This is a genomic window from Natronorubrum bangense (assembly GCF_004799645.1).
GTDB classification, from domain to species: domain Archaea; phylum Halobacteriota; class Halobacteria; order Halobacteriales; family Natrialbaceae; genus Natronorubrum; species Natronorubrum bangense.
On the sequence record NZ_CP031305.1, the window covers coordinates 337,115 to 445,932 of the forward strand.

126 protein-coding genes, 1 tRNA gene, 1 other RNA gene and 1 pseudogene (2 of these 129 running past the window's edge) are annotated in these 108,818 nt (G+C 61.1%); 63 read left to right on the forward strand and 66 right to left on the reverse strand.

Annotation, left to right across the window (positions count from 1 at the left end; all coding sequences use genetic code 11):
• The 4 genes from DV706_RS01675 to ffs all read left to right on the forward strand — a co-directional run.
• Positions 1 to 447: the 3' portion of a potassium channel family protein gene (locus DV706_RS01675; RefSeq protein ID WP_006068007.1), read on the forward strand. Its footprint begins 1,191 nt before the window's first position; the window shows 447 of its 1,638 coding nt (coding positions 1,192–1,638); its start codon lies off the left edge, out of view; the stop codon is at positions 445 to 447.
• Between the two features lie 84 nt (positions 448 to 531).
• Entirely contained in the window at positions 532 to 1,239 is a 708-nt protein-coding gene (locus DV706_RS01680) for a DUF2270 domain-containing protein (protein ID WP_006068008.1), read from the forward strand.
• Between the two features lie 168 nt (positions 1,240 to 1,407).
• Positions 1,408 to 2,166: a hypothetical protein gene (locus tag DV706_RS01685; protein WP_006068009.1), complete on the forward strand. Its 759-nt coding sequence runs from the start codon at positions 1,408 to 1,410 to the stop codon at positions 2,164 to 2,166.
• 159 nt (positions 2,167 to 2,325) lie between these two features.
• Positions 2,326 to 2,637: signal recognition particle sRNA (gene ffs / locus DV706_RS01690), an RNA gene on the forward strand.
• Positions 2,638 to 3,358: 721 nt separating this feature from the next.
• Here the strand turns inward: ffs and DV706_RS01695 are convergent.
• The 3 genes from DV706_RS01695 to DV706_RS01705 all read right to left on the reverse strand — a co-directional run bounded on the left by DV706_RS01695 (position 3,359) and on the right by DV706_RS01705 (position 4,894).
• Complete coding sequence (locus tag DV706_RS01695; RefSeq protein WP_006068011.1) at positions 3,359 to 4,276, reverse strand: mechanosensitive ion channel family protein; 918 nt, start codon at positions 4,274 to 4,276, stop codon at positions 3,359 to 3,361.
• Positions 4,273 to 4,521 (reverse strand): YhbY family RNA-binding protein, encoded by a 249-nt coding sequence (locus tag DV706_RS01700; protein ID WP_006068012.1) that lies wholly within the window; start codon positions 4,519 to 4,521, stop codon positions 4,273 to 4,275. Before DV706_RS01700 ends, DV706_RS01695 begins: the two co-directional genes overlap by 4 nt.
• 85 nt (positions 4,522 to 4,606) lie before the next feature.
• Positions 4,607 to 4,894, reverse strand: a complete 288-nt coding sequence (locus DV706_RS01705) for a ribonuclease P protein component 4 (protein ID WP_006068013.1) — start codon at positions 4,892 to 4,894, stop codon at positions 4,607 to 4,609.
• A 231-nt stretch (positions 4,895 to 5,125) separates the two neighbouring features.
• Here DV706_RS01705 and DV706_RS01710 point away from each other — a divergent pair, with 231 nt between their 5' ends.
• From DV706_RS01710 to DV706_RS01725, 4 genes are all read left to right on the forward strand, one after another.
• Positions 5,126 to 6,976 carry an ABC transporter substrate-binding protein gene (locus DV706_RS01710; RefSeq protein WP_006068014.1) on the forward strand — a complete coding sequence of 617 codons (1,851 nt, stop codon included), beginning with the start codon at positions 5,126 to 5,128 and terminating at the stop codon, positions 6,974 to 6,976.
• Positions 6,976 to 7,821 (forward strand): phosphatase PAP2 family protein, encoded by an 846-nt coding sequence (locus tag DV706_RS01715; protein ID WP_006068015.1) that lies wholly within the window; start codon positions 6,976 to 6,978, stop codon positions 7,819 to 7,821. Before DV706_RS01710 ends, DV706_RS01715 begins: the two co-directional genes overlap by 1 nt.
• 97 nt (positions 7,822 to 7,918) lie before the next feature.
• A complete protein-coding gene (locus DV706_RS01720) occupies positions 7,919 to 9,715 on the forward strand; it encodes an ABC transporter substrate-binding protein (protein ID WP_006068016.1) in 1,797 nt (598 codons plus the stop codon).
• A complete protein-coding gene (locus tag DV706_RS01725; protein ID WP_006068017.1) occupies positions 9,715 to 10,551 on the forward strand; it encodes a phosphatase PAP2 family protein in 837 nt (278 codons plus the stop codon). The genes DV706_RS01720 and DV706_RS01725 overlap by 1 nt, the downstream gene beginning before the upstream one ends.
• A gap of 116 nt (positions 10,552 to 10,667) precedes the next feature.
• Here DV706_RS01725 and DV706_RS01730 read toward each other — a convergent pair whose 3' ends face one another.
• Entirely contained in the window at positions 10,668 to 11,078 is a 411-nt protein-coding gene (locus DV706_RS01730; RefSeq protein WP_006068018.1) for a hypothetical protein, read from the reverse strand.
• A gap of 77 nt (positions 11,079 to 11,155) precedes the next feature.
• Entirely contained in the window at positions 11,156 to 11,908 is a 753-nt protein-coding gene (locus DV706_RS01735) for a DUF2797 domain-containing protein (protein ID WP_049890025.1), read from the reverse strand.
• 111 nt (positions 11,909 to 12,019) lie between these two features.
• Here DV706_RS01735 and DV706_RS01740 point away from each other — a divergent pair, with 111 nt between their 5' ends.
• The 3 genes from DV706_RS01740 to DV706_RS01750 all read left to right on the forward strand — a co-directional run bounded on the left by DV706_RS01740 (position 12,020) and on the right by DV706_RS01750 (position 14,597).
• Positions 12,020 to 12,367, forward strand: a complete 348-nt coding sequence (locus tag DV706_RS01740) for a BsuPI-related putative proteinase inhibitor (RefSeq protein ID WP_006068020.1) — start codon at positions 12,020 to 12,022, stop codon at positions 12,365 to 12,367.
• Between the two features lie 169 nt (positions 12,368 to 12,536).
• On the forward strand, positions 12,537 to 13,442 hold the full coding sequence (locus DV706_RS01745; protein ID WP_006068021.1) for a CbiX/SirB N-terminal domain-containing protein: 906 nt from the start codon (positions 12,537 to 12,539) through the stop codon (positions 13,440 to 13,442).
• 9 nt (positions 13,443 to 13,451) lie between these two features.
• Entirely contained in the window at positions 13,452 to 14,597 is a 1,146-nt protein-coding gene (locus DV706_RS01750; RefSeq protein ID WP_049890007.1) for a DR2241 family protein, read from the forward strand.
• Positions 14,598 to 14,626: 29 nt separating this feature from the next.
• Here DV706_RS01750 and DV706_RS01755 read toward each other — a convergent pair whose 3' ends face one another.
• The 5 genes from DV706_RS01755 to DV706_RS22270 all read right to left on the reverse strand — a co-directional run bounded on the left by DV706_RS01755 (position 14,627) and on the right by DV706_RS22270 (position 17,784).
• Entirely contained in the window at positions 14,627 to 15,202 is a 576-nt protein-coding gene (locus DV706_RS01755; RefSeq protein ID WP_006068023.1) for a DUF7524 family protein, read from the reverse strand.
• A 15-nt stretch (positions 15,203 to 15,217) separates the two neighbouring features.
• The gene (locus tag DV706_RS01760; protein WP_049890008.1) at positions 15,218 to 15,418 is read right to left on the reverse strand and encodes a methytransferase partner Trm112; all 201 of its coding nucleotides are present in this window, start codon (positions 15,416 to 15,418) and stop codon (positions 15,218 to 15,220) included.
• Between the two features lie 83 nt (positions 15,419 to 15,501).
• Positions 15,502 to 16,011 (reverse strand): DoxX family protein, encoded by a 510-nt coding sequence (locus DV706_RS01765; RefSeq protein WP_006068025.1) that lies wholly within the window; start codon positions 16,009 to 16,011, stop codon positions 15,502 to 15,504.
• Positions 16,012 to 16,207: 196 nt separating this feature from the next.
• The gene (locus DV706_RS01770; RefSeq protein ID WP_006068026.1) at positions 16,208 to 17,572 is read right to left on the reverse strand and encodes an adenylosuccinate synthase; all 1,365 of its coding nucleotides are present in this window, start codon (positions 17,570 to 17,572) and stop codon (positions 16,208 to 16,210) included.
• Positions 17,573 to 17,658: 86 nt separating this feature from the next.
• Positions 17,659 to 17,784 carry a hypothetical protein gene (locus DV706_RS22270; protein ID WP_275040563.1) on the reverse strand — a complete coding sequence of 42 codons (126 nt, stop codon included), beginning with the start codon at positions 17,782 to 17,784 and terminating at the stop codon, positions 17,659 to 17,661.
• 177 nt (positions 17,785 to 17,961) lie between these two features.
• On the opposite strand from DV706_RS22270, the gene DV706_RS01775 reads away from it, so the two are divergent.
• Positions 17,962 to 18,267, forward strand: coding sequence for a hypothetical protein (locus tag DV706_RS01775; RefSeq protein ID WP_006068027.1), 306 nt, complete (start codon positions 17,962 to 17,964; stop codon positions 18,265 to 18,267).
• Positions 18,268 to 18,599: 332 nt separating this feature from the next.
• Here DV706_RS01775 and DV706_RS01780 read toward each other — a convergent pair whose 3' ends face one another.
• From DV706_RS01780 to DV706_RS01800, 5 genes are all read right to left on the reverse strand, one after another.
• Complete coding sequence (locus DV706_RS01780) at positions 18,600 to 21,182, reverse strand: DUF7527 domain-containing protein (RefSeq protein ID WP_006068028.1); 2,583 nt, start codon at positions 21,180 to 21,182, stop codon at positions 18,600 to 18,602.
• A gap of 37 nt (positions 21,183 to 21,219) precedes the next feature.
• A complete protein-coding gene (locus DV706_RS01785) occupies positions 21,220 to 21,498 on the reverse strand; it encodes a UPF0058 family protein (protein ID WP_006068029.1) in 279 nt (92 codons plus the stop codon).
• A gap of 69 nt (positions 21,499 to 21,567) precedes the next feature.
• Positions 21,568 to 22,218 carry a DUF998 domain-containing protein gene (locus DV706_RS01790; protein ID WP_006068030.1) on the reverse strand — a complete coding sequence of 217 codons (651 nt, stop codon included), beginning with the start codon at positions 22,216 to 22,218 and terminating at the stop codon, positions 21,568 to 21,570.
• Positions 22,219 to 22,363: 145 nt separating this feature from the next.
• A complete protein-coding gene (locus DV706_RS01795) occupies positions 22,364 to 23,524 on the reverse strand; it encodes an ABC transporter ATP-binding protein (protein WP_006068031.1) in 1,161 nt (386 codons plus the stop codon).
• Positions 23,525 to 23,626: 102 nt separating this feature from the next.
• Positions 23,627 to 24,097: a DUF5793 family protein gene (locus DV706_RS01800; protein WP_006068032.1), complete on the reverse strand. Its 471-nt coding sequence runs from the start codon at positions 24,095 to 24,097 to the stop codon at positions 23,627 to 23,629.
• Between the two features lie 207 nt (positions 24,098 to 24,304).
• On the opposite strand from DV706_RS01800, the gene DV706_RS01805 reads away from it, so the two are divergent.
• Both DV706_RS01805 and DV706_RS01810 read left to right on the forward strand, forming a co-directional pair.
• Positions 24,305 to 25,015, forward strand: coding sequence for a class I SAM-dependent methyltransferase (locus DV706_RS01805; protein WP_006068033.1), 711 nt, complete (start codon positions 24,305 to 24,307; stop codon positions 25,013 to 25,015).
• Between the two features lie 102 nt (positions 25,016 to 25,117).
• Positions 25,118 to 25,188: transfer RNA gene (locus DV706_RS01810), tRNA-Gly, on the forward strand.
• 243 nt (positions 25,189 to 25,431) lie between these two features.
• Here the strand turns inward: DV706_RS01810 and DV706_RS01815 are convergent.
• Positions 25,432 to 25,842, reverse strand: a complete 411-nt coding sequence (locus DV706_RS01815) for a universal stress protein (RefSeq protein WP_006068034.1) — start codon at positions 25,840 to 25,842, stop codon at positions 25,432 to 25,434.
• Between the two features lie 266 nt (positions 25,843 to 26,108).
• Here DV706_RS01815 and DV706_RS01820 point away from each other — a divergent pair, with 266 nt between their 5' ends.
• A complete protein-coding gene (locus tag DV706_RS01820) occupies positions 26,109 to 26,519 on the forward strand; it encodes a universal stress protein (protein WP_006068035.1) in 411 nt (136 codons plus the stop codon).
• A 263-nt stretch (positions 26,520 to 26,782) separates the two neighbouring features.
• Complete coding sequence (locus tag DV706_RS01825; protein ID WP_006068036.1) at positions 26,783 to 27,757, forward strand: radical SAM protein; 975 nt, start codon at positions 26,783 to 26,785, stop codon at positions 27,755 to 27,757.
• A gap of 114 nt (positions 27,758 to 27,871) precedes the next feature.
• On the opposite strand, the gene DV706_RS01830 is transcribed toward DV706_RS01825, so the two are convergent.
• The 3 genes from DV706_RS01830 to DV706_RS01840 are packed head-to-tail and all read right to left on the reverse strand — an operon-like array spanning position 27,872 to position 29,664.
• Positions 27,872 to 28,591 (reverse strand): DICT sensory domain-containing protein, encoded by a 720-nt coding sequence (locus DV706_RS01830; RefSeq protein WP_006068037.1) that lies wholly within the window; start codon positions 28,589 to 28,591, stop codon positions 27,872 to 27,874.
• A gap of 49 nt (positions 28,592 to 28,640) precedes the next feature.
• Positions 28,641 to 29,081 carry a DUF7344 domain-containing protein gene (locus tag DV706_RS01835; protein WP_240756799.1) on the reverse strand — a complete coding sequence of 147 codons (441 nt, stop codon included), beginning with the start codon at positions 29,079 to 29,081 and terminating at the stop codon, positions 28,641 to 28,643.
• Between the two features lie 34 nt (positions 29,082 to 29,115).
• Positions 29,116 to 29,664, reverse strand: coding sequence for a hypothetical protein (locus DV706_RS01840; protein ID WP_136350767.1), 549 nt, complete (start codon positions 29,662 to 29,664; stop codon positions 29,116 to 29,118).
• Positions 29,665 to 29,920: 256 nt separating this feature from the next.
• Between DV706_RS01840 and DV706_RS01845 the strand changes: the two genes are divergently transcribed.
• The 4 genes from DV706_RS01845 to fen all read left to right on the forward strand — a co-directional run bounded on the left by DV706_RS01845 (position 29,921) and on the right by fen (position 33,685).
• Positions 29,921 to 30,448: a GNAT family N-acetyltransferase gene (locus DV706_RS01845; RefSeq protein ID WP_006068040.1), complete on the forward strand. Its 528-nt coding sequence runs from the start codon at positions 29,921 to 29,923 to the stop codon at positions 30,446 to 30,448.
• A 249-nt stretch (positions 30,449 to 30,697) separates the two neighbouring features.
• Positions 30,698 to 31,117: an IS200/IS605 family transposase gene (tnpA, locus tag DV706_RS01850; protein WP_006068041.1), complete on the forward strand. Its 420-nt coding sequence runs from the start codon at positions 30,698 to 30,700 to the stop codon at positions 31,115 to 31,117.
• The gene (locus DV706_RS01855) at positions 31,117 to 32,265 is read left to right on the forward strand and encodes an RNA-guided endonuclease InsQ/TnpB family protein (RefSeq protein WP_240756801.1); all 1,149 of its coding nucleotides are present in this window, start codon (positions 31,117 to 31,119) and stop codon (positions 32,263 to 32,265) included. Before tnpA ends, DV706_RS01855 begins: the two co-directional genes overlap by 1 nt.
• Before the next feature lie 442 nt (positions 32,266 to 32,707).
• The gene (fen, locus tag DV706_RS01865; protein ID WP_006068043.1) at positions 32,708 to 33,685 is read left to right on the forward strand and encodes a flap endonuclease-1; all 978 of its coding nucleotides are present in this window, start codon (positions 32,708 to 32,710) and stop codon (positions 33,683 to 33,685) included.
• A 104-nt stretch (positions 33,686 to 33,789) separates the two neighbouring features.
• On the opposite strand, the gene mvaD is transcribed toward fen, so the two are convergent.
• The 5 genes from mvaD to DV706_RS01890 all read right to left on the reverse strand — a co-directional run bounded on the left by mvaD (position 33,790) and on the right by DV706_RS01890 (position 37,595).
• Positions 33,790 to 34,767: a phosphomevalonate decarboxylase MvaD gene (gene mvaD / locus DV706_RS01870; protein ID WP_006068044.1), complete on the reverse strand. Its 978-nt coding sequence runs from the start codon at positions 34,765 to 34,767 to the stop codon at positions 33,790 to 33,792.
• 171 nt (positions 34,768 to 34,938) lie between these two features.
• Positions 34,939 to 36,285: an FAD-dependent oxidoreductase gene (locus tag DV706_RS01875; protein ID WP_006068045.1), complete on the reverse strand. Its 1,347-nt coding sequence runs from the start codon at positions 36,283 to 36,285 to the stop codon at positions 34,939 to 34,941.
• Positions 36,286 to 36,509: 224 nt separating this feature from the next.
• On the reverse strand, positions 36,510 to 36,761 hold the full coding sequence (locus DV706_RS01880) for a HalOD1 output domain-containing protein (protein WP_006068046.1): 252 nt from the start codon (positions 36,759 to 36,761) through the stop codon (positions 36,510 to 36,512).
• A 5-nt stretch (positions 36,762 to 36,766) separates the two neighbouring features.
• Positions 36,767 to 37,348: a DsrE/DsrF/DrsH-like family protein gene (locus DV706_RS01885; protein ID WP_006068047.1), complete on the reverse strand. Its 582-nt coding sequence runs from the start codon at positions 37,346 to 37,348 to the stop codon at positions 36,767 to 36,769.
• A gap of 1 nt (position 37,349) precedes the next feature.
• Positions 37,350 to 37,595 (reverse strand): sulfurtransferase TusA family protein, encoded by a 246-nt coding sequence (locus DV706_RS01890; RefSeq protein WP_006068048.1) that lies wholly within the window; start codon positions 37,593 to 37,595, stop codon positions 37,350 to 37,352.
• A gap of 258 nt (positions 37,596 to 37,853) precedes the next feature.
• Here DV706_RS01890 and DV706_RS01895 point away from each other — a divergent pair, with 258 nt between their 5' ends.
• From DV706_RS01895 to DV706_RS01905, 3 genes are all read left to right on the forward strand, one after another.
• The gene (locus DV706_RS01895; RefSeq protein ID WP_006068049.1) at positions 37,854 to 39,047 is read left to right on the forward strand and encodes an MBL fold metallo-hydrolase; all 1,194 of its coding nucleotides are present in this window, start codon (positions 37,854 to 37,856) and stop codon (positions 39,045 to 39,047) included.
• 20 nt (positions 39,048 to 39,067) lie between these two features.
• Entirely contained in the window at positions 39,068 to 39,559 is a 492-nt protein-coding gene (locus tag DV706_RS01900) for a YeeE/YedE family protein (protein ID WP_006068050.1), read from the forward strand.
• 81 nt (positions 39,560 to 39,640) lie between these two features.
• Positions 39,641 to 40,075, forward strand: a complete 435-nt coding sequence (locus tag DV706_RS01905) for a YeeE/YedE family protein (protein WP_083902080.1) — start codon at positions 39,641 to 39,643, stop codon at positions 40,073 to 40,075.
• A gap of 213 nt (positions 40,076 to 40,288) precedes the next feature.
• Here DV706_RS01905 and DV706_RS01910 read toward each other — a convergent pair whose 3' ends face one another.
• The 3 genes from DV706_RS01910 to DV706_RS01920 all read right to left on the reverse strand — a co-directional run bounded on the left by DV706_RS01910 (position 40,289) and on the right by DV706_RS01920 (position 42,981).
• Positions 40,289 to 41,086, reverse strand: coding sequence for a ZIP family metal transporter (locus DV706_RS01910; protein ID WP_006068052.1), 798 nt, complete (start codon positions 41,084 to 41,086; stop codon positions 40,289 to 40,291).
• 211 nt (positions 41,087 to 41,297) lie between these two features.
• A complete protein-coding gene (gene trxA, locus DV706_RS01915) occupies positions 41,298 to 41,735 on the reverse strand; it encodes a thioredoxin (RefSeq protein ID WP_006068053.1) in 438 nt (145 codons plus the stop codon).
• 400 nt (positions 41,736 to 42,135) lie between these two features.
• Positions 42,136 to 42,981, reverse strand: a complete 846-nt coding sequence (locus tag DV706_RS01920) for a universal stress protein (RefSeq protein WP_006068054.1) — start codon at positions 42,979 to 42,981, stop codon at positions 42,136 to 42,138.
• Positions 42,982 to 43,342: 361 nt separating this feature from the next.
• Here DV706_RS01920 and DV706_RS21625 point away from each other — a divergent pair, with 361 nt between their 5' ends.
• The 10 genes and pseudogenes from DV706_RS21625 (at position 43,343) to DV706_RS01960 (ending at position 50,465) form a co-directional block, all read left to right on the forward strand.
• Positions 43,343 to 43,489 (forward strand): DUF7512 family protein, encoded by a 147-nt coding sequence (locus DV706_RS21625; protein ID WP_006068055.1) that lies wholly within the window; start codon positions 43,343 to 43,345, stop codon positions 43,487 to 43,489.
• Between the two features lie 3 nt (positions 43,490 to 43,492).
• Positions 43,493 to 44,518 carry a sulfite exporter TauE/SafE family protein gene (locus DV706_RS01925; RefSeq protein ID WP_006068056.1) on the forward strand — a complete coding sequence of 342 codons (1,026 nt, stop codon included), beginning with the start codon at positions 43,493 to 43,495 and terminating at the stop codon, positions 44,516 to 44,518.
• Positions 44,519 to 44,591: 73 nt separating this feature from the next.
• Complete coding sequence (locus DV706_RS01930) at positions 44,592 to 46,445, forward strand: cation:proton antiporter domain-containing protein (RefSeq protein ID WP_136350769.1); 1,854 nt, start codon at positions 44,592 to 44,594, stop codon at positions 46,443 to 46,445.
• A gap of 481 nt (positions 46,446 to 46,926) precedes the next feature.
• Positions 46,927 to 47,076 (forward strand): DUF7512 family protein, encoded by a 150-nt coding sequence (locus DV706_RS21630; protein WP_006066843.1) that lies wholly within the window; start codon positions 46,927 to 46,929, stop codon positions 47,074 to 47,076.
• Between the two features lie 33 nt (positions 47,077 to 47,109).
• On the forward strand, positions 47,110 to 47,295 hold the full coding sequence (locus DV706_RS01935; RefSeq protein ID WP_006066842.1) for a hypothetical protein: 186 nt from the start codon (positions 47,110 to 47,112) through the stop codon (positions 47,293 to 47,295).
• Positions 47,296 to 47,387: 92 nt separating this feature from the next.
• Positions 47,388 to 47,792, forward strand: coding sequence for a helix-turn-helix domain-containing protein (locus tag DV706_RS01940; RefSeq protein ID WP_006066841.1), 405 nt, complete (start codon positions 47,388 to 47,390; stop codon positions 47,790 to 47,792).
• Between the two features lie 336 nt (positions 47,793 to 48,128).
• Positions 48,129 to 48,548, forward strand: coding sequence for a helix-turn-helix domain-containing protein (locus tag DV706_RS01945; protein WP_006066840.1), 420 nt, complete (start codon positions 48,129 to 48,131; stop codon positions 48,546 to 48,548).
• Positions 48,549 to 48,719, forward strand: a pseudogene (locus DV706_RS22460) (CBS domain-containing protein); the annotation flags it as partial.
• A 352-nt stretch (positions 48,720 to 49,071) separates the two neighbouring features.
• Positions 49,072 to 49,434, forward strand: a complete 363-nt coding sequence (trxA, locus tag DV706_RS01955) for a thioredoxin (RefSeq protein ID WP_006066838.1) — start codon at positions 49,072 to 49,074, stop codon at positions 49,432 to 49,434.
• Entirely contained in the window at positions 49,431 to 50,465 is a 1,035-nt protein-coding gene (locus tag DV706_RS01960; RefSeq protein ID WP_136350771.1) for an NAD(P)/FAD-dependent oxidoreductase, read from the forward strand. The genes trxA (DV706_RS01955) and DV706_RS01960 overlap by 4 nt, the downstream gene beginning before the upstream one ends.
• 256 nt (positions 50,466 to 50,721) lie before the next feature.
• On the opposite strand, the gene DV706_RS01965 is transcribed toward DV706_RS01960, so the two are convergent.
• On the reverse strand, positions 50,722 to 51,162 hold the full coding sequence (locus DV706_RS01965; protein WP_006066836.1) for a pyridoxamine 5'-phosphate oxidase family protein: 441 nt from the start codon (positions 51,160 to 51,162) through the stop codon (positions 50,722 to 50,724).
• Positions 51,163 to 51,337: 175 nt separating this feature from the next.
• Between DV706_RS01965 and DV706_RS01970 the strand changes: the two genes are divergently transcribed.
• The 4 genes from DV706_RS01970 (at position 51,338) to DV706_RS01985 (ending at position 54,239) form a co-directional block, all read left to right on the forward strand.
• Positions 51,338 to 52,150: an SDR family NAD(P)-dependent oxidoreductase gene (locus DV706_RS01970; RefSeq protein WP_006066835.1), complete on the forward strand. Its 813-nt coding sequence runs from the start codon at positions 51,338 to 51,340 to the stop codon at positions 52,148 to 52,150.
• A gap of 71 nt (positions 52,151 to 52,221) precedes the next feature.
• Positions 52,222 to 52,659: a universal stress protein gene (locus DV706_RS01975; protein ID WP_006066834.1), complete on the forward strand. Its 438-nt coding sequence runs from the start codon at positions 52,222 to 52,224 to the stop codon at positions 52,657 to 52,659.
• A gap of 212 nt (positions 52,660 to 52,871) precedes the next feature.
• Entirely contained in the window at positions 52,872 to 53,120 is a 249-nt protein-coding gene (locus tag DV706_RS01980; RefSeq protein ID WP_049889858.1) for a YgaP family membrane protein, read from the forward strand.
• 237 nt (positions 53,121 to 53,357) lie between these two features.
• Positions 53,358 to 54,239, forward strand: coding sequence for a universal stress protein (locus tag DV706_RS01985; protein ID WP_006066832.1), 882 nt, complete (start codon positions 53,358 to 53,360; stop codon positions 54,237 to 54,239).
• Positions 54,240 to 54,259: 20 nt separating this feature from the next.
• Here DV706_RS01985 and DV706_RS01990 read toward each other — a convergent pair whose 3' ends face one another.
• On the reverse strand, positions 54,260 to 55,003 hold the full coding sequence (locus tag DV706_RS01990) for a class I SAM-dependent methyltransferase (protein WP_006066831.1): 744 nt from the start codon (positions 55,001 to 55,003) through the stop codon (positions 54,260 to 54,262).
• Entirely contained in the window at positions 55,000 to 55,389 is a 390-nt protein-coding gene (locus DV706_RS01995; RefSeq protein WP_006066830.1) for a DUF2267 domain-containing protein, read from the reverse strand. Before DV706_RS01995 ends, DV706_RS01990 begins: the two co-directional genes overlap by 4 nt.
• 150 nt (positions 55,390 to 55,539) lie before the next feature.
• Between DV706_RS01995 and DV706_RS02000 the strand changes: the two genes are divergently transcribed.
• Positions 55,540 to 56,001, forward strand: a complete 462-nt coding sequence (locus tag DV706_RS02000) for a universal stress protein (protein ID WP_006066829.1) — start codon at positions 55,540 to 55,542, stop codon at positions 55,999 to 56,001.
• Positions 56,002 to 56,014: 13 nt separating this feature from the next.
• Here DV706_RS02000 and DV706_RS02005 read toward each other — a convergent pair whose 3' ends face one another.
• The 5 genes from DV706_RS02005 to DV706_RS02025 all read right to left on the reverse strand — a co-directional run bounded on the left by DV706_RS02005 (position 56,015) and on the right by DV706_RS02025 (position 59,394).
• Positions 56,015 to 56,440 carry a universal stress protein gene (locus DV706_RS02005; protein WP_006066828.1) on the reverse strand — a complete coding sequence of 142 codons (426 nt, stop codon included), beginning with the start codon at positions 56,438 to 56,440 and terminating at the stop codon, positions 56,015 to 56,017.
• A 74-nt stretch (positions 56,441 to 56,514) separates the two neighbouring features.
• Positions 56,515 to 56,979: a universal stress protein gene (locus DV706_RS02010; protein WP_006066827.1), complete on the reverse strand. Its 465-nt coding sequence runs from the start codon at positions 56,977 to 56,979 to the stop codon at positions 56,515 to 56,517.
• A gap of 112 nt (positions 56,980 to 57,091) precedes the next feature.
• Entirely contained in the window at positions 57,092 to 57,517 is a 426-nt protein-coding gene (locus DV706_RS02015) for a universal stress protein (protein WP_006066826.1), read from the reverse strand.
• Positions 57,518 to 57,802: 285 nt separating this feature from the next.
• On the reverse strand, positions 57,803 to 58,585 hold the full coding sequence (locus DV706_RS02020; protein ID WP_006066825.1) for a 3-oxoacyl-ACP reductase family protein: 783 nt from the start codon (positions 58,583 to 58,585) through the stop codon (positions 57,803 to 57,805).
• Between the two features lie 80 nt (positions 58,586 to 58,665).
• Positions 58,666 to 59,394, reverse strand: coding sequence for an SDR family NAD(P)-dependent oxidoreductase (locus DV706_RS02025; RefSeq protein WP_006066824.1), 729 nt, complete (start codon positions 59,392 to 59,394; stop codon positions 58,666 to 58,668).
• A gap of 103 nt (positions 59,395 to 59,497) precedes the next feature.
• On the opposite strand from DV706_RS02025, the gene DV706_RS02030 reads away from it, so the two are divergent.
• The 3 genes from DV706_RS02030 (at position 59,498) to DV706_RS02040 (ending at position 64,043) form a co-directional block, all read left to right on the forward strand.
• Positions 59,498 to 60,661 carry a thiolase domain-containing protein gene (locus DV706_RS02030; RefSeq protein WP_136350772.1) on the forward strand — a complete coding sequence of 388 codons (1,164 nt, stop codon included), beginning with the start codon at positions 59,498 to 59,500 and terminating at the stop codon, positions 60,659 to 60,661.
• A gap of 2 nt (positions 60,662 to 60,663) precedes the next feature.
• The gene (locus tag DV706_RS02035; RefSeq protein WP_006066822.1) at positions 60,664 to 61,035 is read left to right on the forward strand and encodes a Zn-ribbon domain-containing OB-fold protein; all 372 of its coding nucleotides are present in this window, start codon (positions 60,664 to 60,666) and stop codon (positions 61,033 to 61,035) included.
• Positions 61,036 to 61,232: 197 nt separating this feature from the next.
• A complete protein-coding gene (locus tag DV706_RS02040) occupies positions 61,233 to 64,043 on the forward strand; it encodes a cation-translocating P-type ATPase (protein ID WP_006066821.1) in 2,811 nt (936 codons plus the stop codon).
• Between the two features lie 155 nt (positions 64,044 to 64,198).
• On the opposite strand, the gene DV706_RS02045 is transcribed toward DV706_RS02040, so the two are convergent.
• Positions 64,199 to 64,411 carry a hypothetical protein gene (locus tag DV706_RS02045; RefSeq protein ID WP_006066820.1) on the reverse strand — a complete coding sequence of 71 codons (213 nt, stop codon included), beginning with the start codon at positions 64,409 to 64,411 and terminating at the stop codon, positions 64,199 to 64,201.
• 117 nt (positions 64,412 to 64,528) lie between these two features.
• Positions 64,529 to 65,764, reverse strand: coding sequence for a ferredoxin Fer (gene fer / locus DV706_RS22275; protein ID WP_006066819.1), 1,236 nt, complete (start codon positions 65,762 to 65,764; stop codon positions 64,529 to 64,531).
• 298 nt (positions 65,765 to 66,062) lie between these two features.
• On the opposite strand from fer, the gene DV706_RS02055 reads away from it, so the two are divergent.
• Complete coding sequence (locus DV706_RS02055) at positions 66,063 to 66,512, forward strand: pyridoxamine 5'-phosphate oxidase family protein (protein WP_136350773.1); 450 nt, start codon at positions 66,063 to 66,065, stop codon at positions 66,510 to 66,512.
• A gap of 2 nt (positions 66,513 to 66,514) precedes the next feature.
• Here the strand turns inward: DV706_RS02055 and DV706_RS02060 are convergent, their stop codons facing one another.
• Positions 66,515 to 68,341, reverse strand: coding sequence for an SLC13 family permease (locus DV706_RS02060; protein WP_006066817.1), 1,827 nt, complete (start codon positions 68,339 to 68,341; stop codon positions 66,515 to 66,517).
• A gap of 234 nt (positions 68,342 to 68,575) precedes the next feature.
• Here DV706_RS02060 and DV706_RS02065 point away from each other — a divergent pair, with 234 nt between their 5' ends.
• The gene (locus DV706_RS02065) at positions 68,576 to 68,818 is read left to right on the forward strand and encodes a hypothetical protein (RefSeq protein WP_006066816.1); all 243 of its coding nucleotides are present in this window, start codon (positions 68,576 to 68,578) and stop codon (positions 68,816 to 68,818) included.
• A gap of 60 nt (positions 68,819 to 68,878) precedes the next feature.
• Here the strand turns inward: DV706_RS02065 and DV706_RS02070 are convergent, their stop codons facing one another.
• Entirely contained in the window at positions 68,879 to 69,349 is a 471-nt protein-coding gene (locus DV706_RS02070; RefSeq protein WP_006066815.1) for a universal stress protein, read from the reverse strand.
• A 170-nt stretch (positions 69,350 to 69,519) separates the two neighbouring features.
• Here DV706_RS02070 and DV706_RS02075 point away from each other — a divergent pair, with 170 nt between their 5' ends.
• Both DV706_RS02075 and DV706_RS02080 read left to right on the forward strand, forming a co-directional pair.
• The gene (locus tag DV706_RS02075) at positions 69,520 to 70,278 is read left to right on the forward strand and encodes a proteasome assembly chaperone family protein (protein ID WP_136350774.1); all 759 of its coding nucleotides are present in this window, start codon (positions 69,520 to 69,522) and stop codon (positions 70,276 to 70,278) included.
• A gap of 242 nt (positions 70,279 to 70,520) precedes the next feature.
• Positions 70,521 to 70,997, forward strand: a complete 477-nt coding sequence (locus tag DV706_RS02080; RefSeq protein ID WP_006066813.1) for a cupredoxin domain-containing protein — start codon at positions 70,521 to 70,523, stop codon at positions 70,995 to 70,997.
• A gap of 129 nt (positions 70,998 to 71,126) precedes the next feature.
• Here the strand turns inward: DV706_RS02080 and DV706_RS02085 are convergent, their stop codons facing one another.
• Positions 71,127 to 72,041, reverse strand: a complete 915-nt coding sequence (locus DV706_RS02085) for a universal stress protein (protein ID WP_006066812.1) — start codon at positions 72,039 to 72,041, stop codon at positions 71,127 to 71,129.
• 583 nt (positions 72,042 to 72,624) lie between these two features.
• On the opposite strand from DV706_RS02085, the gene DV706_RS02090 reads away from it, so the two are divergent.
• Complete coding sequence (locus DV706_RS02090; RefSeq protein ID WP_049889856.1) at positions 72,625 to 73,116, forward strand: universal stress protein; 492 nt, start codon at positions 72,625 to 72,627, stop codon at positions 73,114 to 73,116.
• Between the two features lie 32 nt (positions 73,117 to 73,148).
• Here DV706_RS02090 and DV706_RS02095 read toward each other — a convergent pair whose 3' ends face one another.
• Positions 73,149 to 73,970, reverse strand: coding sequence for a universal stress protein (locus tag DV706_RS02095; RefSeq protein ID WP_006066810.1), 822 nt, complete (start codon positions 73,968 to 73,970; stop codon positions 73,149 to 73,151).
• 290 nt (positions 73,971 to 74,260) lie between these two features.
• Between DV706_RS02095 and DV706_RS02100 the strand changes: the two genes are divergently transcribed.
• From DV706_RS02100 to DV706_RS02110, 3 genes are all read left to right on the forward strand, one after another.
• Complete coding sequence (locus DV706_RS02100) at positions 74,261 to 74,467, forward strand: HVO_2922 family protein (protein ID WP_006066809.1); 207 nt, start codon at positions 74,261 to 74,263, stop codon at positions 74,465 to 74,467.
• 114 nt (positions 74,468 to 74,581) lie between these two features.
• Positions 74,582 to 75,391, forward strand: coding sequence for a HesA/MoeB/ThiF family protein (locus DV706_RS02105; protein ID WP_006066808.1), 810 nt, complete (start codon positions 74,582 to 74,584; stop codon positions 75,389 to 75,391).
• Positions 75,392 to 75,485: 94 nt separating this feature from the next.
• Positions 75,486 to 76,160 (forward strand): Ntn hydrolase family protein, encoded by a 675-nt coding sequence (locus DV706_RS02110; RefSeq protein WP_161569783.1) that lies wholly within the window; start codon positions 75,486 to 75,488, stop codon positions 76,158 to 76,160.
• A 190-nt stretch (positions 76,161 to 76,350) separates the two neighbouring features.
• Here the strand turns inward: DV706_RS02110 and DV706_RS02115 are convergent, their stop codons facing one another.
• Positions 76,351 to 76,803, reverse strand: coding sequence for a universal stress protein (locus DV706_RS02115; RefSeq protein ID WP_006066806.1), 453 nt, complete (start codon positions 76,801 to 76,803; stop codon positions 76,351 to 76,353).
• Between the two features lie 16 nt (positions 76,804 to 76,819).
• Between DV706_RS02115 and DV706_RS22280 the strand changes: the two genes are divergently transcribed.
• From DV706_RS22280 to DV706_RS02125, 3 genes are all read left to right on the forward strand, one after another.
• Positions 76,820 to 76,954, forward strand: a complete 135-nt coding sequence (locus DV706_RS22280) for a hypothetical protein (protein ID WP_275040547.1) — start codon at positions 76,820 to 76,822, stop codon at positions 76,952 to 76,954.
• Between the two features lie 279 nt (positions 76,955 to 77,233).
• Entirely contained in the window at positions 77,234 to 78,487 is a 1,254-nt protein-coding gene (locus tag DV706_RS02120) for an MgtC/SapB family protein (protein WP_006066805.1), read from the forward strand.
• A gap of 107 nt (positions 78,488 to 78,594) precedes the next feature.
• Positions 78,595 to 78,909, forward strand: coding sequence for a hypothetical protein (locus DV706_RS02125; RefSeq protein WP_006066804.1), 315 nt, complete (start codon positions 78,595 to 78,597; stop codon positions 78,907 to 78,909).
• Positions 78,910 to 78,951: 42 nt separating this feature from the next.
• Here the strand turns inward: DV706_RS02125 and DV706_RS02130 are convergent, their stop codons facing one another.
• From DV706_RS02130 to DV706_RS02140, 3 genes are all read right to left on the reverse strand, one after another.
• On the reverse strand, positions 78,952 to 79,428 hold the full coding sequence (locus tag DV706_RS02130; RefSeq protein ID WP_006066803.1) for a DUF2267 domain-containing protein: 477 nt from the start codon (positions 79,426 to 79,428) through the stop codon (positions 78,952 to 78,954).
• Between the two features lie 120 nt (positions 79,429 to 79,548).
• Positions 79,549 to 79,698 (reverse strand): hypothetical protein, encoded by a 150-nt coding sequence (locus DV706_RS02135; protein WP_169331119.1) that lies wholly within the window; start codon positions 79,696 to 79,698, stop codon positions 79,549 to 79,551.
• A gap of 114 nt (positions 79,699 to 79,812) precedes the next feature.
• The gene (locus tag DV706_RS02140; RefSeq protein ID WP_006066801.1) at positions 79,813 to 81,849 is read right to left on the reverse strand and encodes a primary-amine oxidase; all 2,037 of its coding nucleotides are present in this window, start codon (positions 81,847 to 81,849) and stop codon (positions 79,813 to 79,815) included.
• Between the two features lie 293 nt (positions 81,850 to 82,142).
• Here DV706_RS02140 and DV706_RS02145 point away from each other — a divergent pair, with 293 nt between their 5' ends.
• A complete protein-coding gene (locus tag DV706_RS02145; RefSeq protein WP_006066800.1) occupies positions 82,143 to 82,781 on the forward strand; it encodes a phosphoribosyltransferase in 639 nt (212 codons plus the stop codon).
• 127 nt (positions 82,782 to 82,908) lie between these two features.
• Positions 82,909 to 84,126: a CBS domain-containing protein gene (locus DV706_RS02150; RefSeq protein WP_006066799.1), complete on the forward strand. Its 1,218-nt coding sequence runs from the start codon at positions 82,909 to 82,911 to the stop codon at positions 84,124 to 84,126.
• A 45-nt stretch (positions 84,127 to 84,171) separates the two neighbouring features.
• Here the strand turns inward: DV706_RS02150 and DV706_RS02155 are convergent, their stop codons facing one another.
• From DV706_RS02155 to DV706_RS02185, 7 genes are all read right to left on the reverse strand, one after another.
• Positions 84,172 to 84,621, reverse strand: a complete 450-nt coding sequence (locus tag DV706_RS02155) for a universal stress protein (protein ID WP_006066798.1) — start codon at positions 84,619 to 84,621, stop codon at positions 84,172 to 84,174.
• A gap of 202 nt (positions 84,622 to 84,823) precedes the next feature.
• On the reverse strand, positions 84,824 to 85,018 hold the full coding sequence (locus DV706_RS02160) for a DUF2196 domain-containing protein (protein ID WP_006066797.1): 195 nt from the start codon (positions 85,016 to 85,018) through the stop codon (positions 84,824 to 84,826).
• Positions 85,019 to 85,340: 322 nt separating this feature from the next.
• Positions 85,341 to 86,246 (reverse strand): glycosyltransferase, encoded by a 906-nt coding sequence (locus tag DV706_RS02165; protein ID WP_136350776.1) that lies wholly within the window; start codon positions 86,244 to 86,246, stop codon positions 85,341 to 85,343.
• Between the two features lie 770 nt (positions 86,247 to 87,016).
• Positions 87,017 to 87,436 carry a universal stress protein gene (locus tag DV706_RS02170; protein ID WP_006066793.1) on the reverse strand — a complete coding sequence of 140 codons (420 nt, stop codon included), beginning with the start codon at positions 87,434 to 87,436 and terminating at the stop codon, positions 87,017 to 87,019.
• Positions 87,437 to 87,514: 78 nt separating this feature from the next.
• On the reverse strand, positions 87,515 to 87,919 hold the full coding sequence (locus tag DV706_RS02175) for a universal stress protein (protein WP_006066792.1): 405 nt from the start codon (positions 87,917 to 87,919) through the stop codon (positions 87,515 to 87,517).
• Positions 87,920 to 88,047: 128 nt separating this feature from the next.
• Positions 88,048 to 89,526, reverse strand: a complete 1,479-nt coding sequence (locus DV706_RS02180; protein WP_006066791.1) for an AMP phosphorylase — start codon at positions 89,524 to 89,526, stop codon at positions 88,048 to 88,050.
• Between the two features lie 25 nt (positions 89,527 to 89,551).
• Positions 89,552 to 89,755, reverse strand: a complete 204-nt coding sequence (locus tag DV706_RS02185; protein ID WP_006066790.1) for a hypothetical protein — start codon at positions 89,753 to 89,755, stop codon at positions 89,552 to 89,554.
• Between the two features lie 131 nt (positions 89,756 to 89,886).
• On the opposite strand from DV706_RS02185, the gene DV706_RS02190 reads away from it, so the two are divergent.
• Together DV706_RS02190 and DV706_RS02195 are read left to right on the forward strand one after the other, a co-directional pair.
• The gene (locus DV706_RS02190) at positions 89,887 to 90,342 is read left to right on the forward strand and encodes an Hsp20/alpha crystallin family protein (RefSeq protein ID WP_006066789.1); all 456 of its coding nucleotides are present in this window, start codon (positions 89,887 to 89,889) and stop codon (positions 90,340 to 90,342) included.
• A gap of 140 nt (positions 90,343 to 90,482) precedes the next feature.
• On the forward strand, positions 90,483 to 91,118 hold the full coding sequence (locus DV706_RS02195) for a dienelactone hydrolase family protein (RefSeq protein WP_006066788.1): 636 nt from the start codon (positions 90,483 to 90,485) through the stop codon (positions 91,116 to 91,118).
• Positions 91,119 to 91,135: 17 nt separating this feature from the next.
• Here the strand turns inward: DV706_RS02195 and DV706_RS02200 are convergent, their stop codons facing one another.
• Positions 91,136 to 91,759 carry a SagB/ThcOx family dehydrogenase gene (locus tag DV706_RS02200; protein ID WP_006066787.1) on the reverse strand — a complete coding sequence of 208 codons (624 nt, stop codon included), beginning with the start codon at positions 91,757 to 91,759 and terminating at the stop codon, positions 91,136 to 91,138.
• Between the two features lie 135 nt (positions 91,760 to 91,894).
• Between DV706_RS02200 and DV706_RS02205 the strand changes: the two genes are divergently transcribed.
• Positions 91,895 to 92,335 carry a universal stress protein gene (locus tag DV706_RS02205; RefSeq protein ID WP_049889855.1) on the forward strand — a complete coding sequence of 147 codons (441 nt, stop codon included), beginning with the start codon at positions 91,895 to 91,897 and terminating at the stop codon, positions 92,333 to 92,335.
• A gap of 33 nt (positions 92,336 to 92,368) precedes the next feature.
• Here the strand turns inward: DV706_RS02205 and DV706_RS02210 are convergent, their stop codons facing one another.
• The gene (locus tag DV706_RS02210) at positions 92,369 to 92,812 is read right to left on the reverse strand and encodes a universal stress protein (RefSeq protein WP_136350777.1); all 444 of its coding nucleotides are present in this window, start codon (positions 92,810 to 92,812) and stop codon (positions 92,369 to 92,371) included.
• Between the two features lie 90 nt (positions 92,813 to 92,902).
• Here DV706_RS02210 and DV706_RS02215 point away from each other — a divergent pair, with 90 nt between their 5' ends.
• A complete protein-coding gene (locus DV706_RS02215; RefSeq protein WP_006066784.1) occupies positions 92,903 to 93,385 on the forward strand; it encodes a universal stress protein in 483 nt (160 codons plus the stop codon).
• 135 nt (positions 93,386 to 93,520) lie between these two features.
• Positions 93,521 to 94,396 carry a universal stress protein gene (locus DV706_RS02220; protein WP_006066783.1) on the forward strand — a complete coding sequence of 292 codons (876 nt, stop codon included), beginning with the start codon at positions 93,521 to 93,523 and terminating at the stop codon, positions 94,394 to 94,396.
• An 18-nt stretch (positions 94,397 to 94,414) separates the two neighbouring features.
• Here the strand turns inward: DV706_RS02220 and DV706_RS02225 are convergent, their stop codons facing one another.
• The gene (locus DV706_RS02225) at positions 94,415 to 95,785 is read right to left on the reverse strand and encodes a nicotinate phosphoribosyltransferase (RefSeq protein WP_006066782.1); all 1,371 of its coding nucleotides are present in this window, start codon (positions 95,783 to 95,785) and stop codon (positions 94,415 to 94,417) included.
• A gap of 260 nt (positions 95,786 to 96,045) precedes the next feature.
• Positions 96,046 to 96,315 carry a DUF7344 domain-containing protein gene (locus DV706_RS02230; protein ID WP_240756803.1) on the reverse strand — a complete coding sequence of 90 codons (270 nt, stop codon included), beginning with the start codon at positions 96,313 to 96,315 and terminating at the stop codon, positions 96,046 to 96,048.
• Positions 96,316 to 96,746: 431 nt separating this feature from the next.
• Between DV706_RS02230 and DV706_RS02235 the strand changes: the two genes are divergently transcribed.
• Positions 96,747 to 97,181 (forward strand): pyridoxamine 5'-phosphate oxidase family protein, encoded by a 435-nt coding sequence (locus DV706_RS02235; protein WP_136350919.1) that lies wholly within the window; start codon positions 96,747 to 96,749, stop codon positions 97,179 to 97,181.
• Between the two features lie 80 nt (positions 97,182 to 97,261).
• Here the strand turns inward: DV706_RS02235 and DV706_RS02240 are convergent, their stop codons facing one another.
• From DV706_RS02240 to DV706_RS02265, 6 genes are all read right to left on the reverse strand, one after another.
• Entirely contained in the window at positions 97,262 to 97,678 is a 417-nt protein-coding gene (locus DV706_RS02240) for a universal stress protein (RefSeq protein ID WP_006066779.1), read from the reverse strand.
• Positions 97,679 to 97,835: 157 nt separating this feature from the next.
• Positions 97,836 to 98,279: a pyridoxamine 5'-phosphate oxidase family protein gene (locus DV706_RS02245; protein ID WP_006066778.1), complete on the reverse strand. Its 444-nt coding sequence runs from the start codon at positions 98,277 to 98,279 to the stop codon at positions 97,836 to 97,838.
• Between the two features lie 60 nt (positions 98,280 to 98,339).
• Entirely contained in the window at positions 98,340 to 99,908 is a 1,569-nt protein-coding gene (locus tag DV706_RS02250) for an ABC1 kinase family protein (RefSeq protein WP_006066777.1), read from the reverse strand.
• 143 nt (positions 99,909 to 100,051) lie between these two features.
• Positions 100,052 to 100,477 carry a universal stress protein gene (locus tag DV706_RS02255; protein WP_006066776.1) on the reverse strand — a complete coding sequence of 142 codons (426 nt, stop codon included), beginning with the start codon at positions 100,475 to 100,477 and terminating at the stop codon, positions 100,052 to 100,054.
• Positions 100,478 to 100,552: 75 nt separating this feature from the next.
• Entirely contained in the window at positions 100,553 to 101,431 is an 879-nt protein-coding gene (locus DV706_RS02260; protein ID WP_006066775.1) for a universal stress protein, read from the reverse strand.
• A 92-nt stretch (positions 101,432 to 101,523) separates the two neighbouring features.
• Positions 101,524 to 102,399, reverse strand: coding sequence for a universal stress protein (locus DV706_RS02265; RefSeq protein ID WP_006066774.1), 876 nt, complete (start codon positions 102,397 to 102,399; stop codon positions 101,524 to 101,526).
• Positions 102,400 to 103,010: 611 nt separating this feature from the next.
• On the opposite strand from DV706_RS02265, the gene nth reads away from it, so the two are divergent.
• Both nth and DV706_RS02275 read left to right on the forward strand, forming a co-directional pair.
• Positions 103,011 to 103,694 (forward strand): endonuclease III, encoded by a 684-nt coding sequence (gene nth / locus DV706_RS02270; RefSeq protein ID WP_006066772.1) that lies wholly within the window; start codon positions 103,011 to 103,013, stop codon positions 103,692 to 103,694.
• Positions 103,695 to 103,797: 103 nt separating this feature from the next.
• Entirely contained in the window at positions 103,798 to 104,046 is a 249-nt protein-coding gene (locus DV706_RS02275; protein ID WP_006066771.1) for a hypothetical protein, read from the forward strand.
• An 18-nt stretch (positions 104,047 to 104,064) separates the two neighbouring features.
• On the opposite strand, the gene DV706_RS02280 is transcribed toward DV706_RS02275, so the two are convergent.
• Both DV706_RS02280 and DV706_RS02285 read right to left on the reverse strand, forming a co-directional pair.
• Positions 104,065 to 104,880: an NAD(+)/NADH kinase gene (locus DV706_RS02280; protein ID WP_006066770.1), complete on the reverse strand. Its 816-nt coding sequence runs from the start codon at positions 104,878 to 104,880 to the stop codon at positions 104,065 to 104,067.
• Between the two features lie 52 nt (positions 104,881 to 104,932).
• On the reverse strand, positions 104,933 to 106,243 hold the full coding sequence (locus DV706_RS02285) for a M28 family peptidase (protein WP_006066769.1): 1,311 nt from the start codon (positions 106,241 to 106,243) through the stop codon (positions 104,933 to 104,935).
• 341 nt (positions 106,244 to 106,584) lie between these two features.
• On the opposite strand from DV706_RS02285, the gene DV706_RS02290 reads away from it, so the two are divergent.
• Positions 106,585 to 107,370 carry a hypothetical protein gene (locus tag DV706_RS02290; RefSeq protein ID WP_049889847.1) on the forward strand — a complete coding sequence of 262 codons (786 nt, stop codon included), beginning with the start codon at positions 106,585 to 106,587 and terminating at the stop codon, positions 107,368 to 107,370.
• A 27-nt stretch (positions 107,371 to 107,397) separates the two neighbouring features.
• Here the strand turns inward: DV706_RS02290 and DV706_RS02295 are convergent, their stop codons facing one another.
• Together DV706_RS02295 and DV706_RS02300 are read right to left on the reverse strand one after the other, a co-directional pair.
• On the reverse strand, positions 107,398 to 108,150 hold the full coding sequence (locus DV706_RS02295; protein ID WP_006066766.1) for an NAD(P)H-binding protein: 753 nt from the start codon (positions 108,148 to 108,150) through the stop codon (positions 107,398 to 107,400).
• 87 nt (positions 108,151 to 108,237) lie between these two features.
• A protein-coding gene (locus DV706_RS02300) for a CBS pair associated ParBc domain-containing protein (RefSeq protein WP_006066765.1) crosses the window boundary here: on the reverse strand, positions 108,238 to 108,818 show its 3' portion. It continues 220 nt past the right edge of the window; the window shows 581 of its 801 coding nt (coding positions 221–801); its start codon lies off the right edge, out of view; the stop codon is at positions 108,238 to 108,240.

Below are 108,818 nucleotides of genomic sequence, written 5' to 3' on the forward strand. Positions count from 1 at the left end.
AGAACGCTGATCATCGCCCTCGAGACGGACGATGAGGCGATCCTCACGGCGCTTACCGCCCGCGAACTCAACCCTGACCTCGAGATCATCGTCGGGGCCAACGCTGCGGCGAGCGTGAGCGCGATGCGAACCGCAGGGGCGGATTACGTGCTCGCGCTGCCGAACGTCACGGGACGCATGGTCACTCTCCGGGTCTTCGAGCGCGAAGTCATGACGCTCAGGGATCGGCTGCACCTGCGCCAGCTAGACGCGCCCATGGTCGTCGACGAGGAACTCTCGACGGCGACAATCCGTCAGGAGACGGGCTGTACCGTCGTCGCGCTCGAGCGAGACGGCGACCTCCACACCGACGTGGACGGGATGCAATTGGGCGCCGGCGACTCGCTCGTCGTCGCCGGAACTGACCGCCAGATTGGCCAGTTTCGAGACGCCTACGGCACCGACTGACGACCCGAACGGGTTCGAACGACGGACAGTCACGCGGAGACGGCGGTGCGAAGGGAAATCCGATCTCGGACCGTACGGCCGGACATGGCGGGCGACTCGGGGTTCGACCCAGAAGATCCAGAGCAGGCGGAGATCGGCCGCGAGATGGTCGACCAGAGCACCGGCCTCGGTTCCGTCGCGGCGCACCTCTACAGGGGCGAGGTGGAGCGGACCGTCGCGTGGCGCGACCGACTCGACACCACCACCAACTGGGCGGTGACGGTGATGTCAGCCATCGTCGCGTACGCGTTCTCGGGTGAAGTCTCCCATGCGGTGATTCTCGCCGGGCTCATGATGGGCACCGTCTTCCTGTTCATCGAGGCGCGTCGGTTCCGGGAGTACGATATCTGGCGCTCGCGCGTCCGCATGCTCCAGGAGAACCTCTTCGCGAACGCGCTCGACCCCTCCGCGGGCATCGAACACGACGCGTGGCGTGCGGAACTGAGCCGAGACTACCGCGATCCGACGCCGAACATCAGCTACCGTGGCGCGTTCAGCCATCGGCTTCGGCGGGTCTACCTCCCGTTGATGACCGCGATCCTGTTGGGCTGGCTCGCCCACCTCTGGGCGTTCCAGCCCGACACGACGTTCCCGCAGAGCGCGTCGCTCCCGGGGATCGATGGCGTCTACGTCGTCGCCGCCGTCGCCGTCTACTACGTCACGTTGCTCGTCCTCGCCGTGCCGCTCTCCTCGAAGGAGCGCGGCGAATCCGGCGAGGCCGACCACGGCGATCTCGAGAGCGATCAGCACTGAGCGAACCGATCGGGTTCGCTCACAATACCGCCTTCTTTCCTTGCGATTACCGTGTCTACTCCGGACGGAGAGCCGGCACACGTTTGATTCCGCCAGCTTCGACTACGGTTTAGTCTCTCGAAGTGAAAATACCCACTTCTATATGAAATACGTTGTAAACGAGTTCGTATGTCACTCCGCGTCTTCGACGCACTCACCGGCGGAATCGAACGAACGCTGGCCAAGAACGGGCTCATGCTCGTGGCCGCGTTCTACGTACTCATGGCGATTCAGACGCTCTTCACACCGGGCGGGGTCCAGACGGGGATGGATCCCGAACCGGTGATCGACGCGCCGGCGATCGGCGCTCTCGTCGCGATTCTGACCTCGGTAGCATCGCTTTACCTGCTGATCGTCTCCCTGCGAACGTTCGTTACCGACGAGACCGAGACCATCCCGGACGCCGCCCTGCGTGACCGACCAGTGTGGGCGTTCCTGAACGTGTTCGTCGGACTGATCGTCTTCACCGTGCTCGTCACGATCGGATTCGTCTTCCTCATCGTTCCCGGCCTTTTCCTGCTCGTTGCCCTGTGGTTTTTCGACGTCTACGTCGCGGTGGAAGACGACGACTTCGTCACCGCACTGAAGCGAAGCTGGTCGCTCACGTCCGGGAACCGACTCGGACTGTTCGGTCTCGGCGTTGCCGTCGTCCTGATCTCGGTGGCGATCTCGATCCCGTTTACGATCGCTATGGTGGTCGTCGGCGGCGTTCTCGGAGTGCTGATCTCACAGATCGGGACCGCGATCGGTGGCATCTTCATCTATGCGACGACCGCGGTCGCGTTCACCCAACTCCGGGACGCGACGACGGATGTCAGCGAGCGAGCGCAATCCGACGACTGGGGCTCGTCGACGGACGACCAGTGGGGGCACTCGAGCGATCCCTGAGTACAGCAGTCACCAGTGTCGAGACGGTTGAGTTCGAACTCGAGGCGCTCGATTGCAGTTGTCTTCCTCTCCCGAATGCCCTCGTTCACACGGGAACGACCCCCACGCCCGCTCCCGATTGCGGAGGCGAAAGGCCCTTAAGTTGTAACCCCCAACGTAGAGTTGGATAGGTCGGGCAGTTTGGCCCTGCTCAGAACCCGCGCTATGGTCATCAGCGGGGACCGAACACCGTGGGCGTCCGGTCAGACCGGCCGGAGCCCCGGGAGCCAACATGGAAGCCTCGTCCGTCGGGGACAGCGGTCTACGATGGCCGTCCGCAGGGACGTCCCATCGTGGTTAATCGGCGACAGCCCATCAGGCGCGGAAGCGAGCAGTGGACCGCCGAACACCTGTCGCTCGACGGGTCGCGGGGTGGAGAAGGCAACCGGGATTCCTCCGACTGGAACGCCGGGCCACCGCGGCTTCCACATTCATACCGGTTTTTCACTGGCGAGCGACAGTGCTCGTCGTTCGAGTACGGAACACGAGGGATGCGACGACGACTTCAGTGGGTACCGATCTCTCAATTCCAGTCTCGAGTTCGAGAGCGGTGGCTATCGTGCGTTGTGAGACGGTATCGGTGGCGATCGCGGGGTCGTTCCATCACGTGTGTTGTAACGAGTATCATTGGCGTGACCTCCCACCGCATTGCAGGAGCAAACTTCAGTGTGGGTGTGGATTGCGTTGACCTCGCGATCAACACGTGTGGTGGGAGCGTCCAGCCCTGTTACTCGTCGATTGCAGACGTACTGTTCGTTTGTTGTGTCCGTCGTTTTGCAAAGCTCATTCCGCCAGCAAAGCTGAGAATGCCGACGAGAGCGCTGATTCCGAGCAACATTCCATGACTGACGTGGTGTAGTAGTACTGGTTCCATCGTTGAACCGCTACCAGTTGTGTCTCATCGTCATGTTATAATAGTTTCCAATCCCACTTTCTTTAGCGAAAGTATAGTTGTTCTCTGACTCTATACATCGTCGTGAACAGATCACTAGCCACAGCAAAGCCACACACCGAGTAGACCCGTCTCCAGTGATTCATCTGTTCCACCGTCATCACCTCTGCGTCGATTCGGCTTCAGTGAATCAGACGCTGCTCGACGGATTCAGGACTCGAGGAACGGCGCTGCACTGAAAATGGGTAGACGAACGCAGCGTTAGTCGGTCGTCTGTCCGAGTCGCTGTCTGTCTGCAAGCTCGAGGCCGCCCTCGAGTGTCCGGACGGGATAGGGGATATCGATCCCTTCTTCGTCGAATCGTTCCTTGACTGCAGTGACGTACTCACCGCGCGTCCGAACGAAGTCAGCACGAGACGGGTTCGCGATCCAGAACCGTGACTGGAGCCCGACGTCGGAGTCACCGAGTTCGGTCAATCGGACGGAGGGTGCGGGGTCGTCCATGATGCCGGGATGGCGCTCGGCCTCGTCGACGATAATGTCAGTCGCCTGCTCGATATCGTCGCCGTAGCCGATTCCGAAGACGAACTTCAGCCGAAGTTTGTCGGCGTCGACGGGGTTTTTCAGGACGTTGTTCGTGAGTGCCGAGTTCGGCACCGTCAACAGCTCGTTGTCGAACGTTCGCACACGCGTCACACGAAGACTAATGTCCTCGACGACACCCGAGTGGTCGTCCCACTCGATCCAGTCGCCAATCCGGAACGGTTTGTCAGTGTAGATGAACACGCCTGCGACGAAGTTCGAGATAACGTTTTGCATCGCCAGCCCGATCGCGAGTGCACCAGCTGCGGCGATGCCGGCCATCGACACAAGGAAATTGCCGTAGTTGGCAAAGCCGAAGGCGATCGCAATCGCGACGAACGCGATGCCGAACTTCGTCAGCATCAACAGCGGGTTCTGAGCGTGCTTGTCAAGATCTCGCTTGTCGAACGCTCGCCTGACCAGGGGCAACACGATCAGTCGGCCGATGATCCAGATCGCAACGAACGCGATGACGAACTTGATCGCGCTTTCTGCGCTCGCAGCGAGCGCTGCATCGAGTCCTGCTTCCTCGAGGAAGGTTCCGATCGCGCCGAGATCCGTCGCTTGGAGCGGGAGCGAACCACTCCCGACGCTCATCGGTGGAAAACCGCCGTATGGCCGCGAGTATCGATTAGCTCAGCATTGACTTGGTCGGCGAGGTCGGCCGCCTTCTCCTCGGTGGAACTACCCGCGCGGGCCGCGCGAAGGAATTTGACCTTCACGAGGTGCTCGTTCGAGAGCTGATCGTTGAGTTCGTCGACGACTGCCTCGAGGCCGCTCTTGCCGACCCAGACAGTGACGTCGAGATCATGTGCTTCTTGCTTGAGTTCTTGTGTATCCATGGCCCTCAATAGCGAAGCGAGCCGTTTCAATCTTCCCGATTCGGAATCTCACTCCGAAAGCAGGACACAAGCGACGAGACTCCGGCTACGCGGTGTTGCTCTCGTAGGGATACCGCGCGTGTGCTCCGCAGTCACAGGTGACGACGACGTGTCCATCCCGCAGTCTCACACGAGCGTTCTGTCCCGGTCGTAGGTATGTATCACATCGATCGCACGTAAAGCGTCGAAACTCACGTGGCAGCGTGAGTCGGTTTCGTTCCGCAACGCGACGAGCCAGACGGACGTAATACCGCGCTCGATCGTGGTTTCCCTCTGTCGCCGCCGCTCGAGCCAACTCGTGAAGGCGTTCGATTCGTTCGGCGGCGATATCCATACCACACATTTCGTCGGTTCGCCTATTGATGTTTTGTTCTTGTAGCCGCCTTCGTAACCGTCCGAGACGGGGACTGATGGCTGCAACCGTTGGCTTTCATGAGTAAAGATCACACAAATGTGTGACGGAGTCACAAAAAACAATAACAATGAACGTTCCGGTAGTTCTCTATACTCATTGCTAATGCGCAATATTGTTATATACCAACAGCAAAGCTGTATACCAGCTTGAATGAACTGTGATACAACCGACCCTGTTGACGGTGTCGACCGGCGTTCGGTCCTTGCTGCTGGTGTAGCGGGGCTGTCGCTCTCGTTGAGCGGTTGTGTCGATACCGTCGAGCGTGTCGTCAGCGATGATAAGGACGACCGACTCTCGTTGTCTCTCGTCACGGTCCCCGACGATGGCAACAGAGAGACCGTCCGCATCGCACGCCATCTCGAGCAGAACCTCGAGGCGGTCGGTGTCGACACCTCCATCGCCTGGCGGTCGCCCTCCGAGTTTCTGGAAATGGTCCTCATCGACCACGACTTCGACCTCTACGTCGGTCGTCACCCCGCCGATTACGACCCCGACTTCCTCTACGAGGCCCTCCATTCCACGTACGCCGACGAATCCGGCTGGCAGAACCCCTTCCAGTACACCCAGCCGACGTTTATCGATCCTGGCCTCGAGGCGCAGCGTCGGGCCGACGGTGATGTACGGCATGAGGTGATCCAGCCAGTGCTGCGAAGTATCGCCGAGGAGAAGCCGTTCGATCCGATCTGCCGTCCCGACGAGCATCGCGTCGCCAGCACCCGTTTTGAGGGATGGGGTGACAACCACCCCGCGACCCGTCGTGGCTATCTCGGTCTCGAACCGGAGGAAGACGTCGACCGACTGCACGCGCTCGTGACTGACGCACGGCCGACCCAAAACGTCAACCCACTTTCGGCGACGATCCGCGAACGGGGCACAGTCGTCGACCTGCTGTATGACTCTCTCGGAACGCTTGTCGTCACCGAAACCGACGGCGAGGTGGACTACGAGGTCGAGCCGTGGCTCGCCGACTGGGACTGGGTGCCGACCGACGAAATTGATGAGCATGAATCGGATGTAGAGTCGGACGAGACCGAAACGGACACCGAAGAGACGTTGACTGCGCTGGTGACGCTCCGAGAGGACTGTACGTTCCACGACGGAGAACCCGTGACCGCTGAAGACGTTGCCTTCACCTACCAGTTCCTCGAAGACACTGCGCTCGGACACGCCATCAGTCCGTCACCAGCCCCACGGTATCGCGGTCAGGTGAGTGCGATCAACGAAATCGAAATCAAAGATGAGTACGAGCTTCGAATGACCGTCGATTCCGGCCGCGAGGTCGGCAACCGTGCGCTGACAGTCCCGATCCTCCCTCGACACATCTGGCGGGAGGAACTCCAGAGTCGGATTAGTGATCTCGATGACTTCTCGGCACCACAGGGTCGATGGGGACCCGTCACGACCGACTCGGTCCCGCCAATCGGGAGCGGCCCCTTCCAGTTCGAGAGCCAATCTGAACGGAACTACCTGCATCTCGAGCGCTTTGACGACCACTTCACCCGTCGGGAAGACGTTTCGCTCCCTGAACCGACGGTCGAGGAACTCCGATTCAGCGTCGACCCTGGCAGCACCTCCTCGATTTCACGGGTCGAAAGCGGCGACGCGGATCTGACGTCGTCGATGCTCGAGTCACACTCGGTCGGTGGCATTTCGGATGACTCCGGCGCCGTCCAGCTCGAGTCGCCCTCGTGGACGTTCTATCACCTCGGGTTCAACACGAATGCGTCGCCGTGTAGCGATCCACGCTTCCGGCGGGCAGTGTGCCGGCTGCTCGATAAAGCGTGGATCACCGAGCAGATTTTCTACGATCGCGCGACGCCGCTCTCGAGTCCGGTCGCCGATGACTGGGTTCCCGACAGCCTCGAATGGGACGACGAAGACCCCGTTACACCGTTTATCGGTACCGATGGGATGGTAAACGTCGAGGCGGCGCGTGAAGTGTTCGAGTCGGCTGGGAACTTTCGGTACGACGATGATGGACGACTCCATATTCGAAACTAATGCTTGTTGAGGTACTGACCAGGGTTGTCCTCGTCGTCGGGTTCTTGCTCCCGATTTCGGTTGGGCTGTTCATCGGCCGAAAGCGACTTGCGACAACGCGAACAGAGTGGCGGTCCCGGATTCGAGTCGCTGCGCCGGCGATTCTTGCTCTCTCAGTCGTGTTGCTGGTCAGCCGGCTGATCCGGTGGGGCGGTGTCGATTCGGACATCGGGTTCCATATGACCGAGACGATCCGTCAGCTCGAAGGCGAGTTCGTCCTGATCTTCCTGGGAGTGTCGTCGCCGGAGCTGACGTCGTATCTGACGTTTATTTACATCTACGGCTACACGTTCCTGCTGGTCTTCCCAGTCGTGGCGTATTTCGCCCTGTCGGACACCACGATGTTTCGGCGGCTGCTTACTGCGTATGCGTTCAACTACGCGATCGGACTCGTGTTGTACATACTCGTGATTGCATATGGTCCGCGCAACGTCTTCGTCGAACAGCTGCTCACGGGGTCAGGATCGTCACCGATGATCTACGAACACAGCGTCGAATACAAGTATCTGACCCGGGAAGTTAATCGCAACACCAACGTCTTCCCGTCGCTACACACCTCGCTGTCGGCGACGGTCGGCATTTTCGCCTATCTCACTCGCTCGAGCTATCCGAAATGGTTCCCCGTCGCCGGTGTGATCTCCATCAGCGTTATCATCTCGACGATGTATCTGGGGCTGCACTGGGGGATCGACGTCCTTGCAGGGTTGGCGCTTGCAACGCTCTGTGTCGCGCTTTCGTACCGACTCGTCGGCCGGTGGTCGCTCTCGGGACTGTACGAGCGAGTTGCCGAGTCCAAGTGGTTCTGAGCAGACGCCGGACGAATCCCTGCTGCTTGGCTCGATACTGCGTTCCGAGACACAATGTTGTTATATCGCTGCTAGCGAACCGTAACAAACGAACGAAATGGATGAACGACGGAGCGGTCCGGACCGAGAAACCGACGGTGACAGCGCTGGTGGTATCAGCCGCCGGGCTGCACTGGCCAGCGCTGTCGGGGTGACCGTATCCACCAGTGGCTGTCTCCGCCAAGCTCGCAGCATCATCAACCGAGACGACATCGAGCCACTGTCGCTGACGATCACCACCCTTCCCGCGGACGGTGACCGGGAAAGCATCCGGCTCGCCCGGGAAATCGCTGCGACTCTCGAGGCCGTCGGCATCGACGTCTCGATCGAGATGCGAGCCAACGAGGAGTTCCTGCGCGCCGTCCTCATCAATCACGACTTCGATCTCTGCGTTGGCCGCCATCCTGGTGGCACCGATCCGGACTTTCTCTACGAGACGCTCCACTCGCTGTACGCCGACGAGGCCGGCTGGCAGAACCCGTTTGGTTTTACGAATCTCCTGGTCGACGACCTGCTCGAGGCCCAACGTGACGCCGACGGCGACGAGCGCCGCGAGGCCGTCACATCGATGCTCGAGGCACTGGCGATCGAACAGCCGTTCGTCCCGATCTGTACCCCACTCGAGCAGCGGCTCGTCAGAGACGATCGGTTCGACGGCTGGAGTGCGGGCCATCTCGCGACACGGACGGGCTATCTCGGCCTCGAGCCACAGACGGACGACAGCGCCGAGCAACTTCGGGCCGTCCATATGGACGCCCGGCCGTCACAGAACCTCAACCCGCTGAACGCGGAGTACCGGGACCGAGGGACGTTCACTGATCTGCTGTACGACTCGCTTGCCGCCGACCGTATCGATGCTGCTGGTAATCGGTCGCTCGAGCCGTGGCTCGCCGACGACTGGGAGTGGACTGACGAGTCGACGCTCGTCGTCTCCCTCCGGCCCGACTGCCAGTTTCACGACGAAAAGCCGCTCACTGCCGACGACGTCGCCTTCACCTATCGGCTTCTCGAGGACACCGCGCTCGGAGACAGCACCTCGCCCACACCGCCACCGCGCTATCGCGGCCGTGTCACGGCGATCGACGAGATCGACATCCGGGATGAGACCACGCTCGAAATAACAGTTGTGACGGGTCAAGAGGTCGGTGAACAGGCGCTGACGGTGCCGATACTCCCCGAACACCGCTGGGCGGAGCGAGCGGCGGCTGCGACCGTTCCCGGCGTTCGTGTCGCACAGGGCACGACCGACGCTGTCGTCACGAACAACCTGCCGCCGGTCGGCAGCGGGCCGTTTCAGTACCACGATCACGCCGAGCGCGAGCACGTCACCTTCGAGCGCTTCGATGACCACTTCACGCTGCGCGAGGGTGTCGACCTCCCCGAGCCAACCGTCGACACGATCCGAATCGGGATCGATCCACGAAGCACGTCGGCGATGCAACTGATCGAAGCCAACGACGCCGACGTCACAAGTTCGCCCCTCGAGAGCTACGTCATCGACGACGTCGAGGAAACCGACGCGGTTCGTCTGCTCGAGTCGCCGACGTGGACGTTCTACCTGCTTGGGTTCAACGCGCGGTCGGCCCCCTTCGGCAATCCTCGATTCCGGCAGGTCATCGCGCAGTTGATCGACAAGGCGTGGCTGGTCGAGGAGGTATTTCACGGGTACGCGACGCCGGTTGCGACGCCGGTGACCGACGAGTGGACTCCTGACGACCTCGCGTGGGACGGCGACGATCCAGTGAGCCCCTTTCTCGGCTCCGGGGGCGACGTCGACGTCGAAGCGGCACGAACGGCGTTCGAGGAGGCCGGATTTCGGTACGACGCCGACGGCAACTTGCGGGTGAGACAGTGATGTTGGGTCAGGTGCTGGTGCAACTCGTCGTGGTCGTCACGCTGCTTGTCCTCGTCTCGACTGCGTTGTTCGTCGGTCTGGGCCGGCTCCGGGAGACACGCGGCGCGTGGCGGAGCCGGGTGCGTGCGATTACGCCGATCACGATCGTTCTCGCATCCGCCTTGCTGTTGAACAGCGTCGCCAGACAGGCCGTCCCGGAGTTCTCGTGGCTGATCGACTGGAATCTCACCGCACCGATCTACGATCTCGAGGGGGAGTTCATCATTTGGCTGCAAGCACAGGCGACGCCGGCGTTGACGGCGTACTTTTCATTTATCTATATTTACGGCTATATTTTCTTGCTGGTGTTTCCCGTCATCGCCTACTTCGCGCTCTCGGAGACGCGGCCGCTCCGGGAACTGCTGGCAGCGTACACGCTCAACTACACGCTCGGACTGGTGGTGTACATCGTCGTTATCGCCTACGGGCCGCGGAACATGATGCCTGACCTCGTCGATGCACTGCTGTACGATACGTACCCGCAGTACCAGCACCTCACCCGTCAGGTCAACCGCAACACGAACGTCTTCCCGTCGCTACATACCTCGCTTGCTGTGACCGTCTCTATCCTGGCCTACCGCACGCGAGAGTACTATCCGGGGTGGAACCTCGTCGCGGCCGTCCTCGGGGTCTCCGTCGCGATCTCGACGATGTATCTCGGGATTCACTGGGTGATCGACGTCATCGCTGGCATCGTCCTCGCGTACGTGAGCGTCGAACTCGCCCACGTCCTCGTCGGCCGTTGGTCGGTTTCGGAGTGGATGGATGGCCGCGTCCCATCGCTGCGCCGGCGCTGATCGTCACCTGCTTTCTCACTCGCGGCTTGACGTCCGCTGTTCGTGTCGAGAACATGCCGGACCGCGAGCTGTCGCTCTCGGGAACTGAGCCAGAAAGAATCGACGGCTGGGTGGCGTTAGTTGTCCTCGAGAGCGTCAGCGATTCGTTTGAGTGCGCGCGTCTGGTCGCGCATCTCGTCTCGGAGCTGTCGGACTTCACGGACGAGTTCTTCGTTGCCGGCTTCCTCACCGCGGCCGCCCGGTGCGCCGCCGGGGCCACCGGGGCCGCCAGGGCCGCCGCCCATCATGCCACCCATCATCTGTGCGAACGGGTTGCCGCCGCCCATGCCGCCGGGGCCACCGCCGCCGCCGAACGGGCTTTCCGGTGGTTCACCCTCGCCTTCGCCTTCTTCGGCGCGTTTTTCTCGAATCTCTTCGACTCGTTCGCGGAACGACTTCTCTTCGCCGCCCTCGTCTCCCGCGTCGTTGGATTCGTTTTCGTCAGCCATGCCTGCTGCTTCTGTGTCACCGCGGAAAAGGATTACCATGTGTTGGATACACTGGGTCACACCCACCGCGGTCACCGGGACGCGGCCAGTCCATGTGTCGCTCGAGGATGTCCACGTTAGCCGAACGAGCCGAGCGACGACTGAAGATTTCGACGCGGCTCTCCGCTTGCCACCGTATACCCCACGAGGTCGCGCATATCGACGGCGTACGTCGTCCCGCCGTTCTCGAGAACGAGCAGCCGACCTTTCACGCCGATGACGGTGCCTGCAGCGATCGTCTCGGGAACCGGCTGCCGCTCACATTCGAAATTGTAATCGAGCGTCAACCTCTCGAGTACGTCGAACTCAGCAAGCGTTGCATCCCAGGCAGCCTCATCGACCGTCGCCGCGAGCGAGGCGACTTTCGTCGGCGTGCGGACCCGATCAACGAGCCGGTTGGCGATTTCGGCTTCGATCTCGCGGGCGATCCGGCCGTTCGAGACGGTGTGGATGTGGGCTGCGCGGTCGGCGCCTTGCTCTCGGAGTCGGGTCTCGAGTCGACGAGATTTGGTGACGCCGACTTTGAATGTGTTGGGGGCGAAGGCAGCGATGTAGACTGCGTGCTCCTGATAGCAGTCCATCTCGTCTTTCAGGCAGGTGCCCGTACAGCGGGCACAGACCCACGTACTCGTATGGAACTCACAGTAGGGTGCCGATGGCCGCTTGCAGGCGAGATGGTCGCCGTCGTGGATGGTGCCCACACAGTGTCGTGACTCGAGTGCGTAGGCGAGACTGGTTCCGGCCTCGAGAGGTTGGCGCTCGACGGCTCCGCCATCGCTAACCAACAGCGCTGATCCTCGCCCGCTCGGCTCATAGCCCACCAGTTGCACGCGTTCGACTTGGGCGTAACTCGGGATATACTGTTCGCTGTCTCGTCGGCAGCCGACGGTTCGACGCACCCAGACGAACCGCCTATCCGCGTCGGCACCGAAGCCGACCACATGACACTCGAAGGACGACTCGAAGCGGACGTCACAACGGCTGCGGATGGAACGACGCTGGTAACGTTCGTGTTCACCGTCACAAACAGGGGGCCAACGCCGGTCGAACTGGAGTTTCCGGACGCGTGCAAGGCGGAGTTCGTCGTGCGCGATGATGGGCGCGAAGTCTGGCGATTCACTGAGGGCAAGGCGTTTGCGCAACTGCTCACCTCGGAGACGATCCCGCCGGACGAGACGGCGACCTACGAAGCCGAGTGGGTAGCGCCCCAGCCGGGCGGCTACGTCGCCGTCGCCGAGTTACGAGCGCGGGAGGTGACCTGTACCGCACAGACCAGTTTCGGTGTGTAATACTGCCGGTTGTGACGATGGCCGACGGGACCACACGATCAGACATCCCACCGGAGCTGACGGCTAACCGGCAACCAGTGACTGGTGGGCGGCGACAGGTCCGTCATCGGACGCGGCGATGAGCGCCGACAGCGAAGTCCCTAAACCAGCCCCATCCCAACGGCGAGCCATGCAAGCGCTGGTTATCGCGGCCCACGGGTCACACCTGAACCCGAACGCCTCGGACCCCACGTACGCCCACGCGGATACCGTCCGTGAGACGGGAGCGTTCGACGAGGTCCGCGAGGCGTTCTGGAAGGAGGAACCGCACTTTCGCGATGTGATCCGGACGCTCGAGGCAGACGAGGTGTTTATCGTCCCGCTGTTTATCAGCGAGGGCTACTTCACCGAGCAGGTGATCCCCCGTGAACTGCGCCTCGAGGAGTGGGATCCCGAGCAGTGGGACTCCGATGGGACGACTGCCTCACAGGTAACACTCGAGGCCGAAGACGTCGACAAAACGATTCATTACTGCGGCCCCGTTGGCACCCACGATGCAATGACTGACGTCATCGTCCAGCGTGCCGAAAGCGTGACGGACGATCCGAACGTGGGTGACGGGGTCGGCCTCGCGGTCGTCGGCCACGGCACCGAACGCAACGAAAACTCGGCGAAAGCAGTCGAGTATCACGCCGACCGGATCCGTGATCAGGGTCGGTTCGACGCGGTCGAGGCCCTCTTTATGGACGAAGAGCCGGAAGTCGATGACGTCACGGACTACTTCGAGACGGCCGATATCGTCGTCGTCCCGCTGTTTATCGCCGATGGCTACCACACCCAGGAAGACATCCCCGAGGATATGGGGCTCACCGAAGACTATCGACTCGGCTGGTCGGTCCCAGCCGAGGTCGACGGCCACCGTCTCTGGTACGCCGGTGCTGTCGGCACCGAGAGACTGATGGCCGACGTCATCCTCGAGCGCGCGGCCGACGCTGGGGCCGATATCGGCGGCGCCCTCGAGTCGGTTCGGGCCGGGGTGGCTCCCGACGACAGCAATGGGCCAGATCTCGAGCCAAACACGAGAGCGGGTGACTGACGCGTGACGATGCCCACAGCCGATTTCGACTCGCTGATCGCGACGCTCGAGGCCGAGTCGCCGATCGCGTTCGATGGCCTGCGAATCGACCGCGACGGCGAGACGTACAGCCTCGAGACGCCCGAGAGCGAACAGTCTGGACTCGACGAAGACGACCTCGAGGCTGCCCTCGAGCCACGTGCAGCGTACGTCACGAACTGGCACTACTGGCAGAAGACGGTCGGCGGTGAGGGAACTTCCCGCCGCGCGTTCCTGCGGTGGTGTGAGCGGGCACCGCTTGCAGCCGCGTCGGACGCCGATGAGACGTCGGCGGCTGCGGACGACCTCCTCGAGGTGCCGGCACGATACGACGCGCTTCAGGAGGGAGTCGACCGCGAGTGGGGGCAGCTGTGTCTGACGGCCCGACTCGTCGACGACGCCGACGGTCCTGCCGGCGAGCGCGTCTACGATCTCTGGCACGTCGACGACACCGATACCGACCTCGCCGACCTCGAGGTCTACGACGACCCACGGGATGCCCGCGACCTCTCGACGGCCGATGACGACGGCCGGTACCGGCCGCTGAAGACCGCACCGACGCTGGTCTCCGGCTGGGCCTTTATCGGGCTTTCAGGCGCTGAACTCGTCGAAACGGTCGGCTTCTTCTATCCGGCGACGATCGCCAACTGGCATCGAGAACTGCGAGGAACGTTAGACGTCGATCACTGGCTCGAGACCGCCGAGCGCCAGACCGGGATCTACGACGTGATCGACGAGCTGCCCCGTGAGGCCGTCGAGTGGATGACCGAAGCCTGCTGTGTCGACTCCCAATGTCTGCGCCGCCGCGAGTGGCAGTACGAGGAGGGCGACGACCTCGCGGTCGACGGTGGCGACGGCCAGTTCCCGTGTCGGGAGCCGTGTTCGCTCGTCGTCGCCGCCGCGCGCAAGTGGACTGTCATCGAGTCAGAAGCAAAACACACCTACGAACTCGAGTTGACGCCGAGCGAACTGAACCAACTCGAGGAACTGATCGACGCCGTCGCCGAGGGCCGAACCGACGAGATCCGCGAAGCCGACGTCTACGACGGTGCGAACCGCTATCGGGCGCGATACCTCCGGGCAAAACGGTTCGACGACGACGGCACCCTCGAGGCGCGAGAGCGTCACGACGACTGACGACTGGTCGTCCCTCGCGAGCGCGGTGATTATCGGAGCAGCAACACGAGCGCCACGAGAAACCCGACCGAAACGATGGCAAGTCCAGCCATTGCGACCGGGCCGCCGATCGTGGCCGCCGTCAGCACTGCGATTCCGACGGCGACGAGTCCGAGCACGACGACGCCGAGTGTCGCCGGCTCGAGGCCGACGGTGGCGATCAGTCGATCGAGATCGCTCGGTTCGGGTGCGTTCTGTGCGGGTTTCGACAGCGATTCGTCGACGTCGACATCTCCCGGTGCTGGTTTGACGGTGACGGGGATCGACAGCGACTCCGAGCCGTACCCGGTCAACACCTCGAGTGTGCCTTCGAGTGGCCGCTCGATCGCCTCGGCGTTGACGCGGACGAGGACGATCGTCTCGTCGTCAGCTTCGACGTAGTAGTTCGACTCGGGGAGCGTTACGATGCGCTCGATGTCGCCCTTGAGCCGACAGTGGACGTGTGCGGGGGTGTCGTGACTTTGCAAGTGGAGGTCGAACGAGCCACGGACCTCGAGGGTACCGACAGCTGTCTCGAGTGAGTCGGCGGACCCGCGATTGACGTGGACGGTGACCTCCTGAGACACGATTCGAGTGGCCGATCAGGCCGGGGTTTCTTCGCGCATATCCGGCGGCAGCAGGTTCGGGATGCCGTCTTCGATCGGGTACCGCTCGCCACATTCGCTACAGACGAGCGTGCCCGCGACGATTTCCTCGCCGGCATCGTCGTACTCGGCGTCCTCGAGTTCTAAGTCGTGTTTGTCCAGCGGACAGCAGAGGATCTCCAGCAACGACTCCTTCATGATAAACAGGCTTACCGCAGACAGCAAAAGGCTTCGGGAACGAAACGGACACAGTCGCTCACGGAACGGTCGCGAGACTGCGCTCATTCAGACTGAGTTCGTTCCTCACGGACGGTACTGCCGACGACGAGCGCAGCCCCGATGATGACGAGGTTTTTCACGATGTACTGTCCCTCGACGGTCAGGCCGTAGGGAATCGTCGTGAACGTCACCTCTGGCAGGAGCACCAGCGGCAGGAAGGTGCCGGGCATCTGGAGGAACAACAGGAGGATACCGAGCCGGATCAGCGGCCGGTAGAGCAAGCAGATGCCGATCAGCACCTCCCAGACGCCCAGTACCGGGACGAACAGCTCCGGTGGGACGACGTACACCGTCGCGGCGACGAGCTCCGCGGCCGGGCTCACGCCGAACATCTTCAGCCCGCCGAACCAGACGAAGATGATCCCGAGCGCGATACGAAGCGTCGGCAGTCCCCAACGTCCCATCCAGTTGGCGACCGATCGGTCGACCGCTTCGACACGACGGACCGTTTCAGCTGGGACGCCAAGGGCAGACTCGAGTCGACGGACGAGTGCTGTGAATGGATCACTCATAAACTGTGCTCACAGAGAGTCAACGGCTTCTGCGAGCAAAAGGTCGCGGTGTGTATATTCGGGGTAGACGCGGTCGTCGCCAGTTATAGTAACAACTGAAACGGGTTGCACACCGATCGCACAGCTGTCGTGCGATCGGGTGCGCACTGACGTTCAGTGGCTACTATAGCGAACCGCAAAAAACGAGGCCGGAGCGTTATTCGTACGGGTTCTCGACGATGACGGTCTCGCCACGGCCGGGACCGACACCAACTGCGTAGATCGGCGTGTCGAGTTCGTCGCTGATGTACTCGAGGTAGGTCCGGGCGTTTTCCGGAATCGCCTCGTAGCCGTCGGCTGCGACCTCGGCCCAGTCGACTTCGGGCCAGCCGTCGAAGGACTTGAACGTCGCGTCACAGCGACCCCACTGCTCGGTTGTCGGGGGCACGGTGAAGATCTCCTCGCCATCGAACTCGTAGCTGTGGCCGACCTTCACTTCCTCGAGTCCGGCCAGCACGTCGATGTGGTTGATTGCGAGTCCCGTAAAGCCGTTTGCGCGCGCGGCGTGGCGCAACATCGGCATGTCGAGCCACCCGACACGGCGCGGGCGACCGGTGACGGTGCCGTACTCGCCACCCTCGTCGCGGATCTGGGTCGCGAGCGCTTCCTCGTCATCGCCAGCACCCTCGTCCGGGTCGTAGTCAGGCGTCTGGTCCTCGACGCCGCCGAGTTCGGTTGGGAGTGGCCCTGTGCCGACACGCGAGAGATAGGCTTTGACGATGCCGATAACGTCGCCCTGTCCGACGACGGTCGGGCCGAGTCCGGTGCCGACGGTCGCACCACCCGAGCTCGGATTCGAGGAGGTGACGTAGGGATAGACGCCGTGGTCGATGTCGAGTGACGTTCCCTGTGCGCCTTCGAGCATGACGTTGTCGCCAGCGTCGATGCGCTCTTGGAGGAACGTTCCACAGTCGACGGTCATGTCTTCTTCCTCGAGTCGCTTGCCGTACTCGCGGTAGGTCTCGTAGAGGTGGTCGATGTCGAACGCCTCGCCCGTCTCCTTCTCGAAGACCTCCTCTGCGAGGGCTTTCTTTTGGGGGACGACGTACTCGAGTCGCTCACGCAGGACGTCGGGATCGAGCAAGTCACCCACACGGACACCGCGTCGACCAGCCTTGTCCTCGTAGGTCGGGCCGATGCCGCGTTTGGTCGTTCCGGCTGCGAGGTCTTCTTTCTCTGCTTCCTCGATGCCGTCGAGCGCGCGGTGGTACGGGAGGATGACGTGTGCGCGTTCGGCCACGCGCACGTCAGGCTCGAGATCACGCTCTCGGAGCGTGTCGATCTCGTTGAACAGCGTCTCGGGGTTGACGACACAGCCGTTGCCGAGGACGCCAACCTTCCCACGAACGGCGCCGGACGGCACGAGTGATAGTTTGTACTTCTCACCGTCGTGAACGACGGTATGGCCAGCGTTGTCGCCGCCCTGATACCGAGCAACGACGTCAGCGGCGTCGCCGTAGACGTCGACGACTCCACCCTTGCCTTCGTCGCCGAGTTGCGACCCGACGATTGTGACGGTCATAACAGCGGCGGATTCTTGCCCGGCCGATAAACAGATTACGGTATGGCCGGGGTGATCCTGTGTTGATGTACATAGACGTGTATAGATCAGGCTGGAACGTCCCAGGTGCCGACCACCGTGGCTCGAGTGACGCCGTGTTCGTCATCCGGGTCCGGACCACGAACGTCCGACCGCGGGCGCGCCACTGGCGAGAGACTGGCGGTCGGTCCCATGTCGAATCATCACTGTTCCGTCGGGCGATTCCGCCGACGTGATAGGCCAGTGAATCGTTCGTCCACGCTGGGAACGGAACCGTTAACTACTGACAGGACCAAGATGTCAGTTGAGCGGAAACCGGTCAGTCCGCGAGAGTAACTTTTAAAAGGTCCAAAGACAAGTTAACAAATGCCATGATAGACCGACTTGAGAAGGAAGTCGATATGTTGGAACGACATCTGCAGGTCCTGAAGATGGTTATCGAGAACGAACCGATCGGGATCGTCAAGATGTCGAACGAGACGGGCTACCCGCACCACAAAGTTCGGTACTCGCTTCGTGTCCTCGAGGAGGAAAACCTCACCGAGCCCTCCAGCCAGGGTGCAATCAAGACCGAGCGCACCGCTGAGTTCGTCGACGAACTCGACGGCAAGCTCGACGACATTATGGACAAACTCGACGGCATGAAGATCGAAGACGTCGCAGAGATCGAAGGCTAATCTCTCTTCGCGCCGCACCGGCCTGATTCTGTGCGTCTTTCAGGGCCGGAGATATCGAGGCAACGTGCCTCGACCAGCGATCGATATCTGCTCATCACGGACGGCCACACTCGAAACCGGTCGGTTAGCCACAGTCACGTTCCCGGCTGATTGAGCGCTGGCCAGCGCCGACTCATTTATGCCGGCTTCGCTTCGCTCATCGCTGAGACTGCACACAATACTCCTCTTGCAACGGCCGGCAACAGCCACGCGAGAGTGCTGCGAGAATCAGTTGTTCACGTGTGATCGGTGCGTGAATCGTGTTGTCCGGCAGTATCAGTCCAACCCGGCGGTCACAGTTCGGGCACGTTCATGTGGAACCCTTCCGAGCGCGACTCGACCAGACAGAGGTGATACCCCTGTTTTCGGGAGAGATTAACGTAGCTCAACTTCGAACTGCGGCTGAGCAGGCCACCAGTCGTCGCCTGTTCGGCGACCTCGAGCGCGCCAGGCTCGAAGTAACTCGAGGTGACAACGGTCGCCGCCGCGAGGTCGGGGTAGTTCGCCTTGACTGCTGAGGCGGCTTCTTCCATCTCCTCGAGCATCGCCTGTGTTGCGGGCTCGCGCGATTCGTTCAGGTTTGCGACGATCAACGGGTTCCCCATCTTATCGAACGCAACGATATCGAAGGTTACGTCGTCGGGAACGTCGTCGGTGTCGTCGTCTGCAAGCGAGATCGTCGCCTCGAGCTCGGCGCGGTCGATTCGTGGGATCGCGTCGTAGAGATCGCCAAGTCCGTTGGCGTTACCGGTATCACGGATCTCATAGAGCACCATTGCGGTGAGCCAGTCGACGAACCGATACTCCATTGTCGCGGTGAGAAACTCCTCGTAGGGAGCGCCATCGACGGCGACGTCGCTCGCGTCGAACCCGGTGTGATACTCGAGGCGACGATTCGATTCGACCTCGGTGCGATCGGCCTCGCCGTCGTGAGCCGTCTCGAGGGTTGGCTGGCTCTTCGAGCCATACCGGACGAAGAGGTTCGTTCCGGCCAGTGCCTGCTGGGCCGGCAGTGCCGTACTCGCGTCCGGCGTGTCCGTCTCTGAGTCGGATGCAGATTCACGAGCCTGTTCCAGTTCGGATTGGAGCTTTTGTACACGTGACTGGAGGCGATCGACCGTTGTCGAGAGCTCGTTGTTTTCCGATCGAAGCCGGTCGCGTTCGGCCTCGAGCTCCTCGGCTCTGGCTGCGAGGGCGTCGCGTTTCTCCACGAGCGTCTCCAGTTGCTGTGTGAGCGTGGCGATTCGCCGTTCGTGGTCAGCGCTGGATGCTGTCTGTTCGTCCGCTGATCCGGCAGTGGTGGCGGTAGCTTGCTCTGCCTGTTGTGAACTGCCGCGTTGGCTGTGGGTGTCTTCTTCGGATCGGTGACGCTGTCGGTTCGTTTCCGACGTCGGTGTCTCCGATCTGGCGGCCGTCGTGGCTGTGCGACCCGACGTGTTGTCGGCTCTGTCAGTGGTGGTCGACTTCGATGACGACCGTGCAGTGTCACCGCGGCCGGCGGACGCACTGTTTTTCGCCGACTCCGCTGATTCAGTGTTGTCTGGATCGATCGACGGGATACGCCGCGTTTCGCGCCACTGTGCTTCCTGCTCGAATCGTTCGTCATCCGCCTGTGGTTCGTCGTCGGACTGTGACTCGACGTCGTCTTCGGTCCAGGAGATGTTGCTCTGCTCCAGCTGTGCTGCTGCCTTTTCTACCGCGGCAGGATCGAGACTCGACCGTTCGCCGCGCTCGCTATCAGTTCCAACGGACTCATCGTCCGAACCGACCGTCGTGGTGTTTGCTCCCACCGCTTCGGCGGATTCGTTGGTCCCGGCTTCGTCATCGTCGCCAACCGATACGGACTCGTGTTCGGGCGCGCCCGAATCGGAACTGCTGCTGTCGTCGATCTCAGTCGTTGCTGCCAGATCTGTGACGAACTCACGTGTCTCCGACTCGAGTTCCGTTTGGCCGTCTTCGTCCGTCGGAGCCGAATCGCTCTCGAGTTCGCTTGTCACTTCTGTCTCAGTAATGCCGCTCGAGGCAGGGTGTGGCTCCGAGCCGTCGGCCGTCGTGATCCCTGACTGGGCATCCGTCTCCTCGCTGGGCGACTCCGTCGCTGTGTCGTCGAGGGTGATATCTGCGACTGAGGTGCCCGCGGGCTCATCGGCCGTCGTCGGCTCCGTTTCGGAGAGATCGATCGACTCGATCGCCGACTCCGTCGGATCGGAACTCGGCTCGGAGGCCATCTCCGTGTTCGGCTCGTCGGTCGTCGCTGCACTTGGCGTCGGTTCCGGTTCGGTGTCGGGAGTGGTCTCGTGGTTCGAACTCGAATCGTCGACGTGTTCGGTCGTGTCCGTGCCTGGAACGTCGGTGACGTCGATGTCGACGTCGGTTACTTCGTAGATCCCAACCTCGTTGTCGGCACGTTCGAACGCCTCATCGCCGGTCAGCAGCTGCTCGGCGTTGCCGATGTAGGCCGCCGCCATTCGACGACCGCCGTAGTAGACGGCGTAGTAGTCTCCACTAAGGACGTTTTCGCTCAGTTCGACATATCCCGTAAACGAGCCGCTCTGGAGTGTCTCGTCGACTTCGTGCAGTGGTGTCTCGTTCGTGTAGTACTTCGCTCTCGTGTCACCGTCTGCTTCCTCCATTGCCGAGAGCAGTGGGAGCGACGGATGCGGTGCCTCATAGACCGTCCCCGTCGTGGTCTCGAAGTCCGAAACTGATCCGTCGACGACGCCGACGATGCGGCCGTTGAGCATAAATAGCCACGTCCCAGCGGCGACAACAGCCCCCGAGAAGTCAGCAGCAGCGAGATCAGCAAGGCCATCGTACCCGCCATCGAACTGCTGAGAATCCCATTGTTCGACGCGCTCTTGCGTGCGCGAGTTCATAGTTCAACAAGCGTGAACTGAAACAAATACGTTTCGCCTAGATTTTCGACTCGGCGTCTTCGGCGAGTTCTTTCATCCGTTTGCCGATTCGACCGGCGCTCGAGAACTCGTCTTCGCTCATGCCGTTTGCAAGGGCGTTGCCGAGGATGAAGACGGCGTGTTTGTGTTCGCTTTTCGATTTGTGGACGTGTGATGGGTCGACGTCGAGTTCGTGGTACGGCTCAAAAAGTGTCTCATCCACGTCTTCTCGCTGGGAGAAGTGCTCCATGATGACGACGAGTTCTTCGTGGAGCTCGAGGAGTTCGTCCTTATGCATACACCGTTGTATGAACGGTTTCGATTTAAGCGTTGTGTGCGCTTCAGTCGCAAAACCCGTCTCGGGCGCTCAGCGGCTCGGTACGGTGGTTCTGCTCCCGTCTCGTCGCCACTGAATGCCGGCAATGAGGAGGACCCAACTGCCGAAGGCAAGCGCAGCGACGAACTCCGGGACAGCAAACCACGCCATTGGGTCATCGCTGCCGACTCGAAACAACAACCAACCGAGCCAGCCGAGTGGATGCACTAGTCCGAGCCAGATCGATGTCAGTCCGAGTCGTGGCTTCTCGACCAGGACGAGTCCAGTACCGTAGAGCCACTGTGCAAACGGTGCGAGTCCGAAAAACAGCACGGCAGCCGGCCCATGCAGACTCGTTGTGAGATAGAACTCAGTGTGGTCGAGAAAGAAGACACCGACGCCGACCAGTCCGATCGTCGCACCCCACAGCAAGCCGACGCCGAGGCGCTCGAGGGTGGTCTGACTCGCCACCCAGAGTCGCCAGCCAAACGGGAGTCCAAGCAGTCCACCGAGAACGAGCCCGCCGTTGAAAAGCAGGAAGGTGTTGGCACCATAGCGACCCATATCCGAGAGTGCACGGTCGCGCCAAGTGAACGTTTCCGGGGCAGCAAGCAGGGTCGCAAGGAAAATTGCACCCAGAGCGACGATCGGTGCGGCGAGTCCACACCCCGATGCGATTCGATGCCAGTTCCTGTCAGCCATACCGTTCGAATCGCGACGAAAACGTATCAACCTGTGTGTTTGTTTCTCCACGCGGCGCAGCGGCGACTCGGGCGAACCCGCTTAGTTCCGGTGTGACCACAAAATGACTCGCAGTCGTGCCGGTGGCTCGTGACAGCAGCTCGTCTCAGTCCGCACCAACAGGTGTCGTCCCGTCGCGCTGGCCGGCCGGGAACCACGCGAGTTCGTGGTCGGCCGTGACGCGGACGGTAACACGCTCATCGAGATCGATCTGGTCGGAGTGGTTGTGCATACACTCGATGGTTTCACCGGTGTCGAGTTCAACACGGTAGAGGACGGTCGGGCCGAGATACCGGCGGTAGACCACGCTGCCGTTGGCTTCCGACTCCTCGGCCGGGAAGGCCGTCACGTCATCGGGGCGGACAAGCAGGTCGATGTTGGTGCCGTCGTACTGGTGGGCAAGGCCGTGGACGTCATCCCGAAGCACGCGACCGAGTGCGGTGTCGACGCTGTCGCCGCGGACCGCTCCCGAGAGAAAGCTGGCGTGGCCGAGAAAGCCAGCGACGAACCGAGATTCGGGCTGCTGAAAGACCTGCTGTGGCGTGTCGATCTGTTCGATTGCGCCGTCGTTCATCACGGCAACACGGTCGGAGATCGAGAGCGCTTCTTCTTGATCGTGAGTGACCGAGATGGCAGTGACACCTGCCTCCTTGATAATCCGACGAACTTCCTCGCGCATCTCGACGCGTAGATCCACGTCCAGATTCGAGAACGGTTCGTCGAGCAACAGCATCTCGGGTTCGGGGGCAAGCGAGCGAGCGAGGGCGATTCGCTGTTGTTGCCCGCCGGAGAGCTCCTCCGGATAGGCCTCGCCCTGTGTCTCGAGCCCGACGAGTTTGAGGAGTTCGTCAACGCGTGCGTCGCGTTCGGTTTCGGCCCACTCTTGGAGCCCAAAGGCAACGTTCTCGCGGGCGGTCAGATGTGGAAACAGCGCGAACTCCTGGAAGACGACGCCGACGCCGCGGTCCTCCGGTGGCACGAATCGACAGTTACCGGCGACGTCGGTGTCTCGAAGGCGGATCTGGCCGCTGTTCGGTTTCTCGAGGCCGGCGATCAGCCGGAGCGTCGTCGTTTTGCCACAGCCGGACGGGCCAAGCAACGTGAGGATCTCACCGTCGCGAACGGTCACAGAGAGGTCTGGGATGACTTCTTCGGTACCGTACTGTTTGCCGACGTTCTCGAGTTCGAGCACGACGTCATCCGCCGACACCGTCGGTGTCTCCGGTTGTTCTCCAGCCGTCGTTGTGAGCAGTTGTCCGTTCGCCATTGATCGCCCCTCCGGCATCTGCCGGCGTTCGTTCTTTTAGGTGCGCCTAAAACACTTATATCTGCCGGTCAGATCCAGTCGGTTAAAAAGACTGCTCGCCGATCAGAGTTCGACGCCGCTCGGGATCAAACTGTGTTGGCGAAGCAGATCTCCCTCGTCGTCGTAGACGAGAAACGTTTGTTTGTCGTAGCTGACAAACGGATCGCCATCGAGACTGATTTCGACCTCATAGCGTCCCTCGGCTTCGATTTCGTCCTCACCGTAGCCACGTGCGGCCTGGATAAACGTCAGGACATCGTCGGCATCCTCATTGAGTTCGAGAATGAACTCGCCGGTGACCCGGTTCGTAACGCTGACGACACCCGCGGTACCGTCGCCCAGTGGGCCCTGTAATCGGAGTGCAACATCGGTTTCCGCTGCCTCGAGAACGTCTCCGTCGGGGCCGGTAAGGCGCTCGCGAAGCATCGTCGCCGGGCCAGTAAAGTCAATCGATACCGAGGGTTTGCTCGGCTCACCGTTGGTCTCGACCCAGTCGACATTGTTGACATCTAACGTGAAGTGCTCGCGCCTCATTCCGTATCTACCGATTCGCACTCACACCGTATCAACGTAACGCACAGCGAACCGTCACGTCGCGGTGGCCACGTGATCAGTACATCCCAACGGCTCCCGTTTCAACCCACCGTCGTGTGAGTGCAGTGCCCCTTCTCGATCACGAGCGTGCCCGTCGTCTGCTGGCGTTGCGAACGCTTTTTGCGCGCTCCCCAACGAGGACGGACAATGGCCGAGGAGCAAACGCGAGCCGACACCTCGCGACGAGCCGCCGTTCGTGACACCTACGACCGGATTGCCACCCACTTCGCCGCCACCAGAGAGTACGCCTGGCCCGAAGTCGAGACGTTCGTCGAGACGCATGCCGACGGCCTCGAAACTGACTCGGACACTCCGCTTACCGGACTCGATCTTGGCTGTGGCAACTGTCGCCACGCCGAACTGTTGGCCCCTCACTGCGAACCAGTCGTCGGTCTCGACGCCAGCCGCGGACTCCTCGAGACCGGGCGTGAACGCGCCTGTGAGCGCGAGTTCGAGGTCGCGCTCTGTCAGGGCGACGCCGCAAGACTGCCGCTGGCTACCGATAGCGTCGACATCGCCGTCTACGTCGCGACGCTCCATCACCTGCCGACCCAGCGAGCACGACGGGATAGTCTCGACGAACTCGCACGCGTTCTCGCTCCAGATGGCCGCGCACTCCTCAGCGTGTGGTCGACCGCCCACGACAAATTCGACGAAACGGAAGGATTCGACACGACTGTCGAGTGGACGCTGCCGGGTGGCGAGATCGTTGACCGGTTCTACCATATCTACAGCCCCGAGGAGTTCGACACGGCGCTCGAGGCGAGCGCACTCGAAGTGCTCGAGTGGGAGGTCTCGAGTGGTAACTGCTATGCGACCGTGGCGGGAGCGGCCGACTCGAGCCCGCGAGCGGAGTGATAGAGTCAGGTATGGTCGGAAGTGGGGGCCAGGAATGGCCGACTCGAGCGGGTTGATCGAAAACGGAAGCATCTTAAACACGGAACCAGAATTGGGAGATAGGCGCGGATGGTCTAGTGGTAGGACCTGAGCCTTCCAAGCTCATGGCCCGGGTTCAAATCCCGGTCCGCGCACTTCTGCTGCGAACAAACTCGTGAGCCGCAGGTATCGTATGAGGGTATTGAAGTAGGGAAGTCGCAGCGCGTGAGCAAAGCGAACGCGACCGTCTTCACGTAGTTCAAATCCCGGTCCGCGCACTTCTGCTGCGAGCAAATCCGCGAGCAGCAGCAGTCGCATGAGTGCACTTCTACAGCGAGCAGGTTTGCGAGCTGCAGGCGTTGTCCGTGCGTCTCAGAGTCACCGACGCGATCCCCGTCTCAGTCTTCCGGACGCACTGTCAAGACGGGTATCGACGATCTTCGGACGACTCGTTCCGCAACACTCCCAATAATGGCGTGTTCGAGCCCACTTCTCCCGTGGGTTCCCATAATGATGACATCGATATCGTGGTCTTCACTGTAGGCGAGCACCTCTTCTGGTGGGTTTCCCTTCCGAACTTCCGTACTCACATCGACTCCTTCCTCGTTACACCGCTGTTCGACAGCCTCGACTGCGCGTTCTGCCTCGGCTTCTGGATCGTGGCGAAGCCGGTCGCGTGTGACGACGTACGGGACGACCGACAGTGCGTGCACTGTTGCGCCGAACTCGTCCGCGATCGCGATTCCATTGTCGATCGCCTGCGCTACGTTTTCGCTCCCGTCGGTCGGGATGAGAATGTGTTCATACATTGATGTAATTCAGCCAACGAATACGTCTATAAGCCTTCTGCTTGCATGTCTCTGGGTGTCGGTTGGAACCGCTGTGCTACAGCAGCCGCTGAACGTCAGTAGCTACGATAGATACTGGTAGTCGGGCTGTCGATTCGAGTTACCGGCCAGTCACGAACGATGAACGGGACGTCGTTCCAGACCGGATGACACTCGAGGATCGGGGCGAACTGGATGACCCCTCGCCTATATGTCCCACATTGTGGACAGGATGAACCAGAGCAGCAATGGTCGAGCATATTTTGGTCCCGACGGATGGCAGTGACAACAGCTATCACGCACTCGAGCAGGCAATCGAGATCGCAACCCCACTCGAGGCAGCCGTTCACGTGTTGGCAGTCGTTCCAGAGATGACCAGGGGGGCCAAACTCCGCGAGGAGTGGGCCGACCGTGTCGACGAGGCAGTTGAGACGGGGCGAGAACGGGTGGAACAGGCAGGTCTTGCGTTCACGGGCGCCACTCGAGAGGGGCCTGTCGCCCAGCAGATCGTCGAGTACGCCGACGACAACGAGATCGATATGATCGTCATGGGCACCCACGGCCGAACTGGTCTCCACAGGTTTCTGGTCGGCAGCGTCGCACAACGAACGATCCAGACGGCCCCAATCCCGGTGTTGACGGTCCCACCCGAGGAGTAACGCGCTGGGACCGAACGACGGGCGCTTCGATCCGATTCAGCCGCCTGACAGCGTTCGAGTGGCTGACGGACACCCATCTCGAGTTTCGGCTACTCGGGGAGTTCGCTGTCGGACACCGACTCGAGGACCGTCGTTTCGGAACGGCCGACGCCGCGGATGGCCACCCCGGTCACAGGTCACATCGCTGAACTCAACACACCGTTTGAATGAGCATTCTGTCGGGTGGCAACACGACTATGGTATTTAGTACCAAACTCAACAGTATGAGCGTCGAGTCATCAGCGTCGACACCGAACTACAAGCAGCTTTCGGACGACGAGTTCGAGCAGCGCAGTACCGACCTGTGGGAGCGATACGCCGACTGCGACCTGTGTGCCTACGAGTGTCATGTTGATCGAACGGCCGGTCAGGAGGGGACCTGCCAGGTCGACGACACCGCGTACGTCTCGGGGTACTTCCCGCATTTCGGCGAAGAGGACTGTCTCAAAGGGCACAACGGAAGCGGGACGATCTTTCTGGCAAACTGTAACATGAAGTGTGTCTTCTGCCAGAACTTCGAAACCAGCCACGAGGCGGCGGGTGAGCCGGCAACACCGGCCGAAATCGCGGAGATGGCCCTCGAACTCGAGGCGAACGGCTGTCACAACATCAACTTCGTTTCGCCGACCCACCACGCGCCGCATCTGGTCGAAGCCGTCAAGCTCGCCGACGAGCGCGGCCTCGACGTGCCGATCGTCTGGAACTGCGGCGGCTACGAGCGACCAGCAATCCTCGAGCGACTCGATGGTATCGTCGACGTCTACATGCCCGATGTGAAGTGGGCGGACGATCAGGCGGCGGCGAAATACTCGAAAGCGCCGAACTACTGGTCCAACATTAGGAGGTCGCTCCGGGAAATGCACCGGCAGGTCGGCGACCTCCGCCTCGATGACACCGGGCTGGCGACAGGCGGCGTGCTCGTTCGACACCTCGTCATGCCGAACCACGTCGACAGCGCCAAACGGGTGCTTGAGTTCATTGCAACGGACTTGTCCGCAGACACCTTCGTCAACGTGATGGCACAGTACCAGCCCCACTACAAGGCCGTCGATGAGGAGTATTACGAGGCGATCAGCCGTCCGATCACCGAAGCCGAGTACGACGCCGTGGTCGAACACGCCCGTGATGTTGGACTCGAGCGACTCTCTCTCGATCGGTCGATGCTTGCGGACCGACCGGGATTACAGGGATTGTTCTGAGGCTGTCGGCCGGACCGGAGACGACGACCGCGCGAACGCACAGCTGTTCGGCGATGAAAGACGAGGTGTTATGGGTCCGGCGGTGGCGAAACCGACGTTGAGCAGGTGGGCTCGTCACTCGCCAACCGCCCGCAGCGCCCGCTCGAGTCGGGCGACGAGCTGTGTCTCGTCGGTCCACAGCCCATCGAAGCCGCTATCGGCGCGCTCTCGAGCGATGAGACCGCTGGTCCGAAGCGGATCGCCGTCGCCGTCGAAGGCGAGCACCCAGAACGAGCTGATCTCGTCGTCGCCGTTGGTGTGGATCGTTACGCCGGGGATCGACGGCCGGTTCCAGTCGTCGGCAATGTAGACGTGGATATCGAGTGCCGTCTCCGCAGCGAGGCGGGCGTAGACCGGTGCCATCGCCTCGAGGGCAGTCGCATGTTGGAATCCGACCCGGAGCGTCCCGCTACCAACGTTCCAGGCTCGGGTCTCGATCTCACGGCTGACCGCGAGTAGCTGTCGTCGCTCGAGGGAGCGCCACACCGTCGATTCGAAGACATCGATCAAGCGGCGATAGGCGGCGTCGTCGAACGCATCGGTCCACGGCTCATAGATCGGTGGCTCGAGAAACTCGCGGGCGGATTCGAGGCTGACGGCTGCGACGAACGTCTCGTCCTCGTGGATATTAAAAAAGCTCTGGCTGGCTGCTGTTTCGTCCGGAAGCGAGCGGTGGTCGATGGCGTCGACACCAGTCTGGAACCAGTCGACGATGTCGGGCTGTGGCTGTGGTGCATAGATGGTGACCGTTCGTGTGGGCGGTTCGAGTCGAGTGAAGCAGGTAGTGAGTGTCATTGGATGTGGGCCTCGAGCCCGAACGAGCGACCGACCGCGGCGTGAGTGATCATGAACTGGTTTCCATCGCACAGGCCCGTGTTATCAACGTCCGAATCGGCTCTGGGCACGGCGCCAGCGAAACAGTACCGGCACGTTCGTCGTAACACACGACACCCGTCTCGACCAGCATCGGAACGTGTGTGTGGAGGAGGCTCAGATAACACTGCTCTCGACACTGTGATTCGACGATCCGGCCATCCGTTGTGTAAATCCAGCCGGCAACGACGTCGGCTAGCTCCGACACTGCTGCCGTCTCGTGTTCGAGCAGAAAATAACACGCAAACCGGCGGGATTGGTTTCGAAGCACCAGAAACCCATCGTCGACGACGTCCCGTCTCGACGCCGACCCGTTCGACGAGCGGTGTTCGGGGTCCATGTCCTGGGTAGACAGCGAGAGTATGTCAATCGCCCCCTTACATTTGCCATCGGTGATATGTGGAGACGACACCTGCCGACCCCGGAACCCGAGTCGATGAGCGATATCAGTCTTCGAGTGGCTGCCCGGACGGTTGCTCGCTGAGATCGGCGGTCGTGGCGAAGATGACTCCGAGGACGATCCCGAACAGGAGGTGTCCGACCAGACTCTCGATAGCGGCTATCGGGAATCCACCAGCGGTACCGCCGATCGTCGCAGCCCAGACTGGCAAGACGAGCACGGGAAGGAGTGCCCAGATCGCAAGGCCGAACACGAAGCCAGCACCGACGAGTCGGAGCGTCATACCGGTCTGTGAGAGTATGTCCGTCTCGACGTCTGTCCGGAGAATGCCGAGGATGGGGTCGCGAGTTACCAGCCATCCGAACACGAGTCCGAGGACGATCCCGTGGGCGATATGAACACCCCAGCCAGCGATTCCAACCGGCTCGAGCCCGTAAATTTCGGGGATGGCGACGGCGACGACGGCGGGATCGAACAGCCACATCAAGAGGCCGAACGCGGCGGCCCCGACTGCGCCACCGGCTGTGCCACCGACGAACCAGCCGCTGGTGCCGCTAATACCGAACGTAGACGCATCGTCAGTCTCGGTGCTCATATCTCCGGCTACGATCAACGGTCTCAAAAGCGTTGGACTGGCACGCACAACCACCGCGTCGATGGTCGAGCACAGCCTACTCTGGTGACAACTGCCACGGATTGTTGTCACTATTTACCGTCGATCGCCAGAAACGGGGCCAGCGATCGGCGGTAATTGAATACAACAGTCCGTCTGACACGACTTTCACGCCGCTGTTCAGCGATCGATCGAAATATTCAGTAGCGACTATAGGTGCTGACCGGCAACTACCGGCGTGGAGTACGATCTGCTTGGCTGGCCGCCCGATGGCCCGAAACTACGCCTCGATTACAAACGGTTCAGCTACGCCGGCAAGTTCGTCATGACGAACACCGGGAAAGCCGTCGCTCGAGACGACGGCACGATCGTTGCCGCCGTCGCGTTCAACGAGGATCGCACCGACGCGGGAACGCTGTGGCTGCGTTACGTCACCGTCGACCACGAGCGCCGTGGCGAGGGCATCGGCCCGGCGCTACTGCGCCACGTTCGTGATCGCGCCGTAGAGCGCGGCTACGATCGGCTTCGAATCGCCGTCAACAACCCGTTTGCCTACGAGGCGCTGTATCGGGCCGGCTTCGGCTACACGGGGGAGACGACAGGCATCGCCGAACTGGTGCTCGAGTATCCGACTGCTGCTATCGAGAATCCTCGAGAACGCTATCAGGCCGGCCTCGAGCAGTTTCGCGAGCGCGATCTCTCCGAGGATGAAGACGGGTTTCTCGAGTCGCGACGCGACAGCGAGCCGCCTGAATCCGAGTCTTAACAGGCACTCAAGCATCGAAAGGGAACGCTCAGCGACAAGGACAGGTGAAGCAATCAACGCTACAGCAACCAAAATCTCCGTTAACTTTTGCAGGCTAAGTCCCCGTCCTCAAGGAGCAACGCAGCGAACACTGTGAGCGAGTAGCGCAGTAGGGCGGGGATACAGCCGTACGCTATTCCGATACAACCACAGAAACGCAACACAGCATAATACTTTTAGTTTTGGTTACCCAATATAGGAACGAACCCAATGGAATACGACCTCGACACAGGAGCGCACTCCGTGTACTCCCTGCACTACCACCTTGTTCTCGTCGTGAAATACCGACAGAACGTGTTCACAGCGGAACGAACGGAGTTCCTTCACGAGGTCGCCAACGGGTTTGCAGACAACTACGGCGTCGAAATCAAAAATCTCGAAGCCGACGAAGACCACGTCCACATCGTTTTCAAGGCTGAACCCACCACAGACCTCGCCAAGTTCGTCAACGTCCTCAAAGGAGCATCAGCCCGACGCATCCGCAACGAGTACGAAGACGAACTGGACGACAAACTGTGGGGTGACCAATTCTGGTCGAACTCGTACTGTCTCATCAGTACGGGACAGGTCTCGCTGGATGTACTGAAAGAATACGTCGAGAACCAACGCTCGGCAGGTGATGACGAATGATGCTGGATGCAGAGAAGACTATCGTTGCCAAGATACGCACCGACGAGCTAACTCAGACGAAGCAAGAGGCACTCGACTACGAGTTCAGCGAGTTCCAAGCCTACATCCGAGGCGATGACGACGCCGACCTGTACTCCGCCACGAAGCAAGCTGCCGATGCGTACATCGACACAGAGAACCTGCGAGACGACCACGAGTACCCATGGTTCATCCGCAATGACGTGTTCGATGTTGAGCAGCACGACACCAAGTTAGCGGACTGGTGGATGAAGATTCCAGTTTCGCAGGTGTACGGCGGAGTCAACGTTCCAATCAATCCGCACGAATCGATTCCTGACGACGCTAAAGTGAAAGACTCGAAAATTGTCAAGGAAGATGGCGAGTACTACGCTCACCTCTCGATAAAACAGAACGTCGAGTTGAAGGATGAGTATGATGGTGTTCTCGCTGTGGATTTAGGCTCTCGATGGGTTGCAGTGTCGGTGGCACTGCCCTCTCGGGACACCACGTTCTACGGCGAAGAGATTCGGCAACTACGCCGACACCATCAGGAACTCCGCACTCGACTCCAAGAGAAGGGAGCATACGAGACGCTCGTGTCCGCAAAGGATAGCGAGTGGCGTGCGATTGATGACCGACTCCACAAGATTAGCCGACAGATTGTTGAGGACGCTAAGGGGCGGAATGCTCTCATCGTCATCGGGAATCTCGAAGGTATTCAGAATCAGGATATGGGGTCGGAGATGAACCGTCGGTTGCACTCGATGCCTCACTACACGCTAACTCAGTACATCAAGTACAAGGCACGATTCGCTGGAATTGGCGTGAAGATTGTAGACGAGTACAATACCAGTCAGACGTGCTGGCGGTGTGGTGAGAAAGAGAATACGGAGCGAGTCGGTCAGGGTCGGCATCTTTGCGATGAGTGTGGATTGGACGATAACGCTGACAAGAACGGTGCGACGAATATTGGAAAGAAAGGACTGGGTAAGGACATTCAGAGCCCGCTATCCAGTCTCGGGGGCGTGTATGAACCGTCCCTTGAACTGGGCGACGATGACGAGACCGCTGCACAGGTTCGTGTACGTCTCAGAGTTGACTCAGAAACCCCATCCTCAACAAGCGAGTCCGCAGGACGAGCGAAGTAGGGTGGGGTAGTTCATTTATTAGTTCTGATCACGGTTTAGTCGTGGTCGGGCCTGCGTAAATAGAGGCCTCGCAGCTACCGATAGCCCGATAAAAAGGAGGAAGAATGTGGCTACCAGCCATGAGACCGGTAGTCCGAGGAGGAATAATGCAGAAGTTCCCATGAGTGCCAGCACAATAACTATCATAAGGACTAGATGGCCATCTCCGAAAGCACCGGTGTTATTTGAATCAGCACACATATTATGCCCTACATTCTATTTATGCAAATAACTTATCGTGTTCAACCCTGTACTGGAAAATCCTGGTTCGTACTAGTTATCATTTACTCCGTGCAGCATTTGCACGCGTAATGAACGTCTGTGCGCGTCACGGCAACTCAAGCACGGACACCCGTTGGCGCGAAGCCAATAGTTCAAATCCCAGTCGGCCCAAACGTCGCCAATGGGAAACGCTGCACTACGCGATATCGCCGTCATCGAAGAGATTCCGTTCGACGACGTCGAGGGTGTCGTCGCGGTTGACGCACACAACTGGCTCTATCGCTATCTGACGACGACGGTCAAGTGGACGAACAGCGACAAATACACCACCGCGGACGGCACCGAGGTCGCCAACCTCATCGGCATCGTCCAGGGCCTTCCGAAGTTCTTCGAACACGATATCACGCCCGTGATGGTCTTCGACGGTGGCCCGTCTGATCTGAAAGCCGACGAGATCGAGTCCCGTCGCGAGCAACGCGAGAGCTACGAGGACCAACTCGAGGTCGCCCGCGAGGAAGGCGACACAGTGGCGATCGCTCAACTCGAGTCCCGCACGCAGCGACTGACGCCGACGATCCAAGAAACGAGCCGCGAGCTGCTCGAGTTGCTCGACGTCCCGATCGTCGAAGCGCCAGCAGAAGGGGAAGCACAGGCTGCTCACATGGCCCGACGCGGCGACGCCGACTACGTCGGCTCGGAGGACTACGACGCCCTGCTCTTTGGCGCACCGCTGACCCTGCGCCAGCTCACGAGCAAGGGCAACCCCGAACTGATGGATCTCGAGGCCACCCTCGAGCACCACGACCTCACCCTGGAGCAACTCATCGATGCGGCGATTCTCATCGGAACCGACTTCAACGACGGTGTGCACGGGATCGGCCCGAAGACGGCGATTTCCGAGATCACCGAACACGGCGACCTCTGGAGCGTCCTCGAGGCCCGCGGCGACAGTGTCGAGTACGGCGACCGCGTGCGACAGCTGTTCCGTGATCCGAACGTGACCGACGACTACGAGTTCGAGACGACGTTGGATCCGGATCTCGAGGCGGCAAAGGCATATGTCACCGACGAGTGGGGCGTCGACGCCGGCGAGGTCGAACGCGGCTTCGAACGGATCGAGGAGAGCGTGACACAGGCAGGATTGGATCGCTGGACCTAAATTTGCTGCTCGCTGCTCGAGTCGCGAGCGGCGTTTCGACTCGCTGTCCAAACAGCAGTCCACAGCCGATCGCACGACGGCTGCGTTGGAGATCTGAACGGATCCTAGAACAGGTGGTCGTCCAGCAGGCGGGCGGGGCCGCCGACGTCCCAGATGGTCGTCGAGACGCCGCAGTCGGCGATTTCTTCTTCGACGCGCTCGGCGTACTCCTCGGTTGTATTGACGTAGACGGTGGCACCGGTGTCGGTCGAGAAGTAGACCGGAATGTCCGCTTCCTCACGGAGCTGGCGCACGCGGTTGAAGATCGCCAGCGTCTCTGGCTGCCAGTAGAGCCAGCCCGAGGGGCCGGTCATCGTGGTTGCGGCGAGCGACAGCGAGTCGTGTTCGGCGAGTTCGAACGCGGCCTCGAAGTCGTTGTTTCGCAGCGCATCCCGCATCTCGGCGATCTGGCCGTGGATGTGGGCGTTACGCGCCTGGAACATGTGGCTGTCGGCAGCCTCGTTGTGGGCGTCCTCGGTCTCTTTGTGGTAGGGGACGAGGCCGACGACGATCTTGAGGTCCTCGTGGAGATCGGTCGGAATGCGACGGGAGCGACAGTCCTCGTCGTTCATCCCCGTGTGCAGTTGCGAGAACGCGCCGGTGACGGCTCGAGCGGCCGACGCCGAGCCGACGCGAGCGATCGTCGAGATCTCCTGTTTCGACGCATCGAGCTCTGCGGCTTCGGCGAGTGCCATCGCGGCGGCCGCGAAGCCGGATGACGACGAGCCAAGCCCGACGTTCGAGGGGAAGCTGTTCTCGCTCTCGAGGCGAACCGGGTAGACGGTGTGGGCGGCGTCGGATTTCGACCGTGCCTTTTCGACGACGGCTTCGACCCGCTCGTGGGCCCGGCCGTCGAGTTCCTCGCCGTCGACGACGAACGTGTCCTCGTCGTAGTCCATCGAGAACTCGACGGTTGTCCGCGTGTGGCTCGGGGCCGTACAGAGGCTGATGCTGTCGTGGTACGGCAGTCGTTTGATGTCGTCTCGCATCCCGTGATACTTCACCAGCCCCTGAATCGGGTGGGCCATGGCGGTGGCTTTCATATCCGGATAGGCGGATGACGGCCGCTTAAAGCTCACGGCATCCGGGTGAGAACAGAAAAAGTGGGGTTTCCAAAGGAAAGAGACGTCTCTGCGACGGTTTTCAGACCGTGCGTGGCGTGCCGGCGTGGGGAGCCACACCGATCTCTGAGCGCTGGTGGGGCGTGCAGGTCGTTACTCGAGGCGACCCGAAAGCACCTTCGCGGCGGTGAGAATCGGATCCCAAACGGGGCTAAACGGCGGCGCGTAGGCGAGATCGAGGTTCTGTAGCTCAGTGACGGTCAGGCCCGACGTGACAGCCGTTGCGACGGTGTCGATCCGTTTCGTCCCCTCGGGGCCGACGAGACCGGCTCCGAGGACGCGGTTGCTCTCCCGGTCAGCGACGAGCGTGACGGTGAGCTCGGTCGCGCCGGGGTAGTAGTGCGGTCGCGTCTCGGTGTCGATCGTGACGGAGACGGGATCGAATCCAGCCTCGCGTGCGCGCTCGTCGTCGATGACACCGGTTCGGGCAGCACCTAGCTCGAAGGCTTTGACGATCGCCGTGCCGGCGGTGCCGCCAGTCTCCGTGGGCTCACCCGAAACAGTCGAGCCGATCGCTCGACCGGCTCGGTTCGCTGTCAGCGCAAGTGGGACGTGGTCGGGCTCGCCAGTGACGACGTTTTCTACCTCGGCGCAGTCGCCCGCGGCGTAGACGTTCTCGTAGTTCGTGCGGCCGTACTCGTCGGTCGCGATCGCACCCGTTTCCCCGATCTCGATACCAGCCTCCTCAGCGAGTTCGACGTTCGGCGCGACGCCGACGCCGACGATGACCAGATCCGCCGACACCGAGTCGTCTTCGACTTCGACTGCCTCGACGTGGTCGCTGCCAGCGAAGCCCTGGACGGCGGTCTCGAGGTGGAGATCGACGCCCTGTTCGCGGAGGTGTTCCTCGACGACCTGTGCCGTCTCTTCGCCGAAGGGTTGGAGCGTCTGTGGCAGCATCTCGAAAATCGAAACGTCGACGCCGCGTTCGTCGAGCGCTTCGGCCATCTCGACGCCGACGTAGCCGCCGCCGACGATTGCGGCGGTTGCTGGCTCGTGGTCCGAGACGTAGTCTTCGATGGCGTCAGCCTGGTCCATGCTCCGGAGAGTGAACACGCCCTCGAGGTCGATCCCATCGAAGGGTGGGACGATGGCGCGTGCGCCTGTGCCGATCAGCAGGTCGCCGTAGGACTGCTCGAAGCGCTCGCCGTCGGCCTCGACGGTGACGGTTTTCGCCTCGGGGTCGATCGCGACGACCTCGTGGCCGGTCCGCAGGTCGACGTCACGTTGCTCGCGGAACTCCTCGGGCGTGACTGAGACGAGGTCCTCGAGGTTCTCGACGTCGCCTTTGATGTAGTAGGGCATTCCACAGCCCGCATACGAGACCCACTCGCCTTTTTCGAAGACGAGTACGTCCCGGTCCGGGGCCTCGCGTTTGGCCTTGCTTGCGGCACTCATCCCGGCTGCGTCCCCGCCGACGATGACGAACGGATCTGTCATGACTGGCGATACGCTCGCACCATAGTAAAGTATTTCCCAAAGTGCACAATACTAAGAAGTCGTCGAAAGCGTTGATCACCAGCGACTGTGCTTGGTGGACACGCGTGACTGCGTCGGATATCACGTGACTGCGCCGTGGTCGAAGCTGGACAGTCGAGAACTGTCTGTGGATGCTTCCAGCTACGTTCTATGTGCACACGTCTCAAGAATTATCCGTAATCGGATTACTCGAGGTCGACGCGCCCGCTCGCGTAGACCGTAATCTCGTGGCCACGGTACTGAAACGAGACTCGGCCGCGCCGAGTCGTCGGTCCGGATATCGTCGGTTCGAAGAGTCGATCCAGCGCGTTCGTATCGACAACGTCGTACAGCGGTGGTTCGAGGCTGGCAGGATCGATGTTGTCTGCGTCCGCGACGGCCTCGATGACACGCAGACTTGGACTTGCGTTCGCCTCCGGCGATTCGTGTTCGAGCATATGAATTAGACCAGCAACTGGACGTCCGATTCGGCCATGTGCTGGATCGCAGTTGCTGCGCCGACACCTGTCGTCACGCCGTCGTAGAAGTCGTTTTCGTCGTACTCCATCAGCTCGATGGTCATCTGGCAGGCCTGCAGATCGACGCCCTGATCGAGCGAGAGATCGATCAGCTCCTCGATGGTCGCGGTGCCGTTCTCGTCGATTTTCTTCTGCATCATCTTCGTCGCCATCGAGTCCATGCCGGGCAACGCGGCGAGTGCGTTCGGCATCGGCATGTTCGGATTGCCGACGGCGGAGAGTTTGAGATCCTTCGATTTCTCCTCGTGGAGGATGTCGAGTCCCCAGAACGTGTGGAAGACAACGACTTCCCAGCCGAAGGCAGCCGCCGTGCTCGCGAGGATCAGTGGCGGGTACGCCATATCGAAACTCCCCTGGGTCGCGATGATCGTCATCTTCTGCTGGTCGTCGCCGTCATCCAGCTCGGCCAGTGACGCCTCGAGTTCGTCGACGCGCTCGCGCAGCGCCTGCACCTCGGCGGCGTCGATGGTGCCGTCGGCCGACGGCGTGGTGTTATCCGTACTCATCTTATGCCGTCTTCTTCACGTAGTGGGTGTAGAGGTCGTCGTCCTCGACCTGGTCGAGGAGGTCGACACCGTCGGTGCCTTCTGCCCAGCCCTGAATGTCACTCATGCTGCCCGAGTCAGTCGAAACGACTTCGAGAACGTCGCCTGCCTCGAGGTCATCGATCGCTTGCTTGGTCTTCACGATGGGCATTGGGCAGGACAGTCCTTTCACGTCGAGCGTCTCGGTGGTTTCGTATTCTGAGCTCATATGTTGTCTCTGTGCTCTGTATTGGAGCTAATACACAATATTGGCTGTGCCTATAAAAGGATATCGGTTATTGTGCCGATCGTGAATAGCTGTGGTTTTCCGGAACCCGTCATACACCCCATTACTTTCCGTCAGTGCAGCATTCACGCGCGTTCAAACAGTGTATGTTGTCAAACCGTCGGTGAGCTGTATTGTACGGTGAGGGAAATACCATACAAACTCTTAAGTGCGAGTAGCCGATACTGGATACTGTACAACATGGACGACATGGACTTCCCAACGCCAGACGAACCGGTCGAATCGGTTACTCCCGACGAGCTGAAAGCACGAATCGATGCGGGCGATGCGGTCACGATCCTTGACGCACGCATGGAAAGTGACTACGACGAGTGGCGAATCGACGGCGACAACGTCGAGTCGATCAACGTCCCGTACTTCGAGTTCCTCGAGGACGATATCGACGCTCACGTCCTCCAGCAGATCCCCGACGACCGCGAAGTCACGGTCCTCTGTGCGAAAGGCGGTGCCAGCGAGTTCGTCGCCGGCGCACTGGCCGACCGCGGCTACGATGTCAACCATCTCGAGGAGGGAATGAACGGCTGGGCACGAATCTACGAGGCCGTCGAAGTCGACGGCTACGACGGTGCGGGCACCCTGCTCCAGTACCAGCGGCCATCGTCGGGCTGTCTCGGCTACTTCGTCTACGACGACGGCGAGGCGGCCGTCATCGATCCACTGCGTGCGTTCACCGACCGCTATCTCAACGACGCCGACGAGCTCGGTATTGATCTGAAGTACGCGATTGACACGCACATCCACGCGGATCACATCTCGGGCGTTCGCGCACTCGGTGCCGTCGGCGTCGAAGGCGTCATCCCCGAGGCCTCGGTCGACCGTGGCGTCACCTACGCTGATGAGATGACGCTGGCTGCAGACGGCGACGAGTTCGAGGTCGGCGACGTCACGATCGAGACCGTCTCCACGCCCGGCCACACCTCCGGGATGACCTCGTACCTGATCGACGGCGAACTGCTCGCGACCGGCGACGGGCTGTTCATCGAGAGCGTCGCTCGTCCCGACTTGGAAGAAGGCGACGACGGCGCACCTGAAGCCGCCAGCATGCTCTACAAGAGCCTTCAGGAGCGTGTCCTCACGCTGCCCGACGACACGCTCATCGGTGGGGCTCACTTCAGCGACGCTGCCGTCCCCGCCGAAGACGGCACCTACACGGCACCGGTCGGCCAGCTCAAAGCAGAGATGGCTGCCCTGACGATGGAGGAGGACGACTTCGTCGAGCTGATCCTCTCGGATATGCCACCACGCCCGGCCAACTACGAGGACATCATCCCAACGAACCTCGGCCAGCAGGAGGCCGACGACGACGAAGCCTTCGAACTCGAGCTTGGCCCGAACAACTGTGCTGCCAGCCAGGGCTCGCTGGCAGACGACTAAGACACGTGCTCTGATACTGAATGTTTACAGAACTCGTCCCGCTTTCCCTGACCGCCGAGCTCTTTCCCAACGGTGTCTTTCGATACGCCGTCGGGGGACTGCTCGTTGGCCTCGGAGCGGCAGTGATCTACCTCGGGACCGGCATCACCGCCGGCGCGAGTACGTTCCTCGAGTCGACGCTTTCGTACGCCTCCGACCAATCGCGGTTCCAGCGCTACCGTCCCTCTCGAGACTGGCGTGTCGTCTTTACGCTGGGGATCATCCTCGGAGCGGCAGTGTACGCCGTCATCTGGCAAGGTGGGGCGTGGACGACCGACGTCCAGCCCTGGCGGCTCCTGGTCGGCGGCGTCTTCGTCGGCATCGGGACCCGTATCGGCAAGGGCTGTACCTCCGGCCACGGCGTCTGTGGCGTCGGTTCGGCCTCGAAGACGTCGATCGTCGGCGTGATGACGTTCCTGGTCGTCGCCATCGTAACAGCACAGCTCGTCCAGCTCATGGGGGTGAGTCCGTAACATGAGTTGCGAGACGCTTGCGTCTCGAGATAGCGAACGGGGAGGTGACGACCCGTGAGCAGCAACCGCCATCCACTGTTCATGCCGCTGATCTTCGCCGGCGGCCTGATCTTCGGCTTCGGGCTTGGCTTTAGCCACATGGCCCGTCCGGAAGTCGTGCTAGATTTCCTCCAGTTCGACGACTTCGGGCTGTTGTTCGTCATGTTCGGCGCGGCGATCGTCACCGGGATCGTGTTCGCGATCATGCCGCGACTGCGCGACAGCGCACCGTTGACTGGCGACGCCTACGGCCGGCGGCTGAAGTCGTTCGACCGAAACGTCCTCATCGGCGGCGCGATCTTCGGCGTCGGCTGGGGCCTGTCGGGGATCTGTCCCGGCGCGGCCTACGCCAGCCTCGGGATCGGCAACGTGACGATCCTGTGGGCAATCGTCGGTATGTTCGCTGGCGCCTACCTCCAGGGTGTCTGGCGCAGCCAGCGTGCCGCGTCCGAACCCACTCCAACCGGGGCTGACTAATCTCGTGATTCCGGCTTTCGTCTCACGAACCGCTGTCTGAACACGTTTTCGTACACGACTTCTGGCCCCAAAACGAGACTGCCGTCTCGCCTCGTTGCCGCTCGAGTCAGTTCCTCGCCTGGGTGAGCAGTGCGGACCCGATCGCCGCGACGCCGTTTGCGCGGGTCGCTCCTGCGTTCCCACTCGGCTCCGCTTGAGGTGCGCTGCGGGCGCTCAGATAACCGCCAGCGGCAGCATAATCGCCACCCCGATCGCGATCCCGCCGGCGAGTTCGGGCTTCCCGCCGTTTGGCAGGTCTTTTCCGAGATCCAACGCTTCCGGAATGAACTCCGTAAGCACGAGATAGATCATCGCCCCCGCAGCAAATCCAAAGCCAAACGGCAGAAACTCCCGAGCGACGCTGACGAACGCGAAGGCGATGACGGCCCCGATCGGCTGTGGCAGACTCGAGAAAACCGCCCACCAGACCATCTTCCACTTCGAGACGCCCATCGACTTCAGCGGGATCGAGATCGCCGTCCCTTCCGGAATGTTGTGAATCGAGATCGCGATCGTCATGAAGACCGCCAGCAACGGGACGGTAAAGCCAAGAAACGCCACGCCGTCCTCGAGACCGAGATCCGAAAACGAGACGCCGACGGCGATCCCTTCTGGAAAGCTATGGACGGTCAGAATGCCGAGGATCAGTACGAGTTTCTTGAAATCAGCCTCCTCGTACGTTCGAGGATCGATATCGGCGTCCATGAGAATGTCGTGTGCGATCACGACGAGCAAGACACCAGTGGCCATCCCTGCTGCAATCTCGAGCGGGGTGCCTTCGGTCAGTCCCTCCTCGATGAGTCCGAACACGGACGCTGAGACCATGATTCCAGAGGAGAGTCCCCAGAGCATCACACTCCGGCGGTCGCTGATCTCGTCAAAGAAGAAAAACGGCAGCGCACCAAGCCCCGTCGCCAGCGCTGTAATCGCCCCCGCGACGAACACGAGTACGAGACTCTCGAGAAGAGTCATCTCTCTCTTAGCTGTCGAACTGGTCGTATAAATCGTTAGCTTCCCCTGACCCGCTCGGTCGACCAAATACCGGTCTTTGCGTTGTACTTCGAGTGCCTGCTGCCAGTCGTTGTCGTGGCTGCAGTCGGTGTTAGCGTTCTACTACTTTCCACACAGAGTCAAGCAGCGACCAGACGAGACGCAGCGACTGTGCTGACCGACACAGTGGAGCTTAGCTGTGCTGATCGATGAGGCCCTTGAGCGTCGCCTTGTCCTGTACGCCGACCATGCGCTCGACGGGCTGGCCGTTAGCGTAGAGGATGAGCGTCGGGACGCTGCGAGCGCCCAGTTGCTGGGCAAGACGCTGGTGGGCGTCGATGTCGACTTTCGCGACCGCGGCATCGGTTTCTGCGGCCAGCGCCTTCACCGTCGGCTCGAGCATCTGGCAGGGACCACACCAGTCGGCATAGCAGTCCACGAGGACGACGTCGTGGTCGTTGACGACGGTCTGGAGGTGGTCGTTGCCTCGAATACTGATCGGTTCGGCTGGACTGGTCTCTTGCTGGGCGTCGGATCCAGCGACGTTGCCGCCGTTCTCGAGGCGTTCGCGCAGTTCCTGTTTTTTCTGTTCGCGGATTCGTTCTCGTTCGTCGTCTGCAGAGTCACTCATCGGGCGACCGTACGGCCTCTGCAACCATAATAGTTGTGTGTAATGCGAACAATATTGGACCGCTGCTGGCGGGAGACGGTTTCGTGGTCAGTACCGCAGTCCGTCGGCTCTCGTGGCGGTCGTGACGGGTGGCTCGAGGACAGATGCAGACCCAGTTGTGTTCAGAGCGAGAGCGGAACGCTGTGACGGGTCTGGTTCTCGACCGGGTCTTCATCTCTCTCGAGGGCGAGCCAGCCTGTCTGGGCTCTCTGCCACGCCGTGCTGGGAAGAAGCTCACAACGCCCCAACCAACTAGGGTTCGTGGTAGTGGTTTTTGGATACAAGACCATACGGCCATCCGTGATCGAACCGGGTGAGAAAGGCAACATCTGTGTGCCGTCACAAACGAGACGACTGTAACTTACGCTGTTCGCTCCGGTGGCACGAGCATCACGTTCCCGTTTGCGCGGGCAACCAGATCCTCGGAGACGCTGCCCAGCAACAGCCGGCGCAGTCGGCTGTGTCCGCGCGAGCCAACGAGGGTCGTCGTCGGTTCGTACTCGGCTTCGGCAGCGAGGATCTCGTCGGACGGATCACCCTGACGGATTTCCGTCCGTGTCTCGAGTCCCCATTCCTGGAGCTGGCCCGCGAGTTCGGCCAGCTGTGCTTCTGGATCTTCGCCCTCCGGAAGCCCCGGATCCTTCGGCGTTTTGACGTGGACCAGCGTCGCCTCCTGGGCCGCATGACGCAGATATGAGAACGCTTCGAACGCCTGCTCGGCGTTCTTCGAGAAGTCCGTCGCGTACAGCATCCGCTGGAAGAGATGTTTCCGGACCATGCTCGGCTCGTCGGTCTCGCGTTCGATGCGGTTGACCAGCAGCGGCGTCACTGTCGTTCGAGAGAGGTTGCGCGCGGTCGAGCCAATCACCCGGTTCTCGAGAGGGCTCTTCCCGCGCGAGCCGACGACCGTCAGGCTCGCGCCGATCGTCTCCGCGATGCCTCGAATCCGCCGGTGAGGCGTCCCACGGACGACGTGGGTCTCGACGTCGAAGCCAGCGCCCTCGATGACCTGTTCGTAGCGGCCGAGCGCCTTTCGACGGCGTTTCTCGAAGTCGATACCGGGCATCCCGGCGTGGACGTTCGACGGCACCACTGTCACCAGATTGATCTCCTCGATGCCGATCCGACCCAGACACGCGAGGCCGGTTTCGTTCTCGATTGTCGCCTCGCTCGCCGCGGACAAATCAGTTGCCAGCACTGCTTTCATACCCGTCGTAGGTGCCGACGGTATAATATTGTTTGGACAACCCAATATCAACTCTGGCGAACGCGCTCGAAATCCCAGATCAGTGAGTCGCTTAGCCGGTGTGAGCTCGACGAATCTTACTCGAGTTCGGCTACTCATTCACGCCGTGTCGAAGGATCGCGCGGTGTGCCGGCGCAGTCATCCCGCTCGAGCCTATATATTTAAAAAACTTATGCGAATATTTCCGTAGGATAGCTATGAGATAGCTCGCAGTAATATTGTGCGCCAGTCCCAAAAGCGTTATACGGTCTTCACGAGTAGAGAGTAGTGAGCAACAATCCATGATCCGTACACAACTGGGTTCAAACGGGGGGCGATACGCGTGATCGAATTTAGCGCGTACTCCCCACTCGTACAGGCAACACTCCTCGTCGGTGTCGTCTTCCTTCAGGCAGTTGTCCTCTACGTGGGCTACGGTGCCGTAGAGCGAGTCGCAACGCCACTGATCGAAACGATCACGGACGCATAACTGATGGAGCTACTAGGACTCAGCTTGCCGCTGTTGCTGTTGTTCGTGAGCTTCGGCTTCATGGTCGGGGTACTGTTCGGCTTCTTCGGAATGGGGGGATCCTTCCTGATCACCCCGACGCTGCTGATCCTCGACTACCCTGCGTCGGTTGCGATCGGGAGCGGACTGGCGTTTTACTTCGGGACCTCCGTGATCGCCGTGTTGAAACACTACGACGTCGGCCAGGTCGACTACAGGCTCGGCGCGATCCTGTTTGTCGTCCTCTCGGTCGGGATCGAACTCGGCAGTCGGCTCGTGTTTGGCCTCGAGGCGTTGGGGATCGCCAACCTCGTCACGGGTGTCGCGTACGTGGTTTTGCTGGCCGGGATCGGTGCGCTATTCCTGCGCCGAGCTTCCAACCTCGATGCCGATGACGACGAGGCAGACGATGTCGACGATGACGAGATTCCACCAGTCGCACAGAAGATTCAGTCGTACAACGTGCCGCCGATGATCTCGTTGACCTCTGGCGGACGGGCCTCGGTGTGGACGATCACAGGTGCCGGTGGGACTGTCGGTCTCGTCTCGGGACTGATCGGCGTCGGCGGCGGTTTCATCCGCATGCCCGCGATCTACTACCTGATCGGGACGCCGTTGACGGCCGCTGTCGGGACCAGCCTGTTTGCCGGGCTGTTCTCGGGTGCCTTCGGGACGTTCACCTACGGGATGTCCGGCAGCGTCGACCTGACGGTGGTCTCACTGCTGTTAGTCGGGAGTGCGCTCGGAGCCAGAATCGGTTCAGCGGCGACGACAATGGTCGAAGAGGACGACGTGATCATCTACTTCGGGCTCATGATGCTGTTCGCCAGCGCCGGCATCGCGCTCAGCGAACTCGCCAACTGGCTTGGAACGGACGCGCTCGATATCGTGAGCGTCCTCCTGCTCGTCGGCTCGTCGTTTTTCGTCGCACTGATGATCCTCTACCAGGTCGTTCAGTCGGTCAACACGGTCGAATCGAACGCACAGGTAACCCCAGACGGTGATGACTGATGACGTCGACGAACGATCCGTACAGAGCCAGAACGGGGGTTTACCTGCTTGGCTCGCGTATACATAGCTGTCCGTGAGTCTCATTGCGATCGTCGCACTCGTTCTGGCACTCGGTGTTGCCTCCCGCGTTCTCGCCGACCGACTGCGGATCCCGAGTGTCCTCTTTCTGATCTTCGCCGGGATCGCGATCGGTCCCGAACTGCTCGGTCTCGTCTCCCGGGAGACGTTCGGTGACGGACTCCCGGCAATGGTCGGCGTCAGCGTCGCGATTATTCTCTTCGAGGGCGGCTACCATCTCCGCCTCGAGAAACTGCGGGAGAGCCCGACGGCGCTAACCCGACTCGTCACCGTCGGCGCAGCGATCACCTGGCTCGGGACGGCTGCCGCCGTCGTCGTCTTCCTCGACACCGGTATCGAGGTCGGTCTGCTAGTCGGCGCGTTGCTGATCGCGACCGGGCCGACAGTGGTTGGCCCGATTTTGCAGGTCGTCACCGTTCGTGACCACGTCGCTGCTGTCCTCGAGGGAGAAGGGATCATCAACGACGTCACGGCGGCGATCCTGGTTGTCGTCGTCTTCGAGGTTCTCGTCGCTGGGAACGGCACACCGGCTGCGCTCGTCAGTTCGTTCGCGATACGGTTGTTCATCGGGCTGGCAGTTGGCGCGTTCATCGCCGGCGCCGTGTGGCTGGTGATCAGCCACGTGCAGTCCAGACCCCGTGCAGCGCCGCTGCACGCGCGGTTGATCGTTCTCGCTGGAATCATCGTCGCGTACGCCGGCGCCGAACTGATCGCCAGCGAAACGGGGATCGCCGCCGCTGCGATGGCCGGCTTCGTCCTCGGCAACGTCGACCTCCCCTACCACGAAGAGGTGATCGACTTTCTCGATGACCTCTCAGTCGTCGTGCTCTCGTTTATCTTCGTCGCGCTGGCGGCGCTGATCGACTTCGCAGATATTCTCTCACTCGGACTGGCCGGTCTCGCAATCGTCGCCGCGATCACGGTGGTGCTCCGGCCGGCAGTCATCTATCTCTCGACGACAAACGAGCGCTTTACGCACAATGAACGGCTCTTTCTCAGCGCCGTCGGCCCGCGCGGGATCATCCCCGCCAGCGTCGCGACGCTGTTTGCCGTCGAGTTGCAGGCACTCGGCCAGCCACAGGAAGCCCAGCTGCTTGCTGGGACCGTCTTCCTGATTATCTTCGCGACGGTCGTCCTCCAGGCCGGCCTCGCACGACAGATCGCGAACTACCTCGAGGTTTCACCAATGCGCACACTCATCATCGGCGGGGGACGGGTCGGTCTCTCCCTCGCAGAACGGCTCGAACAGGACGGCGAAAACGTACTTCTCATCGACACCGACCCCGACGCGGTCGAAAAGGCCCGCAAACGCGGGCTGCGAGCGATCGAAGGCGACGGCACCGACGCCGATGTCCTCGAGCGTGCCGGCGCATCGGACGCGAAAACAGTCATCGCGACCACGCCGGACGACGACGTCAACCTACTGGTGTGTCAGCTCTCGAAGACGACCTTCGGCGTCGACAAGGTCGCCTCACGGGTCAACCAGCCCGACAACGTCGACGCCTTCGAATCGCTGGGCGTCCGGGCGATCGACCTCTCGATGGCGACGGCGTGGTCGCTCGAGAACGTCTTAGAGCGGCCGTCGCTGTCGGCGTGGATGAACGAACTCGGTCGAACCGGCGACGTCCAGGAGATCGAGGTCACGGCGACGGATCTCGTCGGAAAGACGATCGCCGAACTCAACGCCGAGATTCCGGACGGCTGTATCGTCGGCTTGCTCACCCACGATGACGGGACGACAGAGGTTCCAACCGGAGACCATGAACTACAAGATGGCGACCGGATCACGTTCCTCGGCCAGACGGATGCCGTCGACCGTGCTGTCAAGCGATTCCACCCGCACGACTAGCCGTTTGGACGTCTCAGTTTTTCATAGCATCTGCATGAGGCGGTCGTGGCCCCGCCCCGTCTGTATCCCGCGTTCTGTCTGACAGACGAGTCCCCACAGAGGACTGTCGACCGTCTGTCCACTGTCACACTTCGCCTCTGGTCTGCCTTCTCGAGCGGCAGTACTGTTCCATAAATGCAAAACCGGGGTTGGGATACGGTGCTCGAGTGCTGTCATACTCGTCGCTCATCTGCTCGAGTCGACTGTTTCAGCAGGCGGGACGTTTCAGTACTCAAGGCGCGCGCGACGCGCTTGGGACGCTGCCCAATCTCTGTCAATATCTGTATAACGTATACAAATATATGCGTGGGTTAGCGGTAGGATAGGACACGGGAATATTGTGCAGTATTCCCAAAAGTGTTATATTCGTTCTGCTGGTAGACTGTACTGAGTAGTCTCCTATGACCCACACACAACCGAAACGGAACGGAGGTCGACACGCATGATCGACTTCGCAGCCCTCTCCCCAGCAGCCCAGGCAGGCGTGCTCGTCGGTGCCGTCCTGGTCGAGGCAGTCGTCCTCTACGTCGGCTACGGCGCACTCGAGCGGGTCGCAGCACCACCGGTCATCGAGACGATCAAGAACACATAAACAGAGTTCTTTGACATCGGACTCACGCTGATCATGTTGTTCATCGGGTTCGGCTTTGTGATCGGCGTGTTGTTCGGCTTCTTCGGGATGGGAGTGCTGAGCACAGTCGGCTTTGCACTGATTATGCTCTCGGCGCTGCTGGTCAGTGGGTCCGTGATCGACGGTACGACCAAAGCGATGCGAGTGGAATCAAAAACGGCGGCAGCGATGGCAGACTGAGGCGTTGCTCGGGTACCGACGACGGCAGATCGCCATTGCACAATATTCACACAACCCTTATATCACCGGGATCCGTAGCTAGACACAGTAACATGGCAAATTCGATGACGGAACAACTTCAACAAGACATGGCTTGCGAGGGGTTGTTGGAGTGTATCCACGGTCTCAAACAGCTGGACAAGGAGTGCTTTCAGGTGATGGTCGAAAGCGATGAGCCCCTGACGATCGACGAGGTCGCCGAACAGGTCGACCGCGAGCGATCCACCGCGTACCGGTCGATCCAGCGACTGCTCCAGAGCGGCTTCATCCAGAAAGAACAGATCAACTACGAACAGGGCGGCTACTACCACGTCTACTCTCCAACCGATCCGTCCCAGATCGCAAACGATATGCAGCGGATGTTGAACGACTGGTATGCGAAAATGGGACAACTCATCCAGGAGTTCGAAGACAAGTACGAACAGGTCGATAACGGACAAGTTCCCGCCGAGAGCTAATCATCACACATCTGGGACCCGTCTGTCTGTGACAGCGCCATCCCGTCGTTCGGTCAGTAATTCTCTGTTTACGAAGCCACGAACGGCCACGGCGACTCAGCACACAGCGATCGTTCGAGACGGACTCAACGGTCTGGAGGCTGCTTGGCGTGAGACGTCATACTCGCGCTGAACGAGTCAGAGCAAGAACGCACGGCGACGTCGTATGTTCTGGCCTCTCGAGTCCGAGCTTGTCGGTCTCCATTGGCGAACGCGACGGTTACTATTGCGCAGGTGGTATTGTGAGCTTTCTACAAAACCCTTATGGCCATGCGGGGCATCTTCTCTTGTAGAACAATGGCGGACTCAATGGCCGAGCAACTCCAGCAGGAGATGGTGTGTGAAGGACTGTTGGAGTGTATCCACGGCCTCAAACAGCTTGATAAGGAGTGTTACCGGGTGTTGGTCGAGAGCGATGAGCCGCTGACGATCGACGATGTGGCAGACCGAGTCGATCGAGAACGGTCGACCGCGTACCGATCGATTCAGCGACTGCTCCAGAGTGGCTTCATTCAGAAAGAACAGGTCAACTACGAACAGGGTGGTTACTACCACGTCTACGCTTCGACTGACCCGTCCCAGATCGCAAACGACATGCAGCGGATGTTGAACGACTGGTATGCGAAGATGGGACAGCTCATTCAGGAGTTCGAAGACAAATACGAGGATGTCGACGACAGCGCGACCGACGACAGTGCAACCACGGTCGAAAGCTAATTTTACAAACCGACCGAACTCACGAGCGAGCACAGCGTTCGTCACCTCCCAGTGGCTGACGACGATGGCGAACTGACTAGACTCATCACAATCGACGATCTGAACGAACTGGTCGCCGACGAGCACCAACAGTTCGCGAACGTCGTTCAGGCACAGCGACCACCGTACTGAGGCCGTCAGCCGACCACCCCACTGACACTCGTGCAATCCGTTTCCCGGCCCGCTCCACAGCCTCACCAGGCTAATTGAAAACAGACCGTATTTTTCGGCCGATGTCTCCTCACCAGTTCGGCCGTTCGACAGCCGGGTTTGCGATAGCTGTGAAAGACTCCCGGGAATAATTGGGTGGTTCTGCGTGCGATCCAGTAGCTCACTACGCTCACTGAGCGCTAAAACTGCCATATTTAGGCGTTGTGTGACAGTACAGAACACACCTGCTGAAGTGGCTGTCTCCCCTTCCCGATTACCGTATTGTACAATACACACAAAACCTTTAAACAGCTCGGGCTCGTAGCAACCGATGATGGCAACTGATGCACACAGCGGCTCACCCGGACAGTCTCCTGACGAACCCGTCCACATCGAGAGTGAAAGCCACCTCGAGGACGTTGTCAACGACTACGACGTCGTTCTTGTAGACTTCTTTGCGACGTGGTGTGGCCCGTGCCAGATGCTCGAGCCCGTCCTTGAAGGGCTGGCAGACGAGACTGACGCCGTAATCGCGAAAGTCGACGTCGACGAACTCCAGCAGCTCGCTGGCACCTATGGCGTCCGCGGCGTGCCAACGCTCGTCCTCTTCGCCAACGGTGAGCAGGCCGAACAGCACACCGGTGCGCTGCCGGCAGACCGATTGCGTGACATGATCGAGGGATACACCAGCGAATGAACGACACAGAACTCTCCGAGACCGTTCACGACGTCGTGATTGTCGGCTCCGGCGTCGCTGGCCTCTCGGCCGCGGTCTATGCCGCACGAGCCGATCTCGAGCCGATCGTACTCGAGGGGCCAGAGCCAGGCGGCCAGCTCACGCTGACGACCGAAGTCGAAAACTACCTCGGCTTCCCCGAGGGGGTCGGCGGGATGGAGCTGATCCAGCGCGGGAAAGAACAGGCCCAGCGGTTCGGTGCCGAGTTCGTCCACGGCGCTGTCGAGCGTGCGGCCCTCGAGGAGCGGCCGTTCGCTCTCGAGCTGTCGAACGGCGACACGCTGGAAACGCAGGCGCTGATCGTTGCAACCGGCGCGAGCGCTCGCTGGGTTGGCGCCGAGAACGAAGACGAGCTCATGGGCTATGGCCTCTCGACATGTGCAACCTGTGACGGCGCGTTCCACCGCGGCGACGACGTCCTCGTGATCGGTGGTGGCGACAGCGCGATGGAGGAAGCACTCTTCCTCGCGAAGTTCGCCGATAGCGTCACGGTCGTCCACCGTCGTGACGAGCTGCGTGCCTCCGATATCATGGCGCGTCGCGCCCGCGACCACGACCAGATCGAGTTCCGCTGGAACACGGAACTGCTCGAGATCCACGGCTCCCGAGACGACGGTGTCACCGGTGCGACGCTGGTGAGCCACCCCGACGGTCGCCCAAAAGAGAAGCTGGATTCGGGCGAAGACGTCGAGCACGAGGACGTCGACGTCGGCGGGATCTTCTACGGCGTCGGCCACGTCCCGAACACGACGTTCCTCGAGGACACCGCCGTCGACCTCGACGACGAGGGCTATCTACAGACCCTCGAGGGAATGACGACCGAGACCGCAGTCGATGGCGTCTTCGGTGCGGGTGACGTGATGGATCCCGACTATCGACAGGCAGTTACGGCTGCCGGAACGGGAAGCATGGCCGCACTCGATGCAGAAAGCTGGCTCGAGGAACAGGCAGTCGAGTCCGAGGCTGCTGTCGCCGTCGAGGCGGACGACTAACCCGCTCGAGTCGCTTGCTACGTTTCACTAGTTCTCTATATACGATATTCTGATGGGTTCTGGGTACCTGTCTACCGGCGCCGTCCATTTTTGTGAACGGCTTTCGTTTCAAAACGTCCCGAAATCGACCGTTTCTGGACTCTACTCGAGTGATCCTCCACGTCTCGAAGTGTGTCTTCTCGAGAACTGTTTCCTGATAACCACAGATACTATTGTGTGATATGTCAAAAAACACACTAGAAACCATGATGTGTGTTCACGTGGTTTCCTTTCGACCGCTGATCTCGTCCGGCTCGAGCTGGAAGTCGTGGAACGTGATCTCCGATCGCGGCCGGTCGAACACCTCGACGGCTGGGATATCGACCGCCCACATGCCCTGGACGGCAGCCGACTCGTGTGGGAGTTCGGTGAGTTCCTCGAGCGTGCCGGTGGCGACGACGCTGCGCCAGCCCTCGTCCGTTTCGTCGTAGGTGACGAACGATACCGGGTTATCGATAAACGACTCTTTCGAACTGCTCGGTGGGAACGAGAGCCGAAAGTAGAACGTTTCGGCGTCGTCGTAGTAGCCGTACGAAACCGGGAGCGACGCTGGCGGCTCGTCCCCATCCCGCGTAAACGAGAGCACGCCGATACCGCCGGTTCCCAGGAACTCGTCTCGCTCCTGTGCTGACAGCTGCACCCAGCGAAGACCTGTCATACATTATGCGTACAGGTCGAAGTGAGAAAAGGTTCAGTTACAGCGATCCGGAGTGTCTTCGAAAGCTGGCAAACGGCGTCCAAACCATGTTCGTTCGGACTGAGTTAGTGGTCCGCTTGAGCACGTGCGAACGCTGCGTATCTTTATGCTATTGTGTGACGAACTACAGTAGATCATGGTAGAACGAACCTCACTCGATGGAGCAGTCTCGATCGTTACTGGCGCAGGTGGCGATATTGGCACTGGGATCGCAATGGAACTGGCGTCCGCCGGCAGCGACATCGTCATCGCCGATGTGGACGTCCTCGAGACGGAGTACAATCAGCAGTCCTCGGAGGAGGTCGGCGGTGCGACGCACGCACAGGAGGTCGTCGAACTGATCGAAGACCAGGGACAGCGAGCCCACGTTATCGAGTGCGACGTGACTAAACCGGAGCAGGTCGATGCGATGATCGAGGAGACCGTTTCGGAGTTCGGGAAACTCGATCTGCTCGTGAACAACGCGGGCGTCATCACCGTCACGCCCATCGAGGAGATGGCGGACGCCGAGTGGGATTCGATCATGGATGTGAACGTCAAAGGGGTCTTTCTCGCCTCCAGAGCCGCCATTCCCCACCTTCGAGAGTCGGAGGGAAGTATCCTCAACACGGCCTCAATCGCCGGCTCCATCGGCGCTGCCGGGCTTGGACACTACTGCGCATCGAAACACGCCGTGCTCGGCCTGACGAAGTCGCTCTCGCTCGAGCTCGCACCGGACGTGACGGTCAACGCAATCTGTCCGGGCATCGTCCAGACGCCGATGTGGGAAGACGTGTTGACACCTGAACTCGATGAGCCTTATGAAGAAACGATCGAGCGAGTCATCCCCATGGAGCGCGACCAGACGCCGGAGGATATGGGTCGAACTGTGGTCTTCCTGGCGGAGAACCGAAACATCACCGGTCAGGCGATCACCGTCGACGGCGGCATCCTTCAGAACGTTATCTGACCGTCGTTTCGTTTCGCGTGCCCATCTCAAATCAATAATACTATTTTGGTATCGCACCGTATCGCTCCAGTATGACGAAACACGCCCTGGTGCCGATCGATGGCTCCGAATCGTCCTGGGATGCGTTAGACTATGCGCTCGAACAGTACAACGGCAAGCAGATCACCGCCTTGCACGTCGTTGACCCAGCCGAGAGCGTTTACGCGGGTTCTGAGGGTGGCGCCTACGACAGCACCGCGTTCGATCGCACGCTCGAACGTGGCGAAGAGCTCTGTGAGCAGGCCAAAGCCCGACTCGAGGAAGGCGAATACGCCGACTCAACGGTGCTCGAGACGGCCATCGAAACTGGTCGCCCGTCCCAGACGATTCTCGAGGTGGCCGATGATCGAGATGTCGATCACATCATCATGGGCAGCCACGGTCGGTCTGGTCTCTCCCGAATACTGCTCGGTAGCGTTGCCGAAACGGTCACCCGCCGAGCAGCGGTGCCAGTGACGATCGTTCGGTAGCAGCGTCTCGACAGGCCGACTCGAGGCGCAGCGACTCGGTCACTCACGCCAGCCCATCGAGCGAACACGAGTGAATGGGGACGGTCTGAGACCCAATTGCGACACGTATTTCGGACGAGGGTGCGAAAATCGGTTATGAAATTCGGAACGTGTTCCGTTCGAACGCTTCGGTTGGCGCCGTATCGAGACGGTAGCTGGACGGTGTGGTCGTCGTGAAGAGAAACGTTGGCGAGACGGAGAAAACGGTTCGACTCCTCGGCGGGCTCGTGTTCGTCGGCATGTCGATGGCGACCGTTGCTTTCGGCGAGTCGCTCGGAGCCGACATACAGGGCCTCGTCGCTACAGCGACGTTACTGGTTGCAGCGGTGCTGTTGGCGTCTGCAGGTGCACAAACGTGTCCCGCAAATTACGTGCTGGGAAGAGACACCTACGGCGGCGACCGATCCGAAGATGACGCCTGATTGGCGCGGTCTCTAGGACGGGAGAGCAGCGCGTTTTGCGTCCCGACAGCTGCGCCGTCCGTCTATAACAACTGAACCGATAGACACCGACACAGGACCGTCGTGGGATGCAGTGTGCAGCGAATCGATGGCTACTGTAGCTCCCTCAACGTTGAATGGTGAGTTTGTGGCTTCGGATTTATAGCCGACGCCGTGGAACGTTGGATCGGTGGGTCGCTATTCGCCACCGTATCCCCCATGCCACAGCACGTTCTCGTTCCACTCGACGGCTCAGACCACAGCTTCGCCGGCCTGGAGTACAGTTTGGCGTCGTTTCCAGACGCCACACTCACCGCCGTTTTCGTCGTCGATCCCACACACGACGCGACTGTCGGTACTTCCGAATCGACACGTGACCGCGCTGAAGACGATGGCGAGCGAGTGCTCGACCGCGCAGTCGACCGCGCCGAGGCGGACGGGCGTGAGCTTCGAACACAGCTTCGGACCGGCACGCCGCACACAGAGATCCTCGCGGTCGCAAGCGAAACCGACGTTGATCACGTCGTGCTGGGAAGCCACGGCGAGTCGCCGATCAAACGGCCGTTCCTTGGCCACGTCAGCGAGGCTGTCGTCCGGCGCGCACCAGTCTCGACGACCGTCGTCCCCGAGACGACGACCACCGTTCGCGACCGCGAACTGCCCGGCTCGATTCTGGTCCCTGTCGATGGCTCGGAGCAAGCCGAAGCCGCACTCGCCTACGCCCTCGAGACGTTTCCCGACGCCACGCATACGGCTCTCCACGTCCAGGAACTCCCATTCGACCGTCCGCGATCGGAGATCCAGGGAACGTACCTCGAGGAGACGCTACGCAGTTACGAAGAACGCAGCGCGGAGATCCTCGAGGCAGCGACGGCGCTCGCTGACGACCGCGGGATGGCGATCGAGACGGAGACTACAGCCGGGAAACCGGCAACGGAAATTGTCGACGACGCTGACGCGAACGACTACGACCAGGTCGTCATGGGCAGTCATGGACGATCGCTTACAGATCGGCTCTTCACAGGGACCGTTGCAGAGCGAGTTGCTCGACGTTCACCACGGACGGTCACGCTCGTTCGAGGGGCGCCGGTGGAGGACTGATTCGGCCATCCTGACAGCAGTTACGACTCGAGTCGACAGCGAACGATCTCGACCGGGAACATCCAGACCGTCTCCTCGCGTGTGTCGTCGATCCGGAACCCGGCCTCACGAAGCGTATCACGAACGTAGATCGGACGACAGTCAGCGTACGTTGGGGCTAGCGTACGAACTGACTCGTACAGCCACGTCGCCGGCCCATCGCCACGGCGGGACAGCGAGACGACACAGAGTCGACCGCCGGGTGCGAGCACGCGCTGCCACTCTGTGAGCACGGCCAGCATCTCAGGTGTATCGAACAGTTCGAGGACGAAGCTCACGAACACCGCGTCGAAGGCGTCGTCTTCGAACGGCAGCGTCACGGCGTCGCCCCGTACCACAACGCCGTGATCGAGTCCAGCGTCGGCAAGCGCGGTCCTCGAGACACGACACATGCCCGCCGCGAGATCGATCCCAACGGCAGTCCCGCCGGGATCGACGGCGTCTGAGAGCGCAACGAGCGCGGTACCGGTTCCACAGCCGACGTCGAGGACGCGTTCGCCCGGCCTGGCATCGAGGAGGTCGACACCTGCTGCTCGCGCTGGTTCTTCGAACGGGTCGGCGAACGTATCGTACCAGCGGCTGATCGCGTCGTACCAGTCTCTGGCAGCTTCTTTCGACCGAGAGACGCGGCTGATCGGCCCCGGTGGTGTCTCGCCCGTGGCTTCGTCGACACTGGTACTCGAGGGCGACTCGCTGCCGGTCGCTGGTGGCTGCTCGGTGGTCACTCTCCAGCTGCCTCGAGCAGCTCGAAGAGCGGGTCGAAGTCATCTGGCAGCTGATCATCGACTTTCTCGAGATTCCCTGCCGGAACGACCTCGCTGATGACGACCAGGAGCTGCTGGGCGTGGTAGTTGGCGTCGGCCCGGTCGATGTTCTCGCGTTCGGCGACCCGATCGAGAAACTCTTGATAGTCGAATCGCTGCCCGTGTTCAGCTTCCGTCAGATAGCGATCGACCTCCATCGGGAGCGGGCTGGCGAGGTCGGTCGCTTCCCCTTCCTGCAGGCGCTCACCGAGCGTGGTCAGGACAGCTCTGGTCGCCCGTACGGCCTGTCCGAACTGTGCGTACTCGAGTCTGTGCTGCACCTGGCCGATGAATTCCTTGTAGTTCATCTCGGGACACCGGGTGTACACCGACGGTCCAAATAAAAGCCTCATATTGGGTGACCAACACCACCCGTTTCGAGATCGGTCGACGGATGCGAGGCTCACTCTGGGAGTTGTTGCATAGTCTTTTGAGACTACGTGAAGTACAAGAAGGTGATGTCCCGCCAACTACTCGTTCCAGTCGACGGTTCGCCGCTGTCGAAGCAGGCACTCGAGTACGCGTTCGAACACCATTCTGACGCGGCTATCGTTGCACTCCACATCGTCGATCCGTCGGAGCCGGGCTACAGCTCTGCAACCCCTGTCGACGTCAGAAACGAGCCACCCCACGGTTCAGAAGCGTGGTACGAACGAGCTGCCGAGGAAGAAGAACAGGTCTTCGATGAAGTTCGTGAACTGGCAGCCGAACACGACGCCGACCTCACGACCGAAAGCAAAACCGGTGATCCCGCCCGTGAGATCATCGACTACGCCGAAGAGCACGACATCGACGGAATCGTCATGGGTGGGCACGGACGCACGGGACCGTCTCGGCTACTGCTTGGCAGTGTCACGGAGCTGGTCGTCGCCCGCTCACCAGTGACCGTGACCGTCGTTCGCAACGCGGCTGAGCAGTGAGCGGCTAGCGTCGTTATCGTACGACCGTCACCGGAACGTTCGCGCGCTTGACGACGAGTTCGGCCGTGCTTCCCATCCGCGCTTCCGCGACGTTCCCCCGGCCACGACTCCCGATGACGATCCCATCGACATCCGTCTCCTCGACGGCGGCGACGATCGTCTGTGCCGGCGAGCCGACTGCAGTCTCGGTCTCGATCGTTAGACTCTCCGTCTCGATCTCCTCGAGCGCATCTTCAAAGAGGTCGGTTGCCCCAGCGTGTTGTTCCTCGAACCACTCTTCGGTCAGCGGTGGCAGTTGGTCTTCTTCGGGCGTCAGTTCGAACGGATCGATCGCATGAAAGAGCACGAGCCGCGCGTTCGGAAACGTCTCGAGAGCGTACTGTAATGCATCCTGTGCGTGTGGCGAGCCGTCGTGTGCGACGAGAATCGATCGCGACATGGTCGTATCCCACTGTTCGAGAGAGGCGATAGTAAACCTAGTCGACAGTCAACGGGTGGGTCGGTTAGACACCGTCACTCGTCGTCGCTGACAGTGGCGTCCGGAACGACGAGGACAGGCACCGTCGCTGTGCGGACGACCTGATCGGCCGTACTGCCGAGTAGCGCTTCCGTAACCGCACCACGACCGGTTCGACCGAGGACGATCTGATCGATGTCGTGTTCGGCAGCGTACGTGATGATTTCCTCGGCGGGCCGTCCACGTCGAACAGCGCCGGTAACGTCGATATCGTGGTCGTCGGCACTCGCAGCGAGGTCTGCAACGAGGCGTTCTTTTACGTCCTCGAGTTCGTGGATGTCATCGATACCAAACGACAGTGGGCCGCTGGTGGTGTCCATAACCGTCAGCACGTGGACAGTTGCACCTTCCCGGTCGGCAATCGCGATCGCGCGCTCGAGGGCTGCCTCAGCGGCGTCGCTGCCGTCGGTCGGGACGAGAACCGAACGGAGAGCGTCCGCAGCAGTATCTGTATTCGACATTATAATTCGTGCTAACGATAGCGTCTCCCCTCATAATACACTGTCGGCCGGACCGGTGTGCAACCGGCGTAGTAGTGTGTCGATACCCCACCCGCGACCGCCACGCCAAGCGCTACCGGACAATGACGACAGGGATCGGTGAGCGGCGAACGACAGACTCCGCGACGCTGCCGAGGAGCACCCGTGAAACGCCTTCTCGGCCGTGGCTCCCGATGACGATCATGTCATACGCCTCCGTCTCCGCGTGATCGACGATTTCCCGTTCCGGTTTCCCCGTCGCGACCTCGGTGTCGAGTGTCCGGTCGTACTCTGCCGTGTCGTCGACCGCTTCCTCGAGCACGTCCTGGCCACGTTCGCGGGCCCGTTCGATGTCGGCAGTTCTGTGTGCGTCGTCCTCGAACGCAGCCCAGTAGCCTTCGGGCAGCGGGACGACGTGAAGCGCGGTGACCGAGGCGTCGGGAAACGTCTCGAAGGCGTACTCGAGGGCATCCGCCGCGGGCGCCGAGCCGTCGTAGGGGACGAGGATGCTGTCGCTCATAGAGCCCAATACACCAGCAGCCGACATAATACCACCCGCGCGGTGGCTCACAGTGAAAAGGGGAGTGGCACGTCTCTGGTGGCACCATAGCAGCCACTGAACGTCACTGCACACGCATCGCACGATACTGTCGATGCGTGTGTCAATCGTCTCATAGGGATCAGCGTGGATATTCGGACGTTTTCACGAGGAGAACAGTCTACTGGAAAAACCGCACGACGAGAGAAGCTATGAACTAGTCTGTTGATCCCTATCGGTTGTTGCGATAGCTGCCGAGAGATGCCCCTACCACTCCATGCCGCCGTTGATCCCGATGACCTGCCCGGTCATGTAATCCGCGTAGTCGCCGGCGAGGAATCGCACCATGCCGACGATGTCTTCTGTCTCGGCGAACCGATTCAGTGGAATATCCTCTCGGATCTGATCGCGCACACGATCAGGGACCTTCTCGAGCATATCGGTCTCGGTGAAGCCGGGGGCGACACAGTTTGCCGTCGAGTCGTGTCTGGCGAGTTCGAGGGCGATCGTCCGGGTGAAGGCGATGAGGCCGCCTTTCGACGTGGCGTAGTTGGCCTGCCCGTAGTTGCCCTGCTGGCCGACGACGCTCGAGATATTGATCAGCCGTCCCTGGTCGGCCGTTTTGATGTCGTCGTAGAACGCCTTGGTGCAGTTGAACGTCCCGTTCAGGTTGACCTCGATCACCCGGCTCCAGTCCTCGTAGGTCATATCCTCGAACTTCCGGTCGATCGTGATGCCGGCGTTGTTGACGAGGACGTCGACCGAGCCAAGTTCATCGTGGACCTCCTCTGCCATCCGGGCGACGTCGTTCGGATCGGAGACGTCGGCACCGACGGCGATCGCCGTCTCGTCGTTCGCTTCGATTCGGTCCGTCACCTCCTGGGCCTTCTCGTCGGAACTGCGATAGTTCACGATGACATCCGCGCCACAGCGGGCGAACTCGAAGGCGATATCCCGCCCAATCCCGCGCGAGGAACCGGTGACGAGACAGGTCTTATCCGCGAGCGGCCGACGATCGAGGGGCTCTAATCGCTGGATTGATTCGGACATACGGATGGCGCTACACCGTCTATCATGTTAATCTTGTGTCCGACACTCACAGACTGTCTTGCCCGTGCCCCGTGAGGTCCTCAGAACGCCGTCCAGCCGCCGTCGACCGGAATATTCGCCCCAGTGATGTACGACGCCTCATCAGAAGCTAGGAACGCGGCCATGGGGGCAATCTCCTCCGGTTGCCCGTGGCGATCCATCGGCGTCTTCTGCTCGAGGTAGTTGTAGAAGCGCTCGTCCTCGAGTAAGTCCTCGGTCATCGGTGTTTCGACGAAGCCTGGACAGATGCTGTTGACGCGGACACCCTCGGTGGCGTAATCGATCGCCACCTGCTGGGTGAAGTTGACGACACCGCCTTTCGCCGCGGAGTAAGAGGCCGCGCCTTTCCCGCCGACCAGGCCGTAGATCGAGCCCAAGTTAATGATACAGCCGTTGGACTCCTTGAGGTGGGGCAACGCGGCCTTCGTGCCGTGCATCACGCCGTCGAGGTTGGTCTCGACGACGGCCCGCCACTCCTCGAGATCCATCTCTTCGACGGAAGTCACGCTCGCGATGCCGGCGTTGTTTACCATTACGTCGAGGCCGCCGTGGGTGTCGACGGTCTCCTCGACCAACGTCTCGATCTGCTCGTAGTCGGTGACGTCGCAGTGACTGAACTGGCAGCTGATCTCCTCGGCGGCTGACTCGCCGTTGTCCTCGTCCACGTCGGCGATGACGACAGTCGCTCCATCGTCGACGAAGCGTTCGGCGATTGCCTTCCCGATACCGACGGCTCCGCCAGTCACGATTGCGATCTGATCTTCGAGCATCGCCCCCTCCCTACACCGAAGTCGAATAAATGGGTTTGTGTCTGTCGGAAAAGTAATCGGTTCCTGTGGGTATTAACCATTGGACCGTAGTAGCGACCGGCGCATGACCGTTCAGATCGCTGGCGTGGCCAGCACCGAGTTCGGCGAACACCCCGATTCGTCGACCCGAGAACTGTTTACCGACGCCGCCCTCGAGGCGCTCGAGAACGCCTCGCTGTCGGCCGGAGACGTCGAGGAACTGTACGCCGGCAACTTCATCGGCGATCTCACCGATGATCAGGCCCACGTTGGGGCGATGCTCGCCGACTATCTCGGCGCGCGGCAGGCGGCTTCCATGCGAACGGAGAGCGCGTGTGCCTCGGCGAGTTCGGCCGCTCGGTCGGGCGTACAGGCGATCGAATCCGGCGATGTCGACGTCGCACTCGTCGGCGGCGTCGAGATAATGTCCGCAAGCAGCCTCGAGGTGGTGACCGACGCGCTGGCCAACGCCGCGGACAACGAGTACGAAAACGAGGCCGGACTTACGTTCCCCGGCATCTACGCGCTGATGGCCCAAGCGTACATGAACGAGTTCGACGTTACCGAGGACGAACTCGCCGCAGTCGCCGTCAAGAACTACGAAAACGGCGTATCAAACCCTCTCGCCCAGCGTCAGACGGAGACCGACGTCGAGAGCGTACTCGACAGCCCACCCGTCGCGACTCCGTTGAATCTGCAAGACTGCTGTCCGATCACCGACGGAGCCAGCGCAGCGGTCCTCGTGAGCGAGTCGTTCGCCGACGACCACGGCCTCGAGACGACCGTCGAGTTCGCCGGGAGCGGACAGTCGAGTGATTCGCTGGCGCTCCAGGACCGAGCGGAGCTGCCGCGAACGCGAGCCGCCGAACGGGCTGCCGAGGACGCCTACGAACGGGCCGGGATCAGCCCCGGCGACGTCGACGTGGTCGAACTCCACGACTGTTTTACAATCGCAGAGATTCTCGCGATCGAATCGCTCGGCTTCTTCGAGCGCGGCGAGGGTGCCCGCGGCGCGGTCGAGGGCGAGACGGCCGTCGACGGCCGCATCCCAATCAACACCTCCGGTGGCCTGCTCGCGAAAGGCCACCCGGTCGGTGCGACCGGTGTCGCCCAACTCGTCGAAATCACGAAACAGCTCGAGGGACGACATCCGAATCAGGTCGATGATCCGACCATCGGGCTCACACACACGGTTGGCGGCAGCGGCGCGAGTTGCGTTGTCAACGTCCTGCGGACGGGGGGTGCGTAACCATGCAGCCCTGGTTCGTCGACTTCGCCGAAGGAATCGACGACGGCGACCCGATCTACCTCGCCTGTGCGGAGTGTGGATCGACGGCCCTCCCGCCGCGGACGGTCTGTCCCGAGTGTGGAACCCGGACGCTCGAGGAGCGGTCGCTTGCCGAGACGGCGACGGTGACGGCCTCGACGACGATCTTCAGTTCGATCCCGGAATTCGCCGACGAGACGCCGTACACCGTCGTCATCGCGGCCTTCGACGAAGGGGTGCAACTCACCGGACAGCTCCGAGGCGCTGACGAGGTAGACCGTGGCGAGTCGGTCACGGTCAACGTCGAGGAACGCGGCGACGACGAGTGGCTCATCACGTTCTCGCCGACTGACTGAGACCGCCGGCTGTCCGGCATCCCAGCGGGACACGAGCTCCTGCAGGACAGCTGGACCATACGGAGGGCCACCCCATCCGAGCCCGTGGTCGACACGGTTCTGTCGGCCACGCCAACTGAGCCGCAATATTTGCTGGCAATTCCCGGCTGCTGGGGATTGCGACTAAGTACTCCGCGCCTGTCACCAACGATATACACGTGTCACGGACAGAACAGTACGAACGAACCGAGCCCGCATCAGATCACGACTGGCACTCGCGGTCGCTCGAGGACGTGTATTCGGACCTCGACACGTCGGCACAAGGACTGGATTCAAGCGACGCACGCGAGCGCCTCGAGCGCGAGGGGCCGAACGAGATCGAAGCCGAGGAAGGAATCTCGCCGCTGCAGATCTTGATCGATCAGTACAAGCCGGCGCTGATTTGGGTGCTCATCGTCGCTGCGGCGGTGATGGCGTTTGTCGGCCACACGATCGACGCTGGAGTGATCGCCGGCGTCGTCATTTTCATCACGATCTTCGGCTTTCTCCAAGATTACCGCGCCGAACAGAGCATCCAGGCGCTCAAGGAGATGTCGACGACGTACGCACTCGTCAGACGCGGCGGCGAGAAGACCGAGATCGATGCGGTGAACGTCGTTCCAGGCGATGTGATCTTCGTCGAGTCGGGGGATATTGTCCCGGCGGACGCCCGGCTCATCGAAGAATCCAATCTGAGCGTCGACGAGGCGGCGCTGACGGGCGAGAGCGTCGGCGTCTCGAAGGAGGTCGGCGAGGTCGACACGGAGACCTCGCTCGCCGAGCGGGAGAACATGCTGTACAAGGACACCGTCGTCGAGCGTGGCTCCGGCACGGCGGTCGTCGTCGAGACCGGCCCCGAATCCGAGATCGGCCAGATCGCGACCGCACTTGAGGAAGCCGAGGAGCGCGATACGCCGTTTCAGGCGGAGATGGATCGGCTGGGCAAACTCATCGCTCTCGGTGTGATCGGCATCGTCTCGATCATCGCGATCACGGAACTCGTGATCGGCGACACGCCGCCGCTGCAGGTCTTCCTGACGGCGGTCGGGATTGCCGTCTCGGCGGTGCCCGAAGGACTGCCCGCGGTCGTCACCCTCTCGCTTGCCCTCGGCGCGCGTCGGATGGCCGACCAGAACGCGCTCGTGCGCCGGCTGCCGATCGTCGAGGCGCTTGGCTCGGTCGACGTTATCTGTACGGACAAGACCGGGACGCTCACCGAAGAGGAGATGACTGTCCAGCGGATCGTTGCCAACCGCGAGACCTACGAAGTGACCGGCACCGGCTACGACACCGAGGGCGAGTTTTTACAGGACGATACGCCCGTCGACAGCGACCGTGTCGCGGAGGTGATGCGCTGTGGGATGCTCTGTAACAACGTCGACGTCGGCACCCGCGAGCGAGACGCAGACGACGGTGACAGCGACGCTGGCGATGCCGGCGCTGGCGAACGAACGTATCTCGGTGACCCCACCGAGATCGCGCTGTTCGTCGCCGCCCAAAAGGCCGGCTTCGACCACGACGAACTCGACGAGGCCTACCCCCGGCTCGGCGAGGTCGATTTCACCTCCGCGCGAAAGCGGATGACGACCGTTCACGAGACGCCCGACGGCGAAACCGTCGCCTACATGAAAGGCGCACCAGAGACGGTCATCGAGCGCTGTGACCGCGAACTCGTCGACGGCGAGTTCGTCGACCTCACCGACGAACGCCGCCAGGAACTCGAGGCACAGAACGAGTCGTTCGGCGAGGACGCCCTGCGCGTGATGGGCTTTGCATATCGGCCCGACGTGCCCGAATCTCAGGTTCAGGACCCGGATGAGGATCTCGAGCAGGAGATGGTCTTCCTTGGTCTGCAGGGGATGCTCGATCCGCCTCGGCCAGAGGTCCCAGGCGCGATCGAAGGCTGTCTGGACGCCGGCATCAACGTCGTGATGATCACCGGCGACAACGCCGTCACGGCGCGGGCGGTCGGCAAGGAGGTCGGCCTGCGATCGACGCGTGTCGTGACGGGGCCCGAACTCGAGGAGATCAGCGACGAGGAACTGCGTGAGATCGTCGACGACGTCGACATCTTCGCCCGCACCTCGCCCGACCACAAGACACGCATTCTCAAGACGCTCCAGGCGAAAGGCCACACAGTTGGCATGACCGGCGACGGGGTCAACGACGCACCCGCCGTCAAGAACGCCGACGTCGGGATCGCGATGGGGATTCGTGGCACCGACGTCACGGAACAGGCCTCCGATATCGTCTTGCTCGACGATAACTTCGCGACGATCCGAGATGCAGTCAAGGGCGGTCGCCGGATCTTCGACAACGTCCGTAAGTTCGTCAACTATCTCTTATCGGGCAACGGCGGCGAGGTGACGATGATCTTTACCGGAACGCTCGCCGGACTCGGACTCGTGATCACGCCGATTCAGGTGCTCTGGATCAACGTCGTCACCGACGGGATTCCCGCGCTCACGATGGGTGTCGACCCCGCGGCTGACGACGTGATGGAACGGGAGCCGCGACCGCCCGACGAGGGCGTCATCACCGAACGGATCGTCACCTCGATCGTCGGCATTGCGATCTTCATGACGGTCTGTCTGCTCCCGCTGTTTACGCTGAACTTCTACGGCGAGTTGATCCCGGGTTACGACGTGACGGGGGCGGTGTTTGGCTGGAGTCCTGGCTACGAGGTCGGCCGAGAGCTCGCCCAGACGATAGTGTTTACCGGGTTCGTCGTCTTCGAGATCGTCCGTATCCAGGCGGTTCGGTTCCGATACGGGCTCGGCCTGTTCTCGAACAACTGGCTCGTGGCCGCGGTCGGCGTCGCGATCACGCTGCAGTTGCTCGTGCTCTACACCCCGACCGGACAGCTCCTGTTCGACGTCGAGCCGCTCGCGCTCGTCCACTGGGCCCAGATCGGCGTCGCTGCGGTGGTGTTCGCACTTCTGATGGCCGTCTTCGTGAAGGTTCAGGATCGGTACTTCGATCGGTACTGACTGCCTGACGACCGTTCGGGCGTCGATCACACTCGAGCGTTCCTCACCTGCGTCATCAACCCCGACTTGTCACCGACCGGCTGCAGACGGTGGTGGGCAGTTCTCGAGGCCGATCGCCGTCGAGAGCAGTCCGCTGTTCCCGAATCGACACGCCGTCAGAACAGCGTGTCCGGCGGCGTAATGAAGTACGTCAGAAACACGGCGACGACGAGCAGGATGCCGAGAAGCGTATGCAGCCACCGGTTGATCGATCGCCATTTCCCCGTGGGCCCGTACCCGTGTCGATTCGCGAGGATAACGAACCCGCTTATCGCGACGACGACCGTAAGCACGAGCGTTAGCAGCCCCAGCTGGTAGTGGTCGAGCATCTGTGGTAGGTGGTATCACAGTATGAGTGTGAATAAGCATAATATAAAACTCACAACGTGTGGCACTCGAAACGATCCGAACAGACCGAGGCTGCGCCTTGCCCTCCCCTCGAGTCGCTACACGACCCGATCTCGCAACTCATCGAGATGTTTCGCGCCGTAGATCAGTTTGATTGAGTCGCTGGCTGGTGTCCCGACACAGGTCAGCCGGAACCCCTTCTCGTCGACCTCCTCGTCGGAAAGGCTCCGCTGGACGTCCATCTCGATCTCACCCGTTTTCAACACCGCGACGCAGTTTACACAGCCGCCCGCTCGACAGTGGTATGGCCACTCGAGGCCCGCTGCTTCGGCCGCATCCAGCAGATACTCGTCGCGCCCCACCTCGAACGTCCCATGCATATCCGCTTCGAGATCGGCCGCGTCGGCGGTTTCGAAGAGATCGTCGTCCTCGAGCGACCAGCCGCGATCGTCGACGGCCGCATACGCGAGATACTCGACGGTCACGGGCTCGGTCCGCGGTGCGCTGAGCCCGATCACCGGGACACCCGCGAATCGGACGATGCGTTCGGTCGTACTCCCGAGGAGATATCGTCGAAGCCCGGTCTCGCCGTGGGTCCCCATCACGATACAGTCGGCGTCGTGCATGGACGCTGTCGCGAGGATTCGCTGGTCGACCCGGCCACTGGGGATCGAGACGTCGACGGCGTCGAGTTCCGACTCCCGGATGCGCCGGATGGCGTCGTCGACGGGCTCGAGACCGATCTCGGCGGTCTCGTCCGGATCCGAGACGTCGATCGTCTCCGTTCCGTCCTCGAGCGGACGCTCGTCGCTTACGTGGACGATGTGAAGCCGGCTCCCGGTCTCGGTGGCGAGATCGATCGCGTGCTCGAGGGCGGTCGCTGCACTGTGGCTCCCGTCGGTCGGCACCAGAAGCCGCTCGAGGTCGGTCTCGAGGCTCGTCTCCTCGTGGACCGTCGCGACCGGAACGGGCGACTCCTGTAGCGTTCGCTGGGCAACGCTGCCGAGGAGGAACCGATCGAGGCCGCTCCGGCCGTGGGTTCCCATCACGATCAGATCGATCTCCTGTGTCTCGGCGTACTCGAGGATATCGCGGTGGACATCACCCTCCAGGTCGCGGATCGACGTCGTCACCTCGAGAGTTCGCGCTGCCGCGCGCTCGGCGAGGTCGTCGACTGCTCGCTCGCCGTCGTCATCGCCACCGATGAGCGTGCTCTCGGCGACGTGAACGACGTGCAGGGTCGCATCGAACCGTTCAGCGAGTCGGATCGCGTACGCGCCTGCATTGTCCGCCACCGGGCTTCCGTCCGTCGGCACGAGGACTGTCTCGTACATTTTGCGCCCACTTCCACAGCCGGGCAAAAGTAGTTGTGGCCTAGTCTGGGATCCCGCCGCCACGTGTGACGGTGTCGTGACAGCCGGGGCCTCGAGGGCTTCTATACTCGAGGCTGGACTGTTCGGTGGACCACACCGATAGCTGCTATCGTGCCACCTCTTGTCACCCTCCGATTAATACCATCGTCCACATAGGGTGACACCGGTTGACGATCCCGACACCGGCCCGTTGTCACAGCTGGTTCCACGACCAGCCCGGTATGGCGGTCGACGCAAAACGGGGTCGAACGAAGCAACGATGTCAGGACACGGATACGGCACCAGCATGACCCACGACGAGATTGCACAGTTTCTCTACGAGCACGGTATCGGCGTCCTCTCGCTCTCCCGGAACGGCCACTCGTACGGGATCCCCGTCTCGTATGGGTACGACGGCGACCGCAGTCGGTGTATCCTCGATCTCGGGTTCGCGCCGGAAAGCAAGAAAGAGACGTTTCTCGAGACGACCGAGCAAAGCTGTCTGACGGTCTATGAGTGGCAGTCCCCGACCGACTGGCGAAGCGTCGTGATGACCGGCGACCTCCGCGAACTGGATGACGGCCTCGAGGCTGACCTCGAGCAACGGTACTATGAGCACGCAGACGATATCGAGATCGCAGTGTTCGATCGACCGCCCGAAATGATCGAGTTGCAGTGGTTCGAGTTTTCGATCGAAGAGCTGTCGGGACGGACGTCACGCTCGACGTAGCGTTAGACGCCCCAGAAGACGTAGATGCCGACAGACGTCACCACTGCCAACAGCAGTTGCAGCGGGACGCCGACGCGGATGAAGTCCGTGAACTCGTATCCGCCGCGACCGTACACCATAAGATTCGTCTGATAGCCAATCGGCGTCATTAGCGACGTGCTTGCGGCGAACGTCACGATCAAGACGAACGAGAAGGGGTCCGAGCCGAGCTCGGTGGCGACGTCGACTGCGATGGGTAACATTAGCGCGACGCTGGCGAGATTGGTGATGATCTCGGTGATAATCGTCGTGAGCAGATAGAACACCATCAGGAAAACGAGCAACGGGACGACATCCGCCAACGGCGTGATCTGATAGGCGAGATATTCAGCGGCACCCGTCTCTTCCATCGAGATCCCAAGCGGGATGACGCCCGCAAGCAGGAAAATGACGTTCCACTCGACTGCGGTATACACTTCCTCGGGTTTGACACAGCCCGTAATCACCATCCCCGCCATCCCAGCAAGCGCCGTAATAACGATCGGAAGGATATCGAGTGCGGCCACGCTCACGACGAGCGCGACGATACTGACGGCGATCGGAATTTTCGAGCGACGATACTCCGGCCGCTCGATCTCTTGAGCCAGAACGAAGTTCGGATCAGCCATGAACTGTTCGCGAGCCTCTTTTGTCGACTGCACCAGCAACGTATCACCACCTCGCAACACTGCTGTCGAGAGTCGCTGCTTCAGGCGTTCACCCTGTCGATGGATCGCAAGTATTGGACTCCCGAACTGTCGTTCGAACTCGCGTGCTGTCATCGATTCACCCGCGATCGGCGGCTCCGGGACGAGGATCACCTCGACGAGCGCCAACTCGTCTGCGTCGGTCACGTCCGACGCCTCCGTGACAGGGGCAGCTGCGAACTCGAGATCTCGAGAGGTGGTCAGATCGAGCAGTGTCCGTCCACTCGACCGGAACAGGAGTCGATCGTTGGGACGAATGGTTCTGTTCTCGAGATCCCTGTGGACGACCTTCCCGCGACGCAGAACCCGAAGAATCTCGACGTCCCGACCGAGTTGGATGCTGATCTCGCCGACGGTGTCGTCGACGAACCGAGAGTTTGCAGGGATCGTCACTTCGGAAACGTAGCCTCGCAGCTGAAACTGACCAGCGAGTTCGTCGTCCGGCGACACCCGTTCGGGGATGAGACGGTGGCCGATCGTTAGTAGGTAGATGGCACCGGTTGCGAGCACGAGAACGCCAAGCTGCGTGAACTCGAACATCGAAAACGAGCGGCCGATGAGACGGCCCGAGATATCGCTTGCGAGGAGGTTCGGTGAGGTGCCGATGAGCGTGAGCATCCCGCCAAGCATCGCGGCATACGAGAGTGGAATAAGGAGTTTCGATGGCGACGTGTTCGTCCGATCAGCAAGATCAGACACCATCGGGATCAGCATCGCGACCACCGGCGTATTGTTGATAAATCCCGCAGTTCCCCCAGCGAGCCCGATCGTTGCGGCCTGTTGTTTGCGTTCGTCGTCGCCAGTTAGCGCAAGTAATCGGTCCCCGAGAATGCGGATCGCACCGGTCCGTTGAATCCCCTCGCTCAAGACGAACATCGCCAACACCGTCAGCGTCGCCGGATTCGAGAATCCGGAGATTCCGAGTTCAGGTGTGACCTGCGTCCAGGGTTCGAGTACAACTAGCACGACAACGATTCCGATCGCGGCCATGTCGATCGGAATCGGCTCGAGTGTAAACAGCACGAACGCGATGAAGAGTATCCCGAAGACAACGAGGATGTCCGCCTCAATAGCTAGGAAATGAGCAGACAGCAGCACGTCCATACGAACTGCTCCAGAGAGTTGAAGAAAAAACTACGCAGCCTCACATCTCGAACACCTTCTTCGGTTTTGAAAGAGACAGCGTCTGCTGTCGGATGGACGCCAACCACCGCCGGACAGATCAATGAACCTTGGGAATCGTTTCCGTCGCCTTGAGACTCGCTGTGCCGTCCCTGCGATCCATGTCGCATCCGTCGCCACGACACTGTTAAGCGATCTGCTCCCATAGCACACAGTATGGGATGGAAATGTCAGCTGTACGGTCATCAGTGGCGCCACCCCGGGACGTACGAGGTCGTCATCGCGGACGGCTCTGTTCTAGCGTACCCGTTTCAGTGTGCCGTCTGCGAGAGCGAGATGCTCATGGATACGACTGGGACGCCGCTCTCGGATGACTGGGAGCCGGAATCGGTCGGGACCGAACCGGAACTCGAGCCGGAAGAACCGCTCTCGCCGTCTGCTGAGTCAGCCGACGAGTGACCATCGGCGACTCCAGCGGTCACAGTACGGCCTCGAGAGTTTGAGTGCCGACTGCCGACGTCATCGAACGATCATCACGGGCACTGGGGCGCGTCTGACGACCGTTTCGGCGACGCTGCCGACCAGAAACCGCTCTGCGCCCGAGCGACAGTGACTGCCCATGACGATCCGGTCGACGTCGTGTTCTTCAGCGTACTCGAGGATGACGTCGGCAGGTTCGCCGAACTCGAGGACGGTATCGATGCTGCTGTCGTGTTCGTCGGCGAGTTCGTGTGCGTCATCGAAGACCGCCTGTGCCTTCTGTTCTGCTTTCTGGTTCCACTCGCGCCAGTACTCCGGCGAGACGGAGCCCGGCGGCGCGCCATCGTCGAACGTCGGTCGCATGACGTCGATGAGGCTCAGTCCCGATCCAATGGGGTCCATGACGTGACAGACGATGATGTCGGCATCCGGATAGTCGGTGAGTGCAATCTCGAGTGCTTTCATCGACAGTGGCGATCCCTCGGTCGGAACGAGGATGCGCTGGCCCATACAGTGTCGACACCACGGCTGCCCACATATAGTGTCGGCCGCGGCGATCGTGTTGACCGGCGCTGGCGACGCCCGGTCACTGTCGCGGTTTGCCGCTCAGCCCACCGTGTCTCCAGTCGACCTCGAGCGGACCATACGCTGATATCCGTGGCTGGTGTACGTGTGTCCGCATGACAGACCAGATTGCGTCGTTCGAGCAGGTCGCCGAATCTCGCGCCGATGCACCGACACTCATCGAAGGACTCCCCGGACACGGACTCGTCGCAGCGATCGCCGTCGATCAGATCACGGATCAACTCGACCTCGAGCACTACGGCAATATCGCTTCCGAGGAGTTCCCGCCGGTTGTGACGTTCGAAGACGGCCTCGTCCAGGATCTCGTCCGCGTCTACACCGGGTCGGATCCGTCAGTGATGACCCTCGAGAGCGATCTCGCACTCCCCGGACCGTCGTTCGAACCGCTTTCGCGGTGTGTGCTCTCTGAACTCGCCGACGAGTTCAGCCAGGCCATCTTTCTCGCGGGCGCACCAGCGGAGTCGGAGGAACAGATCGGCGACGTGACCGGCGTTGCGACGACCGAGGAATTCAGAGCGGAGCTCGTCGAGGCCGGCATTCAGGTCCCCGAGGAGCCGGGACTCGTCGGCGGCATCACCGGCTCGCTCGTGCGCGAGTGCTATCAGGCGGACGTTCCGGCCGCGTTGTTGATCGTCCGCGCTCACCCGTTTCTCCCCGATCCGGAGGCGGCGAAATCCGTCATCGAGACGGCACTCGAGCCGCTCGTCGAGTTCGACATCGACACGACAGCACTCGACGAGCAGGCTGATGAGATCCAACAGCGGATGCAACAGGTCGCACAGCAGTACCAGCAACTGGCCGAAGAGCAGGAGAACCAACACCAACAGCGGATGCAGACCGGGATGTTCCAGTAACTACCTGTCGACGTTTCGATGCGCGTGTCGGTGGTCACCTGTCGTGAACGAACCGACGTCGGCGCCTCACAGCGATGCAACTCGTCTGCGAGGCCCCATAGGATGCTCGCTGTTGGCGACCACCACCGTCGACCCAGCGGGCAGTGGTCGGTGAACGGGACCACCCGGCATATACTCGTCTGTCCGACTGTCAGTTAAACCTCGAATGGGTACTATGCAGTCATAGGCCGTATATTGTTTCGATGGAAGACACTGAGCGATTTTCGCGACGAACAGCGATGACAATGGTGGGCGCAACAGGTATCGCACTTCTTGCCGGCTGTAACGACGACGACGACGAGGAACCCGACGACGAAGAGCCTGCGGAGGTCGACATCGAAGAGTGGGAAGATGTCGACGAGTTCTATTTCGACGGACAGATCGAATTCTGGGGTGGTGTCGAACCGGCGATTATCGAAGGCGAAGAGAACCCGACGATCACGCTCATCGAGGGCCAGGAGTACGACTTTACCTGGGTTAACGTCGATGGCGTCGAACACAACTTAGAGATCCGTGACGAAGACGGCGACATCGTCGATGATTATCAGAGCGATGACGTCAGCGAAGAGGGCGAAGAAGCGTCGGTCGACAGCGTCGTCGCGACCGAAGAGATGGTGACCTACATCTGTCGGTACCACGAGACGACACAGGTCGGAGACATCAACGTCGAAACAGTGTGACGACTCCTGTTCGGACAGCAACAGCGTCCCAAACCGGGTTTTGACCTGGGCAGCGAGCCGATCAATTGTGGCCAGCGGTCACCTCACGCGTGTTCACTGCTCGCCGTGGCGACGGCCGGGAACGGCGCGCTAGTCCGCACCCATCGGCACACAGACAACCGGCACGTCGGCGTTCCGGACGACGTTCTCCGTGACGCTGCCGATGAGATGGCGCTCCATTCCAGCGCGTCCATGTGTTCCGATGACGATGAGATCGATCTCGTTGTCGTCGGCGTAGGTCAAGATCACCCTCGCTGGCGGCCCACTCGCGACAGTTCCCGTGACGCTGACGCCGTCTGTTACGGCCTGTTCACGAACGCTCTCGAGTGCGTTCTGGCCGACGTCCTCGAGTTTTCTCAGGAGTGTTTCCGGTTCCGTAGCCTGCTGCAAGCGGCCCGTGTCGGCCGAGTAGAGCGCGTGGACCACAGCATCGAACACGCCTGCGAGGCCGATACCCCAGTCGACGGCGACCCCCGCTCCGTCGCTACCGTCCGTCGGCAGGAGAACGTTCTCAGTTCGGTCTGGAGAGAGCGGTTCGGTGCTCGCTTCTGGTGGGACCGCCAGCACCGGGACGGCGACTGTCCGAAGGACGTTTTCAGTCACGCTCCCGAGTGCCACCCGTTTGAGCCCGGTCCGACCTTTCGTCCCCATCGCAATCATGTCAATCTCGGCTGCGTCGACGTATCTCTCGATAGCGCTAAACGGAGTCCCACGTTCGGTCGTCGTCGTGACGTCGAGCTCCGGCGCCCGCTCTCGAGTCATCCGTGCAACGGCGTTGACAGCTGTCTCGGCGTCGGCCTCAAGCGCCGCCTGTTCGCCATCCCCGTCGGCTCCGAGAACGGAGGTGATGGTCTCAAGCTCCGACGTATCGATAACTGAGAGGACGTGGACATCAGCTCCAGCCACAGCAGCCAGATCGACGCCTCGTTTCGCTCCAGCAAGTGCCCTGTCGCTCCCATCCGTCGGAAGGAGCACCGAGTTGACTGCGTTGATAACGGCTGACATAGCGGAGAACTCTAATAGCTTACATAATAACTGTACTGGGCAGCGAGGATCGATAACAACGTGTTTCGATCGTTGGATGCGGTTCCCACACAGGAGCGATTCGTGTTCGTCCCGTCCGCGACTATCCGATCGAAGCATATTCAGTTCGTGCTGTACCATCAGGTGTGTATAAGCACTCCTTACCACTGTGTTTCAATCCGAGTAGTAGCTGTTAACTGACACACCCGCCATATGACGGTGTATTATCAAGTGTAGTTACAAACATACGTATGTAAACCATTGCTGTTAGCAAGATCATATTACCAGCCGTCGGATGGGTGGAATAGAATGCTGACACGAGGAATCTGCCAGACGATTTCGTCAACCCGTACTGCCCTCTTCACCAGTACTCGACTGGATAAGATACTAATTCACGTAGTATGACAATCCTATCATTTTGATAGTATCGGCCAGCATAACTCATACTCGAGCGACCGTTGTTGCCCCCAACTCTCGACCGTCGCTATCTGGAGCCAACACACACGCATGGGATCGTGTGCGTTCGCCCCTCGAAGTTATTGGGCAGGGCATGGAGGCGGTACGTATGACGTTCGTCGTCCCATTCGATGGTTCGGAACTCGCAGAAGCCGCTCTCGTCAGGGCAGTCGAGTACGGCGACGCGCTCGAGGAAGACGTGACAGCGGTGACTGTCGTCCCGGAACGAAAGCGCTACGCTCGAGAGAAGGGGTGGATCGGCGAGGACGAGGCGTACGACGTCGAGGCTGTCGTCGAGCGCCTTCGTGAACAGGTGCACTCGCTCACACCGGCGGTGTCGTTCGAGTACGAGCGGATACGGGAGTTTCCGCCTGAAGCACGGATCGCCGGCCACATCGAGCAGTTGGCACTGGAACACGACCCGAGCGTCGTCTTCCTCGGCAGCGACAACGTCGGCCGCGTCGTGACACCGTTGACGAGCGTCGGCGTTCATATCGCTGCCGAGGAGTCCTACGACGTGTTCGTCGTTCGCCAACGCGCTCCACCTAACGTCGATCGTATCCAGCCCCACACCGAGTTTTACGACGACGACTCGACGTAGGTGGGACTCGAGCTACACGATGCCTGCGGCAGTCACTGCTCGGTCGTTCGAACGGTCAGGACGGGTGCGCTCGCCTTCGGCACGACGCGCTGGGAGACACTCCCAAGGACGAGTCGCTCGAGATTCGACTTGCTTTCCGTCCCCATGACGAGCACGTCGACCTCTTCGGCGTCGACGTAGTCGAGAATGACTTCGTGGGGTTCGCCGTCCGTCACCGTGCCTGTCGCCTCGAGTCCGTGCTCTGCTGCCCGGTCTTCGATGGCTGCGGTCGTCTGTTTCCCGTGTTCGATGAAGTTCTCCCGAATCTCCGTCGCGTCGGGGTTTACGTCGACCGCATACAGCGTGTGCAGGGTGGCGTCGCAGGCGGCTGCCAACGAGAGTGCGTGTGCGGTCGCCGCGTTCGCCCCTGCCGAGCCATCGGTTGCGAGACAGACGTCGTCGACCTGGATGCCATCTGCCCCAACCGTCTCTCGACCGACCGTGAGAACAGGCTGGCGCGCATCACGGATCACCTCGAGGGCGACACTACCGAGCAGCGCCTGTTTCAGTCCAGTTCGCCCGTGTGTGCCGACGATGATCGCGTCGACAGCGGTGTCGTCAGCGTACGCCAGGATCTCACTCGCCGGTCGCCCCGTCCGAACAGCCGACGTGGCCTCACACCCCGCATCGACGGCGTCGGCTGCGATCGATTCGACAGCCGCCTCGTGTCGCTGGGTGTCTTCGCCCGACTCGGCCTCGACGACGGACAGCACGTGTACCGTCGCCTCGAGTGTCTGTGCGAGTGAGAGGCCCACTGCCGCCGCGTCTGTTGCGACGTCGCTGCCGTCGGTTGCGATGAGAACGTCATCGTACATAGGGGTCCGTACAGCGACCACGGTCTTTGCTCTGTTGAAATTGTAGGGTGGCCAACGCTGTGCGACGGGCTGCTGTCTCGAGTCGGTAGTGCATTCTCGACGCGTGCGGGCACACCGCCGGGCATCCGCATGGATGATGGCCGGTATCGCCAGCAGCCACCAGACCGCTGGCGACTCGCCGCTGGGATGAAGCGTATGAGAGCGCCATCGGCTCGAAGCGCGCGATAGTGTTCGCTTCGAACTCGGTGCCGTTGTCGATGTTTTATTTATTAGACGCCCGAACGACCGGTATGAGCAACGCAACGTTCGAACTCTACGAGGACAATGCAGGCAAGTGGCGATGGCGACTCGTCCACGACAACGGTAATATCATCGCCGACAGCGGCCAGGGCTACAGCACCAAACGCCGTGCGAGAGACGGGATCAAGAGCGTCAAAACCAACGCCCCCGACGCGGTCGTCGAAGAACACATCGTTCGGGAACTCGACGATTCGTAGAGGGACGTCGAACCCCGCTGGTGGTGTTTTGAGCCAGCACTATCGTAGCCACTGACGAGCGGTGGCGACGAGCGTTCGGTGAACGTTATTCAGGCTTGGCGTCGGAGTCGTCGCATGGTGCAGCCACTCGACTCGAGGCAGCGCAACCGCTACTCACGCCAGCTCATGATCGATTCGATCGCCGACTCCGACCAGCGATCACTGCTGTCGAGCCGCGTTCTCGTCGCTGGTGCGGGCGGCCTGGGTTCGTCGGTGATTCAGTATCTGGCAGCAGCCGGTGTCGGGACGGTTGGAATCGTCGATGACGGGCGCGTCAAACGCTCGAACCTCCAGCGACAGGTCGTCCACACCGTCGACGACATCGGCGAGCCAAAAGTCGAGAGCGCAGCCCGATTCATCGACGCGCTCAACCCCGACGTCACGGTTGAGACACACGCCACCCGGATCACACCCGACACCGTCGCGTCGCTTCTTAGGAGGTACGACGTGGTCGTCGACGGGTTGGACAACTTCGCAACACGATTTCTCGTCAACGACGCCGCTCGACTCGCTGCCGTCCCGTTCGTCCACGGGGCAGTGTACGAACTCGAGGGACAGCTCACGGTGTTTCGTCCCGGCGGTCCCTGCTATCGGTGTCTGCTTCCGGCGGCTCCGGACGAAGAGACAGTGCCGTCCGACGAACCAATGGGCATCTTTCCGTCGGTTCCTGGGACGATCGGCACGCTGCAGGCGACGGAAGTGCTCAAGTGCCTCCTTGATCTCGGCGAGCCACTCGACGATGAACTGTTGCGATACGATGCTGCGGACGCGACGGTCGTCCGGACGCCGCTCGAGCCGAACCCAGACTGTCCGCTCTGTGGGTCCGACGAGATCGACGACATGGACGACATCGACTACGACGACCGGTACCGAATCGAGGACTGAGACGAACGGTGCCAGTCAACGGGGCTCGAAGATGGCCTTTGTTCGATCGGCTCCGACCCCGATCTTCATGTCGCTCGTTCGTCTACTGCAGTCTATGGCTCACCATGCACACCGACGGGAGACGGCACCGATGACGCCGAAAAACCCACACGAGTGTCGGGCGGACGGTGCAGGTTCCGGTGGCGTCGTCATTGGCGTGCAAGCGACGGACGGAGTCCTCCTCGCAGCCGACACACGGACGAGTCGTGATGCGATTGTAGAAAGCGATGAGGCAGCAAAACTCTGGTCGGTGCATCCGTCGGCTGCGGTCGGTTCGGCTGCCGAACCCGGTGACGCTGACTCACTGGTCACCAGGCTCCGTCGCGAGGTCGATCGCTACGAGTACCATCACAGTCGCCGGATACGTATTCCAACGCTGGCGACAGTTGCCGGTCGCGAGTGCCGAGCACACCCCGAGCGAGACGCGACGTTTGTCCTCGGCGGCGTCGACGAAGCCGGCTCGCACGTCTTCAGAATCGGCGTAGACGACGGTGTGATCGAGTCCGACTACGCTGCCGACGGGAGCGGCCGCCAGAGTGCTTCTGTCATCCTCGATCGTGACTACACGGATTCCCTCTCGCTCGAGGATGCACGCGACCTCGTTGCCAGTGCGATCGAGAGCGCCGTCGAACGTGATCCGCGGACCGGTCCCGCTGTCGATATTGCGGCGATCCGCGAGACAGGGGTCACTGTTCGCCGATATGAGTCGCCCGACGCCGTTCGCTCCTGAGATCGAGCTGTCGTCTCGCCTCGTGGTCTCGAGGGACCGAGCCACCAGCGTGGGTGTTCGACACCTGCCGGGGCCGACTCTCATACTGTCGGACAGCAGTCAGTGACACGTCGGTCGCGAATTCGCGGCCGTTACCTCGAGGACGACCGCAGTAGCGCGATCGAGCGTTGAATAGTGCTGTCCGGCAGTATCAGTCAGCAGGCATTCGAACAGTCAACACGGGGATCTCGGCCGTCCGGACGACGCGTTCGGTCGTGCTTCCGAGGAGGTATCGGGGGAGTCCGTGTCGGCCGTGGGTCCCCATAACTATCAGGTCGGCATCGATTTCGTCGGCATACGCCAGAATCGTCTCGTACGGTTCTCCTTCGCGAACGACTGGGAGCACGTCTACGTCGCCGTCCATCCGGCGTGCCTGCGTGTCGACCGCTTCGACTGCACGTTTTGCGTCGTCCTCGAGCGGTTCGATTGCCGCTTCGAAGTCGGATCGATCCCCGCCGTAACCGACTTCCAGCAGTTCGGCGATGTCGATCACGGACAGTGCGTGAGCGCTGGCATCGTACTGCTGTGCGATATCGAGCCCGTTGCTGATCGCTCGCTCCGTCCCGCTGCTCCCGTCCGTCGGAATAAGGATCGTGTCGTACATCGTTCCTCGAAGGTCCGTGCAAACCGACGGGCTCGAGAGACATAACGTATTGCTGGTCGGCCCCAACACCGCGTTCGAACGCGGCTGGCAACGACTCCTGCGCTCGAGCCCGAACGACTGCGTTGTGGCTGGGATGGGTGTCGCTGGCTGATGTCGAGGCCGAGCGCAAAGCGCCTCGAGCGGGCCGGACCAGCTCCCGTCTCGCCGACTCAGAACGCGACGAACGAGGCGGGACCGTGTCGTCGTCGTTCCCGCCTCACGACACCGGATACTGACTCGAGTGTGGCGGACGCCGAACGAGCACGCTGTCTGAGAGCCCGGCGAATAGCTGGAGTATTTAGTACTGGAATCCGATTGTAAGTCACGAACGAATGTCACAACAGTCGACCGAGAAGACCGCTCTTCACGCGTTCTGGCGGCTCCATCACTGATGCTCGACGTAATTTCGGTGCCGGAACTGTTGGCCAAGGTGCTCGTCGCCATCGCGACTGGCGGCCTGATCGGACTCGAGCGAGAGCGACAACCGACGCGGAAGTTCGCAGGATTGCGGACGCTGGCGCTTCTGTGTGGCGCTGGTCCGATCGTGGTCGCCATCGGACAGCAGGAGGGGCATCCGGCCTTCGTCGGCGCCTATCTGGGACTGGCCGGTGCCCTCGCGCTCTTCATCGTGTACGTTCGACTTTCACTGACTGACGAAGACGTTGGACTCACGACGTCCGTCACCGTGTTTCTCGTCGCGTTGCTCGGGGTACTCGTCGGATATGGGTGGTTCTTCGAGTCGACATCGATTGCGATCGTTCTGGTCTTCCTGCTGGCTGAGAAGGAACGGCTACACCGGTACGTGAAGGGTGTGTCCGATCAGGAGTTGCGGGACTCGTTGAAACTCGGGGCAGTCGTCTTTATCTTGTATCCGATCGCCCCAACTGATCCCGTCGATCCGTTCGGCGTCCTGATCCCTCGTGAGGTGTTGTTGTTCGTCATATTCGTCCTGCTGATCGAGTTCGTCTCGTACGTCTCGATGCGTCAGCTCGGGGGATCGAAAGGGTTAGCTGTCACTGGCTTGCTCGCGGGTGGTGCGAACTCGTTCGCGACGGCGGGCGTCCTCGCCAGAATGGCAACCCAGTCACGCGAGGCGGTCGATGCTGCCTCGGCCGCAGTCCTGCTGGCAACCATGTCGATGATCGTAAGAAACGTTGGCATTGCGACCGTCCTCGCCGTTGGGTTGTTCTGGATGCTCTGGCAGCCAGCCGTGGTGATGGTCGCTCTGTGTGTTGGGATCGCTGCCATCCTGTGGGTCCACGGTGAAACACCCGACCGCTTCGACTTCGCGCTCGAGTCGCCGCTCTCGCTGACAGCCGCTGCCAAGTTCGCCGTCGCATACGCGGCCATCCTGCTCGTGTCGGTTCTCGCCGAGGCGTTCTTCGGAGAGCTTGGGTTGTACGCGACGGCGTTTGCGGGCGGGCTCGTGTCGTCGGCCGCCGTGTCGGTGACCGCGGCGACGGTTTTCAATCAAGGCGGAATCGGTGCAGAACAGGCAGCCGGAATGGTCGTGCTTGGCATTCTCGCGAGCCTGACGACGAAGATCATCCTGCTCGAGGTCATCAGCGGGCGGCTGCGATTGAAGGCAGCGGTGCCGATGGTGCTGGTCGGTGCCACCGGGGTCGTTACGTTCGTGGTTACGTGACCGGACCGCCGTCAAGCGGGAGCAGCGTCCAAACGTATTATCATGGAAGAAATTGTATATTTCTTGACAATCGAAAGGACGATTGACCTCGTCAACGTACCGATAGTATGGTCGAAATGGAGTGGCCACAGCTTAGCGGGACGGAACTACAGTACAGCGACCATTCGTGGGAACTCACTGGCACGGTCGACGTCGGCCCAACCGGTGACGTTCTGGGCGCCGAAGCGAAACAAGTAGACGATGTCCGCCAGCGGAACGCAACGCTCCGATTCGGGCTCCAAGACGGCGCTCCCTCGTTAAATCCTGGCGAGATGGGGTCCCACTTCGACAGAATCGAACAAGCGGGTGCCACGAAGCATCTCGTCGTCAAGACAGACACGCGAACCTATCGGTACAGACTCCACGGACTCGAGTACAGGTGACTGCTGTACGACCGACAGGCTGAACGGGCCACGTGTCTCGAGTCAGTCCGAGTCCGTCGCGTCAGGTTGTGGCCCGCCGCCGGTCTGTGCCTCTTCGGCCTCACCCCAGCCGCCGGCGTCGACGACTTCGAAGAGTTTGCGCCAGTTTTCGTCGGCTTCGCTTTCTGGAAGCTGGTCACGGAGTTGCTGAAAATCCGACGGCGGCACCAGTGTCTCGACCAGATCGATGATAACTCGTGCGTGGTAGGCCGCCTCCGGCGGATCGATCCCTTCGCCCTCGATTTCGGTGACGCGTGCGAGAAATTCTTGCCAGCCGAACCGTTGGCCGTGGTCGTGGACGGCACCGGTCATGTACCACTTGATCTCTATCGGGAGTGAAGCGGCGAGATCGTCGGCTGCGCCTTCCGGAATCCGCTGGCCCAGCGTCATGAGTGTCGCACGGATTGCCCGCACTGTTCGACCGGTGTCCGGCAACTCGAGGCGGTGCTGGACTTCGCCGGTAAACTCGTCGTAATTCATGCCACTAGCGTCGTGGTCAACCAGCGATATCAAGCTACATGGGACACCCCAGTCCAGAAGAACGAAATTCAGTTTCGTTCCTGATTCAGCAGCCAGACACGGCAAAAGCGCAACGAGGATTCAGCAACTGTTCTCGACGGTCTCCAGCGCGTTGTAGACCTCACGGCAACCGACACAGCAGAAGGCGTCTCCATCGTCGACGATGGCACTCCCCTCGACAGGGAGTTCACAGAGTGTGCATCCGTTTTCGTCCGTGTCGTGGTCAGTCATGTGTGCGTTTTCGATGCGCGTCGTGTCCATCTGATCGGTTCATGAGCCGTGGTGGGCCGACCGCCCATGATAAGGGGGCCGCGAACGGGGCTGTTCGCGCCCGCTGGGTGGCGATCAGTCGTCATTGGATCCCGCGACAGCGTCAGGGTCGTCGTACTTTTCTTCGCGGCGAGCGTGGATATCCTTGATCGCGTGCTCTGGCGGGACATCGATTGCGGGGTTTTCCTCGAAGAAATTCACCGGCTCCAGTTTGAAGCTCGCAATGTGAACGGGAAGGATCGGCCAATCCTCCGGTCGAGTGACGTGATTCACGCCGAGTGTGTACCACAACACGAGGTCTTCGCCATCGAGTGACCGGTCGTTCGCCGTCCACTTCGGGAGCCCGTCGCCGCCGGGATTCTGGTTCGGATACTCTCCAGCCGGGTACCGCTCGTCGTCCCGATACGGCGTCGCCCACAGATGGTATTTGATATACCCGGTCCGTTCCATAATACTCGAGTGGTCCTGGACGGCGGCCTCGACGTTTGAACCGGGGGCGAGCTTGTACGCGACCGGCCGGTCGACGTGGTTCGTCTTCTCTGCGTGTTCAACCTGCCAATACCTGCCTTTGAGTGGGTCGATAAGCTCTTTTGCCTCCGATTCCGACTCGAGTTGTGTCTTGTCTGCATAGAAAGACGCACCCGTCGGGTTGAGTCCGTCGACGTCCTCTTGTCCGTCCCATCTGATCTCCGTGTTCGGACCTTTCGGCACTGGCTGATTCTGTCGCCGGTAGAGGACGTTGTCCGAGCCGTCGACCTCCATATCCAGCCGGAAACTAAAGAAATGCTGGTGGAGCATCCCTTTCACGTTCGGCGCGAGCAACTCGGCGTAGCCAGACGTTACGTCTTCATCCGGACCAACCAGTCCGTTACTATCGATTCCGGTAAGCCGGACCTGGGGTTCGACCGAACCATCCTGGTAGAAGTACCAATTGAACTCGTAGTCGTAGTTGCCGACCGTTGCGACAAAGGAGATGACGAGGCGACGGTTGCGTCGGACCTCGGAGTTCTCGGTCCGCCAGTTCGTATGTTTCCAGAGCGTTCCGTAGTCCTCTTCGTGGACACAGATGACGTTCGGGAGCACTCGGACCTCGCCGTCGGCATCGTTCATCACCGCGTCGAAATAGTGCATATGCCCGAGGCAGTCACAGCCCTCCGTCAACGAATTTGCCAGCCGACCGATGTTGTATTCGCCGATGTCGATCGCGTTTTTCCAGTTGTGATTGGGGTCTTTCTCGCCGTAGGGGACGTTCATCTCGGCCGCGGACGCACGGTGAATAATCGGTCTGACGTCGCCGTCGTCCTCATAGCCGATGTTGTAGAGGACGAGTCCCTCCCGCTGGTTCCATCCGACGCGAATGTGCCAGTTTTGCCACTCGATCTTTCGGCCGTCGATCTCCCAGCTTGGACCCTCCGGCTGATCGACGTTGTACGGTTTCAGATCGTCTCGAAGGTCGCGGTCTTCCTCGCGGTATTTCGCATCCTCGAGGTCTGTAAGTACATTGTCCACTTTCGTGCCTCTGTCGATGAGTTCGACAACGACCATTTCGTCGAGGTCGACGAACGCATGGATACCGTCCAACGGTCGAGCGTAGCCGTTGTCCGTTTCGCTCGTTCGGATCCACGACATCGCGTGAGCGAGCCGGCGATCTGGGTCGATCCCCTCGGGGACGAGATGGTGGCCGACGGACCATGGATCGACGATCGCCAGATCGAAGTTCTCGACGCCACGCTTTGCGGCGGCTGCTTGCCACTCGTCGTTGTTTTTGACGACCCGCTCGCATTCGTCGAACTCAGCGAGGGTAATCGATGGCTGGACGTTCGGCTTTTCTTCCCAGGAGGTCAGCTCCGCGTCGTCTAGCGAGACGACCGCCTCGTAGGTCGTCTTTTCCTCGCTATCTCGCAGTATAACAAACGCTTCGCGCGCGACGTCTGTGCCGTTCTGTTCGTATGCTTTGACCGCTGCTTTCTGTGGCTGTTTGCGTTCGATCTGTACGTACCGGATCCCCTCGCCGAGTTCACGTTCAGCATCGAGGACATCTCGCGCGTGCTCGATCTCGTCTGCGGTCAGCGGATCGTACGGATGATGTTTTTCTTTGGTTTCTGTTGCCATGGTCTATGCTGACGTATCTCAATCAAGTACATATAGATACGGGGCTGTCTCAGAACCTCGAGCCAGACCCCGAATCGGCGTCGCTTTGCCCCCTCGAGCAGTCGCTATCGTAACAACTGAAACTGTTTGTACACCGACCGCACAGTTGTCGTGCGATCGGGTACGCACTGATTTTCAGTGGCTACTATAGAACCCAGCGAGTGTACCAGTACAGCAATCAGTACTCGAGTATATCAGTTCTCGCGAGGAGTGCCCGACTGTTATATATTACCGCTTCGCTTCATGATGTGACGATGGCAGGATCTCGACGATTCACAGACCGAACGGACGCCGGAGAGCGGCTTGCAACCGCGCTTCGTGAGCAGGGCATCGACGCCGATATTGCGCTTGCGATCCCCCGTGGCGGGCTCCCGCTCGGGCGAGCGGTCGCTGACGAACTGGACATCCCGCTCGACATCGTCGTTGCAAAGAAGATCGGTGCTCCGGGAAACCCGGAGTACGCCATCGGAGCCGTCGCAAGCGACGGCAGTGTCTGGCGGAACGAGGAGGCGTTCCGCGGGACCAGCACCGATGAGGGGTATTTCCAGCAACGCCGCGATGAAGAGGCCAAAAACGCCCGGCAGAAAGCCGAACGATATCGAGGCGATCGCGACGCGCCGGCGTTAGCTGGGAAGACGGTGGTCGTCGTCGACGACGGCGTCGCGACGGGGTCGACCGCCAGAGCGTGTCTGAAGACGCTCAACGAAACAGCCGCCGAACGGATCGTTCTGGCCGTGCCTGTGGGCCCACCCGACACGATCGACAGCCTCGAGTCGGAGACGGACACGGTCGTCTGTCTCGAGACACCAAGAGGGTTCAGGGGTGTCGGACAGTTCTACGAGAACTTCGGGCAGGTGTCCGACGAGGAAGCAATGACGTATCTAGAGCAGTGAACAGTAACCTAGACAGTCCGGATCCCGGGTCTACCCTCGAGTACTTGTGGGAGACTGACGAAGGCAGTGACAACCCGGTTGGAGCAGGACAGCAACTCGAGCACCCACGCGGAAACAGACAGAACACATGGATATCGCTGATATCGTTTCGGAGGAGTACGTTGAATTCACCCCAGAGACACCCGTTTCGAAGCTTGTCGGCACGTTCGAAGATTCAAGCGTCAACGGCGTCGTCGTACAGGGAGACGAGTTCGAAGGCATCGTCACGCGGCGACAGCTCGCCACCTCACATCGCCAACCCAATCAAAAGATCGGCTCGTTGGTCTGGCATGTTCCTCGACTAACGCCCGACGAAGACGTTCGAAAGGTGGCACAGCTGATGATCGACAGCGACTCACAGCTCCTTCCCGTCTTCGAGGGGGAGACACTGCTCGGTGTCGTCACCGCCGACGCGATCCTCGAGAAGGTCGAATCGTTTCTGGATGCAGCGACCGTCGCAGAGGCTTCGTCGAACGATCTCGTTGCACTCGATCCGGAATCGACACTCGGGGATGCGCTCAACATCTTCCGGGAGAACCGGATCACGCATCTCCCAGTCGTCGAGAACGGAACGACAGCCGGCGTGCTGAGCCTCTACGACATAACTGATCTGACGATTCGCGCCGAAGTCCAGAGTCAGGGCGGCGATGCAGGCGGGACCGACCCGTTCGGAGGTGAGATCTCCACCAGCACTGCTCGCGCGCGCCGGGGTGGGTTCGGCGCTCGAGAGGGCGAATCTGCGCGGATGCTGGATCTCCCGATCAGGGACGTCATGACCTCGCCAGTGCGGACGGTCCATCCGGACGAGACGCTCGAGACAGCCGTCAAGGAGATGTTCGAGACCGATGGCTCGTCGCTGATCGTCACGACGGACGGCACTCCCTACGGGATCGTCACGAAGACGGATATCCTCGACTCGCTGACGTGGGAAGCTGGCGGGAACCGGAGCGTGCAGGTGTATGGCGTCGATCTGATCGACGACACGAGCTACGACGATATCGTGGCGATGGTTGAGTCGTTCGACGACAAAGACCACGGCATGAACGTCTTGGATGCGAAAGTTCACCTCCACGAGCACGACGAGACACGCCGCGGAATGTCGCTCTTGCTCGCCCGCATCCGCTTACACACCGACCGCGGGCTGTACATCGCCTCTGGAGAGGGGTACGGCGCGAGTCACGCGCTCAACGAGGCCCAAGACGTGCTGGAACGGCAGATCCGCGACGCGAAGACGTACGGACAGAGCAAAAAGCCCCCAAGCGAGGAGTTCTGGGAGAAACGCTTTGGTTGGTTACTCGAGGAGTGACCGTCGGCACTGTCCCAGTCCGTGAACAGCCAGGGCGTGGCGAGGTTAGCGGACGACGGTGACCGGAACGGTCGCCCGTTCGACGATCGATTTCGCAACGCTGCCAATCATCAACCCCGCACGCTCCGATCGGCCGCGGTGGCCGACGAAGATCGTGTCGAATCCGTCGTCCTCGGCGAAGTCGGTGACAGCCGCGACCGGATTCCCGTAGAGCAGTTCGGTTTCGACGTCGTGTCCGAGTTCGTCGGCGAAATCGGCTGCGTTCTCGAGGAGCTCTAGCCCCCGCTGTTCGGCGTCATCGATGCTCTCGAGGACGAGTCGCTGGTCGGCGTCCCACAGCGAGACGGTCGGTTCGTCCCCGCCCTCATCGTGGGCGGTCGGGTTAACCGCGTAGACGACCGTGATCGAGCCATCCATCGCGTCTGCGATGTCGGCGGCGTAGGCGAGTGCGTTCTCGGACTCTTCGGAACCGTCGACGGCTACGAGACAATCCATACCCTTCTCTTCGTTCCGAACCCAGTTAAAACGAGCCGTGAGGTGTAGACCGACCACGAGCTAACCGTACTGACGGCGGCAGCTGCTCAAGGCAGGAGATCGATTTTGTACGGGTGAGCGCTGGCACTTTCGGATTGGCCTGGCTCGGTCGAACGTCTCTGCAAGCTAGATACGGCGTACCGAAATCGGCCCACAACCTCGGTCAGTGCTCCGGTCCGATTCGCTTGACACGCCCCCGTGGGCCGGATTTGAGCTTGACGAGTATCCCCTCGGGGTGGGTGCGGTCGTCGGTGAGAATAGCGCCAACCTCACCGATGAGACGATCGCCGTTTTCCTGTTCGACCTCGACAGTCATTCCCTGGATGAGTTCGTCTCGCGTTGGCAGGTCTGCCGACATACACTGAACCGAACGACAGTGATCCCCTTAGAAGGCGGGCGTTATACTGTCGGACAGCAGTTAGTGACACATCGGTCGCGAATTTGTGGTCGTTTCCGGGGGTGACGGCCGCAGTAGCGCGGCCGACCGTCGAATAGTTCTAGCCGGCAGTATTGGTCAAGGGGCAGGTGTTGCCGTCGCTGTCGGTCACGCAGAAAGCGGCGACTTCGTCGTCCGTCGGCGTCTCCACATATCGGCTTCGAACCGATTGCTCGTAATCGCGAGTTCGTTTCGTGCCCATCTCGGCCGTGAGTCACGGCGATGAAACACGGCTGTCTCCGGACTACTCGAGGATGGTCACATCGAACGTCTCCTCCCACCGGTAGCGTCGACCGCCCCAGACGAACGTCGGCCTGACGATGCCGGCGACCCCGAGGAGAGGGGCAAGGACGGCTGCGGGTGCCGCGAACAGCCACGTTCGTCGGTCGACGCCGAGCGCACGGTATCGGTCGTACGCGAGGGCAGTCACGCCCACGGCGACGGCAAGCGGCGCGAGCGTCCCGATCACGACGACGGCGAGGAAGACGGCGAGAATCGCAAGCGTTCTCCTCGGAGCGAACCGATAGAAGATCGTGACGAAACGCGTGAGCCGTTCGTAGGTGGCACGGGGCCCACCTGGGACCCGGACCTCGTTGACCAGTTCTCGCGAGGCAACGACGTCGTCGACGTACTCGGCGAGCAATGCATCGTCTGAAATGGTCCGGCGCAGGTCGGCGATGTACCCCTCGATGTCGATGTCGCGGCGATCGAACGTGACGCCGCCGCCCCAGGTCACCCAGCTCGTTCGATCGACCACGAGCGAGGCGACCACGATACAGAGCGGTTCGAACAGTTTGAACGGGTACTCCTCGCTCACGAAGACCGGAATCGCTGTCACCGTCCCGTGTTCCTCGCCGAGGCGCTTGATCGTGGCCAGCCAGTCGTCGTCGCGGTCGACGTCATCATCGGTCAGGACGATCCGATCCTGAGAGGCGTGTTCCAGCGCGAGCGCGACGGCGTTTGCCTTCCCCGAACAGCCTTCGGGGTCGCCGGCGACGAGCAATTTGGCTGCCTCGGGAAGATCCGCGCTCGCAACCGGATCGCCCTCGCTGTCACAGACGACGAGGAGCTCGTCATCGGCCTCGAGCTGGCGAGCCAGCTGTTCACAGGACTGCGTCCACTCGAACGTCGGCAGAATAATACTCGCCATCGACTCCTATACACCAGCCCGACGGACAACAGTGTTGGGGGAGCAAAGCGGGTGTCCCGCATCGCTTCGACCATCCCACTCTCGAGGCCGTCGATTCACGAGCCATCGACGAGCGACGCAACGACCTCGAGATACTCTCAACGGGACGATAGACCGCAGCAGTTCTGCGACGCCACCGCCAGCCGCTGCCGAATTCACGTGGAGAATGTGCGTGTCCTCGAGGGCAGCAGCGAGTGCACGGAGTTGCTCGATTCGGTCGCGATCCGTCACGTCGGCGTACGCTGCGAGCGACGGTGCATCGGGAGATGGCTCGTGCATCGATTTCGGGTAGCTACGAGAAGCAGACACGTATCAGTTACACCTGCTTGGCGTACCGCCAACGCAATCGGTAAATGTGATGGGTTTTGACAGTTTCCTGGTAGTGTGCTCGCTCTATTCACTGCCGTCTGACAGACCACTCGCTCGCCTCAGATCCATCGGTGACCGATGCTGTCGCGACTCGCAACCGCTCTGACGGTCCCGGTCAGTCGAGGACGCCACGCACGTTCGAACTGTCCTCGAGAACGCACGGATCGGGTCCGCATCACGGTGTCGTTCGCTGCCGATGGCCTGTCGGAACCAGACTATGAGAGAACACGAAAGTCGACGACTGACCAGCCGCGGACGACTCATACGGTCTGCTGAAACGGTTTGTACGGTCTGTTGTCCGTATTAGTGGTGCAACCGCAGGCTGGTGCGGTTGCATCGGAACTGACCCCAAGGGGTTCGTCTCAGGCGGTCAACACTGGCCGGTCTGCAGTTCGGACGATTCGCTCGGCGACGCTGCCGATCTTGTTCGTTCGTGTGTGACTCTGTCCCTGGTAGCCGATCACGATCAGATCCGCATCGAGCTCGTCTGCCTTCTCGCTGACTGCTTCCCAGGGGCGGCCGTGACAGACGGTCCATGTACAGTCGATGCCGACGTTGTCCGCGCGGTCGCTGATCTCTTCGAGCATCGCAGCTCCCTGTTCCTCGAGTCTGTCAAGGACGATCTCAGCACTGCTCAACGCTGTTTCACCGTAGCGGTGGGTCTCGACACAGTACATCGCGTGCACGTCGGCGCCGTATCTGTCTGCGAGTTCCATTGCGTGCTCTACTGCCCGATTTGCCGGGTCGCTCCCGTCAGTCGGGACGAGAATCGTCTCATACATTGGCGTAGCGGTATGCATGTTGGAAGCTGCCAAATAGGTTATACCCGAAACACTGATAGATTGATCGACTGGTCTCCGTTAGGCGGTCAGTACTGGTCGGTCGACGTATCTGACGACGCGTTCTGCGGTGCTTCCGATCTCGTCGCTAGAGTCGAGCCCACGGTTCCCCAGTAGTATCAGGTCCGCATCGATCGAGTCAGCGTAGCTACCGATCTCGTCGTGTGGACGGCCGCGACGCACGGTGGTGGTCACGTCGACATCGGCTCTCGTTTCCATCTCTGCCAAGAGCTCTTCAGCACGGTCGCTCAGATCTCCGATCACGCTGTCGGAATCCGATAACATCGAGTCGCCGTACCGTCGGGTGTCGACGACCGAAATCCCGTGGAGGTTTGCGTCGAACGTCGATGCCAGATCGAGTGCGTGGTCGACCGCACGGTTTGCCGAGTCGCTCCCGTCCGTCGCAACGAGGATCGTATCGTACATGCCGTACGTGTCCAACCACTGGGCAGACCAAATAAGTTACACCTCCACGCAACGCCGGCTGCCCGTCAGTTCCGACAGACTCGCGACCGCTATCCGATTGCATCGGGTCAGCGTGACAGTCGGTTGTCTCACCGACGTTCGACGAGCGCATCTGCCTTGCTCCGGACGCGGATCGGCTCGAGTCGATCAGCAAGTCGCTCCGCCTCTGTCAGCTTGGCCGGCGTCTCGGCGTGGATCGTATACAGCGGATAGCCGGTCTCGATCTGGTTGGTAGCGGTCTGGTGAATCACGATCCCAGCACGGCTATCGAGTGGGGCACCGGCTCTGCGTGCGAGATCACAGAGCTGCCGGTTGTCAACGCGCGTCACGACCCCGGAACGATCCGCACGGATAGTCGTCGACTCCGCCCCCGGCTCGAGGTCGTCGGATTTGATCTCTGGATCACCACCCTGTGCGGCGATAATCCGGCGGAACCGTTCGAGGGCCTGCCCCGACTCGAGGATGTCGGTCGCCGACGCATCGACGCCACAGTGTGTGAGCAGCATGTCTGCGAGTCGGAGCGACTTCAGTCGCAGCGACTCCGGGCCCTCGCCCTCGAGCACTGCAAGGACGTCTCGGGCCTCGAGCGCTGGCCCGACGCCGCGGCCGATCGGATCGGTTCCGTGGGTGATCGCACAGCTGACGTCGACTTCGAGATGGTCCCCGACGCGTTTGAAATCGTCCGCAAGCTCCCGTGCTGCGACGAGGCTCTCGACTTTTGCCCCTTCGCCGTAGGGGATGTCGATGACGATATGAGTTGAGCCGGCACTGCGCTTTTTCGAGAGCACTGACGCAATGAGCTGGCCCGGCGGATCGATCGAGAGCGGGTTTTCGGCACGGATGATCTCGTCGTCGACCGGCGAGAGATCCACACCGCCGCCCCAGACGAGACAGCCGTTCGTCTCCGTGACGATCGACTCGATCTCGGCAATCGTAAACTCCACGTCACAGAGGACCTCCATCACGTCTGCCGTTCCCGCCGGCGAGGTCACGGCCCGCGAAGAGGTCTTGGGCATCGTCAGCCCTGCCGCCGTCACGATTGCGACCATAATCGGCGTCACGCAGTTGCCCGCCACGCCGCCGATCGAGTGTTTGTCCGCGACGACTGGGGACTCCCACGACAGTCGCTGACCGACGCCGCTCATCGCTTCCGTCAGGTGTTTCGTCTCCTCGAGTGAGAGCCCGTTCGTATACACTGACGAGACGTAGGCGCTCAGTTCGACGTCGGAGAGGCGATTCTCGTGGATGTCTCGGACGATCGTCTCGAGTTCGCTGGCCTCGAGTTCGACGTCGTCTAACTTCTTACGGACGTACCGAACCGATTGCGGTGCGCCAGCGAGTGTCACGTTGACGGTTCCGCGGACGTGATGGAGCGGTTCAGTCACGCCGACGGAGCCTGCCTCGACCAGTTCGTCAGTCCGTTTGACGATTCCCGTCGCCGTTCCATCGTCGTGTTCGATCCGAACGCGATCGAGCGGGTGTGCACCCAGTTCGTCGGCATCGACGGTGTTCAACAGCACGAGTGGGCGGCTTGTGCCGATGTCGACCGTGGTCGTCTCGAGTTGCATTCGTCTGTCCGGACTCACTGTGAGGTCAAAACGATAGCGGGCCAACGGTGCGTGCGTCGATCGACGGCCGGCGTGTGGTTTCTCCAAGCGGGATCGGGAGCGTTTCGACGAGTTTGACCTGGACGGTTCGTTTGAGCGTCGGCCAGATCCCCTTTCGAACGAGGGTTGCGTCGGTTTCGATCCCGCCGCCGGACTCGTACTCGAGGCCGTGATACGTAATTTCGCTCAATACATGACAGACCACCGCGAGAACCGTATCCGTTGGCCCGAAGCCGGCGGCGGTCGCTCCGCTGAGCGCATGAAACGCTTAACACGAATGCCGTTGGACTCAGACGCAGGGTCTCACCCCGTGATATTCATATGAGCACAGACAGCAACCCGTTTCGAAACCTCGAGAAGCAGTTCGAGCGCATGCAACGACAGATCGAAGAGGCACTGGAGATGTGGGATTTCGACCAGTTCGACCAGTCACAGGCGGCCGTGACGACGATGGGGGTCGACCTGGCCGACCACGGCGAGACGTTCGTCCTGACAGCCGACGTGCCAGGCTTCGAGAAAGACGATATCGACGTTCGCCTCTCCGAGAACACGATCCACATCACCGCAACACGCGAAGCGGAGACGACCGACGACCCCGAGGACGAGTTCTACATCAAAAGCGAGCGGGCTCGCCAGTCGCTGAGTCGCTCCATCCGGCTCCCTGATCCGGTCGACGAAGACGCTGTCGAGGCGCGGTACCGAAACGGCGTGCTCACGATTACGCTGCCCAAACACGACCCGGAAACCCGCGAAGGACAGCAGATCGATATCGAATAGCGGCGAGCACGAGACCACAGTTCCGGACCCCTGAACGTGACAGTCGACGGCTGCGAGACTCATCGCCGGCTCGCAGTCCTGAACAGTCGTCCGAACGGACTGATGACAACACTAAGACGACGGCGGTTGGAGGTCCGTCCATGTCCGGCGAGAACGTTACACCGATTCCAGTCGACGACGTCGAACTCGAGGGAGAACTCATCGTTCCCGATGGCGCGAGCGGCCTCGTCGTCTTCGCTCACGGGAGTGGCAGCAGCCGAAAGAGTCCCCGGAACAACTACGTTGCTGACGTTATCCGCGATCGAGGGCTTGGAACGTTGCTGTTCGACCTGCTCACCGAAGAGGAAGACCGATATCGAGAGAATCGGTTCGACATTCCGCTGTTGACCGACAGACTCGTCGCGGTGACCGAGTGGCTCCGAGGCCGCGAGGAGACTGCAGCCCAACGTTACGGCTACTTCGGCTCGAGCACCGGCGCGGCGTCGGCGCTGCGAGCCACAGCGCGTCCCGAGACCGATATCGACGCCGTCGTCTCCCGGGGCGGCCGCGTCGACCTCGCGTCGGAGCGCCTCTCGGACGTCACCGCTCCCACGCTCTTTATTGTCGGCGGCGATGACACACAGGTCCTCGAACTCAATCGCGAGGCTGCCGCCGCGCTCACCTGCGAACACGACCTCCACGTCGTCGCAGACGCAGGCCACCTCTTCGAAGGCCCCGGCCACCTGGAGGAAGTCGCCGAGGTCGCGGCTGACTGGTTCGAACGGCAGTTGGAGTGACACAGCGCGCGGAGCCGTCACTGGTCTGTTGTCCCGTGCCCGAACGGCACCAGATACAGCGCCTCAAGTCGCGCCGACAGTTCGAGCACGGCTGCGACATCGTCGTCGGAAAACGCACCGACAGGACAGCTACACAGGTCGCGTGACTCACAGACGAGCTGGACGTTCTGTGCTGCGTGTCCGGCCTCCATGTGGACGTATCGATCACCGTGGTCTGGATACTGCTGTCGCGTTCGGTCGGTGTTCGAAGCGAGGACGATCGTCGCCGGCGCGTCTCGTAGCACTTCCTGGTCCAGCGCTGCCCGCGTGAGTTCGCCGTGAATCGCCGTCTCGAGTTCGCTCTCGAGGCAATGGTGTGCCGACGCGTATCGATACAGGCCCGGCTCCAGCTCCGGACACCCCTCCGGCGCGACCTCGAGCAACGCGGTGAGTGGGTACGTCGCTCCGGCACTTGGCGCGGTTCGCATCTTGGTTCCCTCGCGGACGTGGGTTACGCCCTGGGCTGCCCACAGGAGCTGAGAGACGTCTGTCAGTGTGACCGGTGTTCGAGTGAACGATCGCCGACTCGCTCTGGTTGCGATCGCACGTTCGACGCTCGTCGAGCTATCCGTTTCGGGTTTCGGGAGTTCGATCGAAGCCATGGCGTTCGTCCACCGACGGGCGACAAAAGACCCTGCCCCTGTGTCGACCCCGCGGCTCTCGAGACGATCCTCGATCGGGATCCGAGCAGCTGTCCGGTCCGATACTATATCCCGCTCTGGATGGAAGACGAGGACATGTCCAGATCGGTTCTCGTTCCCGTCGATGGATCGCCGCTGTCACTGTACGCGCTGCGGCACGCGTTACGGGCGTTCCCGGATGCAGCGGTCACGGTCTACCACGTGGTCGATCTGTTCGAACCCGACTACAGCACCGACGTCGAGTCCGGCTACGAACCGATGATCGGGTCAGAAGCGTGGTACAGAACCGTCGACGACGCGACCGACCAGCTCTTTGCGGAGGTCGACGAGGTCGCCGCCGACTACGACCGATCGGTCACAACGGAGTCGGATATCGGCGAACCAGCACGGCTTATCCTCGAGTACGTCACGGACGAAGCCATCGATCACGTCGTCCTCGGTTCACACGGCCGGCTGGCAGCGAACCGGTCGCTCTTTGGGAGCGTTGCCGAGACCGTCGTCCGTCGAGCACCCGTCCCCGTCACCGTCGTCCGGTGAGCTGTCGATACGGACTGTCCTGCTCCGTGCCCGCTACGTCGGCTCGTCGCGCTGTGGTTCTCGAACGATCGTCACCGGAACGGATGCCCGTCGAACGACAGTTTCGGCCACACTCCCGAGAAGGAGTCGGTCGAGACCGCTGCGACCGCGACTCCCCATCACGACCTGGTCGATGTCCTCCTCCTCGAGGTATCGAACGATCACGTATTTCGGTCGCCCGTACCGCCACTCCGTTTCCACGCTTGCATCGACGGCCGCTGCAATGTCGTCGACGCCGTCGAACACGTCGTTCGCGTATTTGCGTGCGCGACGTTGCCACCGCCGTCCGTCCTCGACGCCGGCATCGGTGTGCTCTGCGAACGGTTCGACCACGTGAAAGACAACGAGCTCGGCGTCGGGAAACATCTCGAGTGCGAACCGGAGTGCAGCGTCCGCGTGCTCGCTGTCGTCGTGTGGGACGAGAATGGTCTCGCTCATATCGCCGCCATATGAGTGGCAGCCGTATCAGTGTCACTGTGACGCATGCCCAAAGATTTTGACCAGCTGGAACGAACGCTACCGTATACCATGACGTTTCTCGCCCCGTTCGACGGCTCGTATCTGGCAGAAGCAGCACTGATGCGCGCATCTGAGTACGGCGAGGCGCTGGACGAGGACGTGATCGCGCTCTCGGTGGTCCCTGATGACGAGGCGTACGCGACGAGCGTTGGCTGGTACGAAACCGGTGAAGACGAACCGTTTAGCGTCTCCTACGTCACCGGACGGCTTCGAGACGGGGTCGACGATATCGCACCCGATGCGACGTTTCGAGACGAGCGAATCGACGATGGGGCGGCCGCGGCGATCGCAGCCCGGATCACGGACGTTGCCGACGAGATTCGGCCGTCGGTTGTCTTCCTCGGCACCGACAACGTCGGCGAAATTGCCCAGCCGGTGACGAGTGTTGCCGGTGGCGTCGCTGCGAACGCGACGTACGACGTCCACATCGTCCGATACTACGCCCCACCATCGATCTCCGAGATCCAGTTAGAAAAAGGGGCATACCAGTAGCCGTGACGAACACAACACTCGTCCCGATCGGAACACAACTCGAGCGAGTCTGGGCGCAGCTATCGATTCCCTGACCGGTCGCACGCTGTGGAAAGACGAGTGTGTTTGATAGGCATCCGGATCGAACCATTCAGCATGTTCACGACGATTCTCGTCCCGACCGACGGCAGCGCTGGCGCCGAAGCATCGATCGGTCACGCACTCGAGCTTGGTCAGACGTATGAGGCGACGATGCACGCACTCTACGTCGTCGACACCGGCGCCGAGCCGACGGAGCTTGCGGCCGATGAGCGCGATGAACTCTACGCCCCATCCGAGAGAGCTGGTCGCGAGGCGACGATCCGAATCACGGATCAAGCCGAAGCACACGACCTGCAGGCCGCTCGAGAGGTCCGTGAGGGCGTCCCATATCGAACGATCCTCGAGTACGCCGACGAGCAGGCTGTCGACATGATCGTGATGGGGACACACGGGCGAACGGGCGCTGATCGGGCCCGACTGGGCAGTACCACCGAACGCGTACTCGCGCTTGCAGACGTCCCGGTGCTTTCGGTCCGCCTGACCGACGACGATGAACCCACGTCGTGGGACGGGCTGTACGACTCGGTCGTCATCCCGACCGACGGGAGCGACGCCGCCGAACGTGCTGCCGAGAACGCTCTCGAGATTGCAGAAAAATACGATGCCGACGTTCACGCTGTCTACGTCGTCGATACGACGACGTACGACCTCGAGGATTCTCCGCGAAGCATCGTCGGCCTTCTCAAAGAGGGTGGCCAAAACGCGACGGAAGCGGTCGCAGAGATGGCACGTGACCGCGACCTCGACGCGACGACCGAGGTCCGCCGTGGTGTTCCAGCCGAGGAACTGCTCGAGTACGTCTCGTCGGTCGACGTCGACCTCATCGCGATGGGTACACGCGGCCGTGCCGTCGGCTCCGGCCGGCTGCTGGGGAGCACCACGGCCCGTGTCGTCCGCCGGTCGCCGGTTCCCGTCCTGACCGTCGACTAGTACCGATCTCGCCAGTCTCTACTCTGCAACTCGGGACTCGAGTTCCCGTGTCAGTTCGTCGGTTTCCTGTTGTAACGCGTCGCTGATTCGAACGTCGTACAGGTCCGGATTCTCGAGTTTGCGGTGTTTCTCGGGCAGTTTCTGTCGATGCGTGCGTGCCCGCGCTCGGATGTCCTTGAGGGCTGGAAGCTCCGTGACGCGGTTGCCGTCTTCGATGATTGTGACCAGTTGTTCCTCGCCGGGTAGTTCCTCGTCTCGGAGCCCGATGACGTCGCCCGTGTACTGGCCGTCCGACTCGGTGCGTCGAACGCTTTTCGGGCTGGGGTAGGTCACTTTTCCGGGTGAGAGTTTCATCGTCGGCTGTAGCTCACCGTCGCGTTCGACGGCAACGAGTTTGTAGACACCCTCGACTTTCGGTGCGTCCGTACTCGTCACCAGTGCGGTCCCCGGGCCGAAGCCAGCGCTGACACCGTCTCTGTCGAAGAACTCGTCGATCGCGTACTCGTCGATCCCCGAGGAGATGAACTGGTCGACGTCGGGCAGAACCTCGTCGACAGCTTTCGAGAGTGCCGGGAGATCGCCGGAGTCGAGGCGAACGCCCCGGAGCGATGCCCCTTTCTCGTCGGCGACAGCCTTTGCGAGTTCTGCACCCTGAACCGTGTCGTAGGTGTCGATCAGGAGCACGCTCTCGTCGCCGTACTCGTCGACGAACGTCTCGAAGCTGTCGCGTTCGTGCTCGAAGCTCTGGACCCACGAGTGGGCCATCGTTCCAGAGACGGGAATCCCGAACGCCTCGCCAGCGGCGACGTTCGAGGTGCCATCGAAGCCACCGATGTACGCGGCTCGAGCCGCCTTCATCCCGGCGTCGGTGCCGTGGGCTCGTCGCGAGCCGAAGTCGATCAGTTGCTGTCCGTCTCCTTTCCTGTCGATGACGTCTCGCATTCGGCTCGCCTTCGTCGCGATGAGCGACTGATAGCCGATCTGGTTGATCAGCGCCGTCTCAAAGAGCTGTGCCTGCAGGATGGGGGCTGTCACCTCGAGCAGCGGTTCGTTCGCGAAGACTGGCGTCCCTTCGGGCAGGGCGCGCACCTCGCCGGTAAACTCGAGGTCCGACAGGTGTTCAATGAACGCATCGTCGAACCCGTTGTCGGCCAAAAACTCGAGTGCACGCTCGCTAAACGAGAGCGTCTCGATGTAGTTGATCGCCTGTTCTAACCCCGCAGTGATCATGTATCCTCGATCCGGCGGCAGGTCACGGACGAAGAGACTGAACGTCGCCGTCGGATTATGATCCTGATTAGCATACGCCTGCATCATTCGCAGCTCGTAGAGGTCGGTGAACAGCGGCATGTTCTCCTCCGTCAGGGAGCCAAACGTTGTCTGTGCCATTGCGTCGGCTACACACACCACGTTCAGACTGATAACTCCCGGTGTGGGCCGCTCCCTGAACTCGATGGAGCCGCTCCCGTTCGGCGACCGACGCCGCCCTCGAGTACAGTGTCCCGTCCTGTCGACACGTGATCGTTGGCTGCTCGCCGAAGCCGAACACTCGAGAAGACACGGAGACTGTTCGACAATCCGATGGATAGCCGTGCAGTCGACCAAATGGCAAACAGATCACTCAGGGGCTGTCACACAGCTCGTGGCGATTACAGATCGGTCATAGCGAGAACGTCTGCGACCAGCTCACAGTGGTAGTATCGGATCAGATCCGCCTCGCTGTCGTAGTCGATGAGTCCATGATCGTCGAGCATCGGTAGGTGGACGTGGTGGAACTCTCGTTTCCGGGCCTCGAGATCGACCTGCTCGTCTGTCGTGGACTGGCGAATGAGTTTCGATAGCGGGAGCTGATCGTCCTCACAGGATTCTAACGCAGCGATGAGTTTCCGGCGACGGGCGTCGGCAAGGAGTCGGAACACAGCGTCTGTATCACACGTACATCGTGCGTATCCATCTTCGTCCACGATCTGACACTCGTTCATTGTTCTGACGATCCGAAGGTGAACGGGCGAAGACAAATACCCCCCAAGGTCTTCCCACGGTGTGAAACCACCACATCTTTTGAAGTATACGTTACGAAATTATGTATTAGAATATAATCTCCTTTGCTGTGAAAAAGGTCGAAATTCGGGTGAGAGAACGCCAGCTGGAGTCGCTCACAGCGATCGCCAACGACAAAATTCCCCAGAACCTGCGGTGCCAGCAATCTCCCGTCTGATCTCCCTAGTATGTCACCCCCTGCGTGCGGTCTCCGCTCGACTGACAGTCTGTTCGCGGTGTCTTTCTCATCCGAGTATCAGTCCCACAGCCTCTATAAGCGGTTCCGTTGTCTGTCATGCTGGTGACCCAAATGACCGACCCATGGTATGGCAAGACGATGGCAGAAGACGAGATCTCAACGTTTCTGAACGAACAGGCAACAGGCGTGCTCTGTCTCGCAAACGAGCAGCGAGCGTACGGTGTTCCCGTTGCGTTTGCCTACGACGCAGCCGAGGACCGAGCGATCATGGACCTCGGGTTCGCCGAGGATAGCAAAAAGCGCCGTTTCATCGAGGCGACCGAGGAAGTCTGTCTGACCGTTTATGAGTGGGACGATCCGCACAACTGGAGGAGCGTGGTACTGAGCGGGTCGTTCGAGCCACTGTCCGAGGACGAACTCGACGACGACATCGAATCCTGGTACTATCGCGTCGCAAAAGATATCGACGTCCCTGACGCCGGCGTCGAACTCGAGTGGTACGAACTCCAGGGCGACGAGCTGTCAGGTGTGGCGCTTTCGGAGTGAGCAACAGCGACTAACAGCGACACGTGTCACTCCGGCGGCAGTGTGAGACGCGACAGTCACGGCAGCGACGTCGAACCGGCTTATCGGACCACAGTCACCGGCACCGTCGCGCGACGAACGACCTGTTCTGCGACGCTTCCCAGCAGGACGCGTGACATACCCGATCGCCCGTGGCTGCCGAGGACGATCTGATCGATGTCGTTGTCCTCCGCAAAGGAGACGATACTCCGAGCGGGCGTGCCGACTAGTACCTCTGTCGTTATCGATACGTCGTGTTCGTCACCGATCTCCTGCACCGTCTCGAACAGCGATTCGGCGTCTTCTTTCTCGAGTTCGATAAGCCGATCGTAGTTGTACGCCATCTCCCCACGGTACATCGCCATCGACGGGTTGATCACGTGTAGCGCCGTAATCGTGGCGTCCGGATACGTCGTGGCGGCGTGTTCGACAGCCTGTCGTGCTGGATCGGACTCGTCGACTGGGACAAGAACGTTCATACAGACTCATTCTCGAAACAGACGTATATACATACTGGGAGAATTTGGTCACCAGTGATACAACACGGTCGGGAGCTATAGTAGCCACTGCAAGTCACTGCATATCTGATCGCACGATGGCTGTGCGGTCAGTGTGTGAATCGTTTCAGTTGTTACTCTACGTTCCACGTTCTCGCCCGGTTACTGCCTCCATCTCGAGTTCGTAAATTTCGACGTCGAGCGCCTCGACGTCCTGATCGAAGACCGGGAGCTGTCGGAACGACTCGTTGACGGCCGTCTCGTCGAACGCCGACTGCTCCTCATCTGAGAGTTCCTGCAACGGCCCCCTGACGATGATGCTCCAGTACGTGTCTGCACGCTCGATGTCGTACAGACAGAGACAGGCGTCGGCCGTCGCCTCGAGAAACGCCATCTTCGTGCTCGAGCCGTCACTCGTCAGCCGAATGTACAGCGACGAGCCGTCGTAGTGGAAGGCGACCGGAACCGCATACGCCGTCGAATCGTCTGCGAGAGCGAGAACACCGACTTCGTGCTCGCGCAGTATGTCATCGATGTCTGTGTCGTCCATCCCGAACGTGTACTCGTATGAGATCTTGTCCATTGGTATCTGTTGGGCCGACGGCATCAAGAATCCCCCACATACCGCGATCCAGCGACGGTCTCAGCGAGCCAGCCGCCGGCGAACGTACTGTCCGAGGAAGACGAGTGCGAGAAGCACACTCACTCCTTCGAGTGGCAGCTCGTGAAACGTCAGAATCGCCCCCGCGACGAACAGGGAGCCGGCAACGATCGCATACCCGACCGCCGGATCCCCGCCGTGTGTCGCCTCGACGGGATCGGTCCTGACGACGAGTTCGCCGCGTTCGAGCTGTCCGAAGACGGTATCGAACCGGGCAGGTGCTCGAGCGAGAACGGGCGCCGACTCGCGAAGGTCCGTCCGGATATCTGAAAGCAGCGCTTCGAACTCGCTCTCGATGAAGCCCTGATCGACGAGAAACGAGCGCGTCACTCCGAGGAAGTCAAACTCCGGATCGAGGCTTCGACAGACGCCCTCGCCGACCGTGCCGGCCCGAATGAGCAACATCACGTTCGGCGGGATCCGAAACGGAAAGTCATGAAGCATCGCGAACAGCTCGGTGATGATCGCACGCCAGGTAACTACAGAGCGCCCTTCGAGGTTCTCGATCACCAACTCGAGCACCTGTCGGACTGCGGCCCGATCGACCGTCGGATCGAGGATCTCGAGGGCGATGAGCGTGTTCAGCAGGCCGTCGACGTCACGACGGACGAGCGTTCGGTACAGGCTCGTAAGATCGGTCTGTTCCTGTGTCGTCAGTCGCTGGCTCATGCCGTAATCGTAGATGACGAGCCGTCCATCGTCGGTCACTGCGAGGTTGCCCGGATGCGGATCAGCGTGGAAAACGCCGTCGACGAGGCTCATCTTCAGATACGTGCGGGCGATCAACGTCGCCATCTCGGTCGGCCCGATCCCAACTGCCTCGAGGGCGCGGTCATCGGTGATCTTGTTCCCATCAACGTACTCCATCGCCACCACGCGTTCTGAACACAGTTCGTCGTACGTCGTGGGGACGACGACCCGTTCGTTGTCCGTGAGGTTGGCCCCGATTTCGGCCATGATCGACGCCTCGCGCTTGAAATCTAGCTCCTCGAGAATGATGTTCTCGAAGTCGTCGGCGAGGTTCTCGACCGAGTAGCGCTGGCGTTCGGTGGCAAACATGGTAAGCAGCGGGACGATTCCCCTGATGACCCGGAGGTCTCGCTCGATCAGCGACACCAGCCCCGGCCGTCTGACTTTCAGGGCGATTCGATCGCCCTCGTACGCTGCAGTGTAGACAAACGCGAGCGAGCCGCCCGCGACGGACTCGAGCGTCTCGAGATCGATCTCGTCACCGAGTTCGGCCTCAACGACGGTTAGCGGGTCACCACCTGCATCTTCGGGAACTTCATCCTGGAGCGTCGAAAACGCCTCGACGTACGTTGGGGGGACGATATCCGGCCGCGTCGAGAGCACCTGTCCGACCTTGATAAACGCCGGACCGAGCTCGAGCATCGTCTCGGTGAGCTGTTCGGCGCGGTCGCGATGGGTCGCCGTCGACACCTGTCTGGACGGGCCAAACAGCAGGAACCGCCGCTGGTCCCGCAGTAGCGCGATTGCGATCGGCAGAAAGTGAACGAACACCTGCAGATAGCGGCGATAGTATCCGTTCATTGCTGGCGGCGAACCTGAGACACACTCGAACAGTCGTCCATAGCGTGTGTTCGAAGACCCAACACAAATATTCTGTTGGCTGCGTTTCAAAACCAGCCTCGATGGCCGGCGACTCGCTTCCGTCTCGGTGGAGACACCACCAGCTACCTGACGACGACCACGGGCATCGGAGCCCGGCGAACGACGTCTTCAGAGACCGTTCCGAGCAGGATTCGCGAGACACCCGTTCGGCCATGGCTGCCGATAACGATCGTGTCGTGGTCGGTCTCGGTTGCGTACTCGACGATCCGCCGTTCCGGCTTTCCCGTCACCATCTCGGTGTCGAGTTCACGGTCGTGTGCTGTCGCGACCTGCATCGCCTCCTCGAGGATCTCCGTCGCGTGTTCGCGGGCTTTCTCGGTGAGTGGCGGTCGAAGCTCCGGCCCCTCGAGAATAGCCACATGAGACTCCGGCACCTGAACGACGTGTAACGCCGTCACGACGGCCTCTGGAAATGTCTCGAAGGCGTACTCGAGTGCCTTGTTCGACGGCGGCGACCCATCGTACGGAACCAGAACGCGATCTGCCATGCAGGATCTATTCGTGCATTCGTCATAATCCTGTCTCCGATCCACACGGATCGTCGACGATGGGAACGCGACCGGTCAACGAACTGCCAGCACTGGCCGATCGGATCGCTCGAGGACACGCACTGTCGTACTTCCGAGAAGGGGCTCGTCGACGGTGGCGAGTCCACGTGACCCCATCGCGATCAGATCCGCGTCGACGGCAGCGGCGTACGAGACGATCGCATCGTGTGGAACGCCGCGGACGACGTCGGCCGTGACCGACAGATCGCGGTTGCGCGCCGCGATAGCGATTGGTTCGATCGCGTCGTGACCTCCCTCTCTGCAGAGTTCGATAATAGCTGCCGGTGCGTTCTTGAGGGCAGGGTTGGTCTCGTCGATGATGGAGATGACATCGACAGCGCCGCGGGAATATGTCGCTAGCTCGAGGGCGTACTCGGCGGCGCGTTCGGCGGCGTCGCTGCCGTCGGTTGGGATCACGACCCGGTTCGGACCAGTCGGGTCCGTGTCAGCCCACTGCCGACCGCCCAGCGGAACGGCGAGCACCGGAACATCCGTCAGTGTGAGCACCCGTCCGGTCGTGACTCCGACTCGAGTGACGGTCTCGCGGGCTGCTGTCAGCCCACGAGTGCCCATGACGATCAGATCAGTATCGGCCTCAGCAACGACGTCGACGATTACCCGATACGGGACACCCTCACGAACTGTCCGAACGGCGGTGACTCCTGCGTTGTCGACCCGGTCAGCAACCGAGTTAGCGGCCTCACGGCTGTGTGCTTCGGTTGCCTGTCGAAGCGGTTCCCTCTCGTCGGCTGGCAGATACTCGAAGTCAGTCGGTTCATGGACGGCCAGCACGTGAACGGTTGCACCGGTCACACGCGCAATCGCGATGGCATGCTCGGCAGCCGCCACCGAGCTGGCGCTTCCATCGACGGGGAGCAGGATCGAGTCGTCCATCGTCTAGTTGTACGACTGCAATACTCAAGAACCCACCCCGCTCGTGGCCGCCGAAGAGGACGCTGACTTCGCTCGAGAACGCACGTGGCGGCTCAGGAGAACAGTCGACGAAGCCGCGAGGGAACGGGATCGTGGCGCTTTGCCAGAACGACCGTGTTTGCGGCGTGTCGCCCCACTGCCTCGGAGGTCGTTCCGAGGAGTGCACGCTGAACGAGGCCACCTCTCGAGACACCGAGGACGGTGACGTCGTGTTCGCTGGTCCAGTCGGTGATCGTCGCCTCGACGTTGTCGTTTTCGACGAGCTTCCGCTCGACTGGCTGGACGTCGTCGAAGTCGGCTGCAGTCTCGGCGAGCAGTGATTTCGCTTCGTCTCGTGTTCGCTCGGGATCCACCGATTCGCGGACGTGCAACAGCGTGACAGCGGCATCGTTCCGTCGGGCGATCGAGGCAGCCGTTTCGATGGCGAGCCCCTCGTGTGGGCCACCGGCGACCGGAACGAGCACTGTGTCGACGGGGTCCGGTCTCGGCCTCTGGATCCGTTTGACGAGCACGTCACACTCGGCGTCTCGCAGGACTCTGTCGATATAATTGCCCAGAATCACGTCCTGTCGTGGCGGTCGCCCGCGCCAGCCCATCAGGATCGCGTCGACATCGTACTTTTCGGCGGCTCCAATGATCCCCGTCGAGATTCCACGAGCCATCCGAATCCGTTTGTCCACGGGGACCCCAGCGGCCTCGACACGCGCGGTTGCATCCGCCAACATCTGCTCGTCTTCGTCCTCGAGCAGGTATCGGCGGCCGTCTTGTAGCGACAGCTGAGAAGGAACCTCGACGATGTAGACGAGCAAAATTCGGTACGATCGATCGGTCGCGATATCGAGTGCAGTGTCGAGTTGGCGGTCGGCTGTCTCCGGGTTCGCAACCGGGACCAGCAAGGTACCGTCGACATCGGATCGCAAATCAGACATGGTATCTAACACGTCATACGCGTATCATCGTTATATTATCCCTTTAGCGCCGCCCACACACCGGCTGTAGGCAGACTGGAGACGCCACCGAAACGATCACCAACTGAAACAGACGAGACATCTTTTCGCACGAACCAGAACCGGCTGCCGACGACGAAAAACACGGTCATCGCGATCAGAATGCCGGTCCCGACGACGGCTTGAGGTGCCAATACTTTCCTATGAATTTCGATATTTTCAGCATACATACGGCAGCAGTCATTTTTGCAGCCCGATTTCGAGAGCGAACGCGCGCTGAGCAGGTTGTTTTTATCGCCTACCCTAACGCAGATTGCTTTCAGTAGTTGTGTTTTATTGGATAGTAGTGTACAGTCATCTACTACTATGGCTACTCGCCGCTCTCGTATCGTCAGTCTGTTCCCGCCGTCGAACTCACTATCACCATTCTAAACAGCTACACTGAATATCTGTATTTCGTACATTATCGACTGCAAAACCGAGAGTCGAACCGACCGACTCGTCGGTGATCAGCTCCAGATGTCGACACTGCCTCGAGGCCTCGCAATCGCTGACCGACAGGATCAAATGGTCGCTCTCGCAACGAACGCGCAATGGGAACCCCGCTCGAGAGCCGCGCAGAACAGGCCGAGGAAGTCATCACACGCCTCGAGGAGGCGTATCCGGACTCGACGATTTCGTTGCGGTACTCGAATCGCCTCGAACTCCTGATTGCGGTGATGCTCTCGGCGCAGTGTACCGACGAGCGCGTCAACAAAGAGACGAAACACCTTTTCGAGAAGTACGACGGGCCGGAAGCGTACGCCGCCGTCTCACAGGAGGAACTCGCCGAAGACCTGAACTCGATCACCTACTACAACAACAAGGCCAAATACATCCGTAGCGCCTGTACGACGATCATCGAAGAGCACGACGGCGAGGTGCCGGATACGATGGACGAGCTCACGGAGCTGTCGGGTGTCGGCCGGAAGACCGCGAACGTGGTGTTGCAACACGCTCACGACGTCGTCGAAGGGATCGTCGTCGATACGCACGTCCAGCGACTCTCGCGGCGACTTGGTTTGACCAACGAGGAGTACCCGGAGCCGATCGAACAGGACCTGATGGGAATCGTCCCCGAAGGCTACTGGCAGCAGTTTACCCACCTCTGTATCGATCACGGCCGAGCGACCTGTACGGCCCGGAATCCAGACTGTGCGGACTGCGTGCTGGCCGACATCTGTCCCTCCGCAAAGGGCGACAGCGAGATCGACCTCGCCTCCGGCGAGTCCTGGTAGCGCCGAGACCGGGGCGCGTGCCGGCCCACGCACGTTCCCCACGCCGACTCTCGCAAGCCAAACGCCTTTTCGGGATTCGACGGTAGCCCCATTCGGGATTAGCATGTCCGACTCCACTGACGAGACCGGCAAAGACGAGCACGGACGGGACGTCGAACTGACACACGAGGATCCCGAAGCCGACGACGAGGCGGAAGACGAACTCACCGACGCACAGAAAGAAGCTCGAGAGCGTCAGGACGAAACACAGCGTCGACAGGACATCGAACACAAATCCGACGACCGGGAGAACGACGCTCGCGAGAATCTCAACCCGGACAATCACCGCGACGAGGAGCCCCACAACAGCTAGACGCTCCCGGTCGGTCACTTATTCTGACTCGAGGTCGGGCACGGACAGCGTCGACAGCGCGCCGTCGACGGCGATCGTGACCGTTGCGTCGACGGGAACGGTCTCGGCTGGCCGGTCGTCAACGACGAGTCTGACCGCCGTATCGTTGCGCTTGACCGTGAGCGTGAGGTCGTCCTCGGGAAGCACCCACTGGCGCGTCTGCATGACAAACGGTGCAATCGGCGTGACAGCGACGGCATCGACGGCCGACGAGAGGTGGGGCGCGTCGACGGCGCTGGCATAGCCGTGGCTGCCTGCCGGCGTCGCGACGACGACGCCGTCGGCCCGAAACGTCGCCACCGACTTGCCGCGACTCGAGACGCTGTACTCGGAGATCCGCGCGGGTTCGTCGGTCACGAGTGCGACGTCGAACAGCGCCCGCACAGGGGAGCCGTCACCGTCTCGACTCGTCTCGTCGACGTCGACACCCAGCACTGCCCGCCGGTGAATCGTCGCGTTGCCGGCGAGTGCGACTGTGAGTGCGTCCAGGAGCGCGTCTCGTTCGACGGTCTCGAGACCGACGATGTCGCCAACGGGGAGGACAGGAACGTCGGGGTCGGCTCGAGCGATCGCCGAAAGCGTCGACTCCCCCGCAGCCACCACCAGCGAGGGCTCGGCTGCGAGCACGTCCTCGAGGGTGCCCCGTGCGATCGTCGCGTCGTCGTCCGCAAACACTGCCTCGAGCGCGTCGTCGACGTGAATCGGCCGCGTGCCGGCGTCGTCACTGGTGTCCGAACATGCTTCATCGACGATTCCGACAACCGGTTGCTCGGCTTCGAACCACACGGCGTCCATGCCCCACCGTTCGCACGGGCCTGAAAAAAGTGTGCGGTTGTCTCTCGAGCGACTACGACTCGTACGGCCAATCGCCCGTGATCCGCATCCCCTCGGCAAGCCCCTGTGACTCGAGGTCGGCAGCGATGGCGTCGGGCGTTCGATGCTCGATAGTAACGTCCTCGCTTGCCAGTTCGACGACGAGTTCGGTCAGCAAGATCGCTTGCTCCCGGAGGGTGCGTCGCTCGAGTTTCTCGATGGTGTCGGCGAATGTGTGTCCCCAGCCACGGCCGACCTCGTCCGACGTCGACAGAATGTGAGTTCCTGGCACACCCCACTGGACGAACGACCAGTGATCGCTGTGTGGGCCGAGTTTCGGAACCGTCTCGATCGGGTGGTCGTAGCGGTCTGCAACGTCGCTCACAGCGGTCTCGAGGCCGTTGAACCCGTGAGTCGTTATCGAAAGCGTTCGGTCACTGACGACGCCGTCGTTGTTGACGATCGCTTTGATCGTCTCGTGGTCGGTCGTCTCGGCGTGGTACGCAGAGCCGACCAGTCCCACCTCCTCGGCCCCGTAGGCGACGAACTCGACGCGAGTCTCGAGGTCGCTCTCACGACTCGCCAGCGCGGTTGCGAGTTCGACGAGCATCGCCGTTCCAGCGCCGTTGTCGAGTGCCCCTTCCGCGATGTCGTGGGCGTCGACGTGGCTGGTCACGAGCACGCGCTCGTCGGTGTCAGGGCCGAGTTCAGCGTGGACGTTCTGGCTGCTCGCATCGTGGATCTCGGCGTCAACCGCGAGCGTGATCTCCTCACCGTCGAATCGGCGGGCCAGTCGCGCCCCGACCTCGCTCGAGACGCCGACAGCCGGAATCTCACCGATCGGATTCGCTTCGGTCCCAACACTCCCAGTCGGCGGCAGACAGCCCTCGACGTGGTTACGGTAGATGAAGCCAACGGCCCCGTGATCGACGGCGTGGTAATACTTCTCCCGCCGGTGAATATAGCGCTCGGCGTACTCCGGAATGTCGCTTCTGACCATCACGATCTTGCCCTCGAGATCCGTCGTCTCGAACTCGTTTGGGAGGCCGTAGCCGAGGTCGACCAGCGGCGCAGTCACGCGCTCGGTCGGACTCCGTGGGAGCGCGATACAGTCTTGGGTCGTGTCGCTGGCTTCGATTGAACTCTCGCCGCGCGTCCAGCCCTGCATGTCGAACGACTCGAGACGGGCGTTTCTCGCACCAGCGTCGAGGAGTCGCTCGCGGGTTAGTTCGGCGGCCTCGCGTTCGCCGTCGCTCCCTGCCATTCGAGTCTCGATATCGACGAGGGCCTCGAGATGAGTCCAGCCAACATCGCTCGTAAAAACGTCACCGATCCAGGTCGTCATACTACAGCCGTTGCCGTGTGGGCGGGTAACTGTACCGCTCGCGGCCGGAGCCATCCGGGAATCTTTTTCATGGCACTCTATTTCCGGACGTGTGTGGGAGACGCATCACCTCGACCTCGATGATGAACCCACTCGAAAGCGCCACGAGTGCACCGAGTTCGTCATCGATCACGAGGAGTGAGACGGGCGACAGTACCGAGTGGGCGGCGCGGCCACACCGAAACTGACAGCCAGCACCTGTCACGTTCGTCTGCGCAGACGAAGACAGCGTTGCCGGCTGGACGACGCAGACGCCCTCGAGTGTCGCGGGAGTTATCTTTGCCGACGCGCAAGCATATGGTATGTCCTCGACAGGACCCATCGCGATGGGAGTCGTGGCGCTGTTTGGGTTCGTGGTTCTCGGAGGTGGGCTCTCTATCGCCAGGATCGGTCTTGGCCGCATCCGGACCGCGCGGGAACTCCGTGACGGCAGCCCGATCCCGTTAGGTGAGGTCCCCGAGGCACCCGGTCTCGTTGAGTTCGAGGGCACAGTACAGCCCCACGGCGAAACACCACTCGAGGCACCGATCTCCGGCACGCCATGTCTGGCCTACTCGGTACAGTCTCGCTCCCGTGATAGCGGCGAGGACGATCCGACGTGGATCTCTGACGGACGGACATCGGCTGGCGTCCCCTTTGGGGTCGACGACGGCGTCGATCGTATCGCGGTCGATCCAGCAAACGCAGTCCTTTCGCTGACCGACTGGGGATCCGAAGGGACATCGTGGACGGACCGCGCTGATCTTTCGACTGCCGTCCTAGACCGCCTCGAGACAGCCGGCCTTCCCGGGGCCGCCGAGACCGACCCGGGAGAGCCCGACCGCCAGTACCGCGAACAGCGTCTCGAGGCCGGTAGTGATGTCCACGTCTTCGGTGGCTCCGTGACCGACTCGAGCGACGGTCACACGCCGGCCACCGTTGCTGGCGACGACTGGTTCGAGATCACGGCTGGCGACGAGCCGACTGTCCTCGCCGACCGGCAGCGATCTGGCTCCCTCTATCTAATCTTTGGCGGGCTACTTGCCGTGCCTGGCGTTGGCTTTACGCTTGCAGGGGTCGTCGGACTCGTTTCGATGGTGTTCCTGTGAGCGGCCCGCTGTGAGCGCGGGCAGCTGTCAGCGTTTGTCCCGTTTTGCCGTCTCGAGATCGGCGAGGCGGTCGAACGCCCAGTCGATGCGAACGACGTTTCGCGGCCGTTCACTGAGCCCATCACGACTGACGACTTCGAATGTTCGATTTCGTGCCTCGGGGGTAAACGGCGCCACGGCCATGAGACGAGCAACGTCAGCTCGAGGGATCGATCCTGCCACGGAGTTGCCGCCCTCGCCGACGACGGGTTCGTCGGTCGGCGGCGCGTTGGTAAGTCGTCCCGGCCGAATAATCGTATACGCCAGCCCAGAACGGCACAACGCGACTTCAGCGTCCCGTTTGGCACGTAACGAGCCGCGAATCAGGAGGCGGGCCGGGAGTGAGAGACCCGCTTTCGAGTTCCCGACACCGATCGCACTCTCGAGGACGACAAACGAGACGTCTGCACCCATTGCAGCCGTCACGAGATTGATAACGCCGGTTCGGTCGACCAGTTTGCCACCGACAGTGTGTCGCCAGCTCGGTGGCGTGCCAAGCGCACAGTAGAGAATATCACAGTCCTCGACGGCCGCGACTGCGTCTGCCGACTCAAAGAAATCGGCGACGATCACCTCGTCAGCGCCGAGTCGCTCGAGTGTCTCAACGTTTGCATACGACCGTGTCGTCGCACGAACCGTGAGATCGGTCGGCCGTAACACGGACAGCAGTTCATGTCCGGTGTCACCACTCGCCCCAGCAATAAGTACACGATCAGGTGTTCCGGCACCAGTATCAGTCATCGAGCGAGGTACTGTCCGTACACGGATAATACTCACCCGAGATCAACGATGCAGACAGTCGGCAACAGCGACCGGTGACGGCGACGACTATGACTGCAGTCGTTTTGTTGTCTGGACCAACGGATGGCGGGCGTAGTCGACGACATCGATGTCATCGATCCGCTCGAGACCCTCTTTTGCCGCCGTGTTGGCCATTCCGAGCTCGATCTCCTGATCGATGACGATGACGTACGCGTCCATTTCGTCGATCTCGAGCCGATCCGCCGCGAGCACGCGATGGTGCCCGTCGGCCAACAAGAGCGTTCCGTTGTTGTCGATGACGACCAACGGCTCGGCCAGTCCGTGTTCGAGTTCGTACCGTCGGCCCTCGAGTTCGTCGGCGTACACTCGGCCTTGCGTCGGTGTGAGGACAGCGAGCGAGACCATTCGCCGTTCTTGTTCGAGCTCAATCTCGTGGATCTGCTCGAGTGTTCGCATCAGTTTTCCAACCTTCTCGGGGGTTGCACGCTCGATCTGGCTGCGGATAACATCGGCGTTTGAAATGATGCCGACGAGATTGCCGGCGTCGTCGACGACGGGGAGTTTCTGGATCCCTGACCGAAGGATCACGCGGGCAGCATCGGTCACTTTCATCTCGGGGTGGGCGACGAGCAGATCTGTCGCCATCA

Coding starts and splice junctions, on each gene's coding strand:
- DV706_RS01825 (WP_006068036.1), top strand. CDS start 26,783: ATGAGCGTCGAGTCATCAGCGTCGACACCGAACTACAAGCAGCTTTCG.
- DV706_RS02280 (WP_006066770.1), bottom strand. CDS start 104,880: ATGGACGCCGTGTGGTTCGAAGCCGAGCAACCGGTTGTCGGAATCGTC.
- DV706_RS02035 (WP_006066822.1), top strand. CDS start 60,664: ATGCAGCCCTGGTTCGTCGACTTCGCCGAAGGAATCGACGACGGCGAC.
- DV706_RS02075 (WP_136350774.1), top strand. CDS start 69,520: ATGACAGACCAGATTGCGTCGTTCGAGCAGGTCGCCGAATCTCGCGCC.
- DV706_RS02025 (WP_006066824.1), bottom strand. CDS start 59,394: ATGCTCGAAGATCAGATCGCAATCGTGACTGGCGGAGCCGTCGGTATC.
- nth (WP_006066772.1), top strand. CDS start 103,011: ATGGGAACCCCGCTCGAGAGCCGCGCAGAACAGGCCGAGGAAGTCATC.
- DV706_RS02105 (WP_006066808.1), top strand. CDS start 74,582: ATGGTGCAGCCACTCGACTCGAGGCAGCGCAACCGCTACTCACGCCAG.
- DV706_RS01940 (WP_006066841.1), top strand. CDS start 47,388: ATGGCAAATTCGATGACGGAACAACTTCAACAAGACATGGCTTGCGAG.
- DV706_RS02030 (WP_136350772.1), top strand. CDS start 59,498: ATGACCGTTCAGATCGCTGGCGTGGCCAGCACCGAGTTCGGCGAACAC.
- DV706_RS01750 (WP_049890007.1), top strand. CDS start 13,452: ATGCCCACAGCCGATTTCGACTCGCTGATCGCGACGCTCGAGGCCGAG.
- DV706_RS02285 (WP_006066769.1), bottom strand. CDS start 106,243: ATGACGACCTGGATCGGTGACGTTTTTACGAGCGATGTTGGCTGGACT.
- DV706_RS01775 (WP_006068027.1), top strand. CDS start 17,962: ATGATAGACCGACTTGAGAAGGAAGTCGATATGTTGGAACGACATCTG.
- DV706_RS01925 (WP_006068056.1), top strand. CDS start 43,493: ATGGAGCTACTAGGACTCAGCTTGCCGCTGTTGCTGTTGTTCGTGAGC.
- DV706_RS02250 (WP_006066777.1), bottom strand. CDS start 99,908: ATGAACGGATACTATCGCCGCTATCTGCAGGTGTTCGTTCACTTTCTG.
- DV706_RS02190 (WP_006066789.1), top strand. CDS start 89,887: ATGAGCACAGACAGCAACCCGTTTCGAAACCTCGAGAAGCAGTTCGAG.
- DV706_RS02290 (WP_049889847.1), top strand. CDS start 106,585: ATGTCCTCGACAGGACCCATCGCGATGGGAGTCGTGGCGCTGTTTGGG.
- DV706_RS02240 (WP_006066779.1), bottom strand. CDS start 97,678: ATGAACGTTCTTGTCCCAGTCGACGAGTCCGATCCAGCACGACAGGCT.
- DV706_RS02145 (WP_006066800.1), top strand. CDS start 82,143: ATGGCAGGATCTCGACGATTCACAGACCGAACGGACGCCGGAGAGCGG.
- DV706_RS02005 (WP_006066828.1), bottom strand. CDS start 56,440: ATGTCGCGATCGATTCTCGTCGCACACGACGGCTCGCCACACGCACAG.
- DV706_RS01725 (WP_006068017.1), top strand. CDS start 9,715: ATGTTGGGTCAGGTGCTGGTGCAACTCGTCGTGGTCGTCACGCTGCTT.
- DV706_RS01785 (WP_006068029.1), bottom strand. CDS start 21,498: ATGCATAAGGACGAACTCCTCGAGCTCCACGAAGAACTCGTCGTCATC.
- DV706_RS01920 (WP_006068054.1), bottom strand. CDS start 42,981: ATGAAAGCAGTGCTGGCAACTGATTTGTCCGCGGCGAGCGAGGCGACA.
- DV706_RS02155 (WP_006066798.1), bottom strand. CDS start 84,621: ATGGATTGTCTCGTAGCCGTCGACGGTTCCGAAGAGTCCGAGAACGCA.
- DV706_RS02205 (WP_049889855.1), top strand. CDS start 91,895: ATGTCCAGATCGGTTCTCGTTCCCGTCGATGGATCGCCGCTGTCACTG.
- DV706_RS02200 (WP_006066787.1), bottom strand. CDS start 91,759: ATGGCTTCGATCGAACTCCCGAAACCCGAAACGGATAGCTCGACGAGC.
- DV706_RS02245 (WP_006066778.1), bottom strand. CDS start 98,279: ATGGACAAGATCTCATACGAGTACACGTTCGGGATGGACGACACAGAC.
- DV706_RS02255 (WP_006066776.1), bottom strand. CDS start 100,477: ATGGCAGATCGCGTTCTGGTTCCGTACGATGGGTCGCCGCCGTCGAAC.
- DV706_RS01900 (WP_006068050.1), top strand. CDS start 39,068: ATGTTTACAGAACTCGTCCCGCTTTCCCTGACCGCCGAGCTCTTTCCC.
- DV706_RS01795 (WP_006068031.1), bottom strand. CDS start 23,524: ATGGCGAACGGACAACTGCTCACAACGACGGCTGGAGAACAACCGGAG.
- DV706_RS22270 (WP_275040563.1), bottom strand. CDS start 17,784: ATGGGACCGACCGCCAGTCTCTCGCCAGTGGCGCGCCCGCGGTCGGAC.
- DV706_RS02295 (WP_006066766.1), bottom strand. CDS start 108,150: ATGACTGATACTGGTGCCGGAACACCTGATCGTGTACTTATTGCTGGG.
- DV706_RS02100 (WP_006066809.1), top strand. CDS start 74,261: ATGAGCAACGCAACGTTCGAACTCTACGAGGACAATGCAGGCAAGTGG.
- DV706_RS01790 (WP_006068030.1), bottom strand. CDS start 22,218: ATGGCTGACAGGAACTGGCATCGAATCGCATCGGGGTGTGGACTCGCC.
- DV706_RS02180 (WP_006066791.1), bottom strand. CDS start 89,526: ATGCAACTCGAGACGACCACGGTCGACATCGGCACAAGCCGCCCACTC.
- DV706_RS01880 (WP_006068046.1), bottom strand. CDS start 36,761: ATGCTCGAACACGAATCGCCGGAGGCGAACGCAAGTCCAAGTCTGCGT.
- mvaD (WP_006068044.1), bottom strand. CDS start 34,767: ATGAAAGCCACCGCCATGGCCCACCCGATTCAGGGGCTGGTGAAGTAT.
- DV706_RS02140 (WP_006066801.1), bottom strand. CDS start 81,849: ATGGCAACAGAAACCAAAGAAAAACATCATCCGTACGATCCGCTGACC.
- DV706_RS01895 (WP_006068049.1), top strand. CDS start 37,854: ATGGACGACATGGACTTCCCAACGCCAGACGAACCGGTCGAATCGGTT.
- DV706_RS01885 (WP_006068047.1), bottom strand. CDS start 37,348: ATGAGTACGGATAACACCACGCCGTCGGCCGACGGCACCATCGACGCC.
- DV706_RS02150 (WP_006066799.1), top strand. CDS start 82,909: ATGGATATCGCTGATATCGTTTCGGAGGAGTACGTTGAATTCACCCCA.
- DV706_RS02175 (WP_006066792.1), bottom strand. CDS start 87,919: ATGTACGATACGATCCTCGTTGCGACGGACGGGAGCGACTCGGCAAAC.
- DV706_RS02000 (WP_006066829.1), top strand. CDS start 55,540: ATGTCCCGCCAACTACTCGTTCCAGTCGACGGTTCGCCGCTGTCGAAG.
- DV706_RS01680 (WP_006068008.1), top strand. CDS start 532: ATGGCGGGCGACTCGGGGTTCGACCCAGAAGATCCAGAGCAGGCGGAG.
- DV706_RS02165 (WP_136350776.1), bottom strand. CDS start 86,246: ATGGCGAGTATTATTCTGCCGACGTTCGAGTGGACGCAGTCCTGTGAA.
- DV706_RS01960 (WP_136350771.1), top strand. CDS start 49,431: ATGAACGACACAGAACTCTCCGAGACCGTTCACGACGTCGTGATTGTC.
- DV706_RS02220 (WP_006066783.1), top strand. CDS start 93,521: ATGTTCACGACGATTCTCGTCCCGACCGACGGCAGCGCTGGCGCCGAA.
- DV706_RS02210 (WP_136350777.1), bottom strand. CDS start 92,812: ATGAGCGAGACCATTCTCGTCCCACACGACGACAGCGAGCACGCGGAC.
- DV706_RS02015 (WP_006066826.1), bottom strand. CDS start 57,517: ATGAGCGACAGCATCCTCGTCCCCTACGACGGCTCGGCGCCCGCGGCG.
- DV706_RS02010 (WP_006066827.1), bottom strand. CDS start 56,979: ATGTCGAATACAGATACTGCTGCGGACGCTCTCCGTTCGGTTCTCGTC.
- DV706_RS02055 (WP_136350773.1), top strand. CDS start 66,063: ATGTCAGGACACGGATACGGCACCAGCATGACCCACGACGAGATTGCA.
- DV706_RS21630 (WP_006066843.1), top strand. CDS start 46,927: ATGATCGACTTCGCAGCCCTCTCCCCAGCAGCCCAGGCAGGCGTGCTC.
- DV706_RS02110 (WP_161569783.1), top strand. CDS start 75,486: ATGGCTCACCATGCACACCGACGGGAGACGGCACCGATGACGCCGAAA.
- DV706_RS02225 (WP_006066782.1), bottom strand. CDS start 95,785: ATGGCACAGACAACGTTTGGCTCCCTGACGGAGGAGAACATGCCGCTG.
- DV706_RS01890 (WP_006068048.1), bottom strand. CDS start 37,595: ATGAGCTCAGAATACGAAACCACCGAGACGCTCGACGTGAAAGGACTG.
- DV706_RS02085 (WP_006066812.1), bottom strand. CDS start 72,041: ATGTCAGCCGTTATCAACGCAGTCAACTCGGTGCTCCTTCCGACGGAT.
- DV706_RS01970 (WP_006066835.1), top strand. CDS start 51,338: ATGGTAGAACGAACCTCACTCGATGGAGCAGTCTCGATCGTTACTGGC.
- fen (WP_006068043.1), top strand. CDS start 32,708: ATGGGAAACGCTGCACTACGCGATATCGCCGTCATCGAAGAGATTCCG.
- DV706_RS02080 (WP_006066813.1), top strand. CDS start 70,521: ATGGAAGACACTGAGCGATTTTCGCGACGAACAGCGATGACAATGGTG.
- DV706_RS01995 (WP_006066830.1), bottom strand. CDS start 55,389: ATGAACTACAAGGAATTCATCGGCCAGGTGCAGCACAGACTCGAGTAC.
- DV706_RS02260 (WP_006066775.1), bottom strand. CDS start 101,431: ATGGACGACTCGATCCTGCTCCCCGTCGATGGAAGCGCCAGCTCGGTG.
- DV706_RS01780 (WP_006068028.1), bottom strand. CDS start 21,182: ATGAACTCGCGCACGCAAGAGCGCGTCGAACAATGGGATTCTCAGCAG.
- DV706_RS02235 (WP_136350919.1), top strand. CDS start 96,747: ATGACCGACCCATGGTATGGCAAGACGATGGCAGAAGACGAGATCTCA.
- DV706_RS01765 (WP_006068025.1), bottom strand. CDS start 16,011: ATGAGTGATCCATTCACAGCACTCGTCCGTCGACTCGAGTCTGCCCTT.
- DV706_RS01730 (WP_006068018.1), bottom strand. CDS start 11,078: ATGGTAATCCTTTTCCGCGGTGACACAGAAGCAGCAGGCATGGCTGAC.
- DV706_RS02215 (WP_006066784.1), top strand. CDS start 92,903: ATGACGTTTCTCGCCCCGTTCGACGGCTCGTATCTGGCAGAAGCAGCA.
- DV706_RS01760 (WP_049890008.1), bottom strand. CDS start 15,418: ATGAAGGAGTCGTTGCTGGAGATCCTCTGCTGTCCGCTGGACAAACAC.
- DV706_RS01905 (WP_083902080.1), top strand. CDS start 39,641: ATGCCGCTGATCTTCGCCGGCGGCCTGATCTTCGGCTTCGGGCTTGGC.
- DV706_RS01875 (WP_006068045.1), bottom strand. CDS start 36,285: ATGACAGATCCGTTCGTCATCGTCGGCGGGGACGCAGCCGGGATGAGT.
- DV706_RS01855 (WP_240756801.1), top strand. CDS start 31,117: ATGCTGGATGCAGAGAAGACTATCGTTGCCAAGATACGCACCGACGAG.
- DV706_RS02265 (WP_006066774.1), bottom strand. CDS start 102,399: ATGTCTGATTTGCGATCCGATGTCGACGGTACCTTGCTGGTCCCGGTT.
- DV706_RS02045 (WP_006066820.1), bottom strand. CDS start 64,411: ATGCTCGACCACTACCAGCTGGGGCTGCTAACGCTCGTGCTTACGGTC.
- DV706_RS02020 (WP_006066825.1), bottom strand. CDS start 58,585: ATGTCCGAATCAATCCAGCGATTAGAGCCCCTCGATCGTCGGCCGCTC.
- DV706_RS02130 (WP_006066803.1), bottom strand. CDS start 79,428: ATGAATTACGACGAGTTTACCGGCGAAGTCCAGCACCGCCTCGAGTTG.
- DV706_RS02160 (WP_006066797.1), bottom strand. CDS start 85,018: ATGTCGGCAGACCTGCCAACGCGAGACGAACTCATCCAGGGAATGACT.
- DV706_RS02090 (WP_049889856.1), top strand. CDS start 72,625: ATGACGTTCGTCGTCCCATTCGATGGTTCGGAACTCGCAGAAGCCGCT.
- DV706_RS01715 (WP_006068015.1), top strand. CDS start 6,976: ATGCTTGTTGAGGTACTGACCAGGGTTGTCCTCGTCGTCGGGTTCTTG.
- DV706_RS02065 (WP_006066816.1), top strand. CDS start 68,576: ATGGGATGGAAATGTCAGCTGTACGGTCATCAGTGGCGCCACCCCGGG.
- fer (WP_006066819.1), bottom strand. CDS start 65,764: ATGTACGAGACAGTCCTCGTGCCGACGGACGGAAGCCCGGTGGCGGAC.
- DV706_RS02115 (WP_006066806.1), bottom strand. CDS start 76,803: ATGTACGACACGATCCTTATTCCGACGGACGGGAGCAGCGGGACGGAG.
- DV706_RS01965 (WP_006066836.1), bottom strand. CDS start 51,162: ATGACAGGTCTTCGCTGGGTGCAGCTGTCAGCACAGGAGCGAGACGAG.
- DV706_RS01800 (WP_006068032.1), bottom strand. CDS start 24,097: ATGAGGCGCGAGCACTTCACGTTAGATGTCAACAATGTCGACTGGGTC.
- DV706_RS01840 (WP_136350767.1), bottom strand. CDS start 29,664: ATGAGCACCGAGACTGACGATGCGTCTACGTTCGGTATTAGCGGCACC.
- DV706_RS02195 (WP_006066788.1), top strand. CDS start 90,483: ATGTCCGGCGAGAACGTTACACCGATTCCAGTCGACGACGTCGAACTC.
- DV706_RS01770 (WP_006068026.1), bottom strand. CDS start 17,572: ATGACCGTCACAATCGTCGGGTCGCAACTCGGCGACGAAGGCAAGGGT.
- DV706_RS02095 (WP_006066810.1), bottom strand. CDS start 73,970: ATGTACGATGACGTTCTCATCGCAACCGACGGCAGCGACGTCGCAACA.
- DV706_RS01720 (WP_006068016.1), top strand. CDS start 7,919: ATGGATGAACGACGGAGCGGTCCGGACCGAGAAACCGACGGTGACAGC.
- DV706_RS01820 (WP_006068035.1), top strand. CDS start 26,109: ATGGTCGAGCATATTTTGGTCCCGACGGATGGCAGTGACAACAGCTAT.
- DV706_RS02170 (WP_006066793.1), bottom strand. CDS start 87,436: ATGTATGAGACGATTCTCGTCCCGACTGACGGGAGCGACCCGGCAAAT.
- DV706_RS01830 (WP_006068037.1), bottom strand. CDS start 28,591: ATGACACTCACTACCTGCTTCACTCGACTCGAACCGCCCACACGAACG.
- DV706_RS01700 (WP_006068012.1), bottom strand. CDS start 4,521: ATGGATACACAAGAACTCAAGCAAGAAGCACATGATCTCGACGTCACT.
- DV706_RS01805 (WP_006068033.1), top strand. CDS start 24,305: ATGGCCGAGGAGCAAACGCGAGCCGACACCTCGCGACGAGCCGCCGTT.
- trxA (WP_006068053.1), bottom strand. CDS start 41,735: ATGAGTGACTCTGCAGACGACGAACGAGAACGAATCCGCGAACAGAAA.
- DV706_RS01935 (WP_006066842.1), top strand. CDS start 47,110: ATGTTGTTCATCGGGTTCGGCTTTGTGATCGGCGTGTTGTTCGGCTTC.
- DV706_RS02120 (WP_006066805.1), top strand. CDS start 77,234: ATGCTCGACGTAATTTCGGTGCCGGAACTGTTGGCCAAGGTGCTCGTC.
- DV706_RS01815 (WP_006068034.1), bottom strand. CDS start 25,842: ATGTATGAACACATTCTCATCCCGACCGACGGGAGCGAAAACGTAGCG.
- DV706_RS01985 (WP_006066832.1), top strand. CDS start 53,358: ATGCCACAGCACGTTCTCGTTCCACTCGACGGCTCAGACCACAGCTTC.
- DV706_RS01740 (WP_006068020.1), top strand. CDS start 12,020: ATGACACTCGAAGGACGACTCGAAGCGGACGTCACAACGGCTGCGGAT.
- DV706_RS02060 (WP_006066817.1), bottom strand. CDS start 68,341: ATGGACGTGCTGCTGTCTGCTCATTTCCTAGCTATTGAGGCGGACATC.
- DV706_RS02125 (WP_006066804.1), top strand. CDS start 78,595: ATGGTCGAAATGGAGTGGCCACAGCTTAGCGGGACGGAACTACAGTAC.
- trxA (WP_006066838.1), top strand. CDS start 49,072: ATGGCAACTGATGCACACAGCGGCTCACCCGGACAGTCTCCTGACGAA.
- DV706_RS01745 (WP_006068021.1), top strand. CDS start 12,537: ATGCAAGCGCTGGTTATCGCGGCCCACGGGTCACACCTGAACCCGAAC.
- DV706_RS01975 (WP_006066834.1), top strand. CDS start 52,222: ATGACGAAACACGCCCTGGTGCCGATCGATGGCTCCGAATCGTCCTGG.
- DV706_RS01705 (WP_006068013.1), bottom strand. CDS start 4,894: ATGGATATCGCCGCCGAACGAATCGAACGCCTTCACGAGTTGGCTCGA.
- DV706_RS01945 (WP_006066840.1), top strand. CDS start 48,129: ATGGCGGACTCAATGGCCGAGCAACTCCAGCAGGAGATGGTGTGTGAA.
- tnpA (WP_006068041.1), top strand. CDS start 30,698: ATGGAATACGACCTCGACACAGGAGCGCACTCCGTGTACTCCCTGCAC.
- DV706_RS01695 (WP_006068011.1), bottom strand. CDS start 4,276: ATGAGCGTCGGGAGTGGTTCGCTCCCGCTCCAAGCGACGGATCTCGGC.
- DV706_RS02070 (WP_006066815.1), bottom strand. CDS start 69,349: ATGGGCCAGCGCATCCTCGTTCCGACCGAGGGATCGCCACTGTCGATG.
- DV706_RS01710 (WP_006068014.1), top strand. CDS start 5,126: ATGAACTGTGATACAACCGACCCTGTTGACGGTGTCGACCGGCGTTCG.
- DV706_RS02275 (WP_006066771.1), top strand. CDS start 103,798: ATGTCCGACTCCACTGACGAGACCGGCAAAGACGAGCACGGACGGGAC.
- DV706_RS01910 (WP_006068052.1), bottom strand. CDS start 41,086: ATGACTCTTCTCGAGAGTCTCGTACTCGTGTTCGTCGCGGGGGCGATT.
- DV706_RS01685 (WP_006068009.1), top strand. CDS start 1,408: ATGTCACTCCGCGTCTTCGACGCACTCACCGGCGGAATCGAACGAACG.
- DV706_RS02135 (WP_169331119.1), bottom strand. CDS start 79,698: ATGACTGACCACGACACGGACGAAAACGGATGCACACTCTGTGAACTC.